This window comes from Glutamicibacter sp. HZAU, from assembly GCF_004100365.1.
GTDB lineage: Bacteria > Actinomycetota > Actinomycetes > Actinomycetales > Micrococcaceae > Glutamicibacter > Glutamicibacter nicotianae.
In genome coordinates this window covers 53,976-169,318 of sequence record NZ_SCKZ01000003.1, presented here as the reverse complement: position 1 = coordinate 169,318, position 115,343 = coordinate 53,976, and the positions used below count along the sequence as shown (strand labels likewise).

Below are 115,343 nucleotides of genomic sequence, written 5' to 3'. Positions count from 1 at the left end.
TGCGGCGGGATGGTGACAACCAGCCGGTCGCCCGCCTTGATTTTCAAGGATTTGGTAATGGTGCGCCCATTGACCTGGATCTGCGAGTCCTTGCAGAGGCTAGCGGACAGGGTTCGCGGGATCTGCAGGGATCGGGAGATATAGGCATCGAGGCGCGTGCCGGCATCGGCTGGGTCGACCAGCAGTTCGTGAATGGCGGTTTTCTTGGAGATCATGCGCTTGGTTCTGCTTCGCCCTTATCCGACTGGTCCTTCTTGGGAGGATCGCCAATGCTGCCATCCAGGTTGCGGCCGCGGATGAGCATGTACGCCACGGCGATCATGGAGCAGACAATGAACGAGTCGGCGACGTTGAAGATCGCGAAGTGGTTGACGGACAGCATGTCCACCACATGCCCGAATCCGAAACCAGGTTCACGGAAGAGCCGGTCCACGACATTGCCCAGCACACCTCCGAGCAGACAGCCCAGGGCGATGGCCCAGCTTCTGGCTAGCACCTTGCGGAAGAGCAGGTAGATGACATAGATCGCCACAGCGGATTGCAGGATCGCAAAGACGATCGTGAAGTCTTCGCCAATGGAGAACGCTGCACCGGGATTCAGGATGTAGTGGATGTTGAAGAACCCGGGAATCACTTCGATCGACTGCCCAAGCCGCATGTTCTGCTCAACGATAATCTTGACCGATTGGTCCAATACCAGCGCGATCAGAGCGATCACAAGGCCAAGGCCTACGTATTTCCTGGCCTTAGCCCCCGTGCTCCCGGATTGAACTGCGTCCACAGTGGTACCCATGATTTCCTCTTAAACGTCAACGGTGGTGACCGGAGTAAATCCGTACACCACCGTTGATCTTACTTGATAGCTAGATCAAGCCATGAACTGTCAGCGACTAGTTGGTCTTGCCTGCTGCGCCAGCATCGATCGAACCCTGGGACTCAAGGTCGCGCAGCTGTCCTTCGATGTAGGTCTTCAGGCGAGCACGGTAGTCGCGTTCGAAGCCACGCAGCTGCTCGAGCTTGCGCTCCAGTACCGACTTCTGCTGCTCAAGTGCCGAGAGGGTCTTGCGGCTCTTCTCTTCAGCGGTGGTGACCAAGGTGTTGGCTTCGGTCTTCGCTTCGGAGATGATCTTGTCGCGCTGCTCGACACCGGCGGCGACGTATTCGTCGTGCAGGCGCTGAGCCATGGACAGCACGTTGGCGGCAGATTCTGCGGATTCGGTGCGCGGAGCTGCAGCTGGTGCCGCTGCCGCGGCCGGAGCTGCAGGTGCCTTCTCTGCGGCAGCTGGCTTTGCTTCGGACTTCTTTTCCTCGGCTGGCTTGGCAGCCGGGGTTTCTGCCTTTGCGGGCTCTGCAGGCTTGGCTTCTGCCTTCTTCTCTTCAGCTGGCTTGGCAGCAGGAGTAGCTGGAGCGGCCGATACCGGCGCCGGAACAGCCTGTTCCTTCGATACTGAACCCGCATCTTCGCCGAGTTCGGCAAGGCGGCTGCGCAGAGCCTCGTTCTCACCGGTTAGGCGACGCAGTTCCACAACGATTTCGTCGAGGAAGTCATCTACCTCGTCTTGGTCGTAGCCTTCACGGAACTTGGTCGGCTGAAACCGCTTATTGACTACGTCTTCTGGCGTTAGAGCCATTGGGTCACCTCAATACTGGGATCATTTCCGCACGACCATTGTCTTGCCTTGCGAAACACTTACCGTTTTTGTCAGTGTCGCGACCGGTGAAGTCGGAGCACCATTTCCTAAAGGATATAACGATTTGGACAATTATTACGAAATCGAGCTTTCGCGCGAGTCTCTTATTCTCTGAATCTACAGCTTTTGACTGTTCAGGACAATCCCCGTGAAGCACGGAAATGCCCTAATCAGATCCCTGTACTGAGCCCAAGGTTACCTACCACCGCTTTAAGAATGATTACGACGATAAACAACACAAGAAACGACAGGTCAAGGCGGATTCCGCCAAGATCTAGGGGTTTGATCTTCCGGCGCAACCAACGCAGCGGAGGATCGGTAATTGACACGATTGCACTTGCGACAATCAATGCAATGCCTTTGGGTCGCCAGTGGCGAGCAAAGCTTTCCGTTACATCCAACACAATTCTCATCAAAAGCAGAATTTGGAGGATGGCTAACGCGAGATAGATGATCCCGAACACCATTTTGTGCGTTTGCTCCTGGTGTCTTAACTCTGGTTAAAGAAGGTTGCTTGCGCTTCGGACTGCTTGCGGTCTTCACCGAGAACCTCAACGGTTGCCGGCGAGAGCAGGAAGACTTTGTTCGTAACTCGCTCGATGGAGCCATGCAGGGCGAAAACAAGACCCGCCGAGAAGTCTACGAGGCGCTTGGCATCGGTTTCACCCATGTCGGTGACATTCATAATCACCGGGATGCCGTCACGGAAGTTCTCACCGATGATCTTGGCATCGTTGTAAGAACGAGGGTGGACGGTAGTAATCTGACGCAATTCGGAATCCTCATCCCGTACTGAAGGGGCACGCTTAATAGGGGTGACCGGAGCACGGTATTCCGTCTCTGGTTCTCTAGCTTGAGTTTGCGGCGCAGCTGGCCTCGCGGCAGGCTGTGGGCGTGGGGCTTCGGCAGGTCGCTTCGGAGCAGTGTCCTCAACCACCCGAACTTGGGTTTTGGGCTCAGCGTTTTGTGTCTGGGTCTCGTCCTGCTCGACGGCATCCGCCAAGCCGAGATAGACCATTGCCTTACGCAGTCCGTCAGCCACGATGTTTCTCCTCGTTTATCCCATGCATGCAACCCCATTGCATGCTTCCGCTAACTTCGACGCTACCGCACAAAATAATGCTGGCATCGTTCATTCGTTCAATTATTGGCGGTGTGTCGCGCACGCCTACGCAGCGGTCCAGATGAGACCGGCAAGGCGTCCGGAACGGCTTGAACGTCGGTAGGAATAGTAGTTCTCATCTTCCAAAGTGCAGACTCCGGATTGCCGGACATCGACTCCGAGTCCGCGCAGCTCATCTTCGGCTGATGCCGGAAGATCCAGTCCCGGAGTTCCCCAGCGCGTCGCGGTGCGAATCCCGGGTCGCAACTGCTCAGATTCCTGGGCCATATCTTCGGGAACTTCATAGCATCGCCCGCAGATCGATGGGCCAATCACAGCTTCCATCACATCGGCACCATGGGCTCTCAGGGCCTCGACGGTATTTTCCAGAATCCCGTCGAGCAGACCGCGCCGCCCGGCGTGGGTCGCCGCACTCAGGGTTTGCCCGCTTTGCGAGTTCCGGCCAACGAACAGAACCGGAAGGCAATCGGCCACCATTACCGCCAGGGGTTGGGCACCCGTGGCGTCCAGCAAGCCGTCGCAAGTTGGCGCTGCTGGTTCCAGCCAGGACGTGCGTTGCACCGGCTGCACTTCATGGACATCGGCGGAGTGCACCTGGTTCATGAAGTTCAGCGAGAAGCGTCGAACCCCGATCAAGTCTTCCAGCCTGGCCCGGTTCTCCGCCACGAGGCGGGGATCGTCGTTCACGTGCAGGGCGAGGTTGCCCTCGGCCTGCGAAGTGAATGCCAGTTGGATACTCGGATCGAGGTTCGACGCGAAATGTAGCACTGCTCAGCTTCTTGCTGTTTTTACTTCAGGAAGTCCGGGACATCCAGGTCGTCGTTGGAGCCGTTCAGGTCCGAGTCGACAACATCTGGAAGGTCCTGGAAGGAGCTGGACTGCTCTGCGGCAGCTGGCTTCTCCTGGGCAGGCTGGGCTGGCTTCGCAGCTTCGGTTGGAGCCGGTGCCGGGGTTTCAGGAATGCTTGCTGGCACCTGTTCGGCCGGGCGCGAGGACACAGCTGGCTTTGCTGCGGCCGGGGCCATTGGCTTGCTGGTGACATCTGGCTCGTCGAAGCCGGCAGCAATCACGGTGACGCGTGCTTCATCGCCCAGGGCGTCGTCGATGACGGCACCGAAGATGATGTTGGCTTCCGGGTGGGCAACTTCCTGCACCAGACGTGCAGCTTCGTTGATTTCGAACAGGCCGAGATCCGAGCCGCCCTGGATGGAGAGCAGAACGCCATGGGCGCCATCGATGGAAGCTTCGAGCAATGGCGAAGCGATAGCCAATTCGGCGGCCTTCACTGCGCGATCTTCGCCCCGCGCCGAACCGATGCCCATCAATGCCGAGCCTGCGCCCTGCATGACGGACTTCACGTCGGCGAAGTCGAGGTTGATCAAACCCGAGGTGGTGATCAAGTCGGTGATGCCCTGAACACCGGAGAGCAGAACCTGGTCTGCCTGGCGGAATGCGTCCAGCACCGATACGTTGCGGTCCGAAATGGAGAGCAGTCGATCGTTGGGGATGACAATGAGGGTATCGACTTCGTCGCGCAGGGCTTCGATGCCCGACTCGGCGGAGTTCGCACGACGACGGCCTTCGAAGGTGAATGGACGGGTGACCACACCGATGGTCAGCGCACCAAGCGAGCGGGCGATGCGTGCCACGACCGGCGCGCCACCGGTACCGGTGCCGCCGCCTTCGCCGGCGGTCACGAAGACCATGTCGGCGCCGCGCAGGACATCTTCGATTTCTTCTACGTGATCTTCTGCTGCCTGGCGTCCCACATCCGGGTTGGCGCCAGCGCCCAGGCCACGAGTCAGTTCGCGTCCTACGTCCAGTTTGACGTCGGCATCACTCATAAGCAGAGCCTGGGCATCGGTGTTAATGGCGATGAATTCCACGCCCTTGAGACCGACTTCGATCATTCGATTGACTGCGTTTACACCGCCACCGCCGATTCCGACGACTTTAATGACCGCGAGGTAATTCTGTGGAGCTGCCACGTCCCGCTTCCCTTGTTAGATGTGCTACATATTTCACGACTCCAGCCAAAAACCTTAACCTTTAGCCTTAAGGTTAAGAATCTGTCAAGCTGTCGTTATTAGAAACGCTATGAGTCGAGTGGTCTTTCTGCAACGACCGCCTAGGCGTGTCGCTTATTCAAGACTATCTTTCCAGAATTTCTTGGCTTATTGGTCTTCCCGCGCCCAGAGCGCCGCGACTTAATACACCACGGGATTTTCCGGGTTGGTGACGTCGATTGTCGTCTTGGCCGCATGCTTTTTCTCGAGCTCTTTCAAGAAAATCAGTGCAACTTCATTTTTCAGGGCCGCCTTCTTCGCGTCTCCCCAAATCAACGTGCGGTTCTTCGGCAATGCCAATTCGGCAAAGCCGGCCTTGGACAGCGATGCGGTTGAAACTTCCTCGAGCACTTTCTTGTCAATCGTGCTCAAGATACCGGTCAGCAGCTTGAACTGCTCAGCATCGGCAGTGACGTCACTGGCCTTAATCTTGGGAAGCTTGTCCTTGTCCTTCTTGCCGACGGTGCGAAGCTTCTTGCCTGTTTCGGAAACCAGGTATTCTTTCTTGCCCTCCAGCAAGATCGCCACCGGCACGGCTTCGATCACCTCCACCACCAGGGTATTGGGCATCTGCGCCTTGACCACGATCTCGTCGATGGCGGGCTGGTCTCCGATGAGCTCCTGGACCTTTGCTTCGGAGATCCGCGGCAGCGGGGTGCCCTTCAGCGGTTCCAGGGACTCCCCCAATTTCTTGGAATCCACCAGCTTGGTGCCGGTGACTTCAATCTTCTTGGCAGCGATCACCGGCGAGAAGCTCAAGATCAGAACGGCAGCGAGGCTGAGCACGACAATGCACGCCGCGACAATAATCAGGATCTTGCGCCGCTTCTTCTCCGGGTTCTCCGGAAGTTCTACGACTTTTGCTGCTTCACCCATGGATCACCTTGGTAGACGGATTGGGGCCGATCGCTGCGGCCCGGGACTCTGGACGGAAGTTGTCAGCTCAGGGACTTCACGATGTCTGGACCGAGCGCGGTAACGTCTCCAGCGCCAATGGTCATGATGACATCGCCCGGCTCGGCCTGCTCGACCGCATGCGCTACCGCGGCGGCCGGAGCCAGAACCTGCGACGGGACTTCGATGCGCGAGGCAATCAATTCGCTGGTCACGCCTTCGATCGGCTCTTCACGTGCCGGATAGATATCCAGCACCGCTACCGAATCGGCCAAGGACAAGGCCTGCGCAAATTGTCGGTAGAACTCCTGGGTGCGGCTGAACAGGTGCGGCTGGAAGACCACGTGCAGCCGGCCGTTGCCTGCCACGGTGCGCCCTGCGGTCAAAGCAGCCTGCACTTCGGTTGGGTGGTGCGCATAGTCGTCGTAGACCCGGACACCAGCAGCCTCGCCCTTGAATTCGAATCGGCGGGCTGCACCGGAAAAGCTGGAGAGCGCCTGCAGCGCGTCGTCGACATCCACGCCTGCATCGATGCCGACCGACAGCGCGGCGGCCGCGTTGAGCAGATTGTGCTGGCCGGGCACTGCCAGATCCATGATCCGGCTCTGTCCGCTGCCCCATTCGATGGTCGCGGTGAACCGGCCATCCTCGGTGGAGCGGGCGTCGGACAGCCTGCGGTCGGCATGGTCGCTGAAGCCATAGGTCTGGACCCGGATATCCGGGCGCTCCGTACGCATCTTGTGCGCCAGGGAATTGGCTCCTTCGTCATCCGCGCAGCAGATCAGCAGTCCGTCGGATGGCAGCAGCCGGGCGAAGTCGGCGAAGGCCTGGTGCACCGCTTCAGCGGTGCCGTAGTGGTCCAGGTGATCGGCCTCGACGTTGGTCACGATGATGACGTCCGGCCGGTAGTTGAGGAAGGAGGCGTCGGATTCGTCGGCTTCGGCCACGAAGTAGGATCCGGCACCGAGTTCGGCGTTGGTGCCCAGGCTTGGAATGTTCGCGCCGACCGCGAAGCTTGGACGTGCGCCGATGGTCTTGAGCATGTGCGCGGTCAGCGAGGTGGTGGTGGTCTTGCCGTGGGTGCCGGCGATGGCCACGATCTTCTCGTGGCCGCGCATGGTTGCTTCCAGGCCTTCGGAGCGGTGCAGGATGCGCAGTCCGCGACGCACGGCTTCATCGTATTCCGGATTGCCTGCCTTGATGATCGAGGAAATCACCACGGTGTCAGCGTCGCCCAGGTTCGCGGCATCGTAGCCTACGTGGATGCGTGCTCCGCGCTCGCGCAGCCCGTCGAGCACCGGCAGGTCCTTGGCATCGGTTCCGGAGACGGTCAGTCCGTAGTCGAGCATCAGCCGTGCAACCGCTGATACGCCAACCCCGCCTACACCCATCAGGTGCACCTTGCCCAGATCGGCGTTCAGTTCGTCGGCTCGCAGTGCCATGGTTCTAGCCTTCCTGACCCGCACGGCGGCGGGTTGAAACTTCTTCAATAATCCGTCGCGCCATGATCTGCGCGGCGTCGCGCTGCCCCAGTGAGGCGGCGGCGCGAGACATCTTTTCAATTTTATGCTGATCGGTCAGCAGATTGATGACATTTTCGGTGATATAGGACTTTGTGAATTCGGCGTCAGAAACCAGGACCGCTCCCCCAGCGGCTACCAGTTCACGGGCGTTGAGCTTCTGCTCGCCGTTGCCGATGGGCAGCGGGACCAAAACCGAGGCGGTACCGGCGACGGCCAATTCGCAGACGGTGCCTGCACCGGAGCGGCAGATCATCAAATCCGCGACTGCGTAGGCGTAGTCCATGCGATCCACGTATTCGATCTGGGTGTATCCCTCATGGACGAGCAGCTCGCCAGCGGCATCGCGAACCTGCTTGCCGCGTCCGGTGATGTGGATGGTGTGGATGCCGGCTGCGTCCAGCTCGTCAAGGGACTGCGCCGTGGCTGTGTTGATGCTCTGCGCTCCGGAGGATCCGCCGGTAACCAGCAGCACTGGCTTCTCGCCGGTGACACCGAAGTGCTCGCGGGCTGCTTCGCGCAGTTCCGCCTTGTCCATGGTCGCCACGTTGGAGCGCATCGGCATGCCTACCTGCACCTCGCCGGGCAGTCCTGTGTTGGCGAAGGTGGTTCCGACAAATGCAGCGTTCTTTGCGCCCAGCTTGTTGGCCATGCCCGCAACGGAGTTCGCCTCGTGCACGAAGATCGGCAGCTTCAGCTGCTTCGCGGCCAGGTAGGCCGGAGTGCAGACGTATCCTCCTACGCCCAGGACCGCTTCGGCCTTGGTGGCGAGCAGAACCTTCTTGGCGTTGGTGACCGCCTTGATGAAACGGAATGGGAACTTGAGCAGATCGGCGTTGATGCTTCGCGGCATCGGTGCCTTCGGAACAAATTCCAACGGGTAGCCGGCTTCGGGCACCAGCTTCGTTTCCAGGCCTCCGGGAGATCCCAGGGCAGTGACCTGTGCGTCAGGCTGCTCGGTCTTCACGGCATCAGCGATGGCCAGCATGGGCGAGATGTGCCCGGCTGTTCCGCCGCCGGCGACCACTAGGCGAAGTGCTTCGCTCATTTGTTGCTGTACTCCTTCGACCTGCCTGGGGCAGGATCAATGTCCACCGCATATCCGGCGATGGGTCTCTGCTTCTGATAACGGCCGGTTGCGGCCCGCTATTTGGTTTTCTTGCTCTTGGCCGGCTTCTCTTCCAGCTTCGCTTCGAATTCACGTTTCTGCGCTCTGGCTGAGGAGAGGACAAACCCCATGGCAAGCATGATGGCGAGCATGGCCGAGCCGCCGGAGGAAATGAACGGCAGCGGAACACCGATCACCGGAAGCACTCCGGTGACGGTACCCAGGTTGACGAAGGTCTGGCCGATGACCCATGACATCAAGCAGCCCATGAGCACCTTGGTGTACAGGTCGTTGGCGCGCGCAGCGATGCGGTACATCGCCAAGGCCAGCAGGATGAACATGACCAGGACGAAGAGCACGCCGATCAGGCCGAATTCCTCGCCCAGGATGGAGAAGATGAAGTCGTTCTGCGCTTCGGGGACATAGGACCACTTCATGCGGGACTGGCCGGCACCCACGCCGAACCAACCGCCAGAGGCGAAGGCGTGCAGGCCCATGCTGGCCTGGTAGCAAAGGTCGTTGCTCGGACCGCAATCGGTATCCAGCCAGGCGAAGATGCGCTGCCGGCGGTTGGACGAAGCCAGGATCGCGACGGAGAGGCCTGCGACGCCAACCGCGGAGAACACCGCGAGCCACTTCATACTGATGCCGCCAAGGAACATCGCCGCGGCAATGATCATCAACAGGACCAGTGCGGTACCCACATCCTTGCCGACCACGACGAGGCCGACGATGAAGATGCCGACGGGAGCCACGACGGGGACGATCAGATGCTTGATGTCGTGAAGCATGTGCTGCTTCTTTTCCAGCATGAACGCAGCGAAAACTGCCAAGGCGAGTTTGGCGAACTCGCTGGGCTGCAAGCCGAAGCCGCCGATGCGGATCCAGTTCCGGTTGCCGAGTACCGTGTGGCCCAATGGCGTGAATGCGACGAGGAACAGCAGGATGAATGCCGCGATCACGGAGGGCCACGCCAGCCGCTTCAGCACTTCCGGCTTGATGCGCTGCATGATCAGCATGCAGACAATGCCCAGCGCGGCGAAGCCGCCCTGGGCCAGTGCCACGGTGAAGCCGTCCCGGCCCTTGGCGATCGCTTCCACCGATGCCGATGACTGGACCATGATCACGCCGAAGATTGCCAGCGCGATGGAGCCCACGAGCACCAGCCAGTAGTCGGTGGAGGCCATGCGTCCGCTGGAGTTCTCGACGGTGCTGAGCATTTTGCCGATTCGCGCGTACCAAGGAATCTTGGCTTTGGATCCCGCTGGCTTCTTGCTGGATTTCATCGCCATCGGTGCCTCCTGCCTTGGTTTCGTTTGTTCGGTCAGCTCTCGACTACTTCTCTTCGCCAGCTTTATCCATCAGATCACTGACGGCAGCGATAAATGCGTTGCCACGCTGGGCGTAGGAGCTGAATTGGTCCATCGAGGCCGCGGCCGGTGCCATGAGCACCGTGTCCCCTGCCTCGGCAACTTCGGCGGCCTTGGACACCGCACGGGTCATGACCTGCGCGCCGCTGGGGGCTGAACCGTCGTTGCCCTGCGCCTCGCCGGTGATGTCGATGACTTCGACCTCTGGTGCGTGGGTGGCCAGCGCTTCGCGCAGGCCCGCGGTGTCGGTGCCGATGAGCAGCACCTTGGCCAGGCGCTGGGCATGCTTGGCGATCAGCTCCCCGTATTCCACGCCCTTGGACACGCCGCCGGCGATCCACACCACGCGGGTGAAGGCCGCCAGCGAAGCGTCGGCCGCGTGCGGGTTGGTGGCCTTGGAGTCGTTGATCCACAGGATGTCGTCCTTGCGGGCCACGGCCTGGATCCGGTGGTCTCCGGAGTCGAAGTTCTTCAAGCCCTCAGCTACTGCTTCCGGGCTCACGCCGTAGGCGCGGGTCAGCGCCGCGGCGGCGGCGGCGTTGGCGGCGGTATGGCGCGGAACAATCTCGCCGATGTCCTTCAGCGCGATGAGTTCCACCGCACTGGTCTTGCGCTCTTCGATGAAGGCGCGGTCCACCAGCAGGCCCTCGACAACGCCCACCATCGACACCGCGGGGGTATCTGTCGTGAAGCCGATGGCACGGCAGCCTTCGATGACGTCAGCATTTTCCACCATGGTGATGGTGACCTCGTCAGCCGCGTTGAAGATCGCCGCCACCTGGGTGCGTTCGTAGATCTTCGCCTTGGCGGCCTTGTAGTTCTCGAAACCGCCATGCCAGTCCACGTGGTCTTCGGCCAGATTCAGGACCACCGAGGCGACCGGCGAGATGCTGTGCGTGTAATGCAGCTGGAAGCTGGAGAGCTCGACGGCGAACACGTCGTAGTCCACCGGTTCGCGCACCGCATCGAGGATCGGGGTGCCGACATTGCCGACGGCGACGGCTTTCAGCCCCTCGGCACGCAGGATCGCTTCGGTCATGCCCACGGTGGTGGTCTTGCCGTTGGTGCCGGTGATGGCCAGCCACTGCGGCGCTGTGTGGCCGGCACGGTTCTGCACGCGCCATGCCAACTCGATATCGCTCCAGATCTCGATGCCTTTGGACTCTGCTTCCGCGATGACCGGGTTGCGGGGGTTCCAGCCCGGGGAAACCATCACCAGCTGGGCCTGCTGGTCATCGACCAGCGGCAGGGACTGGACGTTGGCGGTGCCGAGCAGCACCTCGTGGGCGCCGACGATCTTCAGGGTCTCGGCGCGCTGCTGGTTCATCTGGTCATCGCGGCCATCGATCACGGTGACGATGGCGCCGAGTTCGATGAGGGTGTCGGCTGCCGAGAATCCGGAGAGCCCCAATCCTGCGACGACAACTCGCAGGCCTTTCCAATCAGCATCCCAGCTGTTCAGCGAGTCCAGTGATTTGCCAGCGTTTGCGCTCACAGTGCGACAACCCATTCAGAGTAGAAGAGACCCAAGCCCGCGGCCACAAACAGGCCGGCAAGGATCCAGAATCGGATAACGACGTTTTCCTCGGACCAGCCCGAGAGCTCGAAGTGGTGCTGCAGCGGTGCCATCTTGAACACGCGCTTGCCGCCCGAGATCTTGAAGTAGCCCACCTGGATGATGACGGACAGGGAGATGATCACGAACAGGCCGGCGATGACTACGAGCAGCAGCTGGGTGCGCGAGAGGATCGCGAAGGCTGCCACGGCGCCGCCAATGGCCAGCGAGCCGGTGTCGCCCATGAAGATCTTTGCCGGCTTGGCATTGAACCAGAGGAAGGCGATCAGCGCACCGGAGAGCGTGGCTCCCAGCAGCGCGAGGTCCTGCGGGTCGCGCACCGAGTAGCAGACATTCAGCGAGTCGATGTTGCTGCAGGCCTGGTTCTGCTGCCAGATGCCCATCAGGGTGTACGCGCCGAAGACCATGATCGAGGCACCGGTAGCCAGCCCGTCCAGGCCGTCGGTGAGGTTCACGCCATTGGTAGCGCCGGTAACAATGAAGTTTGCCCAGAGCACGAACAGCACCATGCCCAGCAGCGGCCCGGCAAATGCCAGGTCGATGTTTGTATCGCGCAGGAAGGAAATAGCGGTGGAGCCGGGGGTCAGGCCCTGCTCGTTCGGGAACTGCAAGGCCAGCACGGCGAAGCTGATGCCGAAGAAAGCCTGCAGGACGATCTTCTGCCAGGCGCGCAGGCCCAATGACCGCTTCTTGAAGATCTTGATGAAGTCATCGAGGAAGCCGACCAGGCCCATGCCGCCGAAGAGCATCAGCACCAGCAGGCCGCTGGCGGTGATTCCCGACGATGTGCGCCCCATCAGCGAAAGGATGCCATGGGTGGCGAAGTACGCCACGAACACGGCCAGCACGAAGACGACCCCGCCCATGGTGGGGGTGCCGGACTTGATGGCGTGCGAGTTCGGCCCGTCATCGCGGACGACCTGGCCGTACTGCTTCTTGGTGAGCAGGCGGATGTACAGCGGCATGGCCACCATGGTCAGCACGAGGGCAATGCCTGCCCCCAGGATCAATGCGATCATGCGTTATCGCCTTCCTTCGCGAATGCCGCGATCTCGTCGCCGAGGAAACGCAGGCCTGCCCCATTGGACGATTTGAACAACGCGATATCACCCGGCTGCAGCTGTTCCTGCAGCAGTGCGCGGGCTTCATCCACGTCTTCTACGTAGAAGGCCTCGTCGCCCCAGCTGCCTTCGAGCACAGCAGAGTTGTAGGCGGGCTTGGCCCCGCGGCCTACCACTACAAGTTTCTTGATGTTCATGCGAACTGCCATGCGGCCCAGCAGGTCGTGCTGGTGGATGCTGTCATCTCCCAGTTCCAGCATTTCGCCCAGCACCGCCCAGGTGCGCCGGCCTGGTGCTCCGTCGGCGCCCAGGCCCAATTCGGCCAGGGTCACCAGCGCGGCACGCATTGATTCGGGGTTCGCGTTGTAGGCGTCGTTGATGATGCTCACGCCGTCAGGGCGCTCGATGCGTTCCATCCGCCAGCGGCTGCCAGCGGCTCGGCCTTCAAGGCCGGCGCAGATCAGCTCGGGGGCAACATCCAGCGCCAGTGCTGCGTTGGCTGCGGCGAGGATGTTGGTGACATGATGGCGGCCCAAGAGGCCCGAGGTGATCCGCTTGCTGAAGCCGCCGGGGAACTCAAGGGTGAGTTCTGGCTGCCCGTGCTTGTTCACGGCAACGTCGGTGGCCCAGACTCCAGCGTTCTCCGGCTTGCTGCTTCCGGTGCCGAAGAAGCGCACTGCTCCCCCGGAACGCGAGTCCATGCGGGCCACGCGAGGGTCTTCGGCATTCAGGATGGCGATGCCGTCGGCGTCCAGCGCCTCTACCAGCTCGCCCTTGGCCTTCTCGATGTTCTCCACCCCGCCGAATTCGCCGGCGTGCGCGGTGCCGACGCACAATACGACGCCGACCTGGGGATGCACCATATCGGTGAGGTAGGTCAGGTGGCCGATGCCGGTAGCACCCATCTCGATTACCAAATACTTGGTCTCTTCGGTGGCGTTGAAAACCGTCAGCGGTACGCCGACTTCGCCGTTGTAGGAGCCAATGGGCGACACGGTCGGCGCCACCTGCGCCAAGATGCCTGCGAGCAGGTCCTTGGTGGTGGTCTTGCCGGCCGAGCCGGTGATTCCCACGACCTTGGCGTCGTTCTTTTCCTTGAGATGCGCGACGATGCGGGCGGCGATTTTGCCCATCGCTTCCACCGCATCGTCAACGATGACCGCCGGGTGCTCCCTGCGGTCTTCGTCATAGGTCACGCGTTCGGCTAGGGCCAGCACAGCGCCGGCGGCGCGTGCACGGTCGATAAAGGCGTGCCCGTCGGAGAATTCTCCGGGCTTGGCAACAAATAAGGCACCCGGGACGACTTCGCGCGAGTCAGTGGTCACGGAAGTGATCACCGTGTCGGGGGCGGCTGTGGCAGTCGCTTTTCCTCCGGTGATGTCCAGCAGGTCGGTCAGAGACAGTTCAATCATGGCAATAAGGACTTTACACTTGAGCGGTGGCGATAGTGGTCTTGTACGTTCTAGGATTTGGTCACAAATCCATGAAGATTCAGTGCGTTCGCCAGTTCCACCCGGTCATCCAGTTCCACGTCGATTCCCGCGACGTCTTGGCTGACTTCATGTCCGCGCCCGGCCACCAGAATCGCATCGTTGGCACCGGCCAAACTCACAGCGAACTCTACGGCTTTGGCGCGTGGCGCGATGTTGAACAGCTGCACCTGCGGACGCTCGGAATCGAGCACGTGCTGTGCGCCGGAGGCAACCTGGTCGCGGATCGGCGCCGGGTCTTCGCCATGGGGATCGTCGTCGGTGACAATCACGATGTCCGCATGACGGGCCGCTACCGCTCCCATATCCGGGCGCTTGGTCTTATCGCGTTCTCCGGTGGCGCCGAAGACAACGATGCGACGGCCCTGCTCCCCCGGGCGGATGGAATCCAAGGCCTTGGCCAGGGCATCTGAATTGTGGGCAAAGTCGACAACGGCGACCGGTGACTCGCCTACGACCTGCATGCGTCCGGGAACGGCGACCGACAGCGGGTCCTTGGAATCCAGGGCACGCTGCAAGGCGTCGAGGTCTGCGCCGCCAGCGAGCACCATTAGGGCCGCTAGGGCGCCGTTGGCGACGTTGAACATGCCTGGCAGCAGCGTACGGGTCCGCAGCTGGCGCCCGTCGCGGTGGACCAGGGTGAAGCTGTGGCCCAGGCCGCAGTGCTCCAGCTCGGTGACCCGCCAGTGCGCCGTGGCATGATCGCCATCAAGGCTCAGTGTTTCGGTGGGCACCAGGGCGCGATCGGCCAGACGCTGGCCGTATTCGTCATCGACCATGACCACGGCGCGATCGGAGCGTTCGGCGGTGAACAGTTCGGCCTTGGTTTCGAAGTACTCGTCCATCGTGCCGTGCAGGTCCAAGTGGTCCTGCGTCAAGTTGGTGTATCCGGACACGGCGAAGCGCAGGGCATCGACCCGTCCGTAGCTCAACGAGTGGCTGGACACCTCCATGGCCACTGAAGCCACTTCCTGCTGGGCCATGCGCGAAAGCACCCCGTGCAGCTGGGTGGATTCCGGGGTAGTCAGCACGCTGGGGATGATCTGCCCGCGGGCAGACATCTCGATGGTGCCGATCAAGCCGGTTTCTTCGCCCAGGGCATCCAGGATTGCGCGGATCATGAAGGTGGTGGTCGTCTTGCCGTTGGTGCCGGTCACGGCGAACAGCTTCGGACTGCGCTGGTCCGTTCCGTAGACGGCCTGCGCGATCACTGCGGCGGATTTGCGGACGTCGGCCACGACAGCCACCGGGATTGCGAGATCATCGCCGAGGAATTCGAGTCCGGCGGTATCGGTGATCATCGCCACTGCGCCGTTGCCGATTGCGGTGTCCACGAATTCGGCTCCGTGGCGCTTGGCGCCGGAGATGCCGAGGAAGACGTCTCCTTGCTGGACGATCTGCGGGTTGAGGCTGACACCGAGAATTTGCGGAGCGGCGTTGAGCAATGCTCCAGTTCGCACCGCACCTGCTGTTCCGCAGAGCTGGTCCAAGCCAATGCCGGCGGTGCTGTCCGGGCGTAGGTACCGTTCTAGCTCACGCGGAGTGTCGGGGTTCTGGACTACCAAGATTTCTTCTGATCCTCACCTACAAAGACGTCGTACGCCTCTGATTTAGTCGTGCTCGGCGGCACATTGAATGTATTGAGAGTATGGCTCATGACATCGGTAAACGTGTCCGCTACCGAGAAGTCTTTCCAGTTGCCCTTTGGCCGGTACATTGTTGCCACGACCACGAACTGCGGATCCTCTAACGGGGCAACACCCGCAAAGGAATAAGTATATCCGTCATAGCCCTTGGCGCTTGCCGCCTGGCCGGTACCGGTCTTGCCGCCCACTCGGTACCCGGGAATGCGCTCTTTGTAGCCGGTGCCGTGGTCCACGACCGATTCCATGAGCTTGAGCATTTCCTCAGCTGTGCTCTTCTTGACCACGCGCTTCTTTTCAGGCCCCGGAATCTTGGTGATCGAACCATCTTCGTTCCGGTAGCCCTCAATCAGGCTCGGTGAAAGCCGAACGCCTTCGTTGGCCAAGGTCTGGAAAATCGAGGCGGTGTGCAGCACGGTCTGCGAATAGCCCTGGCCGAACATGGTGGTGTACTGCTGGCGCCGGTCCCAGTTCTCGGGATGGGCGAGCTGGCCAGCGCTGGCGCCGTTGAGCCCTACGCGGATGGGCGAACCCAATCCGAAAGCACGCATGTAGTCGTAGCGGGTCTGCTTGCTCATCGTGTTGCCGACCATCACGGTACCGGTGTTGTAGGAGCGGGCAAAGATGCCCGAAACGGTCATGTCGTACGTCGGGTGTTCCAAGGAGTCGTTGATGGTTTCCTTGGTGAACGTCTTCTTGTGCGGCACGCGCATCTCGGTTAGCGGATCCACGCCGCCCTGGTCGATAGCGGCAGCGAAGATCGGGGCCTTGCCGGTGGAACCCGGTTCAAAGGCACGGGTGATGGAGGTGGACCGGCGGAATTCGGGCTTGGTGGCGCCTGGATCGTTCGGATCCAATTCCGCGGAGTCGCCGATGGCCAGAATCTTGCCGGTGTCGACTTCCATGACCACCACGGAAACCCATTCGGCATTGAATTCGGCCTGCTTCTTTTCCGCTGCGCGCTGGGCAACGTAGTTGATGTCCGAGTCGATGGTGAGGATGACATCCTGCCCATCGACGGCCGGGGTTTCTTCCACCTCGGTGACAGGAATGCGCACGCCATCGGCGCTGATCTCGTATTTGCGGCTGCCTGCCTTGCCGGCGAGGTGTTCTTCCTGGCTCAATTCCAAGCCTTCGGCGCCGACCACGGATGTCTGGTCTTCGGAATTGCGCACGAAGCCCAGCAATGGCCCGGCGATCACCCCTTGCGGGTATTGGCGTTCGCTGCGCAGCAAAGAGGCAAGTCGGGGGATGCCAATTTCAAGGACTTCGTTGCGCACTTCCGGGGTCACGCTCTTGGCCAGCACGACGTAGCCCTTCGGCTCGGCGTCCCCCTGCGGACGCACCTTCTTGGCCAGTTCCTCGCGGTCCTGGTCCAGGGTTTCGGCTAGTTCATCAATGGCCTGGTCCCACGTAATGCGTTCCTGGCCGTTGGTGCCGTCCCGCTTGGCGCGGCGAATGGTCTCGCCCTGCTTGCGCTGGTCGATGACCAGATCGTAGCGGTCCACGGAGACAGCTAGCGTCGTGCCATTGCGGTCTTCAATGGATCCGCGATTGGGCGCAATGTTTTCTACGCGTTCGCGATTCTCTTGCGCGGCGTTGGCAATGGTTGCCGAGTTGATGCCCTGGACCCAGACAAGCCGCCCGAGGATCACCAGCAGCAAAACCACGGAGAGGATCAGCACTAAGCGCATTCGCTTTTTTGCAGTATCGATTGCGGTCGAGCTCACAAAAGAACCTAACTTTCCCTCAGCGCGGTTTTCCAGCAGCGGCAGCCACCTGTATCTAGCTTAGAAAGAGCTGGCTACTCTGCTGGGGATTTGATGCTTGGTGCAGGGATCGTGCCCCCATTTAGCTCAGTGTCCTGGAACACTGGGCGGCCGTCCTTGTCGATTTCACGTTCGGTTTTCTCGGCCTTCACCTCAGGTTCCTTGGAACCATCAGTCGCTCCGGATTCCTTCTGTGAATCTGCTGAGGCTTTACCCACAGTGGTCTTCGGCGTGTTTGATGCGTTGGCATCGGTTTTGCTTTCGCCCTTGCGGATGCTGTCGCCTGGCAGCGGAATAGTTCCATATTCCTGCTTGCTGTTCTTGGCCTTGACGGCCTTCTCAGCGTCCTGGGTAACCTTGCCCTCGGAGAGGCTGATCAACCCTGGAGCGCCTGGCGAAACCAAGCCGAGGTCCTTTGCCTTTGCGGCCAGCGCCTGCGGTGCTGCCAAAGACTGTGCTTCCTTCAGCAGCGCCTGATTCTCTTGGGAGAGTGCTCGTTCCTGCGATCGCAAGTTCACAATGTCGTACTGCCGCTGAGCTACCGAAGTATTGAGCAGCACCAGCGTGACAATCACGCTGAAGGCCAAGAAGATCAGCACCGCAGACATGGTGAACATGGAGCGCTTGTTGGTCTCGTTCATTTTGGGAACCAGCGAAAGCGTTACGCGCTGGCGCGAATCCCCTTTAGGCAGGTTGCTAGCTGGGACGGGCTCGGGTCGCATTACACGCGCAGTGTTACCGTCGACAACCGGCTGGCTGTTCACGGCTGCGGTCTTCTGCACGCGGCGCTGGGCTCGTTGGCTCATGCTAGCTCCTCTTCAACACTCGTTCCACAGCACGCAGGCGGGCTGAGGCTGCACGTGAATTTTCTGCTATTTCGTGATCGCTTGGCTTCTCGGTGCCCTTGGTGAGCACCTTGTATTCAGCTTTGTGTTCATCCAGTTCCACCGGGAACCCCGGAGGAGCCGACGAGGTTGATCCTTGGACGAAGTGCCGTTTGGTGATCTTGTCTTCCAAAGAGTGATAACTCATGACGACAACGCGTCCGCCGACGTTCAAGGCCCCCATTGCAGCCGGGATGGCGCGTTCCAGGACGTCAAGTTCCTCATTCACCGCAATACGCAGGGCTTGGAACGTTCGCTTGGCAGGGTGGCCATGGTTTCGGGCGGCCGCTGCCGGCACGACGCTGCGGATCACGTCAACGAGTTCAGCGGTGCTGGTGATGCGGTTCTTGGCACGCGCCTCGACGATTGCCGTTGAGATGCGGCCGGCAAACTTCTCTTCGCCCCATTGCCGGATAATTCGAAGCAGTTCGTCGCGTTCCAAGTCGTTGACGAGGTCCTCGGCAGTTGGACCGACCGAAGTGTCCATGCGCATATCCAGCGGAGCATCATAGGAATAGGCGAAACCGCGTTCGCGTTCGTCGAGCTGCAGCGAAGATACGCCGAGGTCAAACAAGACGCCGTCAACGCCAGGGAATCCAAGGTCTTCCACGACATCCGCAATTTCGTCGTACACGGCGTGCACGAGGTCGATCCGGTCTTGGAACGGAGCGAGTCGAGCACCCGCAAGTTCGTGCGCCTGCTCGTCACGGTCTAGACCGATCAGGTGCAAATTATCGAACCGTCGCAAAATGGCTTCGGAATGCCCGCCCATGCCGAGGGTGCAGTCAACCACAATTGCCCGACGGCCTTCAGCATTGGCTCGCTCAATACCTGGAGCTAGCAAATTAACGCATCGGTCCAGAAGTACTGGAACGTGGCGTTCGGATGCTGGTCGTTGGGAATCCTGATTTGGCACTGCGCCCCCTTTCGCTTTCGATCTGCTGTTGAGATCAGATCCCCCTCCAACCAAGTGGCGATCCAATCTTCTGGCTCCGGGGAAGTGAAGCCAGACGATTTTCTACCTCATGGTGGCTGGAGATCTCATCCCAACAAACGGTGTGTCTTGTCGGCCTAGCGCCCGAGGGCCTAGTCTTCGTCGGTATCGGAGAACACGTCTTCTTGTTCGTCCAAGTACTGCTGCCATGCAGTTGAATCCCAGATTTCAATACGGTTACCCGCACCGATAACTGTGACCTCCCGATCCAGGCCTCCGTAAGTGCGCAGCACTTGCGGAATCGTTACGCGTCCCTGCTTATCCGGAACTTCATCCGAGGCCCCTGAGAGAAACACACGTGCGTAGTCGCGTGCTCGCCGAGAAGTCAAGGAAGCCTGCGCCAGTTGCTCGTGCTGCTTCTCAAACTCCCGCTGGCTGAAAACGTAAATGCAACGCTCTTGGCCACGGGTGAGAACCAACCCGTAGGACAGTTCATCCCGATATTTAGCTGGAAGAATCAACCGGCCTTTTTCATCGAGACGCGGTGTGTAGGTTCCTAAGAACATGCACACCACCTTTCGCGTGAAGTGGCCGGAAGCCCCATTCTTCTCTACTTGCCTCCACTTTACTCCACAACCCTCCACTGTCAATGCAATTTCAGTGGTTTCGCGAGGGCATGGACTTAAAAAACAGCTGAATCTAGCGGGTGCTCAGCCTATGCTCAGGTGGAGGGAATTGGATCAGCAGTCGGCCCGGTCGAGCATCATTCAGAAATTTGACGCGCAGAATCCCCGGAATATAGCTAATTTCAGGCGCTGTGGTGGAAAGTGGAGGACCCCGGGGAGGAAAGTGGAGGCCGGCTCGGCCAACCAGGTGGAACCGAACCTTAGAATCTGCAGAGAATGCAAGATCACTAGAAAGAGGTGCGTTCCCCCGACGCTGGCATGCCGAGTATCCAGGGCAGCCATTCTCGGCACTAATCCAAATCTCTCTCATCGCGGCATCTGGCGCACAGGGGCTGCAGCGGCGCAAGTAGCACAGCTTAAACGAAAAAGAGGTGCAACCCTTAGGGTCACACCTCAATATCTATTGCTGATCAGCTATCGGACTGATCACGTTTCCGCTGGTTCCATTTTTCCTCCAGGCCGGAAAGGAACTGCGAATTATTCTTGCTGGCCGATTTTGCGCCCGCTCCCTTGGAAGGACCGATTTTTCCGGTAGCCGTTTTTGTCAAGGCGAGCAGTACACCTGCGAACATCACGGCGAAACCGAGGACGCCAACGATGATGATGTGCTGGGATATTCCAAAAATGAGCCCCGCAAGGCCGGCGATTACCAGCAAGATGCCCAAAACAATATTGCGGGTCGACAGGCGCCCTGTGCCCGACGGGCCCTTCATGCTGGAAGCGAAGCGACGGTCTTCATGCAGCTGCTTTTCCAACTGCTCCAACAAACGCTGCTCGTGCTCCGATAGCGGCATCGTCTTCTCCTTACAAAGGCAAACCTGACGGTCGTCCACCGTCTCCAAGTTCAACGTCGCGCCAATGGGAAAAGTTCCCCGGATTCAATTGAACTTACTTCAAGGATAGACTCTTTTGCACTCGCCCTGCTAGTTGATCTTCACCACTGTCCAGATATCCATACGATCTACACAGAATGTGTTTATTCCTTGGGTCGCAGAAAACGAGCCGGGGTCACAATGGACTGCGGAAATTTCTGTCCGATCTGGTCAGCGATCCGTTCTGCTTCTCGCGCTTTCTCTTCACGCGGGTCCAAGCTGAATTGCATACCCAACTCGTAATCTTGCAATCTTTCAGCTCTCACTCCGATCAACCGGACTGGTTGGGCCAAGGGGGTCAATTTCCGCAACAGTGCCAGAGCGGACTCGCTAATTTTCGTAGATGAATCTGTAGCGGCAACAAGAGCCTTCGAACGCGTAATTCCAGAGAAGTCCTTGTACTTGATCTTGATCCCAACACCGTTGGCTGATTTGCCGTGCTGCCGCAGCCGCTGACCGACCCTATGGCTTAGCCGCAATAGCTCACCCTCAAGCACCTGCGACTCCGTGACGTCAACCGCGAACGTGTGTTCAGAGGAGATGCTTTTTTCATCCCTGCTAACTTCCACCGGACGGTTGTCTATCCCCCGCGAGAGTAGGCGCAGGGCCCGGCCATGCTCCCCCAGCCGGCTGATCAATCGCGCTTCCGGCTCGGTAGCAAGCTGCCCAACGGTCTCAATTCCCAAGGCATGGAGCTGGTCGGCGGTACGTTTTCCCACGCCCCACATTTTTGACACCGGCAATTCGTGCAGGAATTCTTCGGTTCTCTCGGGGGCAATTACAGCCAATCCGTCTGGCTTGGCGTAGGTCGAGGCCAGTTTCGCAACGAATTTGTTCCTTGCGATGCCCACGCTTGCTGTCAGGCCCATTTCCGCGCGTATGTATTCGCGGATTTTCTGGGCAATTTGCACCGGACCGCCAAGCATGCGCATGCTTCCCGTAACGTCCAGGAATGCTTCGTCAACACTGACTTGCTCAACGAGGGGAGTCAACGTGTGGAAGTAGGCCATGATCTGCGCTGAGGCTTCCGAGTACTTGTGATGGCTTGGCTCGATCACAGTAGCTTCCGGCATCAGCGGGATCGCCTGGCTCATCGGCATCGCCGAATGGATCCCGCGGGCTCGGCAGTCATAAGAGGCAGAGAGCACGACACTGCGTCCTGAAGGGTGCCCCACAATGACTGGCTTGCCCACCAGGTCAGGGCGGTCGCGCAGTTCCACGGAAACGAAAAAGGCATCCATATCGACATGCAGGATCGCTCGCTCCGTCATTCCAACCCTCTCCCCTTCTTATGGCCGCACCATCAGCGTACTCGAATGTATATTCGAGTTTAGCCCACGAGCTGAATCCAGCAGTGCCTTCTTTGCCAGACGAGAATCACCGGTAGAGTTGTTGCTAACCACCAGTTGCTTACCCGTAGAAATGATTTTGCATGTCGATGCCTGATTCCGTGCCGGCCCTCAGCAGTGAAGCCCAGGGCTTGAGCCGCAGCTACACCTCTGATGTTGCTCAACTACTGGAGGAGTTTCTGGCTGCGAAAAGCGATGAAGTTGGTCAAATCACCAGCAGCGCCATCGAAATCGTCAATGCAATCACCTCGCTGACCCGTGGCGGCAAACGTCTCCGTGCGCTGTTCGCTTTCTGGGGTTACCTTGGCGCCGGCGGACAACCTGAAGATCGCGACATTGTTCGCCTCGGGGCCGCTTTGGAGCTCTTCCAGGGTGCAGCGCTTATCCACGATGACATCATTGACAACTCTGATACCCGACGCGGCCAGCCGAGCGTCCATAAGCGATTCGAGGCCCAGCACCTGCAGCTTGGACTATCGGGGAGCGCTTCGAGCTACGGCACGGCCAGCGCAATCCTTGCCGGTGACCTATGCCTGTCACTAAGCGAGGAAGTTTTCTCGGGCATTACGTCCCTCACCCCTCGGGCGCGAACCATCTTCAATCAAATGCGCACCCAAGTCATGGCCGGTCAATATCTCGATGTTCTCGAAGAGTCTGCAGGTCCTGCCTACGATCCGAAGGAAGCGGTCAAGCGCGCTCGCACCATCGTGCGCTTCAAGTCAGCGAAATACTCCACCGAAAACCCGTTCTTGCTTGGCGGCGCGTTGGCAGGGGCCAGTGAAGTGCTTTTGAATCACTACTCTGAATTCGCGCTTCCACTGGGCGAGGCGTTTCAGCTGCGTGACGATGTCCTGGGCGTGTTTGGCGATCCAGAAATCACCGGCAAACCGACCGGCGGCGATCTGCTGGAAGGCAAGCGGACTGAGTTGATTGCCCATGCACTGCTGCTTTCAACTCCTGGAGAACAGGACTTCATTCAGGGGCGTCTCGGCGCAGCGGATCTCTCTCAAGAGGAAGTTGCACGGCTCAGCAATATTCTGCGTGATAGCGGCGCTTTGGCGGCAACGGAGCAGAGCATTAGCGAATTGACTACCCAATCAGATCTCGCGCTCGAAGCATTGCAGGTCTCCCCCTTGGCCCTGGCGGGAATGCAACAGCTTAGCGACGCCGTGACAAAGAGAAGTAAATAGCGAAACGTTACTAAAACTAAACAAAAGGTCTCAACCACGCATCCGTCAGGATGATGGTTGAGACCTTTTGATTATGCTGGGCTTCTTTCGGGCCTACCAGCCCAGTGCCTGCGCTCTGCGGCGGATCTCGGTTTTTCGCCCCGTACGCAAAGCATTCATTGGCGTGCCAGGCAGCGTCTCATCCTCGGTGAACAGCCATACAATGGCTTCTTCATCCGAGAAGCCGGAATCCGACAGTACCGAGAGGGTGCCTTTCAGGCTTTCAACCACGATGCCGTCTTGGAGAAAATCTGCAGGGATCGAACGGACATTTCGTTCGCCGATTCGCAACGAAACAATGGCACGCTCATCAAGCAGGCGGTGCACACGGCGAATGTCTACTTCTAATTCTTCAGCCACATCGGGCAGGGTCAGCCACTGGCCGACGAGTTCTACGGTTTCCTTCACCTCTCAAGGTTCCCACAAATTCCTGATTCGCGCAGAAACTTGGATGAAACCCACCTCAGCAGTTCCTATCAGTCACAGTAGTAGTGTAAATTTTCTTGTATCACTTTGATAACAATTGCATCACAGACAACATGAGGAACGATTTCCCTTTGTTACCTGCGGAGCAAAGCCCGTTATTTTCACCGTATAAATGAGGATTGACTCCATGCCCCACGAATCCAAACATGCTTCCAAGCATGCGTTAGGCGTTGTAGCAGGCGCGGCCATTCCCGCTGCGGTCATCGGTAGTCTCGCCTTGGCTCCAGCAGCGCAGGCAGCACCGACGATTATTCCTAACACCTCAGGAAGCTTTGCCAAGGCGGTAACTCCAGAGACCATCAAGGTTGCTGAGGACCAGATAAAAGCCCACCTGATCGCTTCGCGCGTATCTACGTTGGGCTTGCCAGCGAAACGAGATGTTTCCGAGATCAAGATTCCAGCAGGCGCATCCCTGTGGAGTATCGCTCGGGAATACGACACCACGGTATCCGAGCTGAAGAAGCTCAATAACCTCAAGAACGATTCGATCATTGCCGGCAAGACGCTCAAGGTCTCCGGTCACGCTTCGAAGAGCAGCTCCAAGGGCAAGTCTTCAAGCTCTTCGTCATCGGCGTCCACCTACACGGTTAAAAATGGCGATACGCTCAGCGCCATTGCTAGCAAGCACAATATGAGCTTGTCGGACCTGCTAGACAAGAACGACATCTCGGCAAGCAAGGTGATCTTCCCCGGCACCAAGCTGAAGGTCAAGGGTTCGGCATCGAGCTCCAGCGGTGCAACCCATGCGAAGAAGTCTTCGTCCTCTGGTTCTTCGACTTCTTCGACTTACACCGTGAAGAGCGGTGACACCCTCGGAAGCATCGCCATCAAGCACAACATGAGCTTGTCGTCGCTCCTGAGCAAGAACGACATCTCGGCAAGCAAGGTGATCTTCCCCGGCGACAAAATCAAGGTCAAGGGTTCGTCCTCCTCCGGCTCGTCTCCGAAGTCGTCCCAGAAGAAGTCCTCCTCGTCTGCTTCTTCGAGCTACACCGTCAAGTCCGGCGATACCCTCAGCGGCATCGCCGCTAAGCACGGCATGAGTCTGTCCGATCTGCTGAAGATCAATGACATTTCAGCCAGCAAGCCGATCTTCCCAGGCGCCAAGATCAAGGTATCCGGCGGTTCGTCGTCAAGCTCCACCCCGAAGAGCAACGCTGCGCCTAAAGCAAAGGGCTCGACCTACACGGTCAAGTCCGGCGATACCCTCAGTGGCATCGCGACCAGCCACGGTATGAAGCTGGCTGCGCTGCTTGATCTGAACCCGGAGTTCAGCGCGGGCTCGCCTCTGAAGATCGGCGCCAAGCTGAAGGTATCGGGCTCGTCGGTTGCTCCGTCTGGCGAGGTCAAGAAGCAGAAGATCGGCAATACCTTTGCTGGTCGCACCTATCCAGACCACGTTGTGAGCAACGCGAACTCAAACAAGGATTACCTTGACTCGATCGATGTGCCGAGTCGCGGCGAGATGCAGGCCCTGATCCGTTCCACTGCACAGAGCATGGGCGTTGACCCTGCACTGGCATTGGCACACGCATACCAGGAGTCTGGCTTCAACATGCGCGCGGTATCCCCTGCAAACGCCGTTGGCGCCATGCAGGTGCTGCCAAGCACTGGTGATTGGATCGCATCGGTCATTGGCCAGGACCTGAATGTCCTGAACCCTCGCGACAACGTCGTTGCTGGCGTCGCAGTTATTGCCTACAACTTGGACAACACCGACAACCTGGACGATGCAATCGCATCGTACTACCAGGGGTTGGCTGGCGTTCGCAACAACGGCATGTACGAAGACACCAAGCATTATGTAGCCAGCATCAAGGCTCACATGAAGAACTACCGCTAAAAAGACACAGAAGAGGCGGACCAAACACGTAGAGTGCTTGGTCCGCCTCTTCGTATTGAGGCTAGATCCGGTCTTTAGGCTGTACGCCGGTCAAGATCCAGCGGCATGTCGATCACCACTTTGGTGCCGCCTTTCTCGCCCTGCAGCCAACGGATTTCACCCGATAGCTCGCTAGTCACCAGCGTTCGCACAATCTGCAGCCCAAGACCCTCGCGGCGCGGTACCTCCGGCAAGCCATGGCCGTCATCCTCAATGACAACACGCAGCCAATCTTTGCTATCGGCACCCTTGTATCGTTCTGCGACCAGGGCAACCTCGCCATCACGATGCGCCAATCCATGTTCCACCGCGTTGGTCACCAACTCGTTGATCACCAGCGATAATGGTGTTGCCAAATCAGCGTCAAGCATGCCAAAATCGCCTTCACGGCGGGTAGAGACCCTTTGTTCCGGAGAAGCAATTTCCACGATCAATCGGAACTGGCGATCCATCAGATCATCGAATTTCACGGTTTCGTTCAGGCCCTTGGACAGGAAGTCATGGACCGAAGCGATAGTGGAGACCCGGCGCATGGCCTGCTCCAGCCCCTGCTTGCCGTCCTCCGAGCTCATCCGGCGAGATTGCATGCGCAACAGCGCCGCGACAGTCTGCAAGTTGTTCTTCACACGATGGTGGATTTCACGGATTGTCGCGTCTTTTGTAACCAGTTCCTTTTCGCGGCGGCGCAGTTCAGACACATCGCGGCAGAGCACTAGAGCACCCCAGCGCTTTGATTCGTTGCGAAGCGGGATGGCGCGCAGCGAAAGCGTGACTCCGCGGTGTTCCACCTCGGTACGCCATGGCATCTTGCCCTGGAGAACCAGTGGAAGAGTTTCATCGACGACGCGTCGGTCGCTGACCAGCGCCATCGTCAGGTCAGCCAGCGGCTGGCCTTGCAGTACGTCGGCTGCGCCTAGACGGCGGAAAGCTGAAACAGCGTTGGGGCTGGCGAATTCGACGGCGCCATCAACACTGAGACGGATGAAGCCATCGCCGACGCGTGGCGCTCCTCGGCGCGATCCCGTGGGGCTGGCGAAGTCAGGCCACAGTCCTTGGGTGCCCATCTGCAACAGGTCATCCGCGCTTTGCCGGTAGACCAATTCCAGGTTGCTGGGCGTGCGGGACTGGTTGGGGTCGAAGTGGGAGGTGATCACCGCAACCGGGCGGTTCTGGCGCACCAGCGGAATCGCCTGCACAGTAGTCAAGCCCATGATGATGTCTTTGCCGGCCTGTTCCGCAGAGCGTTGCACTTCTTTGGTTTCCCAGGCGTGGTCAACCATGATGCGCAGGTCCTTGCGGATGCGTTCGCCCACGAAGTCGCTATGGAACGCGGTATGCGAGGTAGAAGGACGCACGTGTGCCAGGGCCGTGTAGGAGCCATCCCCGGTGGGGAACCAGAGCACAAGGTCTGCGAATGCGAGATCCGAGACCAGCTGCCAGTCCCCCACCAGAAGATGGAGCCAATCCTCATCACCCGGTGCAAGTGCGGCACGTTGACGTAGTTCTTCGGTGATGAGGGCCATTAGCGGTGTTTACCTTCGGACGATGGAACGCAAGAGGCGAAGCGCCACGGAAAGCGAGGCCATGTCGTCTCGTTCCAGGCTGTTCACTTCCGCGAACATAGTCTTCGCACGATCAAGGTTAGCCGCGTTTGCTTCTTCCCACGCAGCAACACGCTCTGCCGGGTCCGCAATATCACCGTGGGCATCCAGGATGTTGGCGGTCAGGTCGATGATCGTGGTGTACAGATCATCGCGCATTGCTGCACGGGCCAACGCCTGCCAACGATCCGAACGAGGAAGGTTGGTGATGCGGTTCAGCAGGCTGTCCACGCCGAACAGATCGTAAAGCACGTAGTAGGTTTCTGCGACCTTGACCGGAGCGGTTCCGGTGCGGTGCACGTACTCTGCCACATCCAGCAGCGCGTAGGATTCGAACTGTGTCGCCCACATGCTGGCACGGCGCTCCGGGATCCCCTGGGCCATGGCTTCTTCCCGCCATTCCTGGAAACGCTGCAGGTCGTTGCCGCGGACCAGGGTTGGCAGTACCTCGCGCAGTTCGGTCACGGTCGCTTCGTAGCGATTGACAGCTTCGGTGACCAGCAGCTGCTGGTCGACGCGGTTGATGAACCAGCGCGTGGCGCGATCCAGCAGTCGACGCATGTCGTGGTGCTGGCGTCCCCAATGTTCCAGATCGGTTCCGGCCGGCTGTGCATTGATTGCATCGAACTGACGGTCGAAGCCGTAGATCTCACGCAGGGCGCAGAAGACCTTGGCAATCTGGACTTCGCTGGCACTGGTTTCTTCCATGGCCCTGAAGACGTAAGTGATGCCGCCCATGTTCACGATATCGTTGGCAATCACCGTCGCAATGATCTCGCGGCGCAATGGGTGGCTTTCAAGCTGATCCCCGAAACGCTCCACCAGCTTCGTTGGGAAGTAGCGGCGCAGCGTCTGGTTGAAGTACGGATCATCGGCCAGATCGGATTCGGCCAGCGCGTTCGCCAGCTGGATCTTCGCGTAGGCGGCAAGCACCGACAGCTCTGGAGTGGTCATCGCGTCGCCAGCGGCACGGCGTTTTTCCAGCTCTTCCGCGTTCGGCAGGAACTCCAAGCCGCGGTTCAAGTCAGCATGGGCTTCCAACCACTGCATCAAGCGCTCATAGGCAGGAGTCCAGGTCAATGCCGCGTGCTTTTCATTCAACAGCAACACGTTCTGCTCGAAGTTGGTCTTCAGCACCAGGTCACCGATGTTATCGGTCATCGACAGCAGGAACTCGGTGCGCTCGGCCTCGGAGAGGTTTCCGGTCTTGATCTGGCGGTCCACGAAAATCTTGATGTTCACTTCGCGGTCGGAGGTGTCGACGCCAGCGGAGTTGTCGATGGCATCGGTATTCAGCAGGACGCCGTTGCGTGCTGCCTCGATGCGGCCCAGCTGGGTCATGCCCAGGTTGCCGCCTTCGCCAACTACCTTCACGCGCAGATCTGCGCCGTTGACGCGGATGGCGTCGTTGGCACGGTCTCCGACCTGGCCGTGGGTTTCGGCCGCCGATTTCACGTAGGTGCCGATGCCGCCGTTGTACAGCAGGTCCACTGGCGCAGAGAGGATGGCCTTGAGCAGTTCGTTGGGGCTCAACTGGGTGATGCCGGCGTCCAAGCCCAAGACCTCGCGGACCTCGGGGCTGACCGGCACGGACTTGAGGCTGCGCGAGTACACGCCGCCGCCGGCCGACAGCAGTTCCTTGTTGTAGTCAGCCCAGCTGGAGCGCGGCAGGTCGTACAGGCGCTGGCGCTCGTCGAAAGCGATCTGGGGATCCGGGTTCGGATCCAGGAAGATGTCGCGATGGTCAAAGGCGGCAACCAACTTCACGGTTGGGGTACGGCGCAAACCGTTGCCGAACACGTCTCCGGACATGTCGCCCACGCCCACGGCAGTGAACTCGTCCTTCTGCGTGTCGATGCCCAGCTCGAAGAAGTGGCGCTTCACCGACTCCCAGGCACCGCGTGCGGTGATGCCCATGCCCTTGTGGTCGTAGCCCACCGAGCCGCCCGATGCGAAGGCATCGCCCAGCCAGTGTCCCTTGTCGGCCGAGATCGAGTTCGCGATATCGGAGAAGCTCGCAGTGCCCTTGTCGGCAGCAACTACCAAGTAGGAATCATCGCCATCGCGGCGGACCACGTTGGCCGGCGCCTCGATGTGCTCGCCGTTTTCATCGGCCACCAGATTGTCGGTCAGGTCCAGCAAGGTGCGGATGAAGACCTTGTACGCGCCCTTGCCCTCTTCCATCCAAGCGACTCGGTCGAAGGCTGGATTCGGAAGCTGCTTGGCGTAGAAACCGCCCTTCGCGCCAGTTGGCACGATCACGGAGTTCTTGACCATCTGCGCCTTGACCAGGCCCAGCACTTCAGTGCGGAAGTCTTCTCGGCGATCCGACCAGCGCAGGCCGCCACGGGCCACCGCACCGAAGCGGAAGTGGGTACCTTCCACACGCGGCGAGTAGACCCACAGTTCGTGCTTGGGACGCGGGAACGGCGCGAAGTCGATCTCTTCCGGCGCGAGCTTGAACGCCAGCGCCTGGTGGGTGGTGAAGTAGTTGGTGCGTTTAGTCGCTTCAATCACCTTCACGAAACGGCGCAGCAACGTGTCTGCATCCAGGGTCGGCACTGATTCCAGCGCTTCGGTGATCTTGGCGTGCGCTTCCTGCCGGGCGGTCTCTGAATCCTCGGAGCTCAGCTTCGGGTCGAAGGTCGCTTGGAACAGTTCCACGATCGCGTGGGTAACCGACGGGTTGCCGACCAGGGTGTTGGCAATGAACCCGGTGGAGTTCGGGACACCGAGCTGCAACAGGTAGTGGGCGTAGGCACGAAGCATCGCGACTTCCTCCCATGAAAGCCCTTCATGCAGGACCAACGCGTTGAGGCTGTCGGATTCGGCGAGGTTGCGGACCACAGCGCAGTAGGCGTCAGCCAACTTGGCTTCCACGGCCTTGAAGTTGATCTCGTCATCGATCTTCAAGCCCATGTCGTAGATGTAGCGTTCGCCGATCCCTTCGGGATTCAGCTCATATGGCCGCTCATCGACGACGTCGAGGCCAAGATGCTGCAGAACTGGCAGAATGCGCGAGAGCAGCAGCGGCTTGGTCACGTAGATCTTCATGCGCTTGGAAACAGCAGAATCCTCGTCCTGCTTCTCGTCGTCGTAGAACGAAACCACCGGACCCTCGGCTTCCGGGTCGCTCAGCTCGGTGAGCAGGTCGATGTCCTTCAGCGCGTCTTCGATTTCGAACTGCACCTTGTAGGACGCCGGGAAAGCTTCGGCCCAGGCGTTGGACAGCGTGTTCGCATCGCCCAGTTCCAGGCGCGCCCGTGCGGTGTCGACGATGGCGTCGGACCAGGATCGCACGGCCTTGGCGATTCGATCTTCCAGTGCCTTGCGGTCGACCACCGGAGCCAGGCCGTGGCGCTGCAGGCGCAGGCGGTAGAACAGGCGAACCAATGCGCCGGCACCCAGTTGGGCTTCGTATTCAACGGATTCTGCGTTGAAGCTGCGCTGCAGCTCCTGCTCCACTCGCAGGCGCACTGCCGTGGAGAAACGGTCGCGCGGCAGGAAGACCATGGCAGTGACGAAACGGCCGTAATCGTCCTTGCGCAGGAAGACGGAGGTGCGCCGGCGTTCCTGCAGCCGCAGGATTCCGAGGGCAATCGTGGTCAGCTCATCGACGGAGATTTGGAACATCTCGTCACGCGGGTAGCTTTCAAGGATGGTCGTGATGTCCTTGCCCGAGTGCGAATCAGGCGCGAAGCCGGTGCGCTTCAGGACGGCTTCCACCTTTTCGCGCACCAGCGGAACCGTCTTCACGCTGGAGGTGTAAACGCTGGAGGAGAAAAGACCGATGAAGCGGCGTTCGCCGTTGACCTCGCCGTTGGCATCGAAGCTCTTGACGCCGACATAATCCAGGTACACGCCACGGTGCACAGTGGAACGGGAGTTGGCTTTGGTGACGATCAGCGCGCGCTTGTCGCGGGCGGTGATCCGGCCGCGCTTGGTCAGGTGCTGCGGGCCTTGGTCCGCCAGGTCGCGCATCAGGCCCAGGCCGCTGCCCGGGCGGGCTACCAGCACATCTTCGCCGTTGATGGTTTCCAACGAGTAGTCGCGGTAGCCAAGGAAGGTGAATTTTCCGTCGGCCAGCCAGTTCAGCAGTTCCGCTGCCTGGTGCACCTCGGCAATTTCCTCGGCCTTGGGGGTCTGCGGAAGGCTCTGCGCAATCTCCTTGGCACGATCCAACATGGCTGGCCAGTCCTTCACTGCGACACGTACATCAGCCAGAACACTGTAAAGCCGCTCAACGAATTCCTTGGCCTGCGCATCGGTGAGTTCGCGAGCGAGCTCGACTGAAATCCATGATTCGATGCGGGTTTCCGCACCGGCCGAAATCAGCGTACTCAAATCCGAGAGCGCAGCGGTGTCGCCGCTGGCAACGTGCTGCAGGCCCGCGTGGCTGATCTTGGTGATTTCACCGGTCTCAGTTTTTCGGGATACAACGAACGTCGGATGCACGACTAGCTGAATCGGTGACTTCAGCTGCACCAGTGCGGCTGTTACGGAGTCAACAAGGAATGGCATGTCATCGGTGACGATGTGGACCACTGAAATTCCGTTGTTGCGGGTAATGGCGACGTTAGCGTTTTCCGCATCTCGCTGATACCCGATTTCCAGATGTGCTGCCACGCGAGCTTCGAGTTCGTCTGGCCGATAAGCCGCCACGTCTTCGGTCGCAATTTGGCCGTAGTACTCGCTCACCAATTTCGGGGTGAGTGTCTCATCCATGAATGATTCTGACACGCTGGATTCCGACGAGTTCAAAAGAACGCCTCCAAGAACAAAATTCGATTAACCCGCGCCTTTGCGGGTATCTAGTTTTACCCACATTACTCGGTTTTCACCTCTGCGGTTCAAGCTTCGGCGCGAATTCGACGACTATTCCGTTTCTTGGCTGAATCCGTGGATTTTATGCCCGCCAAAGCCCGTATTTCAGTACGCAATAAACACTTTGGGGCGATTTCGAGCAACGGACTTCCACCGAGCACGGACGCGTTGCACACGGCATGCTCCTCGGGCAGGTATCCGGCGACGTCATGGGTCGGTCCGAACCTGTCCCACGCTTCGATCAACCTGCGTTTCGGGTTGCGTCCGGTGCTGCTGGAAACCACCCGGTTGAAGACTATTCGCGGCTTCAGTCCGGGCAGCGCTTCGTCCAGTTCATCGATGGCCCGAAGCGCACGCGGAATTCCCAGACTGTCGGCGCGCACGACCATGAACAGCTCATCGGCGCACTGCAGCATCTCCACCGTGACAGCGTTGCGCTGTGGTGCTTGAGTATCGAAACTGAGCTGTTCGTCGAGTTCAATATACGGAGCCAAATCCAGTACGACATAGTCGTAGTGGACCTTGAGCAGCATGGCAGCTCGACGCAGCGCCGAGGCACGGACTTCGGGCCACCGGCTGGCACGCGGAATTCCGGTAGCCACGCGCATGGTCGCCTCCCCGACCTGGACCAGGGAACATGCGGCGTCGAGCCGGGCCACATCCGAAGTGCCTGCGTCGATGGCACGGCATAACTGCGCGATTGAAGCCGACTCGTCCATGAGACCCAACTGAATGGCGATGCTGGAGGCATAGGTGTCGGCGTCCAGAAGCACCACGGATTTTCCTGCTGCTGCAACTTCCACTGCGTAGTTCAGGGCTACGGTGCTGCGCCCGGGAGACCCTGGGGCGCTCCAGAAGCTGACGATTCGGCCGCTTCGCCCGTTGCCATCGTCCACCGGCTCGAATCCGCCGAGCGCGGCGTCGGCGCCGGCATGGTTCAGGGACTGAACGGCGGTTCTGATGCGTCCTTCAAGCTCGGCCATGGCTGAAGCGGCCGGCAAATGCAGGACGTCTGGCAATGGCTGCCAGTTTTCAGGCCGGTCAAAGAGCAGGACAACTGCTGTCTGCTGCAGCAACAGCGCATCGAGTTGTTCCATGGGTGGCACCAGCTGGGCATCCGCGATAATCAGCGCGTCAGCCATTCCGGTATCGCAGGCAGCGATGGCTTCAGCGATATCGGCGCAAGCGCGGGTGACCATCAGTTCGCCCCGGTAGCCTTCTATTTGCCGGACGATTTTCTCCTGGTCGCCGAGCACCACGACCGAGATGCTCATTGCGCGGTTCCTGCCGGGTTGTAGACGACGATGATTCTAGACTCGTTGGCCAGCGCCTGGAGCAGCGGTTCGAGTTGGCTGGGTTCGACCAGCAGTTCCAGGTTGGTGCCATGGGTTCCCACCAGTCCCCCGCCACTCTCAACGCGTGCAGCGACTTCGACCATGGACGAAAGCTTTTCCGGAATTCCGTAGGTGTTGCCGCTGCTTTCGCGCTTGGCAATCCAGACGTCGACGAAGCTGCCTGGCGTGATCGAAGAAGAGAGGTCGGCCGGGAGTTCGACGTTGACCGGCCTGCGCGATCCGAGGTCGCTGTGCGTAATTGAGGTGACAGGTATCAGCTGCCCAGCGCTGATAAAGGTATTCGCTCGGGCTTCCTCGCCGAGCTCCGCATTTGTGTGCAGATAGTTCTCAAGGGTTCCGCCAAGCTGGACTTCTTGAGTTTTCATGTTCTCGCTTGTCAGCTTCTCGCCAAGGGTGATATTCGTGCTGGCCACATATACCGTCGAGGTCTGATGCAATTCACCGACCAAGTACACGGTTCCTGCAACCGACGCGACCACGAGCACGGCACCGAGTGCTAAGCGCGGGTCCTTCCAGCTGGGCCGTCGCACACGTGATGCAGTGCTTGTCCGCGCGTCCTGGGCGATCTGTTCTGTGATCAAGGCATTGACCTTCCGCCAGCATGGGTGCTTATGGATGGTGAGCCTACGACAAGTTGGGCCTGCTGGAAAGACCTCTAGCGCACTTGTGGATTACGAGAGGGTGATCGCTTCGACCCATCCTATGGCATCGAGCGGTATCAGCAATTGCGATGAGGCCTGCTTCGCTCTGGCGAATTCATCGCGAGGATGCACCAGAATTACCAGGAAATCCCTGGCAACCTGCGTCAGCGTTCCTTCAGCCAATGAGCCGCCCGCGCGGCTAAAAACGTGGCATCGAGCTCGATCCCGAAGCATGCCACGCAGAACCATGGAAAACTTCACCGAGCTGCCAGGTGCGCGTTGTTCCGCAGCAGGTACGCGCCCCGGAGGAAGCGAGAAGGATTCTACTGCGGCACTGCGGACGACCCACTGCGCCTGCTCAGTTTCAAGGCAGATATAGTCGGCGGCGCATGGACCGAGCTTGGCGCGAAGCTCCGTTCCCCCGGCTAGCCTGAGGCTCAATTCACGTCCATGGAACCGCATCAGTGTGGGCAAAAGTTCTGCAGTCGCCCGTTCGACCCTGACGTTTTCGGCAATTTCGTCGCGCAACTGCGCTCGGCTCTGTTCAGCTAGCTGAGCCTCCAGGTCATCGAAAAGCGAATCCCACCGCATGCGCCAACTGTACGAGACTAAACATTTTTGCGTAACCCTATTCACAAAACTATCTCTAAGTGCCACTATAAATATCAAACATCATCAAATGACATCAAATCTCATTCAAGGAGATGGTTCAGGTGTCTCGCCAGCGACGAATATTCGCGCTGCTGCTCTTCTCGGCAGCATCAATGGTCATTATCTACGTGGGAATCCAGTGGATCACCGGCTATGTCCAATCCGTGGGCGACCAGCGCACCGCAGCTGACTACATCAGGCTTCTCGTCAGCTTTTCGTTCCTCACCCTGCTCGCGCTGTATCTGCTGCGGATGGCCTTGGCCCAGCTGATCCGCTGGGCGTTCTCCCACAGGAAACTGAAATTGGCGCGGTTCTTCCAGCGATTCGCACCCCGGCTGAGCAGGAAGATCCTCGGCTCAATGCTTGGAACCTCTATTGCTTTCACCTCGGTTGCCGTTGCCTATGCGGGCGAGCCCCTGCCAGCTTCACTGGCACAGTCCCCGGCGGGCGACAGCGACAACCATGAGCTGGCCAGCTATCCGGTCCGCCAGCAGACCTCGGTACCCAGCCCGCAGTGGTTTCCCGAAGCCATGAGTGTTCCGCTGAGCCCGCTCGTATCCCCAGGCGCAAACCATCCTCGCCAACGCGCGGTGCAGCGCAACGAAGTGGTGGTCGCCGAAGGGCAGAACCTGTGGAGCATTGCCGCTGAACATCTGGGAGCGCAGGCCACCGTGGAAGAGATTTCCGCCTATTGGCCCAAGATCTACCAGCGCAACAAAAAGACCATCGGCGCCGACCCTGACCTGCTGCGCATCGGCACGGTGCTTGAACTGCCGCCGGCCAGCTAGCCGGCATCACGACCATCACCCATACCCACTGAGGAGTCATCATGAGCACCATCGCCATCAGCCCACGTAGCGCCAACACCAGCTACTACAATCCAGACGTCTACGCTGCCGATCACACCGAGCCGGTCCCGGCGCAAACCGTTCCGGAAACCGAGCCTTGCCAAGCGCCGCCGCACCTGCGTCGAGCCTTGGACAATATCTTCCACCGCTCGGCCGTTTACCGTACCGAGCACCGGGCGATCATAGAAATTTCCCACGCCGTAGCCCGCGCAGTGTTCGAAATCGTGGCTGGTTATCGTACCGTCAATCAGCTGGCATTCGTGATGGAGCCTTCGTGCATCGCCAAGCTCCGGCGACGCGCCCTGCTGGAAACAGCGAGCTACACGCTCGAACCGCTGCCGGGCACAGCGCACGGCCAGATCATCTCCTTGCATCTGGATCGCTGCTTGTCGGGCTCTTGGGAATGCACCGTCATCCTGGGCTTTAAATACCGCGTCCGTGCCGTGGCCCTGAAGATTGAGCCTTGGCACGGACGGTGGCAGGTGACGGATGTGGAGCTGATCTAGCTGCGCTTCGCCTTCTTGTTCTTGGCCTTCTTCTTGCTCGAAGAAGCCTGGGCGCGGGTGGTGCTGGCTTCGCCATCTTCATCCGGTCCAGTGAACTGCAGGTTCTTCGGCTTCGCTGATTCGTCGATCACCGGTGCGGCGGCCGCTTCGGCGCCGGTGGGGATCTCCAAATTGAAGAGCGTGCCGATACTTTCCTCGCGGATGCCTTCCATCATGGTCTGGAACATGGTGTAGCCCTCGCGCTGGTACTCGACCAGAGGGTCGCGCTGGGCCATGGCACGCAGCCCGATGCCTTCCTTGAGGTAATCCATCTCGTACAGGTGCTCCTGCCACTTGCGGCCAATGGTGGAGAGCACGACACGGCGTTCCAGGTCACGCATGGTGGAGGAACCTACCAGCTTCTCGCGCTCTTCGTACTGGTACTGGGCATCCGAGAGGATCTCTCGTTCCAGGAACTGCGCGGACAGGTGCCCCACGCCTCCAGCCTCTTCGATGACTTCATCCATGGTGATGCCAATCGGGTACAACTGCTTGAGGTTGGTCCACAGCTGCTTGAGCTCCCACTCGTCCGGGTCGCCAACCTGGGTTGCTTCCAGGACCATGGCCTTGACGACATCCTCGAGGAAATGGCCGACCTTTTCTTCGAGGTCCTCGCCTTCCAGGATGGAACGGCGGTCAGCGTAGATCGCTTCGCGCTGGCGGTTCATCACGTCATCGTACTTCAGCACGTTCTTGCGCTGCTCGGCATTGACGCCTTCCACCTGGGCCTGGGCGGATTCGATGGCACGGGACACCATCTTGGATTCCAGCGCCACATCATCTGGCATGGACGGGTTGTTCATGATGCGTTCGGCCATGCCGGAGTTGAACCTGCGCATCAGGTCATCGGTCATCGACAGGTAGAAGCGCGATTCGCCCGGGTCGCCCTGGCGACCTGCACGGCCGCGAAGCTGGTTGTCGATGCGGCGTGATTCGTGGCGCTCGGTGCCCAGCACATACAAGCCACCAAGCTCCGCAACTTCCTTCGCCTCCTTGGCAACTGTTTCCTTGGCCTTGGCAAAGACCTCGTCCCAGAGCTTGTTGTACTCCTCCGGGTTGTTCTCGGCATCCAGGCCGCGGCGTTCCATCTCGGCCACGGCAAGGAATTCCGCGTTGCCGCCGAGCATGATGTCGGTACCGCGGCCGGCCATGTTGGTGGAAACGGTGACAGCGTTCTTGCGGCCGGCCATCGCGACGACTGCAGCTTCGCGAGCGTGCTGCTTGGCATTGAGCACCTCGTGGCGGATGCCCTTCTTGGACAGCAGGCGCGAGAGGTATTCGCTCTTCTCGACGCTGGTGGTGCCCACCAGGATCGGCTGCCCGGTAGCATGGCGCTCGGCGATGTCCTCGACCACAGCGTTGAACTTGGAGACTTCATTCTTGTAGATGTAGTCCGACTGGTCCATACGGATAGCAGGCTTGTTGGTAGGAATTTCCACCACGCCGAGCTTGTAGGTGCTCATGAATTCAGCGGCCTCGGTCTGCGCCGTGCCGGTCATCCCGGAGATCTTGTCGTACATGCGGAAGTAATTCTGCAAGGTCACGGTGGCCAGAGTCTGGTTCTCGGCCTTGATCTCAACGCCTTCTTTGGCCTCGATTGCCTGGTGCATGCCCTCGGAGTAGCGGCGGCCCTGCAGCGCGCGGCCGGTGTGCTCGTCGACGATCATGACTTCGCCGTTGACCACGACGTAGTCCTTGTCCTTCTTGAACAGTTCCTTGGCCTTGATGGCGTTGTTCAAGAAGCCGATCAGCGGGGTGTTGTTGGCTTCGTAGAGGTTATCGATGCCGAGGTAGTCCTCGACCTTTTCGATCCCCGACTCCAGCACGCCGATGGTGCGCTTCTTCTCGTCGACCTCGTAGTCGTCTTCGCGCTTCAGGCGTGAGACGATCTTGGAGAATTCGGTGTACCAGCGGTTCACGTCGCCCGAGGCCTGCCCGGAAATGATCAGCGGGGTACGCGCCTCATCGATCAGGATCGAGTCGACCTCATCGACGATCACGAAGTTGTGGCCGCGCTGGACCAGCTCGTCCTTGCTCCACGCCATGTTGTCGCGCAGGTAGTCGAATCCGAACTCGTTGTTCGTGCCGTAGGTGATGTCGGCTTCATACTGCTTGCGGCGCTCGGCAGGCTTCTGGTTCGAAAGGATGCAGCCGCAGCTCAAACCGAGGAAGCGGAAGACGCGGCCCATCAGATCCGACTGGTACTGGGCCAGGAAGTCGTTGGTGGTCACCACGTGCACGCCCTTGCCCGTCAAGGCATTCAAGTAGGCAGGTGCGGTCGCGACCAGGGTCTTGCCTTCGCCGGTGCGCATTTCAGCAATGTTTCCCATGTGCAGGGCGGCGCCGCCCATGAGCTGGACGTCGAAGTGGCGCATGGCAAGGACACGGTCCGAGGCTTCGCGGACCACTGCAAAAGCTTCTGGGAGCAGGTCATCCAACGTCTCGCCTTTAGCCAAACGTTCGCGGAACTTGTCGGTTTCACCCTTGAGCTCTTCGTCCGAAAGTTCGCGAATTTCGACTTCCAACGTATTGATCGTGTCGGCGTACTTACGAAGAGTCCTCAAGGTCTTCTTGTCGCCGGTACGCAAAATACGTTCTAGCAATGATGCCACGTGGTAGCTCCCAATATCTCAAGCACAGTAATTTCTGGCGTCTTCAGTCTACGTGAGGAAAACAGCGCATTTGTCTATTTCAATCCCGTTTGCACTGTTCTTATAGCGAACGGCGATCGTGGCAACAGGCCTTTCACAGCCCGATTTTCACTTCTCCAAGATCCAGCCAGCGCGCCAGACGATCCAGCTCGACTCGCAATTCAGGCTCGATGCCAGCATCGATGCCCGGTTCGTAGTGCACCTGCTTAGCATGCAGCACCGACTTGGTCCGGTCGGCTTTCAGATCCACTCGGCCCACGAATTCTTCGCCGTAGAGCATCGGGAAGACGTAGTAGCCATAGCGGCGCAGCTTTTCCGGCACATAGATTTCGATACGGTACTCGAACCCGAAGAACATTTCCAGCCGGCGGCGGTTGAAAACCATCGAGTCGAAAGGCGAGAGCAAACGCAGGTCGTGATCGACCTTGCGCGGGATCCTGGTCCCGGCCTGCAGGTAACAGGGCTCGGAGATTCCGATAACGGCCACTTCTTCGACGAGCCCGCCGTGCGCTTGCCGCGCGAGCTCTTCCTTTGCAGCGCGCAAGGGCAGCCGGAAGTATTCTGCAACGCAGTGAGCGGTGGCAATCCCCAGGGCATCCATGGCACGGGCAACTAAACGGGCGAGGGCTTCCTGCCGGTGCGGAGCATCAACTTCTACTTGCGCACCAACGACGTCCGCCGCCAGAGCGTAACGGCGTTCGAACTGGGAGTTGCGTCCCAGCGCGAGGATCTTGGCCTGGGCGAAAAGCGATTCGGTGACGAACTTGGTGTCATTCCAGTTCCATCCCCAATGCGATTTTTCCTGGACCGGGGCGACATCCAGGGCGCGACTGATTTGCCGTGCGCTGGAGCCTGGATTCTCGGACAAATAGTCAAGGACGCGATCCGAGAGCTCCAGCTGTTCGGCGGAGAACCCGTCCGATCGGTCAACCCAGGTACGACGCTGCCATACGCGCAGGTCTTGAATCAGCCCGGAACTGACCACCGAAGCCTCATGGGCCCAATATTCGGTGATCGGGCTGCGCGGCTTGGCCAGCAGCTGATCCAGAATGCCGATGTCATAAGGGCCGAGCCGGGCGAACATCGGCATATAGTGGGCCCGGCGAACCACGTTCACCGAGTCAATCTGCAATTGCGCAATGGCGCCAATGGCATTGGCGATTTTCCGTGCGGTGATAGCTTGTTCTTTCCTGCCTTTGGACAGGCCTTGGGCGGCCAACGCGATTCTCCGTGCCTGTGCGAGGCTGAGGTTGCGTTGGCCGCCCATGCTAGTTGCAGTTGCGATGACTAGCCTTCGGCAGCCAGTGCTTTGTCACGGTAGCCGCGGGTTTCCTTGGTGGCTTCCTCGTTGGCGTTCAGCGACGGGTCCAGGGTGATGACACCGTATTGGTACTGGGTACGGCCATAGACCACAGCGTGCTCACCGGTGGCCTCGTCGATGAACAGGTAGAACGGGTGGCCGACCAATTCCATGCGATCCACAGCGTCATCCACGCTCATCACTTCAGCCGGGAAGGACTTGCGGCGGATGACCACTGGCGAGTACTCGGCGTTGGCCTCGGCTTCGGCAGCTTCCGCGGCCTTCTGGGCTTCAATGGTTTCTTCAACCAGCGTCTTGCCGCTGGATGCAGTTGGCAGGCTGCCGGTGGCCTGGTGGACAGCTACAGGAGTGTGGTTGCCACGGTGGACCTTGCGCTTGTCACGGGCCTTGCGCAGGCGTTCAAGCAGTTTGGCGAACGCGATGTCGAAAGCCGCGAACTTGTCTGCACCACGAGCCTCGGCTCGAATTGCTGGACCACGGCCAACAACGGTCAACTCAACGGACAGTGCAGTGCTCTGATCACGAGCATGTGCTTCTTTGAGGACCTTGACGTCGATGCGCTGCACTTTCGTGGCCAGCTGGTCGACCTTGGTGATTTTCTCATCAACATACTCACGGAAACGATCCGAAATGGTGATGTTTCGTCCGCTGTAGTTCAGCTCCATGGTGTCCTCCAATAGAGAGTCGGGTGACACAACAGTCCGAAAGTTCCATCCTTCCGGACTGAAGATGGGCTTTTCGCTGCATCTGTGATGCAACCCATACTTCACCTTATGCCACCGTGGCCAAGATTCAAGTATCCAGGCTCACAAATTCCGATCGCGTTTAGCGTAATCACTGTTCAGGACCGGTATTGGGCGGTTTCGTCAATGCCAAGACGACGGCGCAGGTGACGTCATATCCTGCCTCATGGCAGGCCATGGCCGCGTGCCGCAGCGTGGAACCGGTGGTGAGCACGTCGTCGACCAGGATGACCGGCTGGCCTGCGGTGCTGGCGCGCTCGGCAACGAAGTGGGTTTGGCCGCCGCGCCGGTCTGAGCCGCTCTTGGTTTTCTGCGCACCTCCCAGCGCGGAACCCAGGCGGTAGTGAAGCAGCGAACGGCACTGGAGAGCTGCCGAGAGCAGCCCCCGAGCTTGTCCGTGCTCGAGCATTGTCTTCACCGGCGAGTATCCTCGCTGCGCCGTGGCTTTGAGGGAACTGGGCACCGGCACCACCAGAGTAGGAAGGTTCTGACGTTGCGGGATGCACCCCGCGTTCAGCGCGGCAGCCAGATACGGGGCGAAGACGGCGCCCAGAAAGTAGCGCTGCTTGTTCTTGTAGGCCAGCAATCCGCGAGCCAGCGCCTTGCCGTAGGTGCCGCAAGACGTCACTGGGAGCTGCAGCCCAAGCGCCGGAAGCTCGACGTAGAGATGATGGTTGTCGGGCAATGGCGGCAGGCTCAGCTGGCGATGGATCTCGCTGCGGCATTCGGGGCAAAGCCGAAAATCTGCTCGGCCGCAGACCGCGCAACTGGCGGGCAGCAGGAAGTTGGCAAATTCCCTGGTGCCGAAACCCAGCCAGCGCATGGACCGGCTGCCGCACAGCTCATCGAGGACGCGCAAATACTCCTGGGGTATCTCCATGCGACCAGAATGGCCGATGAATCACCTGGACCGGACTAGCCGCCGGCGAACTGTGGAACCGGCCCCGGCTTAGCCTGGATAGGCGACGTCCTGGGCGAAATCGTCTAGCTCATGCCATGAGTTTCCGACCCGGGTGTACAGCTTTTCGTTGGTCTCGGCATATACCTCGCGGCGGTTGCCGACCCCGGTAGCGATGCCGACCATGCCCAGCAGCAGCTGCAGGTGCTCGCTGCCGCCTTCAAAGGTAATCTGGGCCGCTTCAACGGCTTCGTCATCACCGAGCTCGGCAACGATGATGGAGCTGTCGGAATCCCATAATGCGGTGTTAACCGGTACTTCTGGATAGATCTTCATTGGCGAATCCGTGAGCCCGCGTGGAACGCCTTCAGCATCGCGAATCACTCCGGCGACGTAGACCGAAGTGCTGTTGCCCTCGGTGGCCACGATCAGGGCCCGCGCGCCGTCGCGGGAAATCCGCAGTGAATCGATCTGGGCACCTTCCAGCCAGGCCACGTCGATGGGACGGGCCTCGCCCTTCATTTCGGTGTCGGCGGGGACCGCCCTGATCGGGGTGGATGCCCCGTTATCCGCGGTCCAGGTCCAGCCGGCCAGATCCATCGACGGCTGGATCAGCTCCTGGCCTTCCAGCGAAAGCCGCAGCTGGCCGCTGTCGTCGATGCCCCACAGCTGGGTGCGGCGGCCATTGAGGAAGGCATAGCGATTGCCGACCGGAGACATGGCCGGGTCGCGCGGGTCGTAGCCGGAAATATCCGGCACACCGCCCACCGGGATGATCGACAGCCCCTTGACGTAAACCAGGTACTGGTCCGAAATGCCGATCAATGTATCCTGCGTGCTGGGGTTGACCTTCGCCGGCTCGATATTCGTGTCCTCAGTGGACAGGTTGACTTCGTTTTCCTCGCGAAGCAGCTTGACCGAGTCAACCGAGGCAAGGCCGGTCAGCGTGGTTTCCAGCTGCTGGCGCATCAGCAGTATGCTCCGGTCGGTGGCTTCCGCGAAGGTATTGGAATTCAAGTCGATGGTGGCTTCGCCATCGCGCACCGGCACCGCGGAACGCACCAGCTCGCTGGCCGTTGAGAAAGCGGAGATGACGGCATTTTGCAGGTACGGCGCCGGGCCGTCCAGCAAGGCCTCCACCATCGAGGTGGTGGTGCCCGAACCCGAGGTGAACCAGCGGATGTCGGGTACCAGGTAGGCGAAGCTCGCGTCGTAGAAGTACAGGGTCTGCGCCGCGAAGATCTTGGTGAACGTCGAGGCTTCGAGCATCGTGCCGTCCGGAGCCTTGGTGATGCGCCATTCATTGTCCACCTTGGCGACCTCGATATCCACGGCGCGGGTGGAATGATCCGGGTAGTTGGTGCGCACGCCATGCTCATCGACTTCGCCGGTGATTTCGAGCTGAACCGTGTACTGGTTCGCATCCGCGCCGTTGACCACGTTGAAGGCATCGTAGATCAGCGTCTGCGTGTCGCCACGCCAAGTGTTGCTCAGCTGCGCGTCCATGAATTCGCGGGCGACCGCGTAATCCTCGGATACCGAGCGGCCTGCCTCGACGAAACCTTCGACGATGGCACGCGCGTCAGCACCGGCTGCGGGCCCCTCCGCCGCGTAGCTGTAGCTTTCAGCGCCGCTGGCATCGGTCTCGGCCTCCATCTGCTGGACAGTGGAAGTTCTGGGAATCGAAGCGCAGCCCGAGAGCGCGAGCGCGGCTGAGAGAATGATGGCGAGGCTGGAAAAGATTCTCTTCCTCATCAGTTCTCCCCTTCCTTCTTCTGTTCGCTGCTGCCCAGGGTCGGATCGGTGACATCATCATGCAGCTGTTCCTCATCCATATCCGGATCGAGAACCAGCGGGGTATACCCGATCTTCGGCACCTCGCCGGTCAGCGGGAAGCTGTCCCCCAGTATGACGCTAGCCAGGCTCTCCGGAACTGGCGGTTCCAATGGAAGCGGCGACGACACGATCTCCAGGCCTTCGCTGCGCGGCAAGGTCAAGCGGAACACCGATCCGATGCCCGGCTTGCCCCATGCTTCCAGCCGGCCGTCGTGCAACCGGGTGTCTTCAATGGAGATGGACAGGCCGAGGCCGGAGCCTCCAGTGGTCCGTGCACGGGCGGGGTCGGCACGCCAGAATCGGTCGAAGACATGGTTGCATGCTTCCTCGGTCATGCCGATGCCGTAGTCCCGCACGGTGACCGCTACCGCGTTCTGGTTGGATCCGATGGTGATGTCGATCGGCTTGCTTTCGCCATGCTCCACCGCATTGAGCACCAGGTTGCGGATGACTCGCTCGACCCGGCGCGGATCAACCTCTGCGACGCAGCCTTCGCTCGGCGCGTTCAGGCGGATGAGCGAACCGTATTCATCGGCTACCGGGGTGGCGATGTCAATGACCTTGCGGGCAATGACGTTCAAGTCGGTGGATTCGCGGTCAAGCACCGCAACACCGGCATCGAAGCGGGATACTTCCAGCAGGTCGTTGAGCAGGTGCTGGAAACGCTCGATTTGGTTGTACATCAGTTCAGCCGAGCGCGCGGTCAGCGGATCGAAGTCTTCGCGGGCATCGTGGATCACTTCGGCCGCCATGCGCACGGTGGTCAGCGGGGTGCGCAGTTCATGCGATACGTCGGAGACGAAGCGCTGCTGCATGGCCGAGAGATTATTCAGCGCCGTGATCTGCTCTTGCAGCGAGTGCGCCATGTGGTTGAAGGCAGTACCCAACCGGGCCACCTCGTCCTTGCCTGCGACCTTCATTCGCCGGTCCAGATCACCGGAGGCAATCCTCTCCGAAACGTAGGCGGCATCGGCCACCGGGCGGACCACTGTGCGGGCCACCGACCATGCGACGAAGCCTACGACAGCCAGCAGGATGAGGCCGGTGAATGCCATTGCGCGGTTGATGAATTCGAGGGTGTCCTGCACGCTGGACAGGTCATAGACCAGGTACAAACCGTATTCGCGGCCAGGCGGAATCAGGACTTTGGTGCCGACGATGAGTCCGGGCCTGGTTGCGTTATCGGCCCCCAGTTCGATGGAACGCCAATAGATGCCTTGCTCCCCTGCAACCCGCTCCGCGAGATCGCCGGGGATCACACGGGTGGTCAGCGAACCGGAAGCCATCGGACCGACATAAAGGCTTTGGTCGCCGGCAATGGGCATCAGCACGAAATCGCGCACCACGGTTGCGCCATCGCCTTCCAGCGAAGCCAAGGTGGAATTCACCAGGGCCTGGGTGGAGGCGCGGTCGGTGGTGGATGCCGATTCAAGAATCGAGCGCGCCTGGGTCAAGCCGCGCTCGGATTCCTTGGATATCTGGTTGACGCGCTCCTCGTAGAGCGTGGACGCGATCTGGTTGGAGAGGAAGGCGCCTGCCGCAACCAGTGCCAAAGCGGTGAAAAGCAGCGTCGATATGACGGTGCGGAACAGCAGGTGGCGTTGCCAGCGCAGCTTGGCCGTGTGCCACGGGCGCCTGATCCACTGCTCGATATTGCTCCACCTCGCAGGCTTGGACTGCGAATGGACATGCACATCGACCGGAACCAACTCTGTACCGGCCGACGTGTGCGAACTCAATTTGCCGAACCAGCCTTGTATCCGACACCGCGAACTGTCTGGATGATCTGCGGCTTCTCTGGATCGATTTCAATCTTCGAGCGCAGGCGCTGCACGTGGACGTTGACCAGGCGGGTGTCTGCCGCATGGCGGTAGCCCCAGACCGCTTCCAACAGCTGCTCGCGACTGAAGACCTGCCAAGGCTTGCGGGCCATGGTCACCAGGAGATCGAATTCCAGCGGAGTCAGCGAAACAACATCGGTTCCGCGGGTCACGCGGTGGCCAGCGACATCGATGGATACTTCGCCAACTTGCAAAGTCTCTGCGGCGTGGGTTTCGCTCGGACGCAGGCGGGCACGCACGCGGGCTACCAGCTCAGCTGGCTTGAAAGGCTTGGGCACGTAGTCGTCTGCACCGGATTCCAGGCCGCGGACCACGTCGGCAGTGTCCGACTTGGCGGTGAGCATTACGACGGGAACGTCGGATTCGGCACGGATCTGCTTGCAGACCTCGATGCCGTCGATGCCGGGAAGCATCAGGTCAAGGAGCACCAGGTCCGGATTGGCTTCGCGGAACGCTTCGAGAGCGCCGGAACCGTCGTAGCAGAACGAGGCATCGAAGCCATCGTTTTGCAGCACAATGCCAATCATTTCCGACAACGCTTCGTCATCGTCAACGACTAAAATCCGGGCCTTCATCCCATGTCCCCCTGAAACCGTAGGTCTGAGGTTTTCCGCCAATTGGCCAAACCGGGTAGATCCGCTACCCCACTATTCCTAAGATACATGATCAACTGCCCTTTTCCGCTGTGACCGGCAGGAATCAGGGCGTTGGCTAGGCATCGACGCGCGTCTGCTCCAACGCTTGGGCATAACTGGCCAGCCGCTGCAGGTTCTCGATGGCCTGGGCCGAGCTGCTGCGCGAGAAATCCCCGCGCGGCATCAGGGTCAGCGCCCCGAGCTGTCCCAGTCCCAAGCCCAGCTGGCGCCATGGACGCAGAATGGAGTTCACCGCCTCGACAACTCCCGGGGCCCGCTCGGAAGGGGCCAGCACCTGCAAGAAGACGCGGTCTCCGCCTTCTACCAACCCGGCGACCCGTTCCCATTTGCGGTGCGTCAGGCCGGAAGGGTCGATGAGCATTGCACCGGCACCAGCCTCGTGCAGCAGATCGACCCGTTCAATCCAGTGCTCGTCCCAGGTTGGCAGGTTCAGCAGCGAGGCGACCCGCTGGCCTTGGTCATCGCCGCCAATCACCTTGAGGAACTGCTCATAGGAGCCGCGCACTTCGGCGCGCGGAATCGAGCGCAGGGTCCGGTAGCCGCTGGCGGTGCTGATGGTGCCGTCAAGCACGTCGCCCAGCAGCGGCTCATCAAGCTGGATGATGAAGTCGGCCAGCGAGGTGATGCGGGCCAGGCGGCTCAGCTGCTCGCGGGCTCCGTGGGCGTAGGACTCGATGACATCGCGCCGTGCCCCGTGATCGCTGATCACGCGCTCCCCGTTGGACAGGTATAGGCTGGCGGCCAGGGTCCACGGTCCGAGCAGGGTGAGCTTGAGCCGCCGGGCAGGGCGGGCTTCGGCGCCCAGAACATCGGCGAGCAGGTTCTCGTCGCTGCGCAGGATGCTGCGCGCCCGGCGGGCATCGATGCCGTCGGTGACGCCGATCCTCCAGCCATGCGGCTGCAAATCGAAGCCGAGGTCAGCCAGCAGCGCGGCGCTGCGGCCTACGGCATCCGCACCGACACCGCGATCAGGCAGCTGCGGGAAGACGGCGAGGTTGGGCTCGCCCAACTCGCCGCGCACCACTTCATGGATGGCCAGCGGGTCGGTGCCCGGGAACTGGCAGAAGGCAGTGGCGTGGACATCGTGGCGTTCAGCGACCTGCAGTTCTTGCTCAGGCATTGTTGTGCGAGTCTGAAATGTTCTGGTGGTGGCGGATGACTTCAGAAATCACGAAATTCAAGAACTTTTCAGCGAATTCCGGGTCAAGATGCGCTTCGTGGGCGAGGGCGCGCAGGCGCTCGATCTGCGCCTTCTCGCGATTCGGATCGCTGGGCGGCAGCTGGTGCTTGGCCTTGAGGATTCCGACGCGCTGGGTCGCCTTGAAGCGTTCGGCCAAGAGGAAGACCAGCTGGGCATCGAAGTTGTCGATGCTGCCGCGGATTGCGTACAGCTCTTCGAGGACTTCATTCTTCACCTCGCCCTGCAACGAGCTTGCGTGCGGGTCGAATGACTGGGTGGTCTCAGTGTTCTTCGGCTCGTTCATGGCACCAGTTTACGGGTTCACATGCCGGATTGCGCACAAGGTGACGTGCCCCGGACACGGTGCCAAACCGTGTCCGGGGCATGCCAGTGGTTCCGTGATTGCCGGTGGCTCAGGATCCGTTCAGCTGCTCGATCAGCTTGCGGCGCTGGGCCTGCTCGCGCGGGTCCGGCACCGGCAGCGAGGCAATGAGCCGCTGCGTGTACTCGTGCATCGGATTGGCCAGCACCTTGGAGCCCAGGCCTTCTTCCAGCAGGCTGCCGCGGAACAGGACGCCCACCCAGGTCGCCAGCTGGTCGACCACTGCCAGGTCATGCGAGACGAACAGGGCGGCGAAGCCCAGTTCGGCCTGCAATTCGCGGAACAGCTCCAGCACCTTGGCCTGCACCGAAACGTCCAACGCGCTGGTTGGCTCATCGGCGATCAGCAGCTTCGGTTCCAGGGCCAGGGCGCGGGCCAGCGAGGCGCGCTGGCGCTGGCCGCCGGAGAGCTCGTGCGGGTACCGGTTCGCGAATCCGGCCGGCAGCTGCACCGACTCCAGCAGCTCGGCCACCTTGGCACGGGTCTGCAGCGGATTCAGGTCGCGGTGCACTGCCAGCGGCTCGGCCACGCATTCGCCCACGGTCAGATGCGGGTTGAAGCTCGCCGCTGGATCCTGGAACACGAATCCGATCTGCTCGCGCAGCGGCTTGAAGGTGCGTTCCTTGAACTGGGCCATCTCGTAGCCCAGCACCTTCAGCGAGCCGCCGGTGATGCGGTTGAGCCCGGCAATGCTGCGCCCGATGGTGGTCTTGCCCGATCCCGACTCGCCGACCAGGCCGTAGACCTCCCCGGCGTGGATCTTCAGGTCCACCTCGTTGACCGCGGTGAAGCCCGGAGCCCCGAGGCGACCGGGGAAATGCACTTTCAGCCCCGTCGCTTCCACCAGCACCTCGGCGTCCTGGTGCGGGCGTTCGGCCAGCCCTTCCGAGGCGCTTTCGCGGCCCAGGTGCGGCACGGCGGCCAGCAGGGACTTGGTGTAGTCATCCTGCGGGGCTTCGAAGAGCTGGATCACCGGTGCTTGCTCGACGATCTGCCCCTGGTTCATCACGATCACGCGGTCGGCGATATCGGCCACCACGCCCATATTGTGGGTGATGATGACAATCGCCGTGCCCAGCTCGTCACGCAAATCGCGCAGCAGCTGCAGGATTTCGGCCTGCACCGTGACATCCAATGCGGTGGTCGGCTCGTCGGCCACGATCAGCTCCGGCTTCAGGGCCAGCGCCGCGGCGATGACCACGCGCTGCTTCTGCCCGCCGGAGAACTGGTGCGGGTAGTAGTCCACGCGCTGCTCCGGATCCGGGATGCCGACTTGGCGCATCGCCTCGATGGCGCGCGCCTTGGCTTCCTTCTTGGAGATCTTGTTGTGCGCGCGGATGCCCTCCATGATCTGCCAGCCCACGGTGTACACCGGGTTCAGCGCCGTGGAGGGCTCCTGGAAGACCATGGCCACGTCCCGGCCGCGGGCTTCGCGCAGCTCGTGGCCGCGCAGGGTCAGCATGTTCTTGCCCTTGAGGTAGACGCCGCCGCGCGAGGCGCCGTTCTCGGCAAGGATGCCCAAGGCGGTGCGCGCGGTGACGGACTTTCCGGAACCGGATTCGCCCACGATAGCCAGGATCTCGCCGGCTTTGACCTGCAGGTCGACACCGCGCACCGCTGGCACGGCGCCTGCGTCGGTGACGAAATCGATGTTCAGGTCCTCGACGCGCAGCACCTCGGGGGCGCCGGCGTTGGCCTCTGGATTGAGGACAGGACTATTGGTCATTTGCTTGCTCCTACCTGCCCGGACTGGGTGATGCGCTTGGCCTTCTTGCGGCTGAAGCGGCGCAGGCGCGGGTCATTGAGGTCGTTCATGGACTCGCCCACCAGGGTCAGGCCCATGACGGTGAGCACGATGGCCAAGCCCGGGAACAGGCCGGTCCACCAGATGCCGCTGGTCGCATCGGACATTGCGCGGTTCAGGTCGTAGCCCCATTCCGACGCGCTGGTCGGCTCGATGCCGAAGCCCAGGAAGCCCAAACCGGCCAAGGTCAGCAGCGCCTCGGTCGCGTTGAGCGTGAAGATCAGCGGCAGGGTGCGGGTGGCGTTGCGCAGCAGGTGGGCGAACATCACCCGCCATGGGCTGGCGCCGATCACCTGTGCGGATTCCACGAAGGGCTCGGCCTTCAGGCGCATCACCTCGGCGCGGACCACGCGGAAGTACTGCGGGATGAACACCACGGTGATGGAAATAGCGGCCGCCATCACACCGCCGAAGAGCGAGGACTGGCCCTGCGAGATCACGATGGACATCACGATGGCCAGCAGCAGGGACGGGAAGGCGTAGATCGCGTCGGACAGCACCACGGCGATGCGGTCGAACCAGCCGCCGAGGTAGCCGGAGATCAGCCCCAGCAGCACGCCGAGGAACAGGGACATGACCACGGCGGCCAGGATCACCCAGATGGCGGTCTGCGCGCCGAAGAGGGTTCGCGAGAACACGTCATAGCCGGTGGCGGTGGTGCCCCAGATGAATTTGCTGTCCGGGGCAGCTTGGCGCGGGAAGTCGCCGGAGGCATCCGAGGACTGCGCGAAGTCGAAGGGCGCGATCAGCGGTGCGAACAAGGCGGTGATGATGAACAGCCCGGACAGTATCAGGCCGGCAATCAGCATGCCGCGCTGCAGGCCCGAGGACATGCGCAGGTGGGAAATGACCGGGAGCCGGTCAAGCCAGGATTTGTTCGAGGCGGGCAGGGTTGCTGTGCTCATGATTAGTACCTGACTCTCGGGTCGATCAAGGCTGCCAGCACGTCGACAATGAAGTTGGTGACGGCGACGATAATGGCCAGCAGCACCACGATGCCCTGCACGGCCACGAAGTCGCGGGCGGTGAGGTATTCGGCGAGCTTGAAGCCAAGCCCCGACCATTCGAAGGTGGTCTCGGTGAGCACCGCGCCGCCGAGCAGCATGGCGATCTGCAGGCCCATGACGGTGATGATCGGGATCAATGCCGGGCGGTAGGCGTGCTTGGTGGTCAGCCGGTATTCGCTGACACCGCGCGAACGTCCGGCTTCGACGTATTCACGGCCCATCGTGCCAATCGCGTTGGTGCGCACCAGGCGCAGGAACACGCCGCCGGTGAGCAGGCCCAGCGCCAATGCCGGCAGGATCGCATGCTCGGTGACGTTGGCGAATGCTTCCATGTTGCCGCTACGCAGGGCGTCCAGCCAGTAGATGCCGCTGGGGCTCTGCAATCCGGTGAGCTCGAGTTCGGTCTGCCAGTCGGCACGTCCGCTGATCGGCAGCCAGCCCAGCCACACGCCGAAGACCAGCTTGAGCAGCAGGCCGGCGAAGAAGACCGGGGTGGCGTAGGAGAGGATGGCCAGGATGCGCAGCAAGGCATCCGGGTAGCGGTCGCGGAACTTCGCGGCGACCAGGCCCAGCGGGATGCCGACCAGCAGCGCGACGATCACCGCATTGATGGCCAGTTCCAAGGTGGCTGCGCCGTAGGTGGCCAGCACCTCGGTGACCGCGCGGTTATCGCTCATGGTGCGGCCCAGGTCCCCGGTGATGATCTGGCCCAGGTACTCGAAGTACTGGATCAGGATCGGCCGGTCGTAGCCGGCCTCGTGGATGCGCTGGGCCAGCTGGTCCGGTGTGAGCCGTCCGCCCAGGGCCGCGGTGATCGGGTCGCCGGTCACGCGCATCAGGAAGAACACCACTGTGATGAGGATGAAGACAGTGGGAATGATCAGCAAGAATCGGGTAATCAGGTAGCGGAGGAATCCCCCGCCCTTCTGCTTTGCTGGTTTGGGTGTTGCTAGCGGGCTTGCTTCTTGGCCCGGTGGCGACGTGATAGTCATCGTCTGTCCTTTTAGTTCAGGATGCGTGGCGCTGCGCCGTGGAAAGTTGCCGTTGACGGCGCATGCCAAGGGGATCCACCGCGTCTGCCGTTGCTGGCGCGTGGCGGATCCCCTCAGGTTTGCTGTCTGCGAGGCTGGAGCAGGATTACTTGCTCAGCACACCGAGACGGAACTTGAACGAAGCGTCCAGGGTCTTGTCGACGTCCTTGACGTCCTTGCCCGCAATGGCCACCTGGGCACCTTGCAGCAGCGGCAGCGTGGACAGGTCCTCGGCCACCATCGTCTGCAGTTCCTCGATGGCCTTGGTGCGCTCGGCGGCATCGGTCATGCCGCGCTGCTCGGAGATCAGCTTGTCGACCTCGGGATTGTCGTAGTTGTTCGACAGGAAGTTGTCCTTGGCGAAGAACGGCGACAGGTAGTTGTCTGCGTCCGAGTAGTCAGGGAACCAGCCCAGCTGGTAGGCAGGGTAATCCGAGACACGCTGCTTCTGGTAGGTCACCCATTCGGTGGACTTCAGGTCGACGTCGAACAGGCCACCGGCTTCCAGCTGCTTCTCAACCAGTGCGTATTCGTCACCGGAGTTCGGGCCGTAATGGTCCGGGTTGTACTGCAGCGCGAGCTTGACCGGAGTCTTCACGCCGGCATCCTCCAGGACCTTCTTGGCCTTGGCGGCATCCGGCTTTCCGTCGGTGCCGTACAGGTCCTTCAGCGGTTCAATCGCACCGGTGAAGCCCTGCGGCACGTAGGAGTAGGCCGGGGTGTAGGTGTCCTTGTAGACGTTCTTCGCGATGGCTTCGCGGTCCACGAGGTGCGCGGCGGCCTGGCGCACGGCCAGCGACTTCGCTTCATCAGCGTCATCGGTCTTGGCGCCGTACGGCATGGAATCGAAGTTGAAGACGATGTAGCGCAGCTCGCCACCCGGGCCCTTGTGGACCACGAGGTTCTCATCCTTGCCCAGGTCCTCGATGTCGGTTGGGGTCAGCGAACGCCAAGCGACGTCGATCTTGCCTTCCTGGACTTCGAGCTTCAGGTTGTTGGCGTCGGCGTAGTACTTGATCGCCGCCTTGTCATTGGCAGCCGGGCCCAGCACGCCCTGGTAGGACTCGTTTGCGCTGAACGAGATCAGGTTGTTCTTGTTGTACGAATCAATGACGTACTGGCCGCCGAAGGCCTTGGCCTCAACGATCTCCTGGTCGTCCATCACCTTGTCCGCGGAGAACACTTCGTCATCAACGATCGGGCCGACCGGAGAGGTCAGCACCTGCGGGAAGGTCTGGTCGTTGGCGACCTTCAGCTTGAAGACCACGGTGGTGGCATCTGGCGCTTCGATGGACTCGACGTTTCCAAGCAGCGAGGAAGGACCGTTGGGGTCCGCGATCTTCAGCTGGCGGTCGAAGGTGAACTTGACGTCCTTGGAGTCAAGGTCGTGGCCGTTGGCCCACTTCAAGCCCGACTTCAGCTTGACCGTGTACTCGGTCGGGGTGGTGAACTCTGCGGACTCGGCAAGGCTCATCGATGGATCCGGGCTGCCCGGCTCGGAGTTGAGCAGGAATGGGTAGATCTGGTTCATGACCATGAACGAACCGTTGTCGTAGGATCCAGCAGGGTCCAGGGAGGTCACTTTGTCGGTGGTGCCCAGGGTGATCGGGGCGCTGGCATCGCCAGTGCCGCCGCCTTCGTTGCCACTGTCTGCAGCTTGGGTGCAGCCGGTCAGAGCCAGGGCAGAAATACCCACAACGGCTGCTGCGAGTCGCAGTCCGTTCTTCTTGCGAGTCATGAGTCATCCTTCGTCTAGATACATGCATGCGCTGTGATGATTAGCACATGCTTCACATAGCCTATGTGATGCAGGGCACGAATTACGAATGGAAGAGGTGGAACTTGGCAAAAGCGTGGTCTCGACACCCGCTTTTTGCGCTTCAGCCCATAGCCTCGCTAACTCACCGTTGTGATGGGCCAGCATGGCTTCCGGGGTGTTCGCCAGGTGGCATAAGCTAGATACCAATGATGACTCGTAGAGACGCGGCAATCGCGTTGGATATCCCCGTAGAAATGGCCAAGAAGCACGGCATCCCGTCGAAGATGAGCGAAGCCGAATTCCGCGAGCTGAACGCCAACCCACCGGCATGGCTGGCCCAGTCCCGCGCCAATCGGACCGGCAAGCGTCCGGTATGGGTGCACCTGGTCTGCGAAGTCTGCGGCTTCAGCGAATACGAACGCCCCAAGAAATGGTGGCCCGCCTTCGATTTCGTGCACTGCCACACGCACTCCCCCGCGCAGCTGCCAAAGCTGGAAAAGGGCAAGACCCGTGTGGAATACCAGGACATTTCCGCCCATATGTTCGGCATAGTCGACGAGGGCTAGCAATCTCCTGCAGCTTCACCGATATGGTGTGCTGGACTCCCACGGTTCGCGCAGCATCGACGCTGCTCATGATCATTGCGGCTCAGGCAGTGGTACCCCGGAGGAATTCCCTGCCAGCGAATTCTGCTGGTGCTTTCCATGCTTCACTGTTTTGATGAATTTCGAATACAAGGTCGAGAAGTTCATTATTCGAGGCCATGGGCCTCTTGCAAGGGGCACCACGCCGCCGACCGCGAAACACCTGGACTCCGGTTCCGTGCAACCATCAGCTGTGCAGCTTTCATCGCGAGCTCTATGGATCCTTCTCCCCCAGGGCTCCTCATCGAGTGCGCAGCCGAGAAATTCCGCGCCGGCCTGCTGGAGGTTGCCGTCTAAGCACAACGCGACGCAGGTATCGCGCATCTGCCCATGAAACCACGGTCGTCGCTGGCGTGATCGTTTGCTGCAAATCCTGCCAATGCATCGTGCTGACACAGCTCTGCAGTCAATTTCTCCCGCCGCAGCCCGAGGCACTCCAACCCCGGGCAACGCGGCCATCTCGCGGCATAGTGCCAGCGCTACTTCGGATCAGACACCTTGATCACGCCGCGCGCCCCTTTCTCGCCATCCGACATGTAGTGCGTGACAAACGGGTAGTTGCCGGCTTCCGGCAACTGAAGCTCCACAAACCCACCCTGCGCTGGGGCCAAAGCCAGGGCCTGGGACCCGCCGCTGTTTTCATCGCGGGCATCCAGTTGGTAGGCACCCTCGGCGTACACGGTGTCGAACTGGCCTCCAATCACGTGGAAGCTGCTGGGCCGGTTGGGGCCTGCCGCAAGCACCCAGATCCGCAGGCGTTCACCGGTGGCAACCTGCAACGGATCGAAACTGTATTGGTTCGCGTAGCCGTTGAACACCACCAGGTCAGGGTTGCCTCCAGCGATCTTGTCCACGTCCACCGGCTGGCCTTCGGAGCCGAGGTAGTACTCTGACTGCACCATCACAAACGACTTGTCCACTTCCGGCAGGTCCTCGGGTTCAATGATGACCGCGCCGTACATGCCGTTGGCGATGTGCGCGCTCATGGGCGCGGTGGCGCAATGGTACATCCAGATCCCGGACATGGTGGCGGTGAAGGTATAGGTCAGCTCCTCGCCCGGGGCAATGCTACGCATCGGCTCGTCCGGCGCCAGCGACCCTGCGTGGAAGTCGATGGAGTGGCCCATGGTGCCGTCGTTGTGCAGAGTGATTTCGAAGCTGTCGCCGACTCGTCCGTGCAAGACCGGCCCTGGGGCGGCGCCATTGAAGGTCCACAGGTTCTGCGTGAACCCCGGGGACACTTCCGCCTCCAGCTCGCTGACGGTGAAGCGTTTCTTGTGCACGACAGGCTTTCCGGTATCTGCCGGCAGCGGATCCAGCACCGGGTTGCGCGCGCTGAATCCGTCCGCTGGTTGCGCCTGCAGATCAGGTGCCGCAGCCGCGGGCTGCTGACCCGTCTGCTGGTCATGCTCATGGGCGCCTTCAGAGGCCGCGCTGGAAGGAGCGGCGCTGGCCGGCGCACCGACGGCAACGATCTGCAGCACCATGCCCATCTGCTTGTGCCCAACGATCGAGCACCATCCATCCATGTCCGCCGTGATCACTCCGACGTCCACGGTGGCACTCTGGCCCGGTGCCAAACGGCCTGAACCTACCCCGTTGGCCAACACCAGATCATGGACCTGTGAGGGGTCGGTGTTGGCCAGCTCGATGACGAGCCGTGTCCCGGCCTCCACTTCGATGCGGTTCGGCGTGAAGCGCATGTCCCTGGCTTCCATCTGCACGGTCTTGACCGGTGCGTTGGCTTCCTCGTCCGCTTGCTGCGCGGTCGAGGCAGCGTCCGGCAGCCGGACACCGGCGGCTGCCGGATCCAGTGCGACGCCAATGGCAATCACCAGCACTACTGCCATCAGTCCGGCGGCGGCCTGGCCCATGCGCTGCCCGGGAGGACGCGCACCGTCGGGCTCCACCGGCCCGCGTTCGCGGAGCCGCGGCGGCCCAGCGGATTCCACGACTTCCCGCTTGGCCACGCGATGGGCTTTCATGGAGCTGAAGAGCAGCGGTAGGAAGCTGGCCATGGCACCGAAGTACAGCACCGAGCACAAGACTCGCACCAGCGAGGAAACAGGCAGGGCGCAGGCCAGCAACGCAGCATTGGCCATGCTGAGTCGCCATGCCGCACCGCGGTCGAGGACCGTTGCAGCCGCCCGGACCGGACGCGGGCCGCCACCCAGAACCACCGGTACCAGGTAGGACAGTGCGCCGAGCAGGATTTGCGCTGCGAACCCTGCCGCCAGATACGGGGCGATGCTGTTGAAGAACCGGCCCATCTGCATCCAGTCGCTGCTGGTGGCCAAGGCATAGAGCGCCCAGAGCAGGGTGCCGACCCACCAGCAGACCGCTGACAGCACCGAGAGTGCTGCGAAGCTGCGCGGGGGCTTGGCCTTGGCCGCATGGATGAACGGCGAAGCCATCATGCCCAGCCCGGCAAGGTAGCCGAGCACGCCCGCCGCGGCGAGCAGCAAGTGGCCGGCGGCCGCACCGCCGGCCGCAAGGAGCACCGCGATGACGAGCACCGGCAAGGCCCGGCGCAGGCGCGGCGCCGCGTTGGGTGCCATGCGGGTGCGCAGCATGGTGGGCCACAGCGTGATCAAGGTGCCGGCGACTGTCAGCCCGACCCAGCCCAGCAGGTTCACCAGCGCGTGGGCCAGAGTCAGCCGTTCATGCAGCGGTGAGGCGAGCCCTGAAGAAATCCAGGTTCCCAGGCCGGCACCGACAGGCAGGAAGCAGGCCGCGGCGATGTAATAGCGCACGCTTGGCGCAAACGGCGACGGCAGCGAACCGCGCAGGCTGTGATACAGCCACAGGCCGTGCCACCCTGCGGCAGCGGCGACCAGCAGGGCCCCGGCCAGCGTCATAGGCCACAGCTCAGCCAGCACCCCCGATACCACCACCAGGGCGCCGCCGTTCATCAGGCTCAGGCGCAGCGATTGCCTATGGCGTTCCGCGACGGTCACCTTGCGCTTGAGCAACGCAGCAGCGAAGTACTGCGACCACACCAGGATGGCGTGGGACAGCGCCCCGAGCAGCAACAGGTGGATCAGCAGCCAGCGGGGCGCCGGCAACAGGCGGTGGACCAATGCGACAACCACGACCAGAATCAGCCACAGTGCCGTAGGCAGGTCGCGCAACGGCCAGAAGCCCCGCCCCGGAACCTTTGCGGTTTCTGGCCCAGGGCCCAACGGCAGGCTCATCTATTGATTTCCTTTCCGAAAAGCGACTGCGGGCTTGCCTGCCAGCAGCGCGCTAGCCAGCACGACAAGAACAAAAAGCAGCAGGGCACAGACATTGACGACGCCACCGGCCTGCCACGCCAGATGGAGGCCAAACCCATTGCCGACCCACAACCTGATCAGCAGTCCGGCATGCAGCAGAAGCGCAGGCAACCACATGGCCTTGCGGTAGGGCAGGTCGATGGCCAGCACCGCGGGCAGGATCGTAGGGGCATGTGCCATGATCATGGACATGGTGAAGCCGAGGAACACCGCATGCACTACCGTGTCATAAGCTCCGGACGCCATCGGGTTGCCCAGGCTCCAGACGACCCCGGCGACCAGTAGCCAGAAATAGCCAGCCAGCAGGCAGGCGGCCATGTAGCGGGCGACGCCATCAGCCTTGATGGTGCGCCGGGCGACGTCGTTGACTGCCAGCCATATCACCAGCGCGCACAGCACCAGCCCGAACAGCACGGTGCCGATCTCCACGAACAAGGTAGAGGCCACGGCCATGATCAGCAGCCCGAAGTTCAATACCACGGCCAGGGTTTGCGAGCGCTGGGTCAATTGGATGCGGGCCAGTTCAACCCGTTCCCCCGCAATGGTCATTACCAGGAATGCGGCCAGCCACGGCAGCAGCATCGCGATTTCCACCCCGCCGGCGTACAGCACGGTGGCAGCCAGCCCGGCGCAGGCGCCCAGCATCTGGATCAGCACCGCGTCGGCGCGTTGCCTTCGCCACAACGGATAGTAGATGGCAAGCATCGCGGCCATGCCCAGGATCAGCAGTGCTCCTGTCAACTGACGGGGCGCGGCGAACAACTGGCTGCCGCCGCCCAGCACCAGCAGCACCGGTGCCGCATAGCCCGCGGCAGGTCCCCAGGCCACTGCACGTTCCAGGGCGATCAGCGCTCCGACGAAGCCGAAGACCATGGCAAGCGAATGCGCGGCTCCCCACGTGGCGACCTGCACGGGGGCGGGAACGCCGAGCAGGATCAACGCCACATCCAGCCCCGCGAGCAGGCTCAGGCCTGCCGGGAGCATCAGGGCCAGGCGCCACCGGCCGCGGCGGGCGGGCTTGTCCGGCGCGGCGGAAGATATCGGGTTCATCGATGGCCCTCGGGCTTCGGGCTTAGTTCAAGGCGGCAACCGTGTACCAGCGCGAAAGGCTGGATCCGGCTTCCTGTTGGATCCACGTCGTGGGAACTCAGGATCCCTTGCACGATCCCCAGATGCACATTGCATATGACCTGCGGGTTCTCCCTGGCCGCGCTGAGCAGCGGGCAGGCGAGCAGGGAGATGCTGCGGTCTTCTTCATCACGAGGAGCAAAACCGAGCTCAGCCAACGAATCGACCACCGCGCGGCGGGCATCGCTTCCGGCCGCAGGGCTTCCCAGCGTTGCGCCCCAGCGCCGGCCGGCCTCGATGCCAGCACGAGCCGGGTTGTCGCTGAGCAGGGCCACTTGGCCGGCCAGCACATTGGCCAGCGCGGCGAATGGCGACGGTGGTTGCACCGCAGCCCTCCAGATCCAAGCCGGCCGGCCGCGGCCGGTAGCCGGCGCTGCTTCGCGTTGCACATGCCCGTCGGACAGGAGGGCATCCAGGTGACTGCGGACTGTATTCTCATGCAGTCCCATGATCTCGGCAACCTGAGGGAGGCTCAGGCCTTCACGCCGCATTTCGACCAGTGACAGGATCCGTTCGCGGGTCGAAGAGTGAATGCGCCCGCCGGCGCTGCGCCGTGGCGCTGCAGCGCCGGTTCCTTTGCCCATGATTCTGCGCCCCCTTGATGCTTGCTCTTTGCAGCTCCGGTATTTTCCACTAGGTTAATTGTAATAAAATAATTCGGACCGCACCACGCGGACCGGCGCACCCACTCGGGCGCGGCACCTCACCCGTGCAAAGGAAAAAATCATGGCAGAACGTATCGAAATTTCCGGCAGCAGAGAAGAAGCATTGAAGCAGCCGGCACCTGGCACCTGCGCCTGCGGCGGACATGACGAGGACCTCCCCCAGCTCGACGTCCAGACCATCCCCCACGCAGTACGCCACGCGGCCATCTTCGGCGCCCTGGATTCACTGCGGCCGGGAGCAGGCCTCGTGCTGTCAGCTACCCACAATCCACTGCCTCTGCTGGCCCAGCTGCAGCAGCGCGATGCGACGGCTTTCGAGATCAGCTATCTCGAAGAAGGCCCTGAAATATGGAAGCTCAAGTTCGTTCGCAATTAATCGGCAAAGAGCATAAGGGCCCCGGCTTGGGCGAAACTTCAAAAAGTTTCGCTCAAGCCGGGGCCCTTATTTGCGAGACCACATGGTTGCGGCGGGTTATCCGACCTTCGATGGATCCCAAGCGCTGGAACGGGCAGAATCGATAGTTGCCTGGCCCAGCACGCGGCTGCCCTGGTAGACGACCATGGTCTGGCCCGGCGCGACTCCGCGCATGCCTTCGGGGAGATTGACTACCAGCTCGTCGCGGCCTTCGTCGGAGCGCTCCATGTGAGCCACAGCGGCCACCGGATCGCCGTGCGCACGCACCTGCACCATGCACTCGAAGGTCTCTCCGCTGAAGACTTCAGCAATTGGCACGCCCGCCCAGGAAATGCGGATGCCGCGCAACTGGTCCACTGCCAGCAGAGCTTCCGGACCGACGATCACCTTGTTTTCCTTCGGACGGATTTCCAGCACGAAACGCGGTTTGCCATCGGCTGCCGGACGGCCCAGGCGAAGGCCCTTGCGCTGGCCAACGGTGAAGGCCTGCGCACCTTCATGCTCGCCGAGCTGGTTGCCCTCGTGATCGACGATCTCCCCCGGCTTCATCTCAATGCGTTCAGCCAGCCAGCCACGGGTATCCCCATCAGGGATGAAGCAGATGTCATAGCTGTCGGGCTTGTTCGCGACCGTCAGACCCCGCGCGGCTGCTTCGGCACGGACTTCCGCCTTGGAGGGGGTCTCGGCCAGCGGGAACATGCAGTGCTCCAGCTGCTCGTGGGTCAGCACGCCCAAGACGTAGGACTGGTCCTTGGCCCAGTCCGCGGCGCGGTGCAGCTCCGGGTTGCCCTGCTCGTCGCGCAGCACCTTGGCGTAGTGGCCGGTGCAAACCGCATCAAAGCCCAGGGCCAAGGCCTTCTCGAGCAAGGCGGCGAACTTGATCTTCTCATTGCAGCGCATGCACGGGTTCGGGGTGCGGCCGGCCTCGTATTCAGCTACGAAGTCATCCACCACGTCCTCGGCGAAGCGGTCAGAGAAATCCCAAACGTAATACGGGATGCCCAGCTTGTCGCAGGCACGCCAGGCATCATTGGAGTCTTCCAAGGTGCAGCAACCGCGCGAACCGGTGCGAAGGGTCCCTGGCATGCGGGACAGGGCCAAGTGCACGCCGACCACATCGTGGCCGGCTTCAACTGCGCGGGCGGCGGCAACCGCCGAGTCCACGCCTCCGGACATCGCTGCTAGTACTTTCATCGTGTAAAACCTGTTCCTGCCGTGTGGATGCTGCTTTCATCGGCTGCCATGCCAGCCTTCTTTGCCTGCGCATATGCTTGCGGCAAAGCCTCTAGTAATGCGTCAACGTCTGCGCGTGTGGATGTATGCCCCAATGTGAAGCGTTGCACACTGCGGGCGGTGCGCGCATCACGTCCCATAGCCAGCAAAACATGCGAAGGCTGCGGAACGCCAGCAGTGCATGCCGACCCGGTGGATGAAGCAATGCCCACCATATCCAAGCCGAAAAGCAAGGAATCCCCTTCGCATTCGGGGAAAGTGAAGTGCAGATTGCCGGGCAGCCGCTTGCCTTCATTGGCCTGGTCCCGTGGACCATTCAGCACGGCTTCCGGGATTAGGCCGCTGATCTTCTCGACAGCGTAGTCGCGCAGTCCGCTCAGCCGCGCGGCTTCCTGCTGCAATTCGGCACGCACCGCAGTAGCCGCAGCGGCGAAGCCGGCCGCGTGGGCAGCGTTCAAGGTGCCCGAACGCAGCTTGCGTTCATGTCCGCCACCGTGCTGCACAGGGGTGAGCACGACATCCCTGCGAACCAGCAGTCCGCCGATTCCTACCGGGCCGCCGATCTTATGCGCGCTGATCGCCATGGTGGCCAAATTCGAGGAGGCGAAGTCAACCTCCACTGCACCGAAGGCCTGGACCGCATCCGAGTGCACAGGGATCCCGTAGCGGCCAGCCAAGGCGGCGAATTCACGGACTGGCTGCACGGTGCCGACTTCATTGTTGGCCCACATCAAGGTTGCCAAGGCAATGTGCTGGTGATGCTCTGCAAAAAGCTTTTCTGCCGCCTCCAGGTCAACCACGCCGTCCTCGTCAACGGCCAGCCACAGCAAGGTGGCATTCTCGTGGTCCTGCAACCATGTTGCAGTATCCAGGATCGCGTGGTGCTCGATGCCGGTGAGCACGATGGCGCGAGCCTGCTCATTGGCCGCTACGCGGTTCCAGAACAGTCCCTTCAGCGCCAGGTTATCCGATTCGGTTCCGCCAGATGTGAAGATCAATTCGCTGGAGTGCGCTCCGGCGGCCTTGGCAATAGCCTGGCGGGCATCATCCACCGTACGGTTGGCTCGACGTCCGGCTGTGTGCAAGGACGACGGGTTTCCGGTGCGGGAATATTGCTCGATGATCGCAGCCAAAGCTGCTGGATTCAGATCGGTGGTTGCCGCGTGATCCAGGTATACGGCGGAAGTATTCATAACTCTTCAATGGTACGGGGTTTGGTGCCCTAGTTTGAATGGCCGATCCGTGTGAATTGGCCGACCTCAATGGCTTCCAGCACCCGATTATCCAGGATCGCTTCGATCAATGACGCGGGACCGCCCAGAATCGTGCAGTCATCGAAGGGTTCGGTTGACAGCATCCACGAGTGGTCTGCCGCAAAGGCCAAGGCAGGGCGCTGGCGCTGGGCACCGTCGGTAGTTATTGCCCATTCGGGTCGTGCCAGGAACTCGGCGTCCGCTTCGAACAGGTGGTAGTTCCGGTACCCGCCGCCCAGCTCCAGCAGGTCCGCGTGGATGACCTCGGGGCCAAAGGCCGGCTTCTGGGCCTCGGCGAGCGCCAGCTCGTACTCCCTTTGGTTCTCTTCATCGTTCAATGCAGGATCAGGTTCGCGCTCGATCTGGATTCGATCCCCGCCTTCGATAAAGGCGTAGCCTGCCCACAAGCCGACCACGAACTTCTGGTCCTGCGGGGAAGCCGCCACAAGTTCTGCGGCCAGGGCCCGCCATTGGGATTCCGGGAGCTGGTCAAGGGGCAGATCGGAATCCACCCAGGCATCCTCGGTTTCAGGATTGCCTTGCGCGTCCAGTCCGGCCACGGTTTCGAAAAGATCGGCCGCGGTGATGATGTGCTTGCGGCTCTGCGCCACCGTCTCCCAGCGCACCAGCTGGTCATCTTCATCCAGGGCAGGGTGCAAGATGCGAACGTAGCGTTCAAAGCCGTGAGGGATTTGGGCAACAACCGTGCTGGGGTCGGCCGATGCGCAAGCGGACGCGATCCATTGCCCGTGATCTGCGGAGAGGTGGGAAAACTGCATGCTCTAAGCCTAGCGAGATCAGCAGAGGAATTCCGTCTCCCTGCCATGGTCGGTGGTATGAATAGAAGAACAACAGATCACTTGTCGAAACCAGCTGAGGGAGCCTTCCTGCATGTTCAAGCCTGACTTCTTGGTTCCCGTCCATGATTTTTCGCAGCGTTCCTTGGATTTCTCGAAGCGGATCGCGGTGATGGCCGTGATCAACCGCACCCCGGATTCTTTCTACGACGCAGGGTCGACCTTTGGCTTGGACGATGCAGTAGCCGCTGCCATGCGTGCGGTAGAGGCGGGCGCGGATTGGGTGGACATCGGCGGGGTGCCCTTCTCCCCTGGCCCCGAACTCCCGTGGCAGGAAGAGGCGGAGCGAATTGTCCCGGTGATCCGCCAAGTGCGCCAACGCAGTTCGGCGATCATCTCGGCCGACACTTTCCACCCCCAGGTGGCGCAAGCCGCCATTGATGCCGGAGCGGATGTCATCAATGACACCACAGGATTTTCCTACCCGGAATTGGCCCAGGTGGTGGCCAAGAACGATGTGCACGTGGTGATCACCCATTCGCTGGCCAAGCCCCGCACCGTCTATCCGCGCCCGCACTATGACGATGTGGTGGCCGAAATCCGCCAGTACCTGGTGGAGAAGGTCCAGGTCGCGTTGGACGCTGGTGTCTCGCCGGCGAAGATCATTGTCGATCCGGGCCATGACCTGAACAAGAACACCCGCCACACGCTGGATCTGACCGCCGGGTTCCAGGCCTTCGCTGATTTGGGCTATCCGGCATTGGCTGCAGTTTCGAATAAGGACTTCATTGGCGAGACGCTGAACTTGCCGAAGGGCGAGCGCATGGTCGGATCCATGGTGGCAGCAACAATCTGCGCCATGAATGGCGCCCGGATTCTGCGGATGCACAACATTCCTGAATCGGTGCAGACTGTACGCCTGCTCGAAGCAGCCCAGGGTTGGAGGGAACCTGCCTACCAGATTCACAACATGGGGGATGTCAATCCTCCTGCTCACCCAGAACGCGAAGCCAGCCAGTAAGGAGTTCTCCCGATGCGTGCCCTGCTCCCCCAACCAGCTGATCAGGTTGATGACCAGTTCCTGCTTGAACGCTACTCCAGTGGGCAACGCCCTTTCGTGCGTTTCAACTTTGTCAGCAGCATCGATGGGAGCGCCCAGGTTGATGGGCTTTCCGGCGGTTTGGGCTCACCGGGCGATAGAAGGATTTTCTCGCTCTTGCGCCGACTTGCCGACGTAATCCTGGTCGGTGCGGGAACGGTGCGTGCCGAGGGATACGAAGGCCAGCTCCTATCCGAAGAGGACATGGCATGGCGAATCGAGCGTGGGATGCCACCACAGCCTGTGCTGGCGCTCGTTTCCCACGGATTGCATCTGAAGCCAATTGCGCCGGTCTTTGCCAAATCCCCAGTTCCGGTGTTGCTTTTCACCAGCGTCGACGTATCTGACGAACAGCGTGAAGCTTTCGGGACCAATGCCACCCTCGTGCAGGTTTCTGACAAGGACGGCGGATGTGCGCCGCAGGAAATTGTCGACTACCTGCATTCCCGAGGTCTTGGCTTCATCCATGCCGAGGGTGGTCCCCATATATTTGGACAATTCGCCGCGGCTGGCGCCGTGGATTCAGCCTGCATCAGCCACTCCCCGGTGCTGGTGGCTGGCGATGGCATGAGAATTGCGGTTCACGAGCAGCAGGCTTTCCTCCAGTTCGAGCTGCATTCCCTTTTCGAAGAGGACAGCATGCTCTTCTGCGACTACCGGTTCAGGAGATCAGCTGAATCCCAGCCGGAATAACTGATAGGTCGAATGACCCCTCGCCGACGCATTCCCCGTCGGCATAGCTGCTCCGAGTTGTTTCCACGCGGGCATGGGCAAGGTGTGCGCTGACTTTCCATGGGTGTGGTGCGCCGGTGAGGATTCTTGGCAGATACGGAAGGACACGCAGAATCCGGGGTCCGCGTACGATCGCCAATTCTGCGGTGCCGTCGGTTATTTCGGCACGGGGGAAGAGCTTGATTCCTCCGCCCAGTGACTTGATATTGGCCAAGCTGGCGGCCAGGACACTCCCGCTGAATTCCAGTCCGTTGGCCTTGACCTCACTGTGCCATCCGCGCAACTGCGGGATGCACAGGATCAGTGCGGCGATGTACCGCAAGGCTCCGAGTTGCCGTGGCAGCGCGTTGGCTTTCGCATTGACGGTGGCTTCAAACCCCCAGGAGACCGCACCTAGCGCATATCGTGGTGATCCCCCGGCCTGGTCGAACCGCAGTTCCAACAGGTCGATGGGCGTCGTTGCTCCCGGTTGCCTGCAAAATGCAATCATCTTGGCCAAGGAATCGTCTGCCTTCTTGTCCCCTGTCATGCGCCAGAAGTCGTTGCCGCTGCCGGCGGGAACAACCCCAACGGGAATCGCAGTACCCGCAACGTGCTGGATGCAGTGGTGGATCAGCCCATCACCGCCAATGATGATGATGATCCGCGAGTCTCTGAGCTGATCACCGACTTGTTCCACACTCGTTACCGAAGTATCAACCAGCTCATGCTCCAGCCCCAGAGCCCCCAGCTCTTGGGCAAGTTGCTGGGCACGGCGCATCCCCCGTCCTCGTCCTGAGGAGGGGTGGAAGATGATTCGGATTTTTTCGGCGTGCGCAATCGAGCTCATGAGCATAGAGATTACCCAGCAACTTGACGCTTCTACAAAGAATTTGCTGGGTTGCGTTCGCTAAACTGGGAAGCACTGGCCATTTGGTCGTTTACACCGAGAGGATTCTTCCGTTCAATGAGCACACCAAGCCCCTATGAAATTCTTGGTGTCGCGCCCACTGCGAGCTTGGAAGAGATCAAGATCGCATACCGGAGAGCCGCTCGCGCCACACATCCAGATCTCGGTGGCAGCGAGGACAAGTTCAAAGAAGTGCAACGCGCTTTCCAGCAGCTGAACGAGCTGGCGACTCCGCTGGATTATGAACAGAGCTTCCCGGCTCCGGGCAACGCTCCGCGCGCCGGATTCAGCGCCCGTCCGTTCGACGAGCGCTTGCGCAAGAGCCCACAGCAACCCAAGGCCCAGTTGCCCACCGAGTATGTACCGCCATTGTCGGAATCCTCCTTGTCGCTGCCGGAGAGGAAGATTTGTGAGCAGCGGGTGCACGGTGAGCCTCGCAAGCGCGGCCTGTTCTCCAACCGATCGCGGCTGATTCGCGAAGCACAGACCATCAACTTGCTGACCAAGAATGTAATGAATATCTTGCCGGCGGCCCGTTTGGTCAATGGATTGCGTTCGCCGGCATCCGGCCACTACGACCATGTGCTGTTTGCCGGTTACCGCATGGCAGTGATCAACACGATGACGTTGCCCGATGGCTACTATTCCTTTGATGGCAATGTCTTGCGCCACGGCAATAAGCTGACACAGCCTCCGCAGTTCTCGATTTCCGGCATGCAACGCCAGTTCATGCAGATGAACGTTGTCGCGTTCACCCTGGTGCTTTCTGCCAACGGCAATCATCACGAACCGGTTATCGAGTACCTCCGCAATGCCGATCCAACCCTGGCATCGACGCCTAATGTGCTCAACGCAGCGGGATTGATCCGCGAGTTGAAACTCTTCCTGGGCTCCGGTCCATCGCCAAATGTTGTTGACCGTCTGGCCCTGGCGAAGTTACGTGAGGCGATGTACTAAGGTCAATGGCTTAAATCTTGACGGCGAGAGCTTAAACTAATTGAGTGTTTCGTATCGTTTTCAATGCCCCAGAAATCCCGGGTAATTCCGGCAACGCCATCCGACTAGCCGCCATCACCGGCGCAGAACTGCATTTGGTGAAGCCACTAGGCTTCAATTTCGAGGACGCCAATCTGCGTCGCGCTGGATTGGACTACCACGATCTGGCCAACGTCACGGTGCATGAAAATCTTGATGCGGCCTTTGATGCGTTGGGCGAAGGCCGGGTCTATGCCTTCACCTCCGAGGGGACCACTGTCTACTCGGACATCCGCTACGAGACCAGCGACATCCTGCTTTTCGGCCGTGAATCTGTTGGGTTGAGCGCAGAGGATAAGCAGCATCCTCGCGTCACCGATTTGGTCCGTTTGCCGATGCTTCCAGGACGCCGCTCGATGAATCTGGCCAACACGGCATCCGTAGTGGCCTTCGAAGCGTGGCGCCAGCACGGCTTCGCTGGCGCATAAAGTACCAGCTCGCCAGCGCCACGCATACAGCTTTACCTAATCTTTATAAAGTAGGCTCGAGTCTGTACCCGAAGTTTCACGGGTATTGAACTGTGCCGACTACATTCCGGGAGATTCCAAGACCATGAACGGTAGCCATTCCCAGCACCGCGACGAACCCCAGGACGAGAACCTGGGTCTAGACCTGGTGAGCCAAGTGGCCAGCAGTTCACGTGCAGCGAAGACAAAGCCCAAGCGCTGGATCTTCGCAGTTACAGGACTTGCCATCATCGTTGTCCTGGCATTGGTGATTTTCACCCTGCTCAATGGAGGCACGAAAGCATCCAAGGCGTCCAAAGCCGATGATGCAGTCACCCAGACCGTCGAGTTGAAGAGCGGCGGGCAAGCGGTGCTCAGCTCTTCCGAGTCCGAAAATGCTGTGGGTGTCGAGCTCTCCGAGCTGCCAGCCTTGGACGGTTCGGAACAATACGTTGCATGGGCCGTGCATGAGTCCGGCAGTGTCACGGTGATCGTTTCCAGCACCGGTGAAGACGCCTCGGCTGGACTGACCCCAGCCGATGATGTGATTGCGCTTCACATCACCATTGAGGGTGCCAAGATCCCGGACATGCCGTCTGAAGATGCTGAAGCTTCAGTGGACCTTCCGCTGGCCCAAAATCAGGAAACGCAGGACGCGAGTTAGCAACTCGCCACCGGCTAAGCAAAGAGCTCGGGACGAAGACCAATAAATGGTCTTCACCCCGAGCTCTTTTCATATGCACATCACGCGGGTCGCTAGAACCCGGCAATCGTGTCGCTGGCGTTCACCGCCACTGCATGGAAGGCTTCGGCAAGCTTGCCTTTTCCTAGTTGTCCCCGCACGGCGTTTTCTTCGCACTGCTGCAGAACATAGTTCTCCATGGCCGCAACGTCCGGATGCTGCGTGAAGTGCGAACGCAAGGCATCCATCTTCTTGCCGAAGAATTCGGTAATGTCCACGTAGGCATTCTCGCGTTCCTGCGGAGCCCCGCACAACCAGAGCCAAGGCACCTTGTACGGTTCCAGTCCTTCGGCATGCAGCAGTTCTGGATAGGAGAACGGATTCTCCACCGCCGGATATATCGCGCGGGTGACCGCTTCACCGCAAGCCAGATGGTCTGGGTGCGAGGCCTGGATCCGATCCCACTTGCGCTCTGGGTGCATGGCAATCACGATGGTAGGCCTCACCTGGCGCATCAGCCGAACCACCTTGCGCATGACATCGTGGCTGGCTTCCAAGAAGCCGTCTCGTTCACCGAGGAAATGGACGGTCTTCACGCCCACCTTGGCAGCGGCCTGCTTCTGCTCTTCGTGGCGGAGCCTGGCGGTTTCTTCGGGATCCCGATCATCAAAGCCGCCAGCGTCTCCGTCGGTCATGATGCAATACTGGACTTCTGCACCCGCAGCGGTCAGTGCCGCGATGGTGCCGGCCGCCCCAAAATCCAGATCATCCGGGTGGGCGCCGAAGGCCAGAACCCGCTGGGAGCCTGTGCCAATGAACTTCGCTGTATCGATCATGCCTTGCGACGTCGGATCTCTTCGGCTGCCTGCGGCAGGACCTTGGCCAGGTCGCCAACGATGCCCAGGTCGGCAATTTCAAAGACTGGAGCGTCGACATCCTTGTTGATGGCGATGATGAATTTGCTGGTCTGCATGCCTGCCTTCTGCTGGATTGCTCCGGAGATGCCTGCAGAGATGTACAGCTGCGGTGCGACGGTTACACCAGTTTGGCCGATCTGCGCATCATGCGAGATCCAGCCGGCATCAGTTGCTGCTCGAGAAGCGCCCACGGCGGCTCCCAGGGCATCCGCGAGGTCTTCAACCGGACCGAAGTCTCCATTGACACCACGTCCGCCAGCAACCACGACGCGCGCTTCGGTCAGTGCCGGGCGGTCGCTGGCTGCTTTGGCCTCGGCGGCCGCAATACGGACCTTGGCATCGCTGGAATCCTCCAGCGCCAGTTCTTCTACCGCCAACGGGACGCTGGCAGCAGCAGGAGCGTCCTCGATGCTGTTTGGCTTCAAAGTGGCGAAGAGGGTCCCGTTGGTTGGCTTGGCCTGAACGCTGTAGCTTCCGGCCAGCTCGTCCTTGGTCGCCACCAAGTCACCGGTGATGCCAATGACGTCAGTGATAATCGCACCGTTGTGGCGGACAGCCAGGCGGGCCCCGAGTTCACGGCTGAAGTTGTCGTTGGCAAGCAAAACCAATCCGGCGCCGGTAGCCTGTAGGGCTGCGTCAAGCACGGAAAGCTCGTGCTCTCCGAAAACCTGCGCTTCGCTGGAGGCGGTGTAGAGCTTCACCACGCCGTAGGAAGCTAGCACTTCCTGTGCTGCGGCGCTGACTTGGCTTGCAACGGACACAGCTGGGTTCTCGAAGCCGGATGCCAGGGTCAGCAGTTCGCGTTGGGCCTTGGACGGTGCTTCGGAAAATTCAGAGAAAAATACAAGGGCTGAAGGCATGTTCAATATTCCTTAGATCAGCTTCTGTTCGGCCAAGAAATCAACCAAGGCAATGCCTGCCTGGCCGCTGTCATTGATGACAGTTCCGGCTCCACGTGCAGGACGGGCTTCGGCTCCGATAACCTCGGTGTTCGAACCAATGGCCCCAACAGCCGCAGCATCCAAGCCGATAGCCGCCAAATCCAGCTCGGTAACGGTCTTCTTCTTGGCAGCCATGATGGCCTTGAAATTCGGGTAGCGGGGCTCGTTGGCCTGGTCGGTGACCGAAAGCACTGCAGGCAGGCTAGCTGTCAGGGTCAAGGTACGATCCAGATGATCGCGTTTGATCGCCAGTTCGCGCTGTGCTGCGTCGAACTCGACGGCGAGCGCGTGAGTCAGCTGTGCAAAGCCCAGTCGCTCTGCGAGCTGAGCTGGGACAACCGAAGTCTCTGCGTCGGTTGAGGACATGCCGGTAACAACCAGGTCAACGTTGCCGACATGTTCAACCAGAGCGGCGAGCGCTTTGGATGTGGCGACGGTATCGGAGCCTGCCAGGGCTTCATCATTGAGGTGCAGGCCGTAGCTGGCGCCCATTTGCAAGGCCTTCTTGACCGAGTTGCCCGATCCCTTGCCACCCATGGTCGCAGCGATGACTTCATGTCCCGCGGCGAATCCACCGTTGGCTTCCACGATGGAAACAGCAGCTTCCACAGCGTATTCGTCCAGCTCCGAGAGGACTGATTCCGCACGGTCAAGGCGCAACGTCCCTGAATCGATGTGACGGTCAAATTGAACATCTGGGACGTGTTTGACCAGAACCACTATTTTCAGTGGCGTGGTGCTTTCCTCGCTCATTCGCGCCTTCCTACAAGCTTCCATGCCCGCTCCGATGCAATACACGGGCGCAGGCTTATTCCTTCAGCCTCTATCGTATCGACACAATGCAGTTCACTCGGCGTTTATCGCTCTGAGAACATCAAGTGACGCAGGCTGGTTCGTCACCAGCCTGCGTCACTTGATTCACAGCGTCATCATGACGATTTGTTTAGTTATTTGACAGCGTCCCGACCGTTGCGGTTGCGGTATGCTCCTGGCCATTGCGAAGATAGCTGATTTTCGCTTCTCCCCCGGCAGGGATCTCGCGAATGGCGGCCGTCACCGTCTGCGAGTCCTGGACCGCGCGGCCATTGACGCCGGTGATCACGTCGCCGGATTTCAGGCCCGCCTTGTCAGCTGCCGAGTCAGGGCTGATTTCAACAATGCGGGCACCAACCGAGAAGGCCGATGCGTTCTGCTGGTTGGATCCCGAGGCGCCCTGTGGCGTCACCGTGGCACCGAGCAGACCGTGCGTTGCGACGCCGTTGTCGATCAGTTCCTGGGCAACACGCTTTGCATAGTCGATAGGGATAGCGAAGCCCACGCCAATCGAGCCGCCTTCTTCGCTGTTGCCAGCCGAGGCGATGGCGACGTTGACGCCGATGATTTCACCATTGGCGTCAACCAGTGCGCCGCCGGAGTTGCCGTGGTTAATCGCCGCGTCGGTCTGGATGACATTCACGTAGATCGAACCGCTTGATTGCTGCTGTTGCTGTTCTTGCCCGGGGAATTGGAAGTTGAACTGATTGCCGTCTCCGCCATCGCTCTGGTCGCTTTCCTCGGGCACGGCCGAAGACGCGATGGAGATAGTGCGGTTCAGTGTGGAAATGATGCCGTCGGTGACGGTGCCGCTCAGGCCCAGAGGGGCGCCAATGGCGACCGCGGTATCCCCGACGTTCAGTTCGGCCGATGAGCCCAAGGTGGCCGGAACCAGACCGTCGGCCTGGATGTTGATGACAGCCAGATCCGATAGCGGATCGGTTCCGACGACAGTGGCGCTATGCACGGTACCGTCGTTCATCTGAACCGAAATCTTTGGATTGGCGACTTCTCCACCCAGGGTGACCACGTGGGTGTTGGTCAGAATGTTTCCTTTGTCATCCAAGACGATGCCCGATCCGGATCCGCCGGAGCCGTTGCCGGATACTTCGATGGTCACCACACTGGGACTGGCCTTGGCGGCGGCTGCGGTGACTTCGGTGACCTTGTCCGGATTGTTGATCACCACTCCCTCGCGCGGCGAGCTGGTGACCGAGGAAGAGCCTGCGTTGTCATTCATGAGATAGGTAGTGCCAGCGGCGGTGACGCCGCCGACCAGTGCCGCCGCGACCATTCCCGCGATGAGGGTGCTGCCGGAGAAGGACTTCTTGTTCTTGGAAGGCTTCTCCGGTGGAACTGGGTAGTGCACTGGCTCGTTGGACGTCATGCCGTAGCCCGAACCGTAAGCAGATCCGTTCTGGACTGGCTGGGCATCGGAATGCTGGCCATGTTGGTGGGCCGAATTCGGCGTGCTGTCGGCAGCCGCCGTTGGGTATGCGCTAGTTGGCTGCTCGCTGGTGCGTGGGCCCGGGTTCACCCTCGGGTAGCTCACTGTTGGTTCACTCGAAGCCACTGGGTCCGTGTTGTTGTTCTTTGGCTCTGATGAATTGCCCGCATCGTTCCCACGTGGCTCATTCGGTGTCTGGCTCATGGCTTGCCTCTTTCGAACTGTCGAATTCTCTTGAGTTCAATTATTCAACTCAGGTCTGTGGCATCGAATTGTGGTGTCTGAGCACCTGCTGTGAGTTAACTATTCTGCCAGCTGAATGGCGTAGACGTGGTTCATTAGGGCAAATAGAATCAATCATAAGTGTGAACCCAATCTCTGGGGATTGCCAGATCGGCCCTCTCCTGATCTTTGGATTGGCTGTTGTATTTCAGGCGGGAAACAAGACATGCGTATGAAAGCTAGACGGCTCATTGCTGGAGCACTATTGGCAGCCGCAGCCTCTTTCGGCTTATCGGCACCGGCAATGGCTGAATCGCCGGTTACTATTCCACCCGGCGATTTCGTAGTCGATTCTTCAGGTGTGCTTGGTTCGGACGAGGCGCGCTTGGAGTCCGAAATCAAAGAGCTCCGCAGCGATACAGGGTTGAATCTCTTTGCGGTATTCGTCGATGAGTTCTCGAACCCAGCCCAAGCTGATCAATGGGCCACCGAGGTTGCCAACAAGAAAGGGCTGGGCAGTGCCGACTCCATCTTGGTAGTAGCGACCCAAACCCGGCAGGCATATTTTGCTGGCGCGAAGGGAGGCCCAATTGCCTCGGCCGCCACCGAAATCTACAGCAGCCAGATCAGTCCAGCACTCGGCGAAAATGACTGGGCTGGCGCCGTTGAAGGCGCTATCGATGGCATGCGCAGTGTCGAAGGCGGTGGCAGCCCCGATGGCTCTTCCTCCGGCGGCGGTTTCCTGACAGTCGTTCTGGTCATTGGCGCCGTCGCTGTGGTTGGGTACCTGCTCCTTTCACGGCGTAGCAAGAACAAGACCGCTCCACTCGGCCAGGGCCCGGGTCAACCCCCTGGAAATTATGGCTCTCCTGCGCCGCAGCAACAGTTGATCCCGCTGGACAAGCTCCGTTTGCAGGCAGATCAGTTGCTGGTAGCAGCAGACGACTCGATTCGTTCTTCCCAGCAGGAATTGGGCTTCGCCGAGGCTCAGTACGGGAAGCAAGCGGTCCAGGTCTATCTCGAAGATATCGAACAGGCCAAGACCCACCTGTCGGAATCCTTCCGTTTGCAGCAGCAGTTGGATGACGATATCCCGGATACCGAACAGGATCAGCGTTCTTGGCTGAATGAAATCATTGACCGTTGCCAGAAGGTTAATCATTCCCTGCAGGCTCATGCCAACGAGTTCAAGCAGTTGCGCCAGCTGGAGCAGAATGCGGAGGATCGCATAACTGAGGTTTCAGCGAATCAAGAACCGCTCAATCAGAGGCTTTCGGCTCGAGTTGCCGATTTGGAACGCCTCGCTGGCCGATACGATGCCAGCGCAGTTGCACAGATCAAGGACAATGCCGAACAAGCCGCAGAACGTTTGACCTTTGCGTCATCTGCCTTGAAGCAGGCATCGGAGAAACTGGCCAATGACCGTCCCAATGCCGCGATCTTGATCCCAAACGCGGAAGAAGCGCAGGACCAAGCCGATGTGCTGCTCAAAGCCATCAACAAAGCCGGCGAAGCGTTGGAGCAAGCCCAGCAAGATTTGAAGTCGTCAATGGCACTAGCCGAACGGGACCTGGCCCAAGCGAAAGCTTTCATGGCAAACGGTTCGAATCCCGGGTTGGCGAGTGCCGTGGCCGGTGTGGAAAGCGCCCTGAATAATACCAAGCAAGCTTTGAACAGCGACCGATACAACCCGCTGGCGTTGATCACCCAGCTCGACGAGGCCGTGCGCCCGCTCTCAGAGGCCCTGTCCAGTTCGCGTGACCGGGCGCAGCAGGAACAGTCTGCCCGTGCGCAGCTTGATTCGCTCTTGCATACGGCAGCATCACGCATCAGCGGCACGGACGATTACATCCGTGCCCGGCGCGGTGGCGTACGTTCCTCGGCACGCACCCGTCTTGCTGAAGCGCAACGCACCTTCGATGAAGCCCGTTCGCTTTCCGGCAGCGATCCGCTGCGTGCCGTGGGTTCGGCCCAGCGTGCAATTCAGTTGGCTGATCAGGCTGCGCAGATGGCCGAAAACGATGTCAGTGGATTTGACGGTTTTGGCGGCTCCCGCGGATACGGAAATTACGGCAACTACGGCCGCGGCCGTGGCGGCGGGATGTTTGATGGCATCGGCGGTGCCATGCTCGGCGGCATCCTGATAAATACTATCCTCGGTGGCGGAAGCCACGGCGGTCATTCGGATGGCGGCGACGGCGGAGGATTCTTCGGCGGGGGCGGCTTTGGCGGCTTTGGCGACGGAGGCGGGTTCGGAGGAGGTGACTTCGGAGGCGGCGGAGGCGGCAATTTCTAGTTTGCCGGAATAGATTCACTAGTTGTTTTGAAGTACCTAATGTTTTTCCTGACGGACAGAAAGGTCCAACCATGATCAAGCAGTCAATCTTCGGACGCATTTCCCAGCTGGCCAAGGCCAACATCAATGCGATGCTCGACGCAGCTGAAGACCCTCAGAAAATGATGGATCAGATGGTGCGCGACTACAACGACAATATCGCCGAAGCAGAGCAGGCGATTGCCCAGACCATCGGCAACCTGCGCATGCTGGAAGACGACTACCGCGAGGACGAGCAGGCAGCTTCCGAGTGGGGTGCCAAAGCTCTGGCAGCGTCCAACAAGGCGGAGGAGTTCCGCTCCGCAGGCAAGGCAGATGATGCCGCGAAGTTCGACAACTTGGCTAAGGTGGCCATCCAGCGCCAGATGCAGGCCGAGTCCGAGATGAAGACCGCAGAGCCAACGATTACATCGCAGCGCCAAATCGTGGACAAGCTCAAGAGCGGTTTGAACATGATGAAGGAAAAGCGCACCGAGTTGGCCAGCAAGCGCGACGAGCTGGTCGCCCGCGCCAAGTCGGCTCACGCTCAGAACCAGGTCAACGAAGCCATCAAATCCGTGAACATCATGGATCCATCCAGCGAGATCGGCCGCTTCGAGGAAAAGGTTCGACGCGAAGAAGCCCGAGTCCGCGGTGCTGCAGAATTGCAGGCGTCAAGCCTGGACGCCCAGTTCGAGTCCTTGGAAGATCTGGGTGAGCAGACCGAAGTTGAAGCTCGTCTGGCGGCCCTGAAGGCCAAGCAGACTGGTGCTTTGGAAAGCTAGGAACTCGAATAACGGGATATTGTCAATTGGCTGGCAGTGCGCAAGCATGCCAGCCAATTGCTTTTGATGATTAAACAAGAACCGGAGACCCTTTCGAATCTCCGTTTCCACTTTCGTGGCGGGGAGAGGATTTGAACCTCTGACCTCCGGGTTATGAGCCCGGCGAGCTACCGAACTGCTCCACCCCGCGTCGGTAAATACAACTTTACCAATCGGTGAATGACTTGGCCAATCCTGAGGAAGTGCGCTTGGTCACGCAATGATCCAGCGCTCTGGAGGCATCGAACAAAGCACCAGTCCCCCGCAGCATGAGCGGGTAACGAAGGATCTTTTCAGATGCACATGGTAGGCCGGCAAGAGAATTAGCTGTCGGGAACCAGATGGCCGCTCGTACTGACTCGCAGCAGGGGCAGAGATCCGAGTTTCTGATTTCGTGGGTCTGATCAACGACTGGCAGTGATCCGGCAGTGGCGCCAAGCCGCCAAGCCGGCAAGACAAAGAAAACGGAGACCCTTTCGGATCTCCGTTTCCACTTTCGTGGCGGGGAGAGGATTTGAACCTCTGACCTCCGGGTTATGAGCCCGGCGAGCTACCGAACTGCTCCACCCCGCGTCGGTAAATACAACATTACCAACTGTTGAACTCAATAGCGAATCGAAGAGCGTGTCCTTAATCCCACTCCGCTCGAATGTCCCACCTGACCCGAATTACTCTTCGGTGCTGACCATATTTCTTGCACTGTCTGCACCCGGTCCGGAAAGTCGCGAGCGGCCGTGCTCGGACCTGGGTCATCAAATGCAACTGCCGATGCCCTTGCCCGTAGCCGTGTAACGGGCATTCATTGACCTCGGGGTGGCGTCAGGGAGACGTTGTTTTCTGCCACCAGACGATCTGCCTGCGTACGGATTAGCAACAATTGACTCCCGGGCGTCCCCCGGGTTCGGTGGCTGGAGAGTTTCAGCTTAACGCAAAATGGAGATCCTTTCGGATCTCCATCTTGCCATTCGTGGCGGGGAGAGGATTTGAACCTCTGACCTCCGGGTTATGAGCCCGGCGAGCTACCGAACTGCTCCACCCCGCGATGACTAGACAATTCTTACATCATCGCGGAGTGAAAGCAAATCGGCAGTTACTGCTACTCCTAGCCTTCCGCGCCATCGGTTGGGGCTGGCGACTGGGAGGCGTCGTTGTTCTGGCTCTCGTCCAGTTTCACGTCTCCCTCAACCTCGGTGCCGTTGATGGCAGCATCTGCCTCCATCGCACGGTTCAAGGCGTCCTCCAGCTGCTCCTGCGATTCACCGTAAGCGCCGAAGTCACCCTTGGCCAATGCTTCCTGGCCATTCTTGATGGCTTCGTTCGCATCAGTCAGAGCATCAGTCAGCTTCTCGGTATCGGTCTGGGTCGGTTCCGCCTCGCCCTCAGGGTCTTCGCTCGGCGACACGCCTTCGGTCTCGCCGGTTACCGCACCGGAATCACCACCGAAGACTTCATCCAGTGCTTCAGCCAGCGTATCGGCGAAGCCGACCTTGTCACCGAAGGAAACCAGAACCTTGCGCAAGGTCGGGTAGCTGGTCTGGCCCGAAGACTGGACGTATACAGGCTGGACGTAGAGGATACCGCCGCCAACTGGCAAGGACAGCAGATTGCCGTTCTTGACTTCCGACGCGCCCTGGCGCAGCAGGTTCAGTTCGGTGGTCACTCGGGTGTTGGTATCGAAGTTCTGCTGAGCCTGGCCCGGGCCAGGAACTGCAGTGTCTCGTGGCAGCTCAAGCAGCCGCAGCTTGCCGTAGTCGTCGGCCTTCTCCCCCGGCGTGGAGCCGGCATCGGCATTCGCCGACAGGAAGCCGAAGAGCACGTTGCGCTGCTGGCCGTTGGCTGCCGCAGCCGGGATAAAAGTCGAGGTCAACGAGAACGACGCTTCATCCTGGGTAGGCATCTTCAAGGACATGAAGTATGGCGGCTGCTTCACGCCGGCAGCAGACGAAGTTGGATCGTCAGGCACGGCCCATGCATCGTTGGACTCGTAGAATGCATCCGGGTTGTCCACGTGGTAGGTGGTCAGCACTTCACGCTGCACCTTGAACATGTCCTCCGGGTAGCGCACGTGCTCCATCAGCTCTGCGGACATATCATCCAGCGGGTTCAAGGCTGTAGGGAAGATCTTCTGCCAAGACTGCAGGATTGGATCTTCGGTGTCCCAGGCGTAGAGCTTGACCGATCCGTCATAGGCATCGACGGTGGCCTTCACCGAGTTGCGCAGGTAGTTCACGCGACCGGTCAGCGACAGGTCCTGCGCGTTGGTCAGCGAGTCGGTCACTGCCGAATCCAGCTGCTGCTGCTGGGAATATGGGAAGTCATTCGAGGTCGTGTAGCCATCGATGATCCACTGCACCCGGCCATCGACGATGGCAGGGTACGCTTGGGAATCCAACGTGAGGTACGGTGCAACCTTGCTGACGCGATCGCGTGGGTCGCGATCGTACAGGATCTGCGATTCGCTATTGACGTTCTGCGAGAGCAACAGATCGGTGGAGGCGAACTTCAGCGCGTAGACCAAGCGGTTGAACAAGTTGCCAACGTTCGGACCGCCATCGCCCTTGAAGGTATAGCGGGTGTCCTGGTTCTCGCCACCGGTACCCGGGCGGTCAAGTTCCTGGTCGGTCCATCCCTCATCCGGTCCGCCCACAATCGAATAGGACGGAGAATTCTCACCGAAGTAAATCCGCGGTTCGTATTCCTTGTCGGTGATCAAATCACCAGAGGTCGGAATGCCACCGAGCATGAAGTCCGGACGGCCACCTGCAGCCACACGGTTGCCGTATGCGGCCACCAGGCCGTAGCCGTGGGTGTAGTTGATGTGCTGGTTGACCCAGGTGTCGGTTGGATCGACGTTCACTTCACGGGCGGCAATAACGGTATCTTCCACCTTGCCGTCGATCTCGTAGCGGTCAACGTTCAAGGTCTCTGCGAAGGTGTAGTAGCCACGGAACTGCTGCAGCTGTGCGAAAGCAGCCGAAACCAGATTCGGATCCAGCAGACGGATATTCGCGGTGGTGGCAGTTTCCTTAGCCAGCGCATTCTTCTCGGTCGAGATCTTTGCGTCGTAGTCGGTCACTTCCACGTCATCCAGGCCGAATGCCAAACGGGTCATTTCGATATTGCGCTCAATGTACTCGCTCTCCAGCGCCTTCTGCGAAGGGACCACCTTGTACTGCTGGACCAGGAACGGGTAGACGCCACTGGCAACAATCATCGTTGCCACCAGCATGGCGGTGCCAATCAATGGCAAGCGCCAACGCCCGTTGATCGCCGCAATTACGAAGGTGATGGCGATCAGGATCGCCACGATGGCCAGAATCATCTGCGCCGGGATGACGGCATGGACATCCTTGTACAGCGCACCGGCGACTCGGCCTGACTGGTCGGTGAGGGTCTCGTATTGGCCAATCCAGAAGTTCACGGCCTGGAAGAGCAAGAAAACACCGACAACAACTGCGGTGTGCACGCGAGCAGCCTTGCCAACAGTAATGCCACCGCGTTCTTCGACACGGATTCCGCCGTAGAGGTAGTGGGTCAGCAGACCGGCCACGCCGCTGAGCAGCACGACCGAGATCAAGAAGCCGTTAACCAGCGCAATGAATGGAAGGGAGAAGACGAAGAAGCCCAGATCCATGTTGAACTGTGGGTCAGTGCTTCCGAAACCGACCTGGTTGAAGAACAGCAAGATCGTCTGCCACTGTCCTGCCACGGCAACGGCGGCGAAGATGCCAATCACCAGTGGAATACCCACCATCAGGAAACGGCGCACTGGTTCCAGCTGGGCCTGGTAGCGCGACATGGAATCGGGCCGGTTCGAATTGGGCGCATAGACCGGGCGGTGCTTGTAAGCACTGCGCATCGAGAACCACATTGGAACTGCCATCAATACCAAAGCGATCAGGAAGATCACTAGTTTGGCGATCCGCTCAGTCCAGTAGACCTCGGAGAAACCCAGCTGGTTGAACCAGAGGATATCAGCGTAGAAATTCGACAAGAAAACGAAGACCGCGACGAGGATGACCACCGCGAAGATGGTCAGGGTCAGCGGCGACGCTTTCTTGCCCGAAGGGTTGGAAGGTCGTTGTGGTTCTTGGGGTCGCGGAGGACCCCCGAACGGACTATCCGATCCGAATGACACTATCTATTCCTTACTTTGGGTTCTTCCCGTTGTTTCCAACGGGAGAACTCGTGTACCTAATTCATGAACGGGCGTTGTGCACGAGATTGGTTTCCTTGCATCACATTCTTCCCTTGATGCACGGCTAAATCTATTCGCATGTCGTGAAAGTCGCGGGGTCTTGCCCCTTGGCGATTTTCTCTAATGCATGGCGGGCCTCCGACAGGGTCGCTACCTTGATGACGTCGAGTCCTGCGGGAACGCGGCCAACGACTTCAGCACAGTTATCGGCTGGTGCCAAGAACACCGTCGCTCCATTGTTCTTGGCGGCCACCATCTTCTGAGCGATGCCACCGATCGGACCGACCGCACCATCGGCAGAAATTTCGCCGGTGCCGGCAATGTGGTGGTCCCCCGCCAGCGAGCCTTCAGTCAAGCGGTCAATGATCGCCAAGGCAAACATCATCCCCGCGCTCGGACCGCCTACGTTTTCCAACCCGAAACTCACGTCGATGGGAAACTCGTATTCACTACCCAGGAAGACACCCAACTGGCGTTCGCCATTCTCGGCTTCCTTGGTATGCACGGTGACGTCCACATTGCTGTAGACACCATGCTTATCCGGTCGGCCGACGGTTAGGGTTGCTGGTTTTGCCCCGTGGTCGTTCAGGCTCTCCTTCAGCTGCTCCAGCGAAGTGATCTTCTCCCCTTCGAACTCCAGCAAGCGGTCCTTCGGCTCGAGCACCTCTTCATTCGTGTCGGTGGAGAAGTCCGCAACTGTCAGCCATTCGGTGAAGTCTTTGCCGAGCTCGGTCAACGCCGCCGCTACAGCCAAATCCTGCGAAGAAGTCATCAGGAAATCGTTTTGCTCATTCTTTTCTTCCGAGGAGACTCCGCGGGAAATAATCGTTTCTTCGGGGACGACATCCTTGGCCGGATTGATCAGTGCTTCGAGCACGACAGGAGTGGTAATCCGGTTCTGCCCCCCGCCCTGGACATAAATGGTCAACAGATCCAAGACACTGTCCGAAGGGTATGATTCGGCTCCCTTGATGGATACCACATCGTGTCCGTTGTCCTCGCCCAACGTGTTGAACACGGGGCCCGGCGATCGGATCATGAAATGCGTGGGGAGAAACATCATTACGCCGATCAGGAGCAGTGTAACGATGCCGGAGCTGGTGCGTTTCATGGTTTTGGAACCTTGAGGAGCACGGCCGGAATTACCTGGCTCCTGAATCGAGTCTTGTGGTTCCCGTACGTGCACTGATCTTGCTCCCGCCAACTGTCAAAAAATACGCGGATCCGTCCTCGCAGACATCCCCACTCTTAGCCTACTGAAGGCATGGGTCTAAAAGCATCAGCACCAAGGCGTATTCGATGTGCCGAAAGCGAACTGTAACCCAGATTCATGGGAACTATCAGGCGCTCGCGGTAGTTTTAAAGGCATGGCACAGAATCCCCCGAACAACCGCCCAAACGGCGATGACGACGAAAACAATCCGCAGGACCCATTTTCTGCAATGTTTGGTCAGCTCTTCGGTGGCGGATTCGACCCGAATGACCTCCCGCCGCAGCTTCGTGCTGCCCTTGGCACTCAAGGCGATCCGGCTGCGATGCAGAAAATGATGCAACAGGCCCAGGCCATGATGTCCGCGATGATGAGCAATAACGCTTCGTCAGGTCCGGTGAACTGGAAGCTTGCATCCGACACAGCGTTGCAGGCATATGCCAGCGATGATCCTGCTGTTTCCGACGCGCGGAACAGCGCCATCAGCGATGCTTCAAACCTGTCGGGATTGTGGCTGGATAACGCCACGGTGTTCGAGTCGAACGGCCACGCGACAGAGGTGTGGACTCGCAAACGATGGTACGACAAGACTTTGGCCACGTGGAAGCAGGTCACCGAACCTGTTGCCGAGTCCGTGGCCAAGGCCATCACCACCGCGATGAAGGACCAGATTCCCGAAGAGATGAAGGGCATGCTCGGCAACGCAGATGGCATGTTCCGCAATCTCGGGGCCAGCATGTTCGGCATGCAGCTGGGCACTGCTTTGGGCGGCTTGGCAACCGATGTTCTTGGCGGCACCGATATCGGCTTGCCGCTGGCAGGAACCACTCCGGGGATTATCGCGACCAATGTCAGCAAGTTTGGCGACGGCCTTGAAATCCCCCAGCAGGAAGTCCTGCTGTATGTGATTCTGCGCGAGAACGCACATACGCGATTGTTTAACCGGGTGCCATGGCTGAGCTCCAAGTTGATTGGCGCCGTCGAATCCTACGCTCGCGGCATCCACATCGACATGTCGCGAATCGAGGATGCCGTACGCGGCATTGATCCGTCCAACCCGGAAGCCCTGCAGTCGATGCTGGGTGAAGGGCTCTTCACCCCGCAGCGCACCCCAGCCCAGGAGAAAGCTCTTGAGAACCTCGAGCTGACGTTGGCATTGATCGAGGGGTGGGTTGACCACGTAGTTTCCTTGGCTGCCCAGAACTTGCCATTTGCCGGCCACCTGCGCGAGACGATGCGCCGCCGCCGTGCATCCGGTGGCCCGGCGGAGACCGCTTTCGCATCTCTGGTTGGCCTTGAACTGCGCCCACGCAAGCTTCGTGAAGCGGCTGCCCTCTGGGAGCATCTGTACGATGAGCGTGGTATCGACGGCCGTGACGCCGTATGGGACCACCCTGACCTGATGCCTACCGCAGAAGATCTCACCGATCCCCAGGGATTCACTCATCGCCGTGAAGTTGCCGCAACCGAGTTCGATGACTTCGACGCGGCGTTGGGCAAGCTCTTGGACGGCGGTTTCGACAATGTCGACTCCGATTCCGAGGACGATGATGATCCTGGCAAGCCAGAGGATCCAAAGAGCTGACTAGGCTGAGACCGCGAAGGAGGGATGTGTGCACGCGCACATCCCTCCTTATTTGTGTCGAACTACTGTTCCTCGTCGTGGCCGAAGCCGGATAGCTCATCTTCGGCACGGCCCAGTTCCTTGGCGTGGGCGTTGTATCCGGCGTGGAAGGCCTCCAGGAAGATATCGGCCTGCGCTCTGCGTTCGAACCGGTTCAGCAACGCCTGGAATTCTGGTCCGTGGCCGGCCCTAGGAGCCACGAGATGCGCCAATTCATGGACGAGCACATAGTCCTGCACCCAGCTGGGCATATGCTGCAATGTGACCGATAAGCGGATGCTGCGCTGCCGATATGAAGCCGAGCCCCAACGCTTGTTCTGGTTCGCTACCCAGCGCACCGATTGCGGCGCGGCCTCGCCTGCAAAGTACTGCTGGTCAAGGGACGAGGCACGACGTGCCAGCGCGTCATCAGTATGCCCAGCTGTGCGCGCTTGGCGTCCCTTGCGATACTTCGTGATCATTTCTTCGACGAAGGCACGTTCCGTTTTTTCGTCCAGCGCTGCAGGAACCTGGATAATCAGCCGGTTATCGCGCCATTGGGATGAAATAGTTTTCTTGCGCTTGGCTGAACGGAGAATCCGCACGGGGATTTCGTCCGGCGCTACGAAGTCGACAGCATTTGGAAAAGCTGGCATGGCACAGCGCCCCATTCCTCGATCATGGCAGTGAAGCGGATTGTCCTATCCACCCACTGAGTCATCTCATTAAGCTAAGCCCGGGCCCTGAAGCACTTCGCCTCCGGTACACCGGTTGTGGAGAACCTAGGCGCGGCGCTCGCCAACGACCGCTAATACCGCCTCGCCATATCGTTCAAGCTTGCTGCGTCCCACTCCTGGAATCTTCGACAGCCCCTGGATTGAATCCGGCTGGTGCTCCGCGATGGACATGAGTGTTGCATCGGTGAAGATGACGAAAGCCGGGACCGCATTGGAGTGGGCAACTTCCGAACGCCATTCACGCAAGTCCTCGAACAGGGCCTCGTCATAAGCAGCCGGGCATGAGGCGCAACGCTTGAGCTTCCGCTCCTTGGCACTGGTCAAGAACGAGCCGCAGGTCATGCAGACCGCTGGCGTGATTTTCTGCTCGCGCTTGCGGTAGCTGGTCTGCTGCCTGCTGCTGGCTTGGCGTACCGATTTAATCCCATCCAGGAATCGCGATGGGTAACGGTGCGCACGTCCACCCGGTGTCCTGGCAAGCGACCAGGACAGGTACAGGTGCTTCCGTGCACGGGTAATGCCCACGTACAGCAAGCGCCGTTCTTCGTCGAAGCCCGCTTGATCCTTGGCATAGGAAATCGGGACCAAGCCTTCGTTCAACCCGACAAGGAATACGGCATCCCATTCCAAACCCTTTGCCGCGTGGAAGGACGCCAAGGTGACGCCATCAAGCGTCGGCGCGTGCTGGATCGCCGCACGGTCTTCGAGCTCCTTGACCACGTCGTGCAGCGTGGCATCGATGTCCTGCTCTTTCTTGAATGCAACGACTTCATCGGCCAGGCGAACCAGTGCCGACATCGACTCCCAACGCTGGCGCACTGCACCGGTGCCGCCGCTGGGAGCGTTGACCGAGTAGCCATGCGAGGAAAGGATATCGCGTACCATCTGAGCAACCGGAGTATCTGCGGCCACACTCAATCCGGCCCGCAGCGCGAGCATGCCTTCCTTCACCTCGCGGCGGGAGAAGAATCGTTCTGCGCCACGCATCACATAGGGAATGGAATGTCCCGTCAGGGCCTGTTCGAAAGCCTGGGACTGTCCGTTGGTCCGGTACAGGATGGCAATTTCGGAAATGTCTTGGCCATTTTTGAGCAGCTGCTTGATCCGCTGCGCGACTTCATCAGCTTCGTTTTCGTCGTCAGTTGCTTCAAAGAATTCGGGCGCTGGACCGTGGTCGCGTTGCGCGATGAGTTCCAGCGGGTCTGGCCAGATGACGTGGCGGTCTGGGACCTGGGATTCAATGCGCCGGTTAGCCAGCACCTTATTGGCCAAGTTGACCACTTCAGGAGTGGAACGGTAATCGCGGACCAGCTTCACGACTTTCGCTTCCGGGAAGCGTGCGCTGAAGTTCAGCAAGTAGTCAGGGCGTGCACCGGTGAACGAGTAAATGGTCTGGGAGGCATCGCCCACCACGCACAGCTCGTTGCGCTGTCCGAGCCAGAGATCCAGCAGCCGTTGCTGCAGCGGCGAAACGTCCTGGTATTCGTCCACGACAAAATGGCGGTACTGCTGGCGTACGCTGGCTGCGACTTTTTCATTGTCTTCCAGAATCGCAATGGTCAGGAGCAGCACATCCTCGAAGTCGATCACTCCGCGGTCATCTTTAAGCTCTTCGTAGGTCTGGAAGATTCGAGCCATGCTGACTGATTCAAGACCGTTGGGCAGTTCGCGGGAGGATGCGATCTTGGCATAGCTCTCAGGGGTGTGCATGGACACCTTGGCCCACTCGATTTCGGCAGCAAGATCTCGGACCATGGCGCGGTCGCTGGAAATGCGCAGGCGACGCGCTGCTTCTGCGATCAACGGGGCCTTGTGCTCAACCAGGTTCGGCAGGGTTCCGCCTATGGCCTGCGGCCAGAAGTACTGCAGCTGGCGCAAGGCTGCCGCGTGGAACGTTCGCGTCTGCACGCCGTGGGCGCCGAGCTGGCGCAAGCGGGTGCGCATTTCCGCGGCGGCACGAGTGGTGAAGGTCAGGGCCAGAACGCTGGTCGGGTTGTAGATGCCGGTATGCACGCCGTAGGCAATCCGGTGGGTAATGGCTCTGGTCTTTCCGGTTCCTGCACCTGCCAGAATACACAGTGGACCGCTGAGGGTTTCAGCTGCTTGCCGCTGTTCAGCATCCAGTCCCGCTAGCAAATCGGTTGCTGGCGGATTGTCGTATTCGGTCACTTGCTCAGGGCCTCCGGAAGGGGTTCGCCGTACCAGGTACGGATCAATGCGTGGGCTATCGAGACTCCACGCGGTATATCTATTGTTCCTGATTCCAGGGCTTCACGCAGTTCAGCTCGTGTGAACCAGCGAAGGTCCATGATTTCTGCGCCGTCGGGAACCAGCTCTTCGCTCAAGGCCTCAGCCGCGAAACCAAGCATCAGCGAACGCGGCATTGGCCAGGGCTGGGAACCACGGTAGGCGACATCGCCAACGCGCACGCCGGATTCCTCATAAATCTCGCGACGCACCGCAGACTCCAGGGACTCGCCAGCCTCGACGAATCCTGCCAGCACCGAATACATCCGGTGCTTGAAGGTGGCATTGGATCCCAGCAGCAGTCGATCTTGGCTGTCTATCACCGAGGCAATGATGGCCGGGTCGGTACGTGGAAAAAGCTCGTGGTCATTCTCTATGCAGCGCTGGCCCCAGCCGAAGGTGGCTGCCATGACTGGCGATCCGCAACGCGGACAAAACTTCTCCGAACGAATCCAGTTGGCGATCGCTTGCGCTTCCACGAAAAGTTCTGCATGCAGTTCGCTGAGCACGGTGAAACCTTCACGCAAGGTCATCCAGCGGTCAATACCGCTCGTGGCATAATCTTCGGCATCAACGATAGCCAGCACGTATTCGGTGCCTGCCGCACGACCCAAATACACCTGACGCTCGGAGCCTTTCGCAAGATACTGCGTTCCGTCGAGGAAGAAGAGTTCAGCTCCAGAAGTTGCCGCGCCACCGCCACTGATCAGCAGCACCTTGGTACTGGGCTGATTCAACAGGTCCGGCAAAAGCATCGGATCCTGCTTTTCGGTCAGCGGTCGCTCGATCAGCGACTGCCCGAAGTGAAGTCCGGTAAGCGGGGTTCGATAAGTTTCTGCCAGAGCCATACCTCTAACCTAATGCACATCGCACCCCAGAATCCTGATGCATTCTCATTGTGGATTGCAGTTGATGAATGAGATTCATCGCAACTCTGAACGTTGCCGGTGAATCCCGCCATATTCCGTGCGTCATTCAACGATAGAAAAGAGAATCTCGCATACGGTGGAACTTGTGAAACGCACTGCCATGGAACTCGCCGCAATTGCCACCGCTGCCGTCCCCGGATTGACCCCGGTTGGCTTCGCGGCGCTGTCCGACGATGCGGAAGACTTTGACTCAGCATTGGTCGTCGACGCACTCAAGCATCGATGGCGCGTCCGTTCACCTCGCCACGACGAAGCAAGCATGCGCTTGGAAGCCGAACTCTCGGCTTTGCGCGCTTTTTCAGCCAAGGTCCGCGCTTCACTGCCTTTTTCCTTGCCAGCAGTAGCGGGTACCGTGCGGCAGGGTCCACTGCGCACCTTTGTCTACAAGGACATGCCAGGCCATGTTCCGAGCCTCGACGAACTGGTTGATGTGGGCAGCAACCTGGCCAAGTCCTTGGGCAATTGCATGGCTGCCATCCACCAGATTCCCGATGAAGCAGTCGAAGTTGCAGGGTTGCCGACCTACACGGCCGACGAGATTCGCCAGCGCAAGCTCAACGAGCTGGATACCGCCGCGGCGACCGGCAAGGTGCCAAGCCGTTTGCTGCGCCGCTGGGAACACGCCATGGAGGACGTGGCACTGTGGCGTTTCAACGCTGCCGTAGTTCACGGTGACTTCGATGAAGAGCAGTTGCAGATTTCGCATTCCAGCATCACTGCGGTCAAGGGGTGGACCGATTTGCATGTCGGCGACCCAGCAGATGACTTCGCTTGGCTTTCTGCCATCGAAGACCAGAGCTTCAGCGAGCGCGTGTTCTCCGCCTACGTCGAAGCTCGCGGCAAGGCCGCCGATCCGCACATCATGCGCCGCGCCGCGCTGGCGGCGGAATTCGCTTTGGCGCAGTGGCTGGTGAAGTCCTTGGATTCCAAGGACTACGAACGCATCGCCGAGGCCGAGGAGATGCTTCGAGAACTGGACCAGAACATTGCCGAGTACGGCGGCCAGCCGTTGTCGGTCGTGGAGGCACCGCGTCCGTTGGCTGCCCAGCCGGAAACTTCGTCCCAGAAGGTTCCGGAAAAGCCGGTGGCCATCAGCGTCCCAAGCATCAATACCGACAAGGTCACTGCCCTGGCTGCCGAACCGCCGAAGTCCGCAACGCCCCAGGGTGCATCGCCACAGGACCAGCAGGATTCCGGAGAATCTGCGGATCAGCCAACTGCGGATGCTGATGAGGCTGGTTCAGATAGCAGCACCCCATCGAAGCAGGAGCCCGCGCAAAAGCCCGCCGATCAGGAGAAAGAGGCAGCGGAAGCACAGTCGTCTGCAGATGGCACAGCCGACGCGCAGAAGCCCGCTCAAGACGAGAACGAGCCTGCCAAGGATGCCGGGAAGTAGGCACTTCCCAGCATCCTCCGGCCGCTAGCCGTTGAGCTCTTCGAACGCACTGCTGATCATCTGTTCCAGTTCTTGCTCATCGGAGAGATGCTCCGCATGGATCGTGATGCCCGCCGCCACATAGTAGAAGGCGGCCTTGATCTCCTCCAGCGGGATTCCGTGCAGGCGTGACCAGCCCAAGCGATACACGGCGAGCTGGACCAGCTTGCTCTTCAAATCCTTGCCGCTGGGAACCCGGCCGGTTTTCCAGTCCAGCATCAGCCAGGTCCCGTCAACCATCTGGAAGACGGCATCTATGCGGCCACGCACAGCGACCGGACCCACACGGGTCTCCAAGGGCACCTCGACGTAAGCGGGCTGCAGCTTGGACCATTCGCTGGCCAGGAATGCTTCCTTCATTGATTCGAGGTCCAGTGCCTCGTCAAGATAGCCATCTGCCGGTTCCTGCAGGTCTCCCAAATCCAGCATGGAGGTCTTCTCGTAGAACTCCTCGATCCAGGCATGGAACGCGGTACCGCGCCGTGCCGCCAGGCCCGGGCGACGCGGCACCGGGCGCCGAAGGTTTTCGAGTACGCCCACCGGATCTTCGGCCAGCTCGACGAACAACGACGCTCGCACATGCTCTGGTACCTCGATGCTGCGTTCACGCGCAGCCAGGAACGCGCGCTGGCCAAGAAGTTTCTCCGCTTCTTCAGCCCACTGCTGGCCAATACCGGTCAACGGCTCATAGTCGTCTGGAATGGATTCAAGATCCTCCGCCACATCCGCAATGATTTCGCGGCGTGAGTACGGGTAGGGAGTCTTCTGCACTCCCCCGGTGACCACGGGGCCTTCCAACGGGTCGTAGGGCCACAGCGCTTCCAAGGGTGTCAACGTGCTCGGGTTTTGCTCCGGAGCTTCTTCATCCTTCACCCAGACGCCGATTTCAGCCTTGGGATCTTCACCGTCGGCCAGTGGAAGCAGGCAGTTGAAGAATTCCGATGCTTCGGTGGGCTTGGTCCGAGTGCTCGTCCAGACGCTGCTGCTGCAAATCAGCAAGGACTTGGCACGGGTTACCGCGACATAGGCCAGGCGGCGTTCTTCGGCAATATGGTGGTCCTCGACCTGGTCCTTGAAGATCGATTCGGCTTCCAGCAGCTCCTTCAGGGCCGGCTGCTCGGTGTCCCATTGAGGCAGGTCGCGGGCATCGCCACGAATTTCCCAGGGCAGCGCCTTGTCGCCGCTGGTCCAGCGATCCGACTTGGCCCCCGGGAACACCCCGTCGTTCAGGGTCATCACCGCCACGATGTCCCATTCCAATCCCTTGGAAGCGTGGACCGTCAGCAATTGGACAGCGGCTGGATCCGCATCTTCGCTGGGCAGCGGGAGGCCTTTTTCCTTTTCGGCTGCCTGTTCCAGCCACATCAGGAATCCGGCCAGCTCGACACGTGGCGCATTGCGGCAGTATTCGCGCACCACATCGGCGAAGGCATCGAGATTGGCGCGCGCCTTGTCGCGGGTAATCCACGGGCGGGCGGCCACCTCGATGTCCAGGTTCATGGCGCGTTCGGTCTCGCGAATCAGGGTCTCCAGGTCATCATTGGCCAGCAGCCGGAGGCTTGCCAGTTCATCGCGCAGGGCAACCAGCCGTTCGTAGCCGGCTGCGCTGATGCTCCGTCCGTCAGTGCTTCTCCAGCCTTCCTTGGGCAAGAAGTCCAAGGCTTCGACGAGGCTTGCCGCATCGTTGAGTTCGGCGCGGGCAGCTTCAGCGGCTGCTTCGTCCGGGCTTGGCGTTTCTTCGCCCTCTGCCGGATCAGGCTGCAGGCCGCGGGCACGTCGCCGTTCCAGCTGGCGGGACCAATCAGCGAAAGCCATCAGGTCGGAGGCGCCCAAGCGCCAGCGGGCTCCGGCCAGCAGGCGCATGAGCTTATCCGAGCGCAGCGGGTCCACCAGCACGTGCAGGCATGCGACCAGGTCGGTGAGCTCAGGGGTGCTGAGCAATCCCGAAAGTCCCACGAGCTGGTACTTGATGCCGCGTTCAGCGAGCACTTCGCCCATGATGCTCAACTGGGTGCGATTGCGCGAGAGCACTGCACTGGTTTTCGGCTCGGCAGATGACCGGTTCTCGGCAACAATCATGTCGGCAATGGCTTCCGCCTCTTCGCGCACCGTGGCGCAGCGGTTGAGCACCACCCGTCCGGGCTTGGCATGCGCCGAGGATTCCAATGGCTTGACCGAGACCGGCCCCTGATGCTGCGGCCCGCCTGCGGTGATGCTATTCGCCGCGGCGAGCACGTTCACGGTGTTGCGCCATGCGATAGTCAGGTGCTTGACGTGGGCAACTTCCCGGCCGGTGTCCCTGGCAATCGGGAAGACCTCGGGGAAGCGGAACAGCTGTCCGGCACTGGCCCCGCGGAATCCGTAGATGGACTGGTTTGGATCGCCTACTGCGGTGACCGGATGGCCCTCGCCGTAGAGTTGCGAGAAGAGCACCATCTGCGCGTGCGAGGTGTCTTGGAATTCATCGAGCAGCACCACCTTGTGGCTCGCCCGTTCGGCGAGCGCGGCCGCCGGCACCTCTTGGGCGATACGCGCCGCGTGGGCGACCAAATCGCCATAGTCCATCACGCCCAGGCGCTTCTTTTCCTGCGCGTACTCCTCTGCAAGCTCCGCGATGGTGGCACGCGAGGCCAGCTTGTCGATGAGCTTGAGGGCTGCCTGGGTCGGCTTCTTCGGCTTTTCTGCGTCCATCGGCAGGCTGCGCAGGCGTGCCACCAGCTGATCGATCCACTGGTGCGCCTGTGGTGCGGTGACCAGGTGCTCGGATGCTTCGGAACTGAAGGAGACGATGGCATCAATCAACGTGCTCGTGGCGCTGTTCAGGTGCTCGTAATTGCCCGTGTACCGTTCCAGTACCGAGTGCGCCACCTGCCAAGACTGGGCCGCGCCCAGCAAGGCGCTGTCTTCCTCAAGGCCAAGCCGCAGCCCATGGTCCTGGACCAGCGTATTGGCGTAGGAGTGGTAGGTGGATACCGCAGGATCCAGGAAGTCGCGGGTTTCTTCGGCACTGAGCAGCCCGGTGGACACCAGTTGGGCGATCTTTGCGCGGATGCGGACCGACAGCTCTCCCGCGGCCTTTCGGGTGAAGGTCACGCCGAGGATTTCTTCCGGCCTGACCAGCTGGTTGGCAACCAGCCAGACGACTTTGTCCGCCATGGTCTTGGTCTTGCCCGAGCCGGCGCCGGCGATGACCAGCATGGGTTCCAGCGGAGCGGCGACAATTTCGGCCTGCTGGGCGGTGGGCGGGAATTGCTCGCCGAGCGCTGCCGAGAGCTCTTCCGGGGTGAATCTGATAGTGCTCATGGTTCGGTGACCTGTCGTCCTTGGGCGCATAACGGGCAGATTTCAGGCAGCGTGCAGTTGCCGAGGATCCCGGCGGCTCCCGAAACGTGCCGGGTGATGAATTCGCTGTTGCCCATCAGGGCGGCGGCTTCGAAGATGAGCGTGCGTGCCCAGTCCGCTTCGCCGATGGATGGTTGCTCGCGGACCGAGGCGCTCTTGGTGCTGGTACCCACGTAGACCAAGGACGCGCCGGCCGGCTCGTCGGAAAGCCCGGCAGTTTCCTCGTGCTCTTGCAATGCGCCCAGCTGGATCGCGGTTTGGTAGACGCCCAGCTGCGGGTGCTGCAAGGTCGCGTCCTTGGTTGGCGCGGTGGACCCGGTTTTCAGGTCCACGACCCGCACCTTGCCGTCGGCGCCGGCTTCCACGCGGTCAATGATTCCGCGAAGCTGGATCTGCGTGCCGCCAGGGGCGGGTACCTCCAGCTGGAATGGCATTTCCCGGGCCACCAATGCGCGTCCTTCCTGGCGCATGGTGATGCAGTAGGCGGCGAATTTCTTGAGCATGGCGTTGGCGCGGTCGAAGTCCCGTTGGCCTTCCCAGTTTTCCAGTTTTTCCAGTTCGGGCCAGCGCTGCTGGAGGATCTGCTCATATTCGTGTCCGCTGGCCTCGGGGTGCTCTTCGGCAATGGAGTGGATCAGGGTGCCCAAGGAGGCAGCGAAATCGTGGGCGGCGGTGCCACCGGCGCTTTGCACGAACCAGTTCAGTGGAGATTTGACCAGGGTTTCCACCTTGGACGGCGATACCCGCCGGGGCTGGTCCTCCGGAATCACCGGGCCTTGGGCGGACAGCTCGCGCAGTCCCCACCAGGAGTCGGGATGCGCTCCGCGCACAGCGGGTTGCGCATGCGCCAGGCGCCCCAGCACGTGGACGGCATCCTGGTACAGGCTCCGCGCATCGGCATCGTCCGCGGCCGGCACTGCCCCGAGGCTTGCCGCCTTGGCACTTTCGGCGGTGCTGCGCAGCTCAGCCACCAGGGTCGGAAGCGAGCGGATGCGCGGAACTGCGGTGGGCTTCCTGCCTTCTGGCCCCGGCGGCTCGACCAGGTCCAGGAAGGAGGATGGCTGGCTGTCCTCGTTGTCCACCGCAGTGCAGATCAGCTGGTCGGCGGCACGGGAGACGGCATTGCTGAAGGAGCGCAATTCGTCGTTGCGGATTTGGCGCACCAGATGCGTTGGCGTTCGCGTGGCCAGGAAATCAATGCCGTGCTCGGCGGCATCGGCGAGCGCGTTGGAACCGAGCAGCTCGCCGCGAAGCCGCAGGTTAGGCCAGGAGCCCTCCTGCAGCCCGGGAATGAACACCACCGGCCATTGCTTTCCGGCGGCTGCCGCGGTGGTGAGCACCGTGACGGTTTGCCCGCCGGCGGCACGGGTGGCCAATGAGTCCATGGGCAGTTCCTGGTGCAGGATGTGCTCAATGAACTGCTGGACGCTGGCTCCGGGAAGCTGGTCCACGAAACGCTCTGCGGCTTGGAACAGGGACAGGACAGCGTCCAGGTCATGATCTGCCCGGCGGGCGGCGGTACCGGCCCCCAGGGCCTCATCGCGCCAGGCTTTGGCACGGCCCGAAGCTTCCCACATCGCCCAGAGCGCGGTTTCCGGTGTAGCGGTTCCGCTGGCCAGTTCCGTTTGCAGGGCAGCGTACATTTTCAGCAGGCGCTGCAGCCCGTACCCCGGCTTTCCCAGGTTCTCGGCCATTGCCGGTTCACGCAGGCAGGTTTCAAGCAGTTCCTGGCTGGAGCGGCGTCCGCCTGCCGCGGCTTCCTGCTGGCGCAAAAGCTGGCGGATCCGCCGGATTTCCAAGGCGGTGCTCATCCCGTAGCGCGAGAGCAGCAAGTTCTGCATCAGCAGCGGATCGTCAGCGACGGAATCGCTGAATGCCAAAGACAGAAGGTCAAGCAGCGGGCGGACCGCGCCCTCGTCCTTTAATGGAATTTCAGCCGGTGGCACTTGCACGCCGATTCCCTGGCCCTCGAGAAAGCGGCTCAAGGATCGCACCTGCGAACCGTTGCGCACCACGATCGCGATATCCTCGAGGCTGCGGTTTTCGTAGAGGTTCAGCTGCACGATCCGCTGGGCGATGAACCGTTCTTCCAGCGTGGAATTCTCGAAGACCAACGACTCGCAGAGCGCATGCTCCGGGGTATTCATCGACTCGATGGCCCGTCCGCTCAAGCCTGCTGCCAGCGGTATGCGGCTGACGATGCGTTGCCAGGCTTCGGTGATCGGTCCGGACATGCGATAACCATGGGTCAATTCAAGGCTCGTTGCTTCGCCAGTGCTCGCGTAATTCTGCGCGAAACGGTGCAATTCATCGGTGCGTGCACCACGGAATCCCTGGACTACGCTGTCGGGTGCCGCGAAGGCAACCAGCGCGCGGTCCTTGCCGAGCAGCGCCAGCAAGCGGTGCTGCGACAGGGTGGCTTCTTGCAGGTCGTCCACGAGGATCAGGGCCAGCCGATCCTGCTCTGCGTGCAGGAACGCCTCGTTGTCTTCCAGGATTTCCGCCGCACGGGTAATCAGCCCGGCCGGGTCGAATGCCTCGGCGCTGCCCAAATCCAGCAGGTCGCGGTATTCCTGGTAGAACAGCGCCGCAGCGTGCCATTCGGGACGGTTGGCTTTCTGGCCGAGGTCGGCGATGTCGGCAGGTTCCAATCCGAGCTCGGAGACACGGTCGAAGAACTCGCGGATCTCCTTGCGGAAGCCGCGAGTCTCCACTGCCAGCGCCAGCTCGCTTGGCCACGGCGGCCCTTCGGTGAGCCCCGCAGCATGCCCTTCCAGCAGGTGCCCGATCAGGGTGTCCTGTTCCGGTCCGGAGAGCAGTCGGGGAACCCGTTCAAGCTGGGGCAAGAGCCGTTCGACGCGGGCGCGGCGGATCAAATCGAAGGCATAGGCCGACCAGGTGCGGACTACCGGTTCGGTGAAGGTCCGCTCGGCTCGGCGGCTGAGCTCGTCGCGGATCGAGGCTGCGGCCAGTCGAGTTGGGCCGATGATCAGCAGGGACTGCGGGTCAAGGCCGGTGTCCAGATGCGCAACCGCGGTGTCGATGAGCAGGCTGGTTTTTCCCGTACCCGGCGCCCCGGTGACCAGCACCGGGCTTTTCACCGAATGCAGGTCGCCGCGCAGCTTGGCGGTGTCCTCTCGGGACTGGGTTCGGGTTTCTTCCATACTCATAGTTGATCATCCATCTCGGACATTTTGGGGTTGCCCAGCGCGGAACGAAGTGCATCTATTTTTCCCCAGGCCGTTTCGCTGGGGTTCCAGCGGTTTTTGGCCATGTTCACGCGCCGGCCTGGCACGGCCAGCCCCTCGGAAATCCAGTGCTGTTCCGCTGCTTCGGCAAGCGCCTCGGTCAGGGAACCGTTGGAACGGATGATCCGCCACCACGGCGTCCCGGCCGGAGCGCTGGCCATCGCTTTACCAGCTTGGCGTGCTCCCCCGCTGCCGAGTAGTTCCGCTACGTCCTTGTAGCTGATCACCGCACCGGCGGGGACCAGCGCCGCGAGTCGGTGCACCGCCTCGGAATAGTCCAGAGGCTTTTCGGCTGCGTCAGATGTCATAGCCCTATTCTGCCAATTAGCTTGCAGTCCTCCACAACACGCAATGCGCGGGGCTGTCCTGTCATGCGTTGGCTGTAGCGTTGTATCCATGACTGAATGGCATAAGGGCCTGGCGATTGGCTTTGATCTGGAAACTACTGGCGTTGATACCAACACGGCTCGCATCGTGACCGCTTCGGTGGTGCTGCTCGACGCTGAGGGCAAGGTGGTGAACAACCGCGAGTGGCTGGTGAACCCCGGGGTAGAGATCCCGGAGGCTGCAGCCGCAGTTCACGGAATCTCTACCGAGAAGGCTCGTGCCGAAGGCGCCCCGGCGAAACAGTCGGTGCAGGAGATCTTGAATTTGTTGAAGTTCGCCTCTGAGCAAGCGCCGATTGTTGCATTCAACGCTTCCTATGATTTTTCGGTCCTCTATAGCGAAGCCGTTCGCTACGACCTTGAACCGTTCTTCCCGGGCAATGTGATCGATCCGTTCATCATTGACAAGCAGGTCGACAAATTCCGCAAGGGCAAGCGCACCCTGGCCGCGGCATGCGAGTTCTACGGTGTAGTCCTTGAAAACGCGCACACGTCTCTGGCTGATGCCATCGCCTGCGTGGAGGTCGCCCGCCAGCTGGGAGAACGCTACCCGCAGCTGCAAGTGGATCCGATGGTGCTGCACGGCTGGCAGATTGGCTGGGCGAAAGAGCAGGCCGAAAGTTTCCAGAAGTACCTGCGCAAGACGAAGCCCGAAGCTGTCGTCGATGGTGCGTGGCCCATCACGGAATCGTAACCTCGAGAGATTCTGCTTCCTGTGCGCCATTTCACATAGGTCTCGCTGGGCGCGATGACCACTATGTGGAAGTCAATCGTTCATTTTCTGTCACAATTCAGCAAATTATATTCGAAGGCTTGCCTGCTAAGTCCTCATACTAAGAATCTTGACCGAGGTTTTCCCTTGATTCGGGCGATTTTGTTCGATAGTGATTCAATGGAGGGTACTCTCTACACCCTATGAGAATCTGAAGGAACACGCCTAGTGATCACAGTTAGTGACCTGCGCAAGGTCTACCAGCAAGACGGCAAAGATGTTGTTGCCCTTGATGGTGTCAGCCTTGAAGTCCCTACCGGGAAAATTCATGGCATTGTCGGACACTCCGGAGCGGGTAAATCCACTCTCGTCCGCTGCTTGACCTTGCTCGACCAGCCCACCTCCGGCACCGTCGCCGTTAACGGCAAGGAGCTGACCAACGTCAGCCCCGACGAGTTGCGGAACGCGCGGCGTCGAATTGGCATGGTGTTCCAGCACGCGAACCTCTTCGATTCGCGCACCACCGAGCAGAACGTGGCCTACCCGCTGGAGCTTGTCGGCACGCCCAAGGCGGAAATCGACGCCAAGGTCGCCGAACTGCTGGAGCTCGTGGGACTGTCCAAGTTCGCCAAGGGCTACCCATCCCAGCTATCCGGTGGCCAGCGCCAGCGCGTGGGCATCGCCCGGGCGTTGGCAACCGATCCGGATGTCCTGCTCTGCGATGAGCCGACCAGTGCGCTGGATCCGAAGACCACCGACGAAATTCTCGATCTGGTCAAGAAGCTGCGCGATCGGTTGAACATCACCGTGCTGATCATTACCCACGAAATGCATGTCGTGAAGCAGGCCTGCGATTCCGTCTCGCTGCTTGAAGCCGGCAAGATCGTGGAGCACGGCAACATCGAGCAGGTCATTACCAACGCCGCAGGAAGCCTGGCTTCCACTTTGCTCCCGCTTCCGGGCGATGCACCACGTGTGGAAGGCGAGGGCCCGATCCTCGACCTGCTCTACACGGGCGACCAGGCGACCCAGCCGGTCATCTCTTCCATTTCGCGCATGTTCAACACCGACGTCAATGTCTTGGCTGGATCCGTTGAGCAGCTCGGCCAGCAGCAGTACGCGCACCTTCGCCTGCAACTGGCTCCCGACGCGGACCTGGAGGCAATCGTGAACCACCTGAAGTCCAGCGGCATCGCCGTTACCGTGAAGGGAGCCAAGTAAGCAATGGATTTCTTCACCCCCACCGTGCTCAAGGCCGTTGGCCAAGCGACCGTCGAAACCCTGCAGATGGTAGTGATTTCTGGTGTGATCACCGTCGTCGTCGGCCTGCTGCTGGGCATTTTGCTGCACGTGACCGGCAAGGGCGGACTGGCGCCCGTGCGCTGGCTGAACGCGATTCTCTCCACGGTGATCGTGAACATCACCCGTTCCATCCCGTTCGCCATCCTGATGGTTGCCCTGATCCCATTCGCCGCGATGCTCATCGGCACCGCGCTGGGTCCGATCGCCGCCTCCGTGTCATTGACTATCGGCACCATCCCGTTCTTTGCCCGCCTGGTTGAAACCGCCCTGCGCGATGTCAATAGCGGCAAGGTTGATGCCGCACTGGTCATGGGCTCGACGAAGCTGCAAACCATTCGCAAGGTCCTGGTTCCAGAAGCCATGCCCGGCATCATCTCGGCGGTCACCACCACCATGGTGACCCTGATCGGCTACTCCGCCATGGCCGGCCTGGTAGGCGGCGGAGGCTTGGGCCGTCTGGCCTACAACTACGGCTACGTCCGCTACAACATGCCCATCATGCTTGCGACCATCGTGATTATCGTGATCATGGTCCAGCTGGTGCAAGTCATCGGCGATGCCATTGCCCGCAAGGTTGATCACCGCTAATAAGAACTTCCGCCGGTTGATCCGGCGGAGCCGTTGAATCGCTGAGGACACGGCAAACCACTCGCATTGTGCCTCACGGCTCTACCTAAGGAAAGACAAGTTATGCGCAAGAAACTCGCACTCGCCATCACCGGTGTCGCCACTGCATTCGCCCTGGCCGCTTGCGGCAGCAGCGAACCGGCTGCAGACACCGCAGCTACCTTGGATCCAGCAAACCCTACGGTGATCAAGGTGGGCGCCAGCCCGGTCCCGCAGGCAGACATCCTGAACTTCATCGATGAGAATCTGGCCAAGGATGCCGGCATCGACCTGGACGTCATGGAAATCGACGACTACGTCACCCCGAACACCGGACTTGCCGACGGCTCGCTGGATGCCAACTACTTCCAGACCGAAGCCTACCTGGCTACCGAAATGAAGGAAAAGGGCTACGAGTTCGCGCACGGCGCGGGCGTGCACGTGGAACCGATGACCGTCTTCTCGAAGAAGTTCCAGGACCCGAAGGATGTTGCCGAAGGCACCAAGGTGCTGCTGAACAACGACCCGGTGAACCAGATCCGCGGCATGCGCGTGCTGGAAGAAGCTGGCCTGCTGCAGAACCTCAGCGATGACGACTCCCTGCTGACCGTGAATGGCAACAAGGACAAGAACCCGCTGAACTTGGAAATCACTGACGCCAACGCAGAGCAGGTCGTCCAGTACTACAAGTCCGATGACTCCATCGGCCTGGCAGTCATCAACGGCAACTACATCGTCCAGGCGAAGCTGAACAAGGACGAAATTCTTGCCCAGGAATCCGGCGAGAACAACCCGAACGCCAACTTCCTGACCTGGCGCGACGGCGAAGAAACTGCTGCAATTGCGAAGCTCGAAGAGCTGCTGCACTCCGATGAGGTCCGCGACTACATCGAGAAGACTTGGACCGACGGCAGCGTTATCGCCGCTTTCTAATCCGGTTTTCCAGCCACGGGGCTTAGTCCCTGCGTGATCCACAACTGCCCGAGTTCCATGCAAGGAACTCGGGCAGTTGCGTTTCCCGCCGCTGTCCGGGATGGAACAGCAGCAATTAAAAGGCTAGGCCTGGCAGGCACCGTGTGGTGCCTGCCAGGCCTAGCCTTTTTGCTCCAGTGCCTGCAATCAGGCCGTAGCGGCCGCAGCAGCTTGGGCTGCTGCTGGAAGTGCTGCGAAGATCTTCTCCATCGCTGCATCATCATGGGCTGCCGAGACGAACCATGCCTCGAAGACGCTAGGCGGCAGGTAGATGCCCGAGTCCAGCATCGAGTGGAAGAACGGTGCGTAGCGGAAGGCTTCCTGTCCCTGCGCATCAGCGTAGTTGTGCACGCCCTTCTCCGAGGTGCCGAAGGCTACCGAGAACAAGGTGCCGGCGCGCTGGATCGAGTGGTCCAGGCCGGCGGCGTTGAAGGACTCGGTGATGGCCGCCTGCAGCGCTTCGGACTGCTTGGACAGGTGCGCGTAAACGTCCTCCGTGGCGTGGGTCAGCTGGGCGATGCCGGCGGCCATGGCCACCGGGTTGCCCGACAGGGTGCCGGCCTGGTAGACCGGGCCCAGCGGTGCGAGGTAGTCCATGACCTCGGCGCGTCCGCCCAGAGCGGCGGTAGGCAAGCCGCCGCCGATGACCTTGCCGAAGGTGTAGAGGTCTGCGTTCCACCCCTCTTCCTTGCCGGTCAGGCCCCAGTAGCCCGAGGATGATGCGCGGAAGCCGGTGAGGACCTCGTCGAGGATCAGCAGCGCGCCGTGCTTGGCAGTGGTCTCCTTCAGGAACTTGTTGAAGCCGTCTTCGGGAACGACAACACCCATGTTGCACGGAGCCGATTCGGTGATCACCGCGGCGATGTTCGCGCCGTGCTCCGCGAAGGCTGCCTCGATGGCGGAGCGGTCGTTATAGGGCAGGACCAGGGTTTCGGCCGCCGTTGCTGCGGTGACCCCTGCGGAGCCCGGCAGGGCCAGGGTGGCCACACCGGAGCCGGCGTCGGCCAGCAGGCCGTCGAGGTGGCCGTGGTAGCAGCCGGAGAACTTGATGACCAGATCGCGGCCGGTGTAGCCGCGGGCCAGGCGCACCGCGGTCATGGTGGCTTCGGTGCCGGTGGAGACCATGCGCACGCGGTCCACCCCGCCCATGCGGGACTTGATCAGCGCACCGAGCTTGGCCTCATCCGGCGTGGATGCGCCGAAGGACAGGCCGCGGTCCACGGCCGCGTGCACGGCTGCCTGGATTTCCGGGTGGGCGTGGCCCAGCAGTGCCGGACCCCACGAGCAGACCAGGTCGACATATTCCTTGCCGTCGGCGTCTCTCAGGTAGGCGCCCTTGGCGCCGACCATGAATGGAGGAACGCCGCCGACCGAGCCGAAGGCGCGCACCGGGGAATTCACGCCGCCGGGCATGACCTCGCGGGCCTCGGCGAAGAGTTTTTCAGAGTTCGACATGCTATTACTTGCCTTCCTTGAGCCAGCCGGCAACTTCGGCTGCATAGTAGGTGAGGATCTGCTGGGCACCGGCGCGCTTGATCGACAGCAGCGATTCGAGCACGGAGGCCTTGCGGTCGATCCAGCCGTTGGCCGCGGCGGCCTCGATCATCGAGTACTCGCCGGAAATCTGGTAGGCCGAGACCGGCACCGGGGAAATATCGGCAATGTCGCGCACGATATCCAGGTAGCTCATGGCCGGCTTGACCATGATCATGTCGGCTCCCTCGGCAATGTCGAGTTCTGCCTCCAGCACCGCTTCGCTGCGGTTGGCCGAATCCATCTGGTAGGTCCGGCGGTCCCCCACCAGCTGGGAGTCCACGGCTTCGCGGAAGGGACCGTAGAAGGCGCTGGCGTACTTGGCGCTGTAGGCGAGGATCGAGACGTCCTGGCGACCGGCGGCATCCAGGGCCTGGCGGATGACGCCAATCTGCCCATCCATCATGCCCGAGGGGCCCAGCATGTGGGCGCCGGCCTCGGCCTGCGCCACGGCCATCTGGCCGTAGATTTCCAAGGTGGCGTCATTGTCCACGGTGCCGTGCTCGTCAAGCACGCCGCAGTGGCCATGCGAGGTGAATTCATCCAGGCACACGTCGGACATGACCACCAGTTCGTCGCCCACCTCGGCGCGCACCGCGGCGATGCCCTGGTTCAGGATACCCTGCGGGTCGATTCCGGCCGAGCCGTTCTCGTCGCGTTCCTCGGGGATGCCGAAGAGCATGATGCCGCCCAGCCCGAGTTCGGCCGCGTTGCTGGCGGCCGCCTTCAGCGAATCCATGGTGTGCTGGTAGACCCCAGGCATGGAGGTGATCTCGTTTGGCTGGCTCAACCCTTCGCGCACGAAGGCGGGCAAGATCAGCTGGCGGGCCGAAAGCTCGTTTTCTGCCACCAGGCGGCGGATCGCAGGATTCTGCCGCAACCGGCGCGGGCGATGCTGGGGGAAACCCATGGCTCCTCTTTCTCCAGTTCTCAATAACTTCTTATTCTGCGGTGCGCTCTGCGGCACCGGCGGAACCGGTGCGCTGGAGCAAATCTCGGGCCGCGCCGGCCAGGCCCTGTGGCGTGGGCTGCGCGGCTATCGCGTGCACGGGCAGCCCGGCGCGTTCCATGGCCGCGGCCGTCGGCTTGCCGATGGCGATGGCCTGAGTCCGGGCCGGCAAGCGGCTGCCTGCCAGCTGGACGAAGCGGCGAACCACGCTCGGGGCCGAGAAGACCACCAGGTCCAGCTCTTCCAGTGTGGCACCGATCTGCTCTGCCGGCAGGATCTTGATCCCCGGGGCGGCCGCGGCTTCGGTGACCGGCTGGCTGCCGCGCCCGGCATCAACGGTTTCATAGGCGATGCATTCGCTGACCTCGACCGGATGCTTGGCCAGCCCGTCGGCCAGCGTGGAACTGGCCAGGTCCCCATGCGGATAGCAGATCCGCGCCCCGGCCTCCAGGCGCCATTCGGCCACCATCCCGGCCGCCGACTGCTCGGCCGGCTGGAAGTGCACCGCACGCCCCAGCAGCCGGGCAATCGCGTCGGTGGTCTTCTGGCCTACCGAGGCAATCCGCAGATCTGCGGGAAGCTGCCGGCCATCCAGCACCTGCGCAACAACATGGACCGTATTCACCGAGGTGAATACCAGCCAGCTGAAGCGGCTGGCCACTAGTTCTTCGCCCATGCGGTGCAGCTGGCTGCGGTCCTCGGGCCAGACGGTATCGATCAGCTGGGCACACCACGAGGTGATGCCCAGCTGGTCGAATTCCTGCACGGTGGCCGCGGCGCGTGCCGGGTTGCGCAGGATCAGTGCTTGGTAGGCCATCTGCCGGGACTAGGCCAGTCCGGCGACAACGGCCGCGCCGTCGGCAATCATCGACTGCGCCAGCGAACGGCCCAGCTGCTGCGCCGACTGCACCGAGCTGGCCGCGGTGCGGGCGCTGCGGCGCATGGTCTGCGAGCCATCGGGGTTGCAGGCCACGGCTTCGAGGACCAGCTCATCGCCCTCGATATGCGCCAGGGCACCAATCGGGGCGGCGCACCCGGCTTCCAGCTCAGCCAGCAGCGCGCGTTCGGCCTCGACCTGCATGCGGGTGGCGGCATCGTCGAACTGCGCCAACGCCGCATCCAGTGCCTTGTGGCCGGAACCGGCGGTGCGGGTTTCCAGCGCCAACGCGCCCTGGCCCGGAGCAGGCAGCATGATGGCAGGATCCAGGTACTCGGTGATGTGCTTCTCCAAGCCCAACCGGCGCATGCCGGCGGCCGCCAGGATCACCGCATCCAAATCGCCCTGGGTGCCGCGTCCCACGCTGCCGTCATCGAGGGTTTCCCCGACGCCCTTGACACGTCCCAAGCGGGTGGGGACATTGCCGCGGATATCGACAATCTGCAAATCGCTGCGGTAGGCCAGCAGCTGGGCGGCGCGGCGCGGCGAACCGGTGCCGATCTTCGCGCCCTGCGGCAGCTGGTCCAGGCCCAGCGAGTCGCGCGAGCACAGCGCATCGCGCACATCCTCGCGCGGCGGGATGGAGGCCAAGACCAGGCCCTCGGGCTGCGCGGTGGGCAGGTCCTTGAGCGAGTGCACGGCCAGGTCGCACCCCGAATCCAGCAGGTGCTGGCGCAGCGCGGCGGCGAAGACCCCGGTGCCGCCGAGGGTGGCCAGCGAACCTGTCACCACATCGCCTTCGGTCTTGACCAGCACGGTCTGCACCTGGAGGCCCGAGATCCCGGCCAGCTGCTGGGCGGCCCACCCAGTCTGGGTGGTTGCCAGCGCGCTGCCGCGGGTTCCTACGCGGAATGCTTCGCTCATGGTGCAGGCACACCTACTTCCGAGTCCACGGCGCCGATGGTCGGGCGCAGGGTTCCGTCCAGCGCGCGCTTCTCGCAGCAGCCCGGACGGCAGACATCGAACCATGGGCCGCCCTCGACCACCGAGGTGCGTCCGGCGCGCAGGGCCTTGCCATCGGGACCGGCGAGGCGTTCTTCGACCAGATCGACCAGGCCGGAGATGAACTCAGGATGGGTGCCAGGGGTGGCGACACGGTCAAAGGCCAGGCCCAGTTCCGCGCAGGTGTCCTTGGCTTCGGTATCCAGATCCCACATGACTTCCATGTGATCCGAGATGAAGCCGATGGGCACCACTACGACACCGGCGACACCGGCTGCGGCGTCCGCTTCCAGTGCGTCGTTGATATCCGGTTCCAGCCATGGCACGTGCGGTGCCCCGGAGCGGGACTGGTAGACCAGGCTGTGCTCCAGGCCCTGGGCTTCTTCCACCTGGGACAGGATGCAGTCGGCCACCGCCTGGTGCTGGCGGGTGTAGAGATTCTCGTATCCTTCGCCCCGGATGCCCTCCGGGCCGGCGGCCTCGGCATCGGTCATCGGAATGGAGTGGGTGACGAAGACGATCTTGATCGCCTTATCGTCCTTGCCTGCCTCGTCCAGCTGGGCGCGCACGTTGGCCAGCGAGGTGCGCAAGGAATCCACGAAAGGAGCGATGAAGGCTGGGGTGTCGAAGAACTGGCGCAACTTGTCCACTTCCACCACGCCGTCCAGGCCGGTGTTGACCAGGCCCATGCCGGCGTCCTCGCGGTACTGGCGGCAGGCCGAGTAGCCGGAGTAGGCGCCGGTGCCCATGAGCAGCACCCTGCGGTGGCCGTCGGCTGCCAGCGCCTTGAGCGTGTCGTCGATGAACGGGTGCCAGTTGCGGTTGCCCCAGTAGATCGGCAGGTCGATGCCGCGGGATTCAAGTTCGGCTTCCAGCGCGGCCTTCAGCGCGCGGTTCTGCGCGTTGATCGGCGAGACGCCGCCATTCTTGCGGTAGTGCACCGCCACTTCTTCCAGGCGCTCATCCGGGATGCCGCGGCCCGCGGTGACCTTGCGCAGGAACGGGATGACGTCATCCTGTCCTTCCGGTCCGCCGAAGGATGCCAGCAGGATGGCATCGTACGCCTTGGGAATCATCTGGCCGTTGCTGTCATACCCCTCGCGGGGATCGAAGGCCTGGCTCACTTCAGCACCTCGAGCGCTTCGGCTGCCGAGATGCGGCGGCCGGTGTAGAACGGGGTCTCCTCACGCACGTGGTGGCGGGCCTCGGTGTAGCGCAGGTGGCGCATCATGTCGACCAGGTCGATCATGTCATCGGCTTCCAGGCAGATCTGCCATTCGTAGTCGCCGAAGGAGAACGCGGCGACGGTGTTGGCCAGCACGTTGGGGAATTCGCGGCCCAGGATGCCGTGGTCGCGCAGCATCTTGCCGCGGGCCGCCGGGTCCAGGGTGTACCACTCGGTGGAGCGCACGAACGGGTAGACGGTCATCCATTCCTTGGCTGCCACCCCGCGGGCGAACGCCGGCGAGTGGTCCTTGGCGAATTCAGCTTCGCGGTGCACTGCCATCGTGGAGTACACGATCTCGGTGCCTGCCATCAGGGCTGAACGGCGGATCTTGCGCATCGAAGCCTGGAGCAGCTGGGCCGACGGCCCGTGCACCCAGACCATCAGGTCAGCGTCTTCGCGCATGGCCGATACGTCGTAGATGCCGCGTACGGTGGCACCTTCGGCGGCCAGCTCGGAGACCAGTGCATCGAATTCAGCGGCAGCCGCCTCGGAACGCTCCACGATTTCGGAACGCTTGAAAATGGTCCAGAGAGTGTAGAAGAACGTCGGGTTTTCTCCCGCGTTTTCGCGTTCGCGAATAACTGGGGAATTATGCTCCGGTGCGTTGCTCACTTGATATTCTCCTTGATCTGGTTTCGGACAAAAGTCCAGGTTGGTTGTCCCGGGCGCGGTTAGCGGGCGCTGATCGCGACGGCACTGCGGGCTTGGCTGATCACTCGTGCCAATCCGGTGCCGGCGATCCATGCGCCAACCACATCGAGCCCTTCGAAGTCCGACAGGCTGCGCTGCAGCTGGCCACGGCGCAAGGCAGCGGCCTGGCCCTGCAGCGGAACCATGTCGCTGAAGCGTGAAACGGTGCTTCCCAAGACATCATCTAGGTGCAATTGAACACCGAGAATCTTTGAAGCGTCTTTGATTGCCTGTTCGATGAGAGCCGAGTCATCCCCGGATTCGACAAGTTCCTCATGTTCGCCGATGCGCCCGAAGGACAGGCGCAGCACGTGGGTGCCGGGCCCTGCCTCCTCCGCAAGCCATGGCCACTTGCCTGTTGAGTGGGTCAGCGCCTTGGCGGTCAGCGGGGCGTCCTTGGCGACCAGCACGCCGGACCCGCGCGGGGCGTCGTCGAGCTCAGGCTTGTCGACCACCAGGATCGCCAACGCGATGGCATTGTCGCCGCCTTCGCTGGCCAGCTGGTCTTCGGGTGCCAGCAGCGGGTTCAGCAGCGCAAGTGCCTGTGCCGCGGGCGTTGCCAAGACCACCCGGTCCGCGTGCAGCTCCTGGCCCAGGGTGCTGACCGTGTACGGGGCTGGCGACTGCGCGTCGTGGCGCACGGCGGTGACCGGCGAATTGCGCACCAGCGCCACGCCTGCCTCTCCCAGCTGGGAAACCAGGGCTTCGACCATGGTGTACATGCCGCCGTCCAGGCCGGCGACCCGGGAGCCTGCCGGCGCCGATTCCTGCAGCTTGGTGACGGCGCGCGCCAGCGAACCGGTCTCCAGCATGGCTTGGCGCAGGCCAGGGGCAGCGGCGTCAATGGAAATCCTGGCGGGGTCGGTGGAATAGACCCCGTTGATGACCGGGGCCACCAACTGGTCCAGCACCGCCTGGCCCATGCGGGAACGGACCACTTCGGCAATGGACAGCGGCTCGGTGGCCCACTTCTTGTTCATTGGAGTGATCAGGTCCGCGGCGGCGCGCACGGTGGCGGGCCGGCCGATGATCGAGCGCACCTCGTCGGTGCGCACATTGCCCGGGATGCCCAGCAAGGCGGTTTCAGGCATCGGGTGGGCCAGGATGTCCTGCTCCTCGCCCTGGACGAGCCAGGCCCGCGCTCCTGAGGTCTTGGCGATCTGCCCGCCCAACTCCAGCTCGTCGAGGTACGAGGCAACAATGCCTCCGCGAAGCGCGAAGGATTCCGCCCCGGCATCGATGGCCAGCCCGGCGACTTCGGCAGTGCGCACGCAGCCGCCGAAGCTCCCGGTTGCTTCCAGCACGGTTACGTCGTGTCCGGTCTGGCGAAGTTCACGGGCGGCGACCAGCCCGGCAATGCCGCCGCCGACCACTACTGCATGCGGGGCCGATGGCTTTTCCGCCTGGTGGGCCGATCCGGTTTTCGCTAGGCGTGCTTCGCTGGCGCTGCGCACCTTTTCCAGCAGGCGCAAGGCGTGCGCGGCGGCATCGTTGGCCATATCCCGTCGCGGCTTGGATGCACCGGTGGCTTGCGCTGATTTTCCTGCGCGCGCATTGCGTTGTTCCTTGCTCACGTGCCTTGCACCTTCCACCTTCACGATATGCCGAGGCCCTGTCCCTCTGGCCGTGGCGTCGAGGGCCAGTGGGAGACGGCGTTAAACCTAGCTTAGACCTGTTGAATTACAGCGAGTGAATGAGCTCGACCACACGGGTCAGCACGGTTGGGTCGGTGGTCGGAGGAACACCGTGGCCCAGGTTCACCACATGGCCGCGGGCCTTCTTGCCGGCCGCAACCACCTCGCGCACGTGCGCTTCGAGGACTTCCCATGGGGCTGCCAGCAGCGCCGGGTCGATATTGCCCTGGACCGAAACGTCCTGGCCCAAACGCTCGATCGCCGTTTCCAGCGGGATGCGGTAGTCCACGCCGACGGTGTCCACCCCGGCATCGCGCATCGCGGTCAGCAGCTCGCCGGTGCCGGTGCCGAAGTGGATTAGCGGCACGCCCAGATCGCGGACGTAGTCCAGGGACTTCACCGAATACGGGGCCACATGCATCTGGTAGTCCGGCAGCGACAGCGAACCGGCCCAGGAGTCGAAGAGCTGGGCGGCCGAGGCACCGGCCTCGACCTGCGCGCGCAGGAACTTGCCCGAGGCGTTGGCGGCCCAGGTCATCAGACCGTCCCAGACCTCCGCGTCGGTGTGCATCATGGTGCGCGGGCCCAGGTGGTCGCGGCTCGGCTTGCCCTCGACCATGTAGGCGGCCACGGTGAACGGGGCGCCGGCGAAGCCGATCAGCGGGGTCTTGCCCAGCTCTGCCACGGTCAGGCGCACCGCTTCGCGGATCGGTTCCAGCGACTCGTCGGTCAGCTCGGGAAGCGCGGCGACCTGCTCCATGGTGCGGATCGGGGTCTCCAGTACCGGGCCGACCCCTGGCACGATGTCCACGCCGATGCCTGCCAGGCGCAGCGGGATGACGATGTCCGAGAAGAAGATGCCAGCGTCCACCTTGTGGCGGCGCACCGGCTGCAGGGTGATCTCGCTGGCCATGGCTGGATCCAGGCAGGAGTCGAGCATGCTCACCCCTTCGCGCAGCTTCAGGTACTCAGGCAGCGAGCGACCAGCCTGGCGCATGAACCACACCGGGTGATGCGAAGGCTTCTTGCCGGTCAAGGCTTGGATCAAAGCGGAATCTTGGGTACGTCCATCAATCAGCGGATGGTTCTGCGACAGGGTCATGCCCCAATTCTGCCAAGTCTTGGGATTAAAAGCCCATTTACGGCGTTCGCCCGCAGGTGAAGGTGAGCAAACTAACCCCGCGGAACCATGCCATATTAGGCACACCTGCGTTGTCTGCCGGTATTTTCCGGCCTATTCTGGGGTCACTGTGGTTTTCTTATCTCTTGTCGCATCGCATTCGCAGCTCGATCTGGAGACCGTGGCACAAATCAGTGCTTCGGCCGATGGGCTGGCAGCTGCCTCCGTTTACGGTTCGGCAGCTATCAATGGTGCCGTCGTGCTTGCTACGTGCAACCGCTTCGAAGTCTACGCGGACGTGGACCATGTGGAGGACGCTGCGGATCATCTGGTCAGCGAGCTGGCCGCCAGCGCAGGCCTCTCCCCCGAATTCCTGTCCCGCCGCCTGACCACGCTGGAAGGCGACCCGGTCATCGAGCATCTCTTCTCCGTCGGGGCCGGCCTGGACTCTGCCGTCGTCGGCGAACGCGAAATCGCCGGGCAGGTGCGCCGCGCGCTGACCCAGGCGCAGCAGGAGAAGACCACGACCAGCAACCTCACCCGGCTGTTCCAGAACGCCACCCGCGCGGCCAAGGATGTCGGTTCGAATACCGATCTGGGCACCCAGGGCAAGTCCGTGGTTTCGGTAGCCCTCGATCTGGCCGAAGAGCTGCGCGATGAAGCCAGCGACTGGTCCGAACAAGACGTCGTGCTCTTCGGCACCGGTTCCTACGCTGGTGCCACGATGGCGCTGCTCAAGGAACGCGGCGTCCAGCGCATCTCGGTCTACTCGCATTCCGGACGCGCCGCAGATTTCACCGCCAAGCGCGGCGGTTTCCCGCTGAACGACGAATTGCTGCCGCAGGCGCTGCGCGAAGCCGACATCATCGTTGGCTGCTCCGGAGGCGGGCACCAGCTGGCCCGCGAAGAACTCGAAGCCCTGCGTGTGGAGAAGCACCCGCTGATCGCCATCGACATGGCGCTCACCCACGACTTCGACCCGACCCTGGTGGAAATGCCGGATGTCGAGCTGATCACCTTGGAATCGGTGCGCATGGCCGCCCCGACCGAACAGGCAATGGCCGTCCACGCGGCGAGCCGGATCGTCAAGAAAGCCACCGCTGAGTTCGCCGCAGCCCAGCGGGAACGCGAAGCCGACTTCGCGATTGTCGCCCTGCGCCAGCACACCAAGAGCGTATTGGATGCGGAAATCGCCAAGGTCCGCGCACAGCACGGCTGCAGCGCCGCCGCCGAGGAAGTGGAACTGGCCATGCGCCGCATGGTCCGCCAGCTGCTGCATGTGCCTACCATGCGGGCCCGCGAGCTGGCAGGCGAAGGCCGCACCAGCGAGTATGTCGCGGCCTTGGAAACCCTCTACGGCTTGGAACTTGACCAGCCCGTTGCCGAGAAATCGGAACCAATGCAGGCCCAGGGCAACTGCCCTGCCGCGCCTGAAGTCAAATCAGCGTAGAAAATCTGATTTCCCGCCGGATTTTTCCACTTTCCGCACAGAAGCATGGAATACTACTTCCAAGTAGATTAGTCTCCCGACAATTCCTTCGATGACTTGGGAGCTGATCACTCTGCAGCTGGAAAGGCCCCATTCGACATGACGGAACTCGAAAATATCAAAGGCACCCGCCCGCAACGGATGCCACGTGAAGCGCGTCGGCGCCAGCTGCTGCAGGCAGCGCACCAGGTTTTCGTGGCCCATGGCTATCATGGCGCGTCGATGGACGAAATTGCTGAAGTCGCATTGGTCTCCAAGCCGGTCCTCTACCAGCACTTCCCCGGCAAGCGCGAACTGTATCTCGCCTTGCTCGATTCCCACCTGGCCGACTTCAGCCGGCAGCTCGATGAAGCGATCCGCTCCACGAATGACAACCGCGAGCGTGTTTTCGCCACGATCAACACGTACTACAGCTACATCAGGGGCGAATCCCAGGCCTACCGCCTGATCTTCGAATCCGATGTCCTCTCCGATCCGCTGATCGCCCATCGCATCGAGCAGTTCAACAGCTCGCTGGCTTCCTCTATCGCCCGCGTAGTCGTCGAGGATACCGATATGAGCGAGGACGAGGGCCTGCTGGCAGGCCGGGCACTGGCCGGGCTCTCCCAGGTTTCGGCTCGCTACTGGGCCGCCAGCGAGTCCTCGGTGGACCAGGAGGCGGCTGTCGAGCTGATCTCTCGTTTAGCTTGGCGCGGAATTTCGCAGTTCCCGAAGGAAAACTAGCTAAATTAGTGACCAGAGGCCCCACACGGGACACCTATTTCGTTCGAGAGGATCTGCGACAAACATGGAAATCCGCATTGGCATTCAGAATGTAGCCCGCGAAGTAGTGCTTGACTCCGAGCTGAGCAACGCCGAAGTCAACGAGCTGGTAGCGAAGGCTATCGCCGACGGAACCGTTCTGGCACTGAAGGATCCAAAGGGCCGCGAGGTCTTGGTGCCTTCCGCTGGCATCGCCTACGTTGAGGTTGGCCCGGAAGAAGTCCGCCGCGTCGGCTTCGCACAGTAGCGCTTGCAGCTCGCCAAGGCCCCGCCTTGGCAGCTGGTGGCCGGTTTCGCCCGAATGCGAAACCGGCTATTTCTTTGCCCAAATGGTGATTCGAGTCACCGAGTCGTGATATTCCTAGGGTGTGACTGAACGAAGAATCCGCAGCCCCCGCCCGGTTCCCGCCAACTCGTTGGCCCAGCTGCTGCTCGGCCTGGAAGCGGAGTTCGAGGTGCCGGCGCCTTTCGACGAGCAGACCTTGGAAGCCGCGGAGCTGGCGGTAGCCCAAATGCAGCTCCCCGACCAGGACGCGACCGGCATCCCCTTCTTCACCATTGATCCGCCCGGCGCCACCGATCTCGACCAGGCGATGTTCCTTGAACGGCACGGCGACGGCTACACAGTGCACTACGCCATCGCCGACGTGCCAGCCTTCGTTGCCCTGGGCAGCCAGCTTGATGCGGTGGCCCGCCAACGCGGCCAGACCTACTATCTGCCGCACCGCAAGATCACCTTGCACCCGCCGCTGATCTCCGAGGACCAGGGCTCGCTGCTGCCGGGCAAGGAACGTCCGGCCTTCCACTGGAAAATTTCCCTGGACGCCGATGGCGCCCTCGGCGAGGTCGAATTGCGCCGCGCGCGCATCCGTTCCAGGACGCAACTGGACTACGCCTCGGCCCAGGCACGGCTGGATTCGGGAGAACCCGATGAGCAGCTCGAGCTGCTCGCCGAAATCGGCGCGGCTCGCCTGCGCCAAGAGCAACTGCGCGGCGGCGCCTCGCTGAACCTGCCGGATCAGGAAATCGAGGAAGCCGGCGAGGGCTACAAGCTGGTCAGCCGCACTCCCCTGCCGCTGGAAGGCCACAACGCGCAGATTTCCCTGCTCACCGGCATTGCCGCGGCCCGCATCATGCTCAAAGCCGGCGTGGGCATCTTGCGCACCATGCCTGCCCCGGATGAGGCAGACCAGCGCGAATTCCGCACCCAAACTCAGCTGCTCGGCACCCCGTGGGATGAATCGCTCAGCTATGGGCAGTACCTGCATGCATTGGATGTCAGCGACCCGAAGCAGCTGGTCATCATGCATCGCGCCGCTGCCCTGTTCCGCGGCGCGGACTACCAGGTCATCAACGGGCAGCCCGAGGAAGAACTCATCCAGGCGGCACTGGCAGCGCCCTACGCGCACACCACCGCGCCGCTGCGCCGTCTCGTAGACCGTTTCGTGCTGCTCACCTGCCACCTGCTGTCCACCGGCCAGCCGCTCCCGGCACAGCTCACTTCGGCGTTGGAGGACCTGCCCGGGCTGATGCGCAGCAGCAGCATTGCCGCCAACCGGGTGAACAATGCGGCCGTTGACCTGCTCGAAGCCTATGTGCTCAAGACACGGGTCGGGGAAGAATTCCAGGCCATCGTGCTGAAGTCCGCCGAGCAGAAAGAGGACGGCAAGATTCGTCCCGGAGTCCTGCAGCTGGCGGATGAACCGATTACCGGATCCTTCACCGGATCCGCCCAGCCAGGCACCTTGGTGCGCGTGAAGCTGGTGCAGGCCGATCCAGAAGTACGCAAGATCAGCTTCGAAATCGTGGCTTCGGACTCCTAAGCCCGGGTTTCAGGGCAAAACCGGTTATGCTTGGCCTATTAGCAATTAGGATGCCCGATCGCAATGGGCTGATAGATGAAACAGTTTTATGGCGACTTCCCAGCGGTCGCCATCCCGCAGGTGCCTGGCCAAGGCGCCTGACGTGAAAGCAGCGATCGGCTCCGCTGGATTCGCGCGGTACCCTGCATGCTCCTGGCTTCTTGCAAGCCGGAATGGAACAGGTGCCGTGCCCGCATGAAATGAGAACACGGACATCGTGACTGACACGACGCTTTCGGCAACAGCTGCCGAACCACAAGACAACGAACCAACCGCCGCAGAGCCAGCCAAGCAGAGCTTTGCCGATCTGAACGTTCGCGAAGACATTGTTGCTTCGCTCTCGGAAGCCGGGATCGAGTACCCCTTCCCCATCCAGGCCTTGACCCTGCCAGTTGCCCTGGGCGGCAACGACATCATCGGCCAGGCCAAGACCGGTACCGGCAAGACCCTGGGTTTCGGCATTCCTGCCTTGCAGCGCGTGATCCGCGAGGGCGACAAGGGCCACGCGGATCTTGAATTCCCCGGTGCCCCGCAGGCCTTGATCGTCGCCCCGACCCGCGAGCTGGCCATCCAGGTCGGCGCCGATTTGGCCCAGGCTTCGAAGCACTCGAACATCTCGATCACCACCATCTACGGCGGGCGCCCCTACGAGGAGCAGATTGCCGCGCTGAAGGCCGGCACCGACGTAGTGGTCGGCACCCCGGGCCGCCTGATCGACCTGAACCGCCAGCGGGTGCTGAACCTCAAGCAGGTGCGCACCGTGGTGCTGGACGAGGCCGACGAGATGCTGGACCTCGGCTTCCTGCCGGATGTCGAGCGCATCCTGGCCGCACTGCCGCCGGTACGCCAGGCGATGCTGTTCTCGGCCACCATGCCCGGCGCCGTGATCACCATGGCCCGCCGCTACATGACCCGCCCTACGCACATCCGCGCCCAGGATCCGGGCGATGACGATTCGCTGACCAAGCGCAATATCCGCCAGCTGGTCTACCGTGCGCACAACATGGACAAGGACGAGATGGTAGCCCGCCTGCTGCAGGCCGAGGGCCGAGGCAAGACCATCATCTTCACCCAGACCAAGCGCTCGGCGGCCAAGTTGTCCGACGAGCTGGTGGACCGCGGCTTCAACGCCGGTTCGCTGCACGGCGATCTGGGCCAGGGCGCCCGCGAGCAGGCATTGAAGGCCTTCCGCTCGGGCAAGGTCGACATCCTGGTCGCCACCGACGTCGCGGCCCGCGGCATCGACGTGGATGACGTCACCCACGTGGTCAACCTGCAGTGCCCTGATGACGAGAACACCTACCTGCACCGCGTGGGCCGCACCGGCCGTGCCGGCAACACCGGCATCGCGGTGACCTTCGTGGACTGGGACTCGGTGCCGCGCTGGTCGCTGATCAACAAGGCGCTTGGCCTGAACGTTCCCGAGCCGGTGGAAACCTACTCCTCGTCGCCGCACTTCTTCACCGACCTGGATATCCCCAAGGGCACCAAGGGCCGGCTGCAGCGTGCCAAGAAGACCGCCGCCGCCGAGGGCGACGGTTCCCCGCGCCGCGAGGAATCAGCGCGTACCCCGCGCCGCCGCAGCAATTCCCGCACCCGCACCCGCACCGTGAACGGCGTGCAGACGCGCCAGCGCGGCGGGCAGGGCTCCGGTGCCGAGCAGGACGGCGCACGCCACGGCCACTCCAAGGGCAAGCAGGATCGTCCGGCACGCGAAAACGAGCGCCACCGCGAAACGCATGTGGCCGGCGAGGAGCAGGCAGCGGCCGAGGGCTCAGCACCGGCACGCCACCGCCGTCCGCGCCGCCGCACCCGCAGCACCGAAGCAGGCGGCCAGGACTGATTCCAGTCCAACCGGCCAGTCAACTTTTCCGAAAGGAACTTACACCAGCGGTGCTCGCTCTACCCGAAGAACCAGCTTTGCCTGATGCTGGAACACCAGACGCCCACGCGTACGGCGTTCCAGCCTCGGGAAATACCGTGTACCACGGCGACAACCTCTCCATCCTCGGCACCCTGCCCGATCAGGGCTTCACCCTGATCTACGTGGACCCGCCATTCAACACCGGACGCAAGCAGACCCGTGCCCAGCGCACCATGGTCCGCGCTGCCGAAGGCGAAGGCGACCGCACCGGATTCAAGGGGCGCGAGTACAACACCGAGCTGGGGATCGCCCGGTCGTATCACGATGCCTTTGACGACTACCTCAGCTTCATCGAGCCGCGGCTGCGCGAGGCCCACCGCCTGCTGGCCGAGGACGGCACGCTCTACGTGCATCTGGATTACCGCGAAGTGCATTACGTGAAGGTGCTGCTCGACGGGATTTTCGGCCGGGAGTGCTTCCTGAACGAGCTGATCTGGGCTTACGACTATGGGGCTCGTGCCAAGAGCCGCTGGCCGGCCAAGCACGACACCATCCTGGTCTATGTGAAGGATCCCAAGAAATACCACTTCGATTCGGCCGAGGTGGACCGTGAACCGTATATGGCCCCCGGCCTGGTGACCCCGGAGAAGCGCGCCCTGGGCAAGCTTCCGACCGATGTCTGGTGGCACACCATCGTCTCGCCTACCGGCAAGGAAAAGACCGGCTATCCGACGCAGAAGCCCGAAGGCGTGCTGCGCAGGATCGTGGCCGCATCCTCGCGCCCCGGCGATTGGGTGCTGGACTTCTTCGCCGGTTCCGGCACCACCGGTGCGGTGGCGGCGAAGCTGGGACGCCAGTATGTGCTGATTGACCAGAACGTCGAAGCCATCGAGGTGATGAAGGCCCGGTTGCCTGAAGGCACCACTTATATCGAGGTCTGAGTCCCAGTCCCCTCGTCGATAATCCTTTGCAGCATGCCCGGCTCGGTGAGATTTTCACCGAGCCGGTTCAGCTTTCCGGTCCCGTGGTAGTCCGAGGAGCCGGTGACGATCAGATCGTGCTCGGCGGCCAGGTCAAGCAGCCAGGCCTTCCCCTCAGCGGTATTGTCCCGGTGGTGCACTTCCACTCCGGCCAGACCGGCATCGATCATCTCGTAGAAGGTCGAGTCGGGAACCACTCGTCCCCGGGCTGAGGCCTTGGGGTGCGCGAACACCGGAACGCCGCCGGCTTCGCGAACCAATTGCACGGCAGTGGCCGGATTCACCGCTGGATGCGATACGTAGTAGCGCGAACGCGAGGACAGGATGTTGGCGAACGCCTCGTTGCGGTTCTCCACCACCCCCGCGGCCACCAGCGCATCGGCAATATGCGGGCGGCCAACGGTGGAGCCCGGAAGGCAATGCTCCCCCACCAGATCCCAGCTGATCGGATAGTCCTCGGCCAGCAGATCGACAATGCGGCGGGCGCGGATGATCCGCGAGTTCAGTGCGCGGTCCAGCTCATCGAGCAGCGGCTGGTAGGTGGGGTCGTGCAGATAGCTGAGCAGGTGCACGCTGATGCCGTGGGCATCCTGGCAGGTGATTTCCATGCCCGGAACGAACCCCAGTCCCAGCTTCCGCGCCTGCGCCGCGGCTTCGTCCCAACCGCTGGTCTGGTCATGATCTGTCAACGCCACGACATCCAGGCCGGCAGCCGACGCTGCGCGCATCAGCTCGGACGGAGTTTCAGTTCCGTCAGACACATTGGAGTGGGTGTGCAGGTCAATTCGCATATGCCTAGGTTATCCCCTGCGCTGATTCTTTGCTGGGATACAGCTGATGGTGACACACTTGGAGCATGACCAATCAAGATTCAACTGCACCAAGCACTGATCAGCCGTTGGAAGACCGCGTGAACAACCGTTCCCAGCGTCCAACGTCCAAGGCATTCCAGGAATTCATGGCCTCCTCGTGGGCCAAGGACACCTCGGACTTGCCAGAGCAGGATGCCGCTGCCAGCTACGCGGCGGCCCGTCGTGCCAAGCTCTCGGAAAACTTCACAGGCGAGCGCATCGTAATCCCGGCCGGCCCGCTCAAGGTCCGTTCCAACGACACCGACTACCGCTTCCGCCCGCATTCGGCCTTCGCCCACCTCACCGGCCTGGGCGTCGACCACGAGCCCGACGCAGTACTGGTCATGGAACCAACCGATGACGGCGCAGGCGAGCACGGCTCCAACCACGTTTCCACCCTGTACTTCGCGCCGATGGCCGGCCGCGACACCACCGACTTCTACCTGAACTCGCGGTCCGGCGAATTCTGGGTCGGCCCGCGCCCTACCCTCTCCTCGCTGTCGGCACGCACCGGGATGCCTACCGACTCGCTGGAACAGCTGGAAATGGCGATCACCAAGAACTCCGGCCCGCAGGCCCTGGGCGGCATCCGCATCC

The 115,343-nt window shown here is 61.2% G+C and carries 94 protein-coding genes and 3 tRNA genes (2 of these 97 cut by a window edge); 26 read left to right on the top strand and 71 right to left on the bottom strand.

Annotated features, from left to right (window positions below; all coding sequences use genetic code 11):
- The 21 genes from EKH49_RS05510 to dinB form a co-directional block, all read right to left on the bottom strand.
- Nucleotides 1-215, bottom strand: the beginning of a protein-coding gene (locus EKH49_RS05510) for an RluA family pseudouridine synthase (RefSeq protein ID WP_128470046.1). 730 nt of this gene lie to the left of the window's left edge; only the first 215 of its 945 coding nucleotides appear in the window; the start codon lies at nucleotides 213-215; its stop codon lies off the left edge, out of view.
- Nucleotides 212-718 carry a signal peptidase II gene (gene lspA / locus EKH49_RS05505; protein WP_236641047.1) on the bottom strand — a complete coding sequence of 169 codons (507 nt, stop codon included), beginning with the start codon at nucleotides 716-718 and terminating at the stop codon, nucleotides 212-214. Before lspA ends, EKH49_RS05510 begins: the two co-directional genes overlap by 4 nt.
- 172 nt (nucleotides 719-890) lie before the next feature.
- Nucleotides 891-1,631 carry a DivIVA domain-containing protein gene (locus EKH49_RS05500; RefSeq protein ID WP_038990514.1) on the bottom strand — a complete coding sequence of 247 codons (741 nt, stop codon included), beginning with the start codon at nucleotides 1,629-1,631 and terminating at the stop codon, nucleotides 891-893.
- 230 nt (nucleotides 1,632-1,861) lie between these two features.
- Nucleotides 1,862-2,158 (bottom strand): YggT family protein, encoded by a 297-nt coding sequence (locus EKH49_RS05495; protein WP_073706020.1) that lies wholly within the window; start codon nucleotides 2,156-2,158, stop codon nucleotides 1,862-1,864.
- A gap of 23 nt (nucleotides 2,159-2,181) precedes the next feature.
- Nucleotides 2,182-2,733 (bottom strand): cell division protein SepF, encoded by a 552-nt coding sequence (locus tag EKH49_RS05490; protein WP_038990516.1) that lies wholly within the window; start codon nucleotides 2,731-2,733, stop codon nucleotides 2,182-2,184.
- Between the two features lie 126 nt (nucleotides 2,734-2,859).
- Nucleotides 2,860-3,582: a polyphenol oxidase family protein gene (locus EKH49_RS05485; protein ID WP_121867022.1), complete on the bottom strand. Its 723-nt coding sequence runs from the start codon at nucleotides 3,580-3,582 to the stop codon at nucleotides 2,860-2,862.
- Between the two features lie 20 nt (nucleotides 3,583-3,602).
- Nucleotides 3,603-4,802 (bottom strand): cell division protein FtsZ, encoded by a 1,200-nt coding sequence (gene ftsZ, locus EKH49_RS05480; protein ID WP_128470044.1) that lies wholly within the window; start codon nucleotides 4,800-4,802, stop codon nucleotides 3,603-3,605.
- Between the two features lie 219 nt (nucleotides 4,803-5,021).
- Nucleotides 5,022-5,756, bottom strand: coding sequence for a cell division protein FtsQ/DivIB (locus EKH49_RS05475; protein ID WP_128470043.1), 735 nt, complete (start codon nucleotides 5,754-5,756; stop codon nucleotides 5,022-5,024).
- 62 nt (nucleotides 5,757-5,818) lie between these two features.
- Nucleotides 5,819-7,216, bottom strand: a complete 1,398-nt coding sequence (murC, locus tag EKH49_RS05470; RefSeq protein WP_128470042.1) for a UDP-N-acetylmuramate--L-alanine ligase — start codon at nucleotides 7,214-7,216, stop codon at nucleotides 5,819-5,821.
- A gap of 4 nt (nucleotides 7,217-7,220) precedes the next feature.
- A complete protein-coding gene (gene murG / locus EKH49_RS05465; protein WP_128470041.1) occupies nucleotides 7,221-8,342 on the bottom strand; it encodes an undecaprenyldiphospho-muramoylpentapeptide beta-N-acetylglucosaminyltransferase in 1,122 nt (373 codons plus the stop codon).
- A gap of 98 nt (nucleotides 8,343-8,440) precedes the next feature.
- Nucleotides 8,441-9,694, bottom strand: a complete 1,254-nt coding sequence (gene ftsW, locus EKH49_RS05460; RefSeq protein ID WP_128470040.1) for a putative lipid II flippase FtsW — start codon at nucleotides 9,692-9,694, stop codon at nucleotides 8,441-8,443.
- A 43-nt stretch (nucleotides 9,695-9,737) separates the two neighbouring features.
- Entirely contained in the window at nucleotides 9,738-11,282 is a 1,545-nt protein-coding gene (murD, locus tag EKH49_RS05455) for a UDP-N-acetylmuramoyl-L-alanine--D-glutamate ligase (RefSeq protein WP_128470039.1), read from the bottom strand.
- The gene (mraY, locus tag EKH49_RS05450; protein WP_128470038.1) at nucleotides 11,264-12,367 is read right to left on the bottom strand and encodes a phospho-N-acetylmuramoyl-pentapeptide-transferase; all 1,104 of its coding nucleotides are present in this window, start codon (nucleotides 12,365-12,367) and stop codon (nucleotides 11,264-11,266) included. Before mraY ends, murD begins: the two co-directional genes overlap by 19 nt.
- The gene (locus tag EKH49_RS05445) at nucleotides 12,364-13,821 is read right to left on the bottom strand and encodes a UDP-N-acetylmuramoyl-tripeptide--D-alanyl-D-alanine ligase (protein WP_128470037.1); all 1,458 of its coding nucleotides are present in this window, start codon (nucleotides 13,819-13,821) and stop codon (nucleotides 12,364-12,366) included. Before EKH49_RS05445 ends, mraY begins: the two co-directional genes overlap by 4 nt.
- 50 nt (nucleotides 13,822-13,871) lie before the next feature.
- Nucleotides 13,872-15,359, bottom strand: coding sequence for a UDP-N-acetylmuramoyl-L-alanyl-D-glutamate--2,6-diaminopimelate ligase (locus EKH49_RS05440; RefSeq protein WP_236641046.1), 1,488 nt, complete (start codon nucleotides 15,357-15,359; stop codon nucleotides 13,872-13,874).
- Nucleotides 15,360-15,457: 98 nt separating this feature from the next.
- The gene (locus EKH49_RS05435; protein WP_128470035.1) at nucleotides 15,458-17,236 is read right to left on the bottom strand and encodes a peptidoglycan D,D-transpeptidase FtsI family protein; all 1,779 of its coding nucleotides are present in this window, start codon (nucleotides 17,234-17,236) and stop codon (nucleotides 15,458-15,460) included.
- Between the two features lie 110 nt (nucleotides 17,237-17,346).
- Nucleotides 17,347-18,117: a hypothetical protein gene (locus EKH49_RS05430; protein ID WP_128470034.1), complete on the bottom strand. Its 771-nt coding sequence runs from the start codon at nucleotides 18,115-18,117 to the stop codon at nucleotides 17,347-17,349.
- A 1-nt stretch (nucleotide 18,118) separates the two neighbouring features.
- Entirely contained in the window at nucleotides 18,119-19,111 is a 993-nt protein-coding gene (gene rsmH / locus EKH49_RS05425; protein WP_038990528.1) for a 16S rRNA (cytosine(1402)-N(4))-methyltransferase RsmH, read from the bottom strand.
- Nucleotides 19,112-19,281: 170 nt separating this feature from the next.
- Nucleotides 19,282-19,695 carry a division/cell wall cluster transcriptional repressor MraZ gene (gene mraZ / locus EKH49_RS05420; protein ID WP_038990697.1) on the bottom strand — a complete coding sequence of 138 codons (414 nt, stop codon included), beginning with the start codon at nucleotides 19,693-19,695 and terminating at the stop codon, nucleotides 19,282-19,284.
- 530 nt (nucleotides 19,696-20,225) lie between these two features.
- On the bottom strand, nucleotides 20,226-20,648 hold the full coding sequence (locus EKH49_RS05415) for a DUF3040 domain-containing protein (RefSeq protein WP_330857410.1): 423 nt from the start codon (nucleotides 20,646-20,648) through the stop codon (nucleotides 20,226-20,228).
- 143 nt (nucleotides 20,649-20,791) lie between these two features.
- Nucleotides 20,792-21,958, bottom strand: a complete 1,167-nt coding sequence (gene dinB, locus EKH49_RS05410) for a DNA polymerase IV (RefSeq protein ID WP_128470033.1) — start codon at nucleotides 21,956-21,958, stop codon at nucleotides 20,792-20,794.
- A 161-nt stretch (nucleotides 21,959-22,119) separates the two neighbouring features.
- Between dinB and EKH49_RS05405 the strand changes: the two genes are divergently transcribed.
- A complete protein-coding gene (locus EKH49_RS05405; protein WP_128470032.1) occupies nucleotides 22,120-23,226 on the top strand; it encodes a polyprenyl synthetase family protein in 1,107 nt (368 codons plus the stop codon).
- A gap of 93 nt (nucleotides 23,227-23,319) precedes the next feature.
- Here EKH49_RS05405 and EKH49_RS05400 read toward each other — a convergent pair whose 3' ends face one another.
- On the bottom strand, nucleotides 23,320-23,673 hold the full coding sequence (locus EKH49_RS05400) for an Rv2175c family DNA-binding protein (RefSeq protein ID WP_128470031.1): 354 nt from the start codon (nucleotides 23,671-23,673) through the stop codon (nucleotides 23,320-23,322).
- 205 nt (nucleotides 23,674-23,878) lie between these two features.
- Here EKH49_RS05400 and EKH49_RS05395 point away from each other — a divergent pair, with 205 nt between their 5' ends.
- On the top strand, nucleotides 23,879-25,594 hold the full coding sequence (locus tag EKH49_RS05395) for a lytic transglycosylase domain-containing protein (RefSeq protein WP_161567458.1): 1,716 nt from the start codon (nucleotides 23,879-23,881) through the stop codon (nucleotides 25,592-25,594).
- A gap of 74 nt (nucleotides 25,595-25,668) precedes the next feature.
- Here the strand turns inward: EKH49_RS05395 and EKH49_RS05390 are convergent, their stop codons facing one another.
- From EKH49_RS05390 to EKH49_RS05370, 5 genes are all read right to left on the bottom strand, one after another.
- Complete coding sequence (locus EKH49_RS05390) at nucleotides 25,669-27,156, bottom strand: sensor histidine kinase (RefSeq protein WP_128470029.1); 1,488 nt, start codon at nucleotides 27,154-27,156, stop codon at nucleotides 25,669-25,671.
- Nucleotides 27,157-27,165: 9 nt separating this feature from the next.
- Complete coding sequence (locus EKH49_RS05385; RefSeq protein ID WP_128470028.1) at nucleotides 27,166-31,959, bottom strand: NAD-glutamate dehydrogenase; 4,794 nt, start codon at nucleotides 31,957-31,959, stop codon at nucleotides 27,166-27,168.
- A 125-nt stretch (nucleotides 31,960-32,084) separates the two neighbouring features.
- Nucleotides 32,085-33,332, bottom strand: coding sequence for an AAA family ATPase (locus tag EKH49_RS05380; RefSeq protein WP_128470027.1), 1,248 nt, complete (start codon nucleotides 33,330-33,332; stop codon nucleotides 32,085-32,087).
- On the bottom strand, nucleotides 33,329-33,994 hold the full coding sequence (locus EKH49_RS05375; protein WP_161567457.1) for a hypothetical protein: 666 nt from the start codon (nucleotides 33,992-33,994) through the stop codon (nucleotides 33,329-33,331). Before EKH49_RS05375 ends, EKH49_RS05380 begins: the two co-directional genes overlap by 4 nt.
- A 90-nt stretch (nucleotides 33,995-34,084) precedes the next feature.
- Nucleotides 34,085-34,645, bottom strand: a complete 561-nt coding sequence (locus EKH49_RS05370) for a hypothetical protein (RefSeq protein WP_128470025.1) — start codon at nucleotides 34,643-34,645, stop codon at nucleotides 34,085-34,087.
- A gap of 122 nt (nucleotides 34,646-34,767) precedes the next feature.
- On the opposite strand from EKH49_RS05370, the gene EKH49_RS05365 reads away from it, so the two are divergent.
- Both EKH49_RS05365 and EKH49_RS05360 read left to right on the top strand, forming a co-directional pair.
- Nucleotides 34,768-35,493 carry a LysM peptidoglycan-binding domain-containing protein gene (locus EKH49_RS05365; RefSeq protein ID WP_128470024.1) on the top strand — a complete coding sequence of 242 codons (726 nt, stop codon included), beginning with the start codon at nucleotides 34,768-34,770 and terminating at the stop codon, nucleotides 35,491-35,493.
- A 41-nt stretch (nucleotides 35,494-35,534) separates the two neighbouring features.
- Nucleotides 35,535-36,059, top strand: a complete 525-nt coding sequence (locus EKH49_RS05360; RefSeq protein WP_128470023.1) for an Rv3235 family protein — start codon at nucleotides 35,535-35,537, stop codon at nucleotides 36,057-36,059.
- On the opposite strand, the gene secA is transcribed toward EKH49_RS05360, so the two are convergent.
- From secA to EKH49_RS05295, 13 genes are all read right to left on the bottom strand, one after another.
- On the bottom strand, nucleotides 36,056-38,710 hold the full coding sequence (gene secA / locus EKH49_RS05355) for a preprotein translocase subunit SecA (RefSeq protein WP_128470022.1): 2,655 nt from the start codon (nucleotides 38,708-38,710) through the stop codon (nucleotides 36,056-36,058). The genes EKH49_RS05360 and secA overlap by 4 nt on opposite strands.
- Nucleotides 38,711-38,843: 133 nt before the next feature.
- Nucleotides 38,844-40,016 carry a winged helix-turn-helix domain-containing protein gene (locus EKH49_RS05350; protein WP_128470021.1) on the bottom strand — a complete coding sequence of 391 codons (1,173 nt, stop codon included), beginning with the start codon at nucleotides 40,014-40,016 and terminating at the stop codon, nucleotides 38,844-38,846.
- 20 nt (nucleotides 40,017-40,036) lie between these two features.
- Nucleotides 40,037-40,735, bottom strand: coding sequence for a ribosome hibernation-promoting factor, HPF/YfiA family (hpf, locus tag EKH49_RS05345; protein WP_038990704.1), 699 nt, complete (start codon nucleotides 40,733-40,735; stop codon nucleotides 40,037-40,039).
- A gap of 169 nt (nucleotides 40,736-40,904) precedes the next feature.
- A complete protein-coding gene (locus EKH49_RS05340; protein WP_128470020.1) occupies nucleotides 40,905-41,693 on the bottom strand; it encodes a ComF family protein in 789 nt (262 codons plus the stop codon).
- A 69-nt stretch (nucleotides 41,694-41,762) separates the two neighbouring features.
- A complete protein-coding gene (locus EKH49_RS05335) occupies nucleotides 41,763-43,466 on the bottom strand; it encodes an LpqB family beta-propeller domain-containing protein (RefSeq protein ID WP_128470019.1) in 1,704 nt (567 codons plus the stop codon).
- On the bottom strand, nucleotides 43,466-45,286 hold the full coding sequence (gene mtrB / locus EKH49_RS05330) for an MtrAB system histidine kinase MtrB (protein WP_128470018.1): 1,821 nt from the start codon (nucleotides 45,284-45,286) through the stop codon (nucleotides 43,466-43,468). Before mtrB ends, EKH49_RS05335 begins: the two co-directional genes overlap by 1 nt.
- A complete protein-coding gene (mtrA, locus tag EKH49_RS05325) occupies nucleotides 45,283-45,963 on the bottom strand; it encodes an MtrAB system response regulator MtrA (RefSeq protein ID WP_128470017.1) in 681 nt (226 codons plus the stop codon). Before mtrA ends, mtrB begins: the two co-directional genes overlap by 4 nt.
- Nucleotides 45,964-46,099: 136 nt before the next feature.
- Nucleotides 46,100-47,164, bottom strand: coding sequence for a hypothetical protein (locus tag EKH49_RS05320; RefSeq protein ID WP_128470016.1), 1,065 nt, complete (start codon nucleotides 47,162-47,164; stop codon nucleotides 46,100-46,102).
- Nucleotides 47,157-47,528 (bottom strand): chorismate mutase, encoded by a 372-nt coding sequence (locus EKH49_RS05315; RefSeq protein WP_038990548.1) that lies wholly within the window; start codon nucleotides 47,526-47,528, stop codon nucleotides 47,157-47,159. Before EKH49_RS05315 ends, EKH49_RS05320 begins: the two co-directional genes overlap by 8 nt.
- 109 nt (nucleotides 47,529-47,637) lie before the next feature.
- Nucleotides 47,638-49,332 carry a dipeptide ABC transporter ATP-binding protein gene (locus EKH49_RS05310; RefSeq protein WP_128470015.1) on the bottom strand — a complete coding sequence of 565 codons (1,695 nt, stop codon included), beginning with the start codon at nucleotides 49,330-49,332 and terminating at the stop codon, nucleotides 47,638-47,640.
- On the bottom strand, nucleotides 49,329-50,315 hold the full coding sequence (locus tag EKH49_RS05305; RefSeq protein WP_128470014.1) for an ABC transporter permease: 987 nt from the start codon (nucleotides 50,313-50,315) through the stop codon (nucleotides 49,329-49,331). The genes EKH49_RS05310 and EKH49_RS05305 overlap by 4 nt, the downstream gene beginning before the upstream one ends.
- A 2-nt stretch (nucleotides 50,316-50,317) precedes the next feature.
- Nucleotides 50,318-51,409 (bottom strand): ABC transporter permease, encoded by a 1,092-nt coding sequence (locus tag EKH49_RS05300; protein WP_128470013.1) that lies wholly within the window; start codon nucleotides 51,407-51,409, stop codon nucleotides 50,318-50,320.
- A gap of 145 nt (nucleotides 51,410-51,554) precedes the next feature.
- Nucleotides 51,555-53,186, bottom strand: coding sequence for an ABC transporter substrate-binding protein (locus tag EKH49_RS05295; protein ID WP_128470012.1), 1,632 nt, complete (start codon nucleotides 53,184-53,186; stop codon nucleotides 51,555-51,557).
- A gap of 227 nt (nucleotides 53,187-53,413) precedes the next feature.
- Here EKH49_RS05295 and EKH49_RS05290 point away from each other — a divergent pair, with 227 nt between their 5' ends.
- Entirely contained in the window at nucleotides 53,414-53,773 is a 360-nt protein-coding gene (locus EKH49_RS05290; RefSeq protein ID WP_128470011.1) for a hypothetical protein, read from the top strand.
- A 557-nt stretch (nucleotides 53,774-54,330) separates the two neighbouring features.
- Here EKH49_RS05290 and EKH49_RS05285 read toward each other — a convergent pair.
- Genes EKH49_RS05285 through EKH49_RS05275 form a run of 3 tightly spaced genes read right to left on the bottom strand, consistent with a single transcriptional unit; the run spans nucleotide 54,331 to nucleotide 58,838 of the window.
- A complete protein-coding gene (locus EKH49_RS05285; RefSeq protein ID WP_128470010.1) occupies nucleotides 54,331-57,045 on the bottom strand; it encodes a multicopper oxidase domain-containing protein in 2,715 nt (904 codons plus the stop codon).
- Nucleotides 57,046-58,176 (bottom strand): hypothetical protein, encoded by a 1,131-nt coding sequence (locus EKH49_RS05280; protein ID WP_128470009.1) that lies wholly within the window; start codon nucleotides 58,174-58,176, stop codon nucleotides 57,046-57,048. It abuts the gene before it with no gap.
- A complete protein-coding gene (locus tag EKH49_RS05275; protein ID WP_128470008.1) occupies nucleotides 58,173-58,838 on the bottom strand; it encodes a helix-turn-helix transcriptional regulator in 666 nt (221 codons plus the stop codon). Before EKH49_RS05275 ends, EKH49_RS05280 begins: the two co-directional genes overlap by 4 nt.
- Before the next feature lie 142 nt (nucleotides 58,839-58,980).
- Here EKH49_RS05275 and EKH49_RS05270 point away from each other — a divergent pair, with 142 nt between their 5' ends.
- A complete protein-coding gene (locus EKH49_RS05270) occupies nucleotides 58,981-59,295 on the top strand; it encodes a DUF2249 domain-containing protein (protein ID WP_128470007.1) in 315 nt (104 codons plus the stop codon).
- A 96-nt stretch (nucleotides 59,296-59,391) separates the two neighbouring features.
- Here EKH49_RS05270 and mnmA read toward each other — a convergent pair whose 3' ends face one another.
- The 3 genes from mnmA to EKH49_RS05255 are packed head-to-tail and all read right to left on the bottom strand — an operon-like array spanning nucleotide 59,392 to nucleotide 62,599.
- Nucleotides 59,392-60,528 carry a tRNA 2-thiouridine(34) synthase MnmA gene (gene mnmA / locus EKH49_RS05265; RefSeq protein WP_128470006.1) on the bottom strand — a complete coding sequence of 379 codons (1,137 nt, stop codon included), beginning with the start codon at nucleotides 60,526-60,528 and terminating at the stop codon, nucleotides 59,392-59,394.
- Nucleotides 60,525-61,760 carry a cysteine desulfurase family protein gene (locus tag EKH49_RS05260; RefSeq protein WP_128470005.1) on the bottom strand — a complete coding sequence of 412 codons (1,236 nt, stop codon included), beginning with the start codon at nucleotides 61,758-61,760 and terminating at the stop codon, nucleotides 60,525-60,527. The genes mnmA and EKH49_RS05260 overlap by 4 nt, the downstream gene beginning before the upstream one ends.
- A gap of 29 nt (nucleotides 61,761-61,789) precedes the next feature.
- Nucleotides 61,790-62,599: a hypothetical protein gene (locus EKH49_RS05255; protein WP_128470004.1), complete on the bottom strand. Its 810-nt coding sequence runs from the start codon at nucleotides 62,597-62,599 to the stop codon at nucleotides 61,790-61,792.
- 112 nt (nucleotides 62,600-62,711) lie between these two features.
- On the opposite strand from EKH49_RS05255, the gene folP reads away from it, so the two are divergent.
- Nucleotides 62,712-63,638, top strand: a complete 927-nt coding sequence (folP, locus tag EKH49_RS05250) for a dihydropteroate synthase (protein WP_128470003.1) — start codon at nucleotides 62,712-62,714, stop codon at nucleotides 63,636-63,638.
- A gap of 12 nt (nucleotides 63,639-63,650) precedes the next feature.
- Complete coding sequence (locus tag EKH49_RS05245; RefSeq protein WP_128470002.1) at nucleotides 63,651-64,409, top strand: dihydrofolate reductase family protein; 759 nt, start codon at nucleotides 63,651-63,653, stop codon at nucleotides 64,407-64,409.
- On the opposite strand, the gene EKH49_RS05240 is transcribed toward EKH49_RS05245, so the two are convergent.
- Nucleotides 64,378-65,277 (bottom strand): diacylglycerol/lipid kinase family protein, encoded by a 900-nt coding sequence (locus EKH49_RS05240; protein WP_161567456.1) that lies wholly within the window; start codon nucleotides 65,275-65,277, stop codon nucleotides 64,378-64,380. The genes EKH49_RS05245 and EKH49_RS05240 overlap by 32 nt on opposite strands.
- A 168-nt stretch (nucleotides 65,278-65,445) precedes the next feature.
- On the opposite strand from EKH49_RS05240, the gene EKH49_RS05235 reads away from it, so the two are divergent.
- The 3 genes from EKH49_RS05235 to EKH49_RS05225 all read left to right on the top strand — a co-directional run bounded on the left by EKH49_RS05235 (nucleotide 65,446) and on the right by EKH49_RS05225 (nucleotide 67,482).
- Nucleotides 65,446-66,294 (top strand): DnaJ domain-containing protein, encoded by an 849-nt coding sequence (locus tag EKH49_RS05235; RefSeq protein WP_161567455.1) that lies wholly within the window; start codon nucleotides 65,446-65,448, stop codon nucleotides 66,292-66,294.
- 44 nt (nucleotides 66,295-66,338) lie between these two features.
- Complete coding sequence (locus tag EKH49_RS05230; RefSeq protein WP_066144180.1) at nucleotides 66,339-66,800, top strand: tRNA (cytidine(34)-2'-O)-methyltransferase; 462 nt, start codon at nucleotides 66,339-66,341, stop codon at nucleotides 66,798-66,800.
- Between the two features lie 124 nt (nucleotides 66,801-66,924).
- Entirely contained in the window at nucleotides 66,925-67,482 is a 558-nt protein-coding gene (locus EKH49_RS05225; RefSeq protein ID WP_128469999.1) for an anti-sigma factor, read from the top strand.
- Nucleotides 67,483-67,574: 92 nt separating this feature from the next.
- Here the strand turns inward: EKH49_RS05225 and EKH49_RS05220 are convergent, their stop codons facing one another.
- The 4 genes from EKH49_RS05220 to EKH49_RS05205 form a co-directional block, all read right to left on the bottom strand.
- Nucleotides 67,575-68,336 carry a PIG-L deacetylase family protein gene (locus EKH49_RS05220; protein WP_128469998.1) on the bottom strand — a complete coding sequence of 254 codons (762 nt, stop codon included), beginning with the start codon at nucleotides 68,334-68,336 and terminating at the stop codon, nucleotides 67,575-67,577.
- Complete coding sequence (locus EKH49_RS05215) at nucleotides 68,333-69,277, bottom strand: electron transfer flavoprotein subunit alpha/FixB family protein (RefSeq protein ID WP_128469997.1); 945 nt, start codon at nucleotides 69,275-69,277, stop codon at nucleotides 68,333-68,335. Before EKH49_RS05215 ends, EKH49_RS05220 begins: the two co-directional genes overlap by 4 nt.
- A 12-nt stretch (nucleotides 69,278-69,289) precedes the next feature.
- Nucleotides 69,290-70,111: an electron transfer flavoprotein subunit beta/FixA family protein gene (locus tag EKH49_RS05210; RefSeq protein ID WP_128469996.1), complete on the bottom strand. Its 822-nt coding sequence runs from the start codon at nucleotides 70,109-70,111 to the stop codon at nucleotides 69,290-69,292.
- A 190-nt stretch (nucleotides 70,112-70,301) separates the two neighbouring features.
- A complete protein-coding gene (locus EKH49_RS05205) occupies nucleotides 70,302-71,723 on the bottom strand; it encodes a S1C family serine protease (RefSeq protein WP_236641045.1) in 1,422 nt (473 codons plus the stop codon).
- A 280-nt stretch (nucleotides 71,724-72,003) separates the two neighbouring features.
- On the opposite strand from EKH49_RS05205, the gene EKH49_RS16680 reads away from it, so the two are divergent.
- Nucleotides 72,004-74,136, top strand: coding sequence for a TPM domain-containing protein (locus EKH49_RS16680; protein ID WP_236641044.1), 2,133 nt, complete (start codon nucleotides 72,004-72,006; stop codon nucleotides 74,134-74,136).
- A 71-nt stretch (nucleotides 74,137-74,207) separates the two neighbouring features.
- Nucleotides 74,208-74,939 carry a PspA/IM30 family protein gene (locus tag EKH49_RS05195; RefSeq protein WP_128469993.1) on the top strand — a complete coding sequence of 244 codons (732 nt, stop codon included), beginning with the start codon at nucleotides 74,208-74,210 and terminating at the stop codon, nucleotides 74,937-74,939.
- A 116-nt stretch (nucleotides 74,940-75,055) separates the two neighbouring features.
- On the opposite strand, the gene EKH49_RS05190 is transcribed toward EKH49_RS05195, so the two are convergent.
- From EKH49_RS05190 to EKH49_RS05170, 5 genes are all read right to left on the bottom strand, one after another.
- Nucleotides 75,056-75,129, bottom strand: a tRNA-Met gene (locus EKH49_RS05190).
- A gap of 348 nt (nucleotides 75,130-75,477) precedes the next feature.
- Nucleotides 75,478-75,551: transfer RNA gene (locus tag EKH49_RS05185), tRNA-Met, on the bottom strand.
- Between the two features lie 395 nt (nucleotides 75,552-75,946).
- Nucleotides 75,947-76,020, bottom strand: a tRNA-Met gene (locus EKH49_RS05180).
- Between the two features lie 60 nt (nucleotides 76,021-76,080).
- Nucleotides 76,081-79,116, bottom strand: coding sequence for a UPF0182 family membrane protein (locus EKH49_RS05175; RefSeq protein WP_128469992.1), 3,036 nt, complete (start codon nucleotides 79,114-79,116; stop codon nucleotides 76,081-76,083).
- A 130-nt stretch (nucleotides 79,117-79,246) separates the two neighbouring features.
- Nucleotides 79,247-80,287 carry a YlbL family protein gene (locus tag EKH49_RS05170; RefSeq protein ID WP_128469991.1) on the bottom strand — a complete coding sequence of 347 codons (1,041 nt, stop codon included), beginning with the start codon at nucleotides 80,285-80,287 and terminating at the stop codon, nucleotides 79,247-79,249.
- Between the two features lie 256 nt (nucleotides 80,288-80,543).
- Here EKH49_RS05170 and EKH49_RS05165 point away from each other — a divergent pair, with 256 nt between their 5' ends.
- The gene (locus EKH49_RS05165) at nucleotides 80,544-81,971 is read left to right on the top strand and encodes a zinc-dependent metalloprotease (RefSeq protein ID WP_128469990.1); all 1,428 of its coding nucleotides are present in this window, start codon (nucleotides 80,544-80,546) and stop codon (nucleotides 81,969-81,971) included.
- Nucleotides 81,972-82,033: 62 nt separating this feature from the next.
- Here the strand turns inward: EKH49_RS05165 and EKH49_RS05160 are convergent, their stop codons facing one another.
- The 3 genes from EKH49_RS05160 to nudC form a co-directional block, all read right to left on the bottom strand.
- The gene (locus tag EKH49_RS05160) at nucleotides 82,034-82,645 is read right to left on the bottom strand and encodes a M48 family metallopeptidase (protein WP_161567454.1); all 612 of its coding nucleotides are present in this window, start codon (nucleotides 82,643-82,645) and stop codon (nucleotides 82,034-82,036) included.
- A 126-nt stretch (nucleotides 82,646-82,771) separates the two neighbouring features.
- A complete protein-coding gene (locus tag EKH49_RS05155; RefSeq protein WP_128469988.1) occupies nucleotides 82,772-84,895 on the bottom strand; it encodes an ATP-dependent DNA helicase UvrD2 in 2,124 nt (707 codons plus the stop codon).
- A complete protein-coding gene (gene nudC, locus EKH49_RS05150) occupies nucleotides 84,892-85,821 on the bottom strand; it encodes an NAD(+) diphosphatase (protein WP_128469987.1) in 930 nt (309 codons plus the stop codon). Before nudC ends, EKH49_RS05155 begins: the two co-directional genes overlap by 4 nt.
- Before the next feature lie 166 nt (nucleotides 85,822-85,987).
- On the opposite strand from nudC, the gene EKH49_RS05145 reads away from it, so the two are divergent.
- Nucleotides 85,988-87,298, top strand: coding sequence for a phosphotransferase (locus EKH49_RS05145; protein ID WP_128469986.1), 1,311 nt, complete (start codon nucleotides 85,988-85,990; stop codon nucleotides 87,296-87,298).
- Nucleotides 87,299-87,322: 24 nt separating this feature from the next.
- Here EKH49_RS05145 and EKH49_RS05140 read toward each other — a convergent pair whose 3' ends face one another.
- Genes EKH49_RS05140 through EKH49_RS05130 form a run of 3 tightly spaced genes read right to left on the bottom strand, consistent with a single transcriptional unit; the run spans nucleotide 87,323 to nucleotide 94,235 of the window.
- Nucleotides 87,323-90,640, bottom strand: coding sequence for an ATP-dependent helicase (locus EKH49_RS05140; RefSeq protein ID WP_128469985.1), 3,318 nt, complete (start codon nucleotides 90,638-90,640; stop codon nucleotides 87,323-87,325).
- Entirely contained in the window at nucleotides 90,637-93,849 is a 3,213-nt protein-coding gene (locus EKH49_RS05135) for an ATP-dependent helicase (protein ID WP_128469984.1), read from the bottom strand. Before EKH49_RS05135 ends, EKH49_RS05140 begins: the two co-directional genes overlap by 4 nt.
- The gene (locus tag EKH49_RS05130; RefSeq protein WP_161567453.1) at nucleotides 93,846-94,235 is read right to left on the bottom strand and encodes an MGMT family protein; all 390 of its coding nucleotides are present in this window, start codon (nucleotides 94,233-94,235) and stop codon (nucleotides 93,846-93,848) included. The genes EKH49_RS05135 and EKH49_RS05130 overlap by 4 nt, the downstream gene beginning before the upstream one ends.
- An 88-nt stretch (nucleotides 94,236-94,323) precedes the next feature.
- On the opposite strand from EKH49_RS05130, the gene EKH49_RS05125 reads away from it, so the two are divergent.
- The 4 genes from EKH49_RS05125 (at nucleotide 94,324) to EKH49_RS05110 (ending at nucleotide 97,866) form a co-directional block, all read left to right on the top strand.
- Complete coding sequence (locus EKH49_RS05125; RefSeq protein WP_066140434.1) at nucleotides 94,324-95,007, top strand: 3'-5' exonuclease; 684 nt, start codon at nucleotides 94,324-94,326, stop codon at nucleotides 95,005-95,007.
- Nucleotides 95,008-95,253: 246 nt separating this feature from the next.
- Nucleotides 95,254-96,246: a methionine ABC transporter ATP-binding protein gene (locus EKH49_RS05120; protein ID WP_128469982.1), complete on the top strand. Its 993-nt coding sequence runs from the start codon at nucleotides 95,254-95,256 to the stop codon at nucleotides 96,244-96,246.
- A gap of 3 nt (nucleotides 96,247-96,249) precedes the next feature.
- Nucleotides 96,250-96,915, top strand: coding sequence for a methionine ABC transporter permease (locus EKH49_RS05115; protein ID WP_128469981.1), 666 nt, complete (start codon nucleotides 96,250-96,252; stop codon nucleotides 96,913-96,915).
- A gap of 102 nt (nucleotides 96,916-97,017) precedes the next feature.
- Complete coding sequence (locus EKH49_RS05110) at nucleotides 97,018-97,866, top strand: MetQ/NlpA family ABC transporter substrate-binding protein (RefSeq protein ID WP_128469980.1); 849 nt, start codon at nucleotides 97,018-97,020, stop codon at nucleotides 97,864-97,866.
- 186 nt (nucleotides 97,867-98,052) lie between these two features.
- Here the strand turns inward: EKH49_RS05110 and hemL are convergent, their stop codons facing one another.
- The 8 genes from hemL to hemE all read right to left on the bottom strand — a co-directional run bounded on the left by hemL (nucleotide 98,053) and on the right by hemE (nucleotide 106,920).
- On the bottom strand, nucleotides 98,053-99,360 hold the full coding sequence (hemL, locus tag EKH49_RS05105; protein ID WP_442903498.1) for a glutamate-1-semialdehyde 2,1-aminomutase: 1,308 nt from the start codon (nucleotides 99,358-99,360) through the stop codon (nucleotides 98,053-98,055).
- A gap of 4 nt (nucleotides 99,361-99,364) precedes the next feature.
- Nucleotides 99,365-100,348 carry a porphobilinogen synthase gene (gene hemB / locus EKH49_RS05100; RefSeq protein WP_128469978.1) on the bottom strand — a complete coding sequence of 328 codons (984 nt, stop codon included), beginning with the start codon at nucleotides 100,346-100,348 and terminating at the stop codon, nucleotides 99,365-99,367.
- Nucleotides 100,349-100,379: 31 nt separating this feature from the next.
- A complete protein-coding gene (locus tag EKH49_RS05095) occupies nucleotides 100,380-101,204 on the bottom strand; it encodes a uroporphyrinogen-III synthase (protein WP_128469977.1) in 825 nt (274 codons plus the stop codon).
- Nucleotides 101,205-101,213: 9 nt separating this feature from the next.
- Nucleotides 101,214-102,188 (bottom strand): hydroxymethylbilane synthase, encoded by a 975-nt coding sequence (hemC, locus tag EKH49_RS05090; RefSeq protein WP_128469976.1) that lies wholly within the window; start codon nucleotides 102,186-102,188, stop codon nucleotides 101,214-101,216.
- A complete protein-coding gene (locus tag EKH49_RS05085; protein ID WP_128469975.1) occupies nucleotides 102,185-103,390 on the bottom strand; it encodes a ferrochelatase in 1,206 nt (401 codons plus the stop codon). The genes hemC and EKH49_RS05085 overlap by 4 nt, the downstream gene beginning before the upstream one ends.
- Nucleotides 103,387-104,073 (bottom strand): hydrogen peroxide-dependent heme synthase, encoded by a 687-nt coding sequence (gene hemQ, locus EKH49_RS05080; protein ID WP_128470210.1) that lies wholly within the window; start codon nucleotides 104,071-104,073, stop codon nucleotides 103,387-103,389. Before hemQ ends, EKH49_RS05085 begins: the two co-directional genes overlap by 4 nt.
- Nucleotides 104,074-104,165: 92 nt before the next feature.
- Nucleotides 104,166-105,758: a protoporphyrinogen oxidase gene (hemG, locus tag EKH49_RS05075; RefSeq protein ID WP_161567452.1), complete on the bottom strand. Its 1,593-nt coding sequence runs from the start codon at nucleotides 105,756-105,758 to the stop codon at nucleotides 104,166-104,168.
- 106 nt (nucleotides 105,759-105,864) lie between these two features.
- Nucleotides 105,865-106,920 carry a uroporphyrinogen decarboxylase gene (hemE, locus tag EKH49_RS05070; protein WP_128469973.1) on the bottom strand — a complete coding sequence of 352 codons (1,056 nt, stop codon included), beginning with the start codon at nucleotides 106,918-106,920 and terminating at the stop codon, nucleotides 105,865-105,867.
- 148 nt (nucleotides 106,921-107,068) lie between these two features.
- On the opposite strand from hemE, the gene EKH49_RS05065 reads away from it, so the two are divergent.
- From EKH49_RS05065 to EKH49_RS05040, 6 genes are all read left to right on the top strand, one after another.
- Entirely contained in the window at nucleotides 107,069-108,388 is a 1,320-nt protein-coding gene (locus EKH49_RS05065) for a glutamyl-tRNA reductase (protein ID WP_128469972.1), read from the top strand.
- Nucleotides 108,389-108,526: 138 nt separating this feature from the next.
- Nucleotides 108,527-109,150 carry a TetR/AcrR family transcriptional regulator gene (locus EKH49_RS05060; protein ID WP_128469971.1) on the top strand — a complete coding sequence of 208 codons (624 nt, stop codon included), beginning with the start codon at nucleotides 108,527-108,529 and terminating at the stop codon, nucleotides 109,148-109,150.
- Between the two features lie 64 nt (nucleotides 109,151-109,214).
- Nucleotides 109,215-109,436, top strand: a complete 222-nt coding sequence (locus tag EKH49_RS05055) for a DUF3107 domain-containing protein (RefSeq protein ID WP_038990596.1) — start codon at nucleotides 109,215-109,217, stop codon at nucleotides 109,434-109,436.
- A 121-nt stretch (nucleotides 109,437-109,557) separates the two neighbouring features.
- Nucleotides 109,558-111,012 (top strand): RNB domain-containing ribonuclease, encoded by a 1,455-nt coding sequence (locus EKH49_RS05050; RefSeq protein WP_128469970.1) that lies wholly within the window; start codon nucleotides 109,558-109,560, stop codon nucleotides 111,010-111,012.
- 256 nt (nucleotides 111,013-111,268) lie between these two features.
- Nucleotides 111,269-112,894 (top strand): DEAD/DEAH box helicase, encoded by a 1,626-nt coding sequence (locus EKH49_RS05045; RefSeq protein WP_128469969.1) that lies wholly within the window; start codon nucleotides 111,269-111,271, stop codon nucleotides 112,892-112,894.
- A gap of 77 nt (nucleotides 112,895-112,971) precedes the next feature.
- Nucleotides 112,972-113,856: a DNA-methyltransferase gene (locus EKH49_RS05040; RefSeq protein ID WP_128470209.1), complete on the top strand. Its 885-nt coding sequence runs from the start codon at nucleotides 112,972-112,974 to the stop codon at nucleotides 113,854-113,856.
- Here EKH49_RS05040 and EKH49_RS05035 read toward each other — a convergent pair.
- Nucleotides 113,841-114,686, bottom strand: a complete 846-nt coding sequence (locus tag EKH49_RS05035; protein ID WP_128469968.1) for a PHP domain-containing protein — start codon at nucleotides 114,684-114,686, stop codon at nucleotides 113,841-113,843. The genes EKH49_RS05040 and EKH49_RS05035 overlap by 16 nt on opposite strands.
- 65 nt (nucleotides 114,687-114,751) lie before the next feature.
- Here EKH49_RS05035 and EKH49_RS05030 point away from each other — a divergent pair, with 65 nt between their 5' ends.
- Nucleotides 114,752-115,343: the beginning of an aminopeptidase P family protein gene (locus EKH49_RS05030; RefSeq protein WP_128469967.1), read on the top strand. 956 nt of this gene lie beyond the right edge of the window; 592 of the gene's 1,548 nt are visible here — the first part of the coding sequence; the start codon lies at nucleotides 114,752-114,754; the stop codon falls past the right edge of the window.

Bases quoted from the DNA above. Each gene is read 5' to 3' on its own strand.
- EKH49_RS05500 (WP_038990514.1), bottom strand. From the start codon at position 1,631: ATGGCTCTAACGCCAGAAGACGTAGTCAATAAGCGGTTTCAGCCGACC.
- EKH49_RS05495 (WP_073706020.1), bottom strand. From the start codon at position 2,158: ATGGTGTTCGGGATCATCTATCTCGCGTTAGCCATCCTCCAAATTCTG.
- EKH49_RS05475 (WP_128470043.1), bottom strand. From the start codon at position 5,756: ATGGGTGAAGCAGCAAAAGTCGTAGAACTTCCGGAGAACCCGGAGAAG.
- murC (WP_128470042.1), bottom strand. From the start codon at position 7,216: ATGGCACTGCGAGCCGACGAACTGAACGCCGATCTGGGCAAGGTGCAC.
- murG (WP_128470041.1), bottom strand. From the start codon at position 8,342: ATGAGCGAAGCACTTCGCCTAGTGGTCGCCGGCGGCGGAACAGCCGGG.
- ftsW (WP_128470040.1), bottom strand. From the start codon at position 9,694: ATGGCGATGAAATCCAGCAAGAAGCCAGCGGGATCCAAAGCCAAGATT.
- murD (WP_128470039.1), bottom strand. From the start codon at position 11,282: ATGGGTTGTCGCACTGTGAGCGCAAACGCTGGCAAATCACTGGACTCG.
- mraY (WP_128470038.1), bottom strand. From the start codon at position 12,367: ATGATCGCATTGATCCTGGGGGCAGGCATTGCCCTCGTGCTGACCATG.
- EKH49_RS05445 (WP_128470037.1), bottom strand. From the start codon at position 13,821: ATGATTGAACTGTCTCTGACCGACCTGCTGGACATCACCGGAGGAAAA.
- EKH49_RS05435 (WP_128470035.1), bottom strand. From the start codon at position 17,236: ATGCGCTTAGTGCTGATCCTCTCCGTGGTTTTGCTGCTGGTGATCCTC.
- EKH49_RS05430 (WP_128470034.1), bottom strand. From the start codon at position 18,117: ATGAGCCAACGAGCCCAGCGCCGCGTGCAGAAGACCGCAGCCGTGAAC.
- mraZ (WP_038990697.1), bottom strand. From the start codon at position 19,695: ATGTTCTTAGGAACCTACACACCGCGTCTCGATGAAAAAGGCCGGTTG.
- dinB (WP_128470033.1), bottom strand. From the start codon at position 21,958: ATGACGGAGCGAGCGATCCTGCATGTCGATATGGATGCCTTTTTCGTT.
- EKH49_RS05405 (WP_128470032.1), top strand. From the start codon at position 22,120: ATGTCGATGCCTGATTCCGTGCCGGCCCTCAGCAGTGAAGCCCAGGGC.
- EKH49_RS05395 (WP_161567458.1), top strand. From the start codon at position 23,879: ATGCCCCACGAATCCAAACATGCTTCCAAGCATGCGTTAGGCGTTGTA.
- EKH49_RS05390 (WP_128470029.1), bottom strand. From the start codon at position 27,156: ATGGCCCTCATCACCGAAGAACTACGTCAACGTGCCGCACTTGCACCG.
- EKH49_RS05385 (WP_128470028.1), bottom strand. From the start codon at position 31,959: ATGGATGAGACACTCACCCCGAAATTGGTGAGCGAGTACTACGGCCAA.
- EKH49_RS05380 (WP_128470027.1), bottom strand. From the start codon at position 33,332: ATGAGCATCTCGGTCGTGGTGCTCGGCGACCAGGAGAAAATCGTCCGG.
- EKH49_RS05370 (WP_128470025.1), bottom strand. From the start codon at position 34,645: ATGCGGTGGGATTCGCTTTTCGATGACCTGGAGGCTCAGCTAGCTGAA.
- EKH49_RS05360 (WP_128470023.1), top strand. From the start codon at position 35,535: ATGAGCACCATCGCCATCAGCCCACGTAGCGCCAACACCAGCTACTAC.
- EKH49_RS05350 (WP_128470021.1), bottom strand. From the start codon at position 40,016: ATGGGCGGCCAACGCAACCTCAGCCTCGCACAGGCACGGAGAATCGCG.
- hpf (WP_038990704.1), bottom strand. From the start codon at position 40,735: ATGGAGCTGAACTACAGCGGACGAAACATCACCATTTCGGATCGTTTC.
- EKH49_RS05340 (WP_128470020.1), bottom strand. From the start codon at position 41,693: ATGGAGATACCCCAGGAGTATTTGCGCGTCCTCGATGAGCTGTGCGGC.
- EKH49_RS05335 (WP_128470019.1), bottom strand. From the start codon at position 43,466: ATGAGGAAGAGAATCTTTTCCAGCCTCGCCATCATTCTCTCAGCCGCG.
- mtrA (WP_128470017.1), bottom strand. From the start codon at position 45,963: ATGAAGGCCCGGATTTTAGTCGTTGACGATGACGAAGCGTTGTCGGAA.
- EKH49_RS05320 (WP_128470016.1), bottom strand. From the start codon at position 47,164: ATGCCTGAGCAAGAACTGCAGGTCGCTGAACGCCACGATGTCCACGCC.
- EKH49_RS05315 (WP_038990548.1), bottom strand. From the start codon at position 47,528: ATGAACGAGCCGAAGAACACTGAGACCACCCAGTCATTCGACCCGCAC.
- EKH49_RS05310 (WP_128470015.1), bottom strand. From the start codon at position 49,332: ATGACCAATAGTCCTGTCCTCAATCCAGAGGCCAACGCCGGCGCCCCC.
- EKH49_RS05305 (WP_128470014.1), bottom strand. From the start codon at position 50,315: ATGAGCACAGCAACCCTGCCCGCCTCGAACAAATCCTGGCTTGACCGG.
- EKH49_RS05300 (WP_128470013.1), bottom strand. From the start codon at position 51,409: ATGACTATCACGTCGCCACCGGGCCAAGAAGCAAGCCCGCTAGCAACA.
- EKH49_RS05295 (WP_128470012.1), bottom strand. From the start codon at position 53,186: ATGACTCGCAAGAAGAACGGACTGCGACTCGCAGCAGCCGTTGTGGGT.
- EKH49_RS05290 (WP_128470011.1), top strand. From the start codon at position 53,414: ATGATGACTCGTAGAGACGCGGCAATCGCGTTGGATATCCCCGTAGAA.
- EKH49_RS05285 (WP_128470010.1), bottom strand. From the start codon at position 57,045: ATGAGCCTGCCGTTGGGCCCTGGGCCAGAAACCGCAAAGGTTCCGGGG.
- EKH49_RS05280 (WP_128470009.1), bottom strand. From the start codon at position 58,176: ATGAACCCGATATCTTCCGCCGCGCCGGACAAGCCCGCCCGCCGCGGC.
- EKH49_RS05275 (WP_128470008.1), bottom strand. From the start codon at position 58,838: ATGGGCAAAGGAACCGGCGCTGCAGCGCCACGGCGCAGCGCCGGCGGG.
- EKH49_RS05270 (WP_128470007.1), top strand. From the start codon at position 58,981: ATGGCAGAACGTATCGAAATTTCCGGCAGCAGAGAAGAAGCATTGAAG.
- mnmA (WP_128470006.1), bottom strand. From the start codon at position 60,528: ATGAAAGTACTAGCAGCGATGTCCGGAGGCGTGGACTCGGCGGTTGCC.
- EKH49_RS05260 (WP_128470005.1), bottom strand. From the start codon at position 61,760: ATGAATACTTCCGCCGTATACCTGGATCACGCGGCAACCACCGATCTG.
- EKH49_RS05255 (WP_128470004.1), bottom strand. From the start codon at position 62,599: ATGCAGTTTTCCCACCTCTCCGCAGATCACGGGCAATGGATCGCGTCC.
- folP (WP_128470003.1), top strand. From the start codon at position 62,712: ATGTTCAAGCCTGACTTCTTGGTTCCCGTCCATGATTTTTCGCAGCGT.
- EKH49_RS05245 (WP_128470002.1), top strand. From the start codon at position 63,651: ATGCGTGCCCTGCTCCCCCAACCAGCTGATCAGGTTGATGACCAGTTC.
- EKH49_RS05240 (WP_161567456.1), bottom strand. From the start codon at position 65,277: ATGAGCTCGATTGCGCACGCCGAAAAAATCCGAATCATCTTCCACCCC.
- EKH49_RS05225 (WP_128469999.1), top strand. From the start codon at position 66,925: ATGAACGGTAGCCATTCCCAGCACCGCGACGAACCCCAGGACGAGAAC.
- EKH49_RS05220 (WP_128469998.1), bottom strand. From the start codon at position 68,336: ATGATCGATACAGCGAAGTTCATTGGCACAGGCTCCCAGCGGGTTCTG.
- EKH49_RS05215 (WP_128469997.1), bottom strand. From the start codon at position 69,277: ATGCCTTCAGCCCTTGTATTTTTCTCTGAATTTTCCGAAGCACCGTCC.
- EKH49_RS05210 (WP_128469996.1), bottom strand. From the start codon at position 70,111: ATGAGCGAGGAAAGCACCACGCCACTGAAAATAGTGGTTCTGGTCAAA.
- EKH49_RS05195 (WP_128469993.1), top strand. From the start codon at position 74,208: ATGATCAAGCAGTCAATCTTCGGACGCATTTCCCAGCTGGCCAAGGCC.
- EKH49_RS05170 (WP_128469991.1), bottom strand. From the start codon at position 80,287: ATGAAACGCACCAGCTCCGGCATCGTTACACTGCTCCTGATCGGCGTA.
- EKH49_RS05165 (WP_128469990.1), top strand. From the start codon at position 80,544: ATGGCACAGAATCCCCCGAACAACCGCCCAAACGGCGATGACGACGAA.
- EKH49_RS05160 (WP_161567454.1), bottom strand. From the start codon at position 82,645: ATGCCAGCTTTTCCAAATGCTGTCGACTTCGTAGCGCCGGACGAAATC.
- nudC (WP_128469987.1), bottom strand. From the start codon at position 85,821: ATGGCTCTGGCAGAAACTTATCGAACCCCGCTTACCGGACTTCACTTC.
- EKH49_RS05140 (WP_128469985.1), bottom strand. From the start codon at position 90,640: ATGAGCACTATCAGATTCACCCCGGAAGAGCTCTCGGCAGCGCTCGGC.
- EKH49_RS05135 (WP_128469984.1), bottom strand. From the start codon at position 93,849: ATGAGTATGGAAGAAACCCGAACCCAGTCCCGAGAGGACACCGCCAAG.
- EKH49_RS05130 (WP_161567453.1), bottom strand. From the start codon at position 94,235: ATGACATCTGACGCAGCCGAAAAGCCTCTGGACTATTCCGAGGCGGTG.
- EKH49_RS05125 (WP_066140434.1), top strand. From the start codon at position 94,324: ATGACTGAATGGCATAAGGGCCTGGCGATTGGCTTTGATCTGGAAACT.
- EKH49_RS05115 (WP_128469981.1), top strand. From the start codon at position 96,250: ATGGATTTCTTCACCCCCACCGTGCTCAAGGCCGTTGGCCAAGCGACC.
- EKH49_RS05110 (WP_128469980.1), top strand. From the start codon at position 97,018: ATGCGCAAGAAACTCGCACTCGCCATCACCGGTGTCGCCACTGCATTC.
- hemL (WP_442903498.1), bottom strand. From the start codon at position 99,360: ATGTCGAACTCTGAAAAACTCTTCGCCGAGGCCCGCGAGGTCATGCCC.
- hemB (WP_128469978.1), bottom strand. From the start codon at position 100,348: ATGGGTTTCCCCCAGCATCGCCCGCGCCGGTTGCGGCAGAATCCTGCG.
- EKH49_RS05095 (WP_128469977.1), bottom strand. From the start codon at position 101,204: ATGGCCTACCAAGCACTGATCCTGCGCAACCCGGCACGCGCCGCGGCC.
- hemC (WP_128469976.1), bottom strand. From the start codon at position 102,188: ATGAGCGAAGCATTCCGCGTAGGAACCCGCGGCAGCGCGCTGGCAACC.
- hemE (WP_128469973.1), bottom strand. From the start codon at position 106,920: ATGACCCTGTCGCAGAACCATCCGCTGATTGATGGACGTACCCAAGAT.
- EKH49_RS05060 (WP_128469971.1), top strand. From the start codon at position 108,527: ATGACGGAACTCGAAAATATCAAAGGCACCCGCCCGCAACGGATGCCA.
- EKH49_RS05055 (WP_038990596.1), top strand. From the start codon at position 109,215: ATGGAAATCCGCATTGGCATTCAGAATGTAGCCCGCGAAGTAGTGCTT.
- EKH49_RS05035 (WP_128469968.1), bottom strand. From the start codon at position 114,686: ATGCGAATTGACCTGCACACCCACTCCAATGTGTCTGACGGAACTGAA.